At 64.6% G+C, this 112,886-nt stretch carries 98 protein-coding genes, 1 tRNA gene and 2 pseudogenes (1 of these 101 running past the window's edge); 57 read left to right on the top strand and 44 right to left on the bottom strand.

The genetic code is table 11. The features are described from left to right. The 6 genes from Q376_RS0117145 to Q376_RS0117115 form a co-directional block, all read left to right on the top strand. Positions 1-762, top strand: the 3' portion of a protein-coding gene (locus Q376_RS0117145; protein WP_027351344.1) for a MipA/OmpV family protein. The gene continues 60 nt to the left of window position 1, outside the view; the window shows 762 of its 822 coding nt (coding positions 61-822); its start codon lies beyond the left edge, outside the window; its stop codon occupies positions 760-762. A 79-nt stretch (positions 763-841) separates the two neighbouring features. After that, the gene (locus Q376_RS0117140; protein WP_027351343.1) at positions 842-1,531 is read left to right on the top strand and encodes a response regulator transcription factor; all 690 of its coding nucleotides are present in this window, start codon (positions 842-844) and stop codon (positions 1,529-1,531) included. Between the two features lie 245 nt (positions 1,532-1,776). Beyond that, positions 1,777-2,730: a hydroxymethylbilane synthase gene (gene hemC / locus Q376_RS0117130; protein WP_027351342.1), complete on the top strand. Its 954-nt coding sequence runs from the start codon at positions 1,777-1,779 to the stop codon at positions 2,728-2,730. After that, entirely contained in the window at positions 2,727-3,473 is a 747-nt protein-coding gene (locus Q376_RS0117125; RefSeq protein ID WP_027351341.1) for a uroporphyrinogen-III synthase, read from the top strand. Before hemC ends, Q376_RS0117125 begins: the two co-directional genes overlap by 4 nt. Before the next feature lie 140 nt (positions 3,474-3,613). Further along, entirely contained in the window at positions 3,614-4,906 is a 1,293-nt protein-coding gene (locus Q376_RS23245; protein ID WP_027351340.1) for a uroporphyrinogen-III C-methyltransferase, read from the top strand. 3 nt (positions 4,907-4,909) lie between these two features. Further along, positions 4,910-6,172 carry a heme biosynthesis HemY N-terminal domain-containing protein gene (locus tag Q376_RS0117115; RefSeq protein WP_027351339.1) on the top strand — a complete coding sequence of 421 codons (1,263 nt, stop codon included), beginning with the start codon at positions 4,910-4,912 and terminating at the stop codon, positions 6,170-6,172. Between the two features lie 71 nt (positions 6,173-6,243). Here Q376_RS0117115 and Q376_RS0117110 read toward each other — a convergent pair whose 3' ends face one another. Further along, positions 6,244-6,756, bottom strand: a complete 513-nt coding sequence (locus tag Q376_RS0117110; RefSeq protein WP_027351338.1) for a hypothetical protein — start codon at positions 6,754-6,756, stop codon at positions 6,244-6,246. A 218-nt stretch (positions 6,757-6,974) separates the two neighbouring features. On the opposite strand from Q376_RS0117110, the gene Q376_RS0117105 reads away from it, so the two are divergent. Next, entirely contained in the window at positions 6,975-7,256 is a 282-nt protein-coding gene (locus tag Q376_RS0117105; RefSeq protein WP_027351337.1) for a peptidylprolyl isomerase, read from the top strand. A gap of 152 nt (positions 7,257-7,408) precedes the next feature. Here Q376_RS0117105 and Q376_RS0117100 read toward each other — a convergent pair whose 3' ends face one another. Beyond that, positions 7,409-8,140: a GntR family transcriptional regulator gene (locus tag Q376_RS0117100; RefSeq protein ID WP_162177918.1), complete on the bottom strand. Its 732-nt coding sequence runs from the start codon at positions 8,138-8,140 to the stop codon at positions 7,409-7,411. A 96-nt stretch (positions 8,141-8,236) separates the two neighbouring features. Here Q376_RS0117100 and Q376_RS0117095 point away from each other — a divergent pair, with 96 nt between their 5' ends. Genes Q376_RS0117095 through Q376_RS23235 form a run of 8 tightly spaced genes read left to right on the top strand, consistent with a single transcriptional unit; the run spans position 8,237 to position 18,004 of the window. Further along, positions 8,237-9,109 (top strand): ABC transporter permease, encoded by an 873-nt coding sequence (locus tag Q376_RS0117095; protein WP_081803627.1) that lies wholly within the window; start codon positions 8,237-8,239, stop codon positions 9,107-9,109. 1 nt (position 9,110) lies between these two features. After that, positions 9,111-9,869, top strand: a complete 759-nt coding sequence (locus Q376_RS0117090) for an ABC transporter permease (RefSeq protein WP_027351334.1) — start codon at positions 9,111-9,113, stop codon at positions 9,867-9,869. Positions 9,870-9,907: 38 nt separating this feature from the next. After that, entirely contained in the window at positions 9,908-10,960 is a 1,053-nt protein-coding gene (locus tag Q376_RS0117085) for an ABC transporter substrate-binding protein (RefSeq protein ID WP_081803626.1), read from the top strand. After that, positions 10,960-11,715, top strand: coding sequence for an ABC transporter ATP-binding protein (locus tag Q376_RS0117080; protein ID WP_043448452.1), 756 nt, complete (start codon positions 10,960-10,962; stop codon positions 11,713-11,715). The genes Q376_RS0117085 and Q376_RS0117080 overlap by 1 nt, the downstream gene beginning before the upstream one ends. A 10-nt stretch (positions 11,716-11,725) precedes the next feature. Continuing rightward, a complete protein-coding gene (locus Q376_RS24105) occupies positions 11,726-13,132 on the top strand; it encodes an MmgE/PrpD family protein (protein WP_052365471.1) in 1,407 nt (468 codons plus the stop codon). Beyond that, positions 13,129-14,226, top strand: coding sequence for a DSD1 family PLP-dependent enzyme (locus Q376_RS0117070; protein WP_027351331.1), 1,098 nt, complete (start codon positions 13,129-13,131; stop codon positions 14,224-14,226). The genes Q376_RS24105 and Q376_RS0117070 overlap by 4 nt, the downstream gene beginning before the upstream one ends. A gap of 14 nt (positions 14,227-14,240) precedes the next feature. Beyond that, on the top strand, positions 14,241-16,334 hold the full coding sequence (locus Q376_RS0117065; RefSeq protein ID WP_027351330.1) for a hydantoinase/oxoprolinase family protein: 2,094 nt from the start codon (positions 14,241-14,243) through the stop codon (positions 16,332-16,334). Between the two features lie 14 nt (positions 16,335-16,348). Then, complete coding sequence (locus Q376_RS23235; protein WP_052365470.1) at positions 16,349-18,004, top strand: hydantoinase B/oxoprolinase family protein; 1,656 nt, start codon at positions 16,349-16,351, stop codon at positions 18,002-18,004. 194 nt (positions 18,005-18,198) lie between these two features. Here the strand turns inward: Q376_RS23235 and Q376_RS0117055 are convergent, their stop codons facing one another. From Q376_RS0117055 to Q376_RS25560, 10 genes are all read right to left on the bottom strand, one after another. Further along, positions 18,199-18,786, bottom strand: coding sequence for a DUF4202 domain-containing protein (locus Q376_RS0117055; RefSeq protein ID WP_027351329.1), 588 nt, complete (start codon positions 18,784-18,786; stop codon positions 18,199-18,201). 185 nt (positions 18,787-18,971) lie between these two features. Beyond that, the gene (locus Q376_RS0117050; protein WP_052365469.1) at positions 18,972-20,243 is read right to left on the bottom strand and encodes an ABC transporter substrate-binding protein; all 1,272 of its coding nucleotides are present in this window, start codon (positions 20,241-20,243) and stop codon (positions 18,972-18,974) included. Positions 20,244-20,266: 23 nt separating this feature from the next. Then, positions 20,267-21,103, bottom strand: coding sequence for a carbohydrate ABC transporter permease (locus Q376_RS0117045; RefSeq protein WP_027351327.1), 837 nt, complete (start codon positions 21,101-21,103; stop codon positions 20,267-20,269). Then, on the bottom strand, positions 21,100-22,041 hold the full coding sequence (locus tag Q376_RS0117040; RefSeq protein ID WP_027351326.1) for a carbohydrate ABC transporter permease: 942 nt from the start codon (positions 22,039-22,041) through the stop codon (positions 21,100-21,102). Before Q376_RS0117040 ends, Q376_RS0117045 begins: the two co-directional genes overlap by 4 nt. Next, complete coding sequence (locus Q376_RS23230) at positions 22,034-23,215, bottom strand: ABC transporter ATP-binding protein (protein ID WP_043448449.1); 1,182 nt, start codon at positions 23,213-23,215, stop codon at positions 22,034-22,036. Before Q376_RS23230 ends, Q376_RS0117040 begins: the two co-directional genes overlap by 8 nt. Beyond that, complete coding sequence (locus tag Q376_RS0117030) at positions 23,212-24,048, bottom strand: metallophosphoesterase family protein (protein ID WP_027351325.1); 837 nt, start codon at positions 24,046-24,048, stop codon at positions 23,212-23,214. Before Q376_RS0117030 ends, Q376_RS23230 begins: the two co-directional genes overlap by 4 nt. 137 nt (positions 24,049-24,185) lie before the next feature. After that, positions 24,186-25,601: an MATE family efflux transporter gene (locus Q376_RS23225; RefSeq protein WP_211266708.1), complete on the bottom strand. Its 1,416-nt coding sequence runs from the start codon at positions 25,599-25,601 to the stop codon at positions 24,186-24,188. 32 nt (positions 25,602-25,633) lie between these two features. Continuing rightward, on the bottom strand, positions 25,634-27,223 hold the full coding sequence (locus tag Q376_RS0117020; protein WP_027351324.1) for an ABC-F family ATPase: 1,590 nt from the start codon (positions 27,221-27,223) through the stop codon (positions 25,634-25,636). A gap of 168 nt (positions 27,224-27,391) precedes the next feature. Beyond that, positions 27,392-29,239, bottom strand: a complete 1,848-nt coding sequence (locus tag Q376_RS0117015; protein WP_027351323.1) for an ABC transporter ATP-binding protein — start codon at positions 29,237-29,239, stop codon at positions 27,392-27,394. Next, positions 29,236-29,358, bottom strand: coding sequence for a hypothetical protein (locus tag Q376_RS25560; RefSeq protein ID WP_281173373.1), 123 nt, complete (start codon positions 29,356-29,358; stop codon positions 29,236-29,238). The genes Q376_RS0117015 and Q376_RS25560 overlap by 4 nt, the downstream gene beginning before the upstream one ends. Positions 29,359-29,655: 297 nt before the next feature. Here Q376_RS25560 and Q376_RS0117010 point away from each other — a divergent pair, with 297 nt between their 5' ends. The 4 genes from Q376_RS0117010 to Q376_RS0116995 all read left to right on the top strand — a co-directional run bounded on the left by Q376_RS0117010 (position 29,656) and on the right by Q376_RS0116995 (position 34,647). Beyond that, the gene (locus Q376_RS0117010) at positions 29,656-31,371 is read left to right on the top strand and encodes a peptide ABC transporter substrate-binding protein (RefSeq protein WP_027351322.1); all 1,716 of its coding nucleotides are present in this window, start codon (positions 29,656-29,658) and stop codon (positions 31,369-31,371) included. A gap of 74 nt (positions 31,372-31,445) precedes the next feature. Then, complete coding sequence (locus tag Q376_RS0117005; RefSeq protein ID WP_027351321.1) at positions 31,446-32,459, top strand: ABC transporter permease; 1,014 nt, start codon at positions 31,446-31,448, stop codon at positions 32,457-32,459. Further along, positions 32,452-33,387 carry an ABC transporter permease gene (locus Q376_RS0117000; RefSeq protein ID WP_027351320.1) on the top strand — a complete coding sequence of 312 codons (936 nt, stop codon included), beginning with the start codon at positions 32,452-32,454 and terminating at the stop codon, positions 33,385-33,387. Before Q376_RS0117005 ends, Q376_RS0117000 begins: the two co-directional genes overlap by 8 nt. Before the next feature lie 57 nt (positions 33,388-33,444). Continuing rightward, complete coding sequence (locus tag Q376_RS0116995) at positions 33,445-34,647, top strand: pyridoxal phosphate-dependent aminotransferase (protein WP_027351319.1); 1,203 nt, start codon at positions 33,445-33,447, stop codon at positions 34,645-34,647. A gap of 67 nt (positions 34,648-34,714) precedes the next feature. Here the strand turns inward: Q376_RS0116995 and Q376_RS0116990 are convergent, their stop codons facing one another. Further along, a complete protein-coding gene (locus Q376_RS0116990) occupies positions 34,715-35,134 on the bottom strand; it encodes a GFA family protein (RefSeq protein ID WP_027351318.1) in 420 nt (139 codons plus the stop codon). A 232-nt stretch (positions 35,135-35,366) separates the two neighbouring features. Here Q376_RS0116990 and Q376_RS0116985 point away from each other — a divergent pair, with 232 nt between their 5' ends. Together Q376_RS0116985 and Q376_RS0116980 are read left to right on the top strand one after the other, a co-directional pair. Then, entirely contained in the window at positions 35,367-36,578 is a 1,212-nt protein-coding gene (locus tag Q376_RS0116985; RefSeq protein ID WP_052365468.1) for an efflux RND transporter periplasmic adaptor subunit, read from the top strand. A gap of 3 nt (positions 36,579-36,581) precedes the next feature. Further along, positions 36,582-39,707 carry a multidrug efflux RND transporter permease subunit gene (locus tag Q376_RS0116980; RefSeq protein ID WP_027351316.1) on the top strand — a complete coding sequence of 1,042 codons (3,126 nt, stop codon included), beginning with the start codon at positions 36,582-36,584 and terminating at the stop codon, positions 39,705-39,707. On the opposite strand, the gene Q376_RS23220 is transcribed toward Q376_RS0116980, so the two are convergent. Continuing rightward, the gene (locus tag Q376_RS23220) at positions 39,693-40,547 is read right to left on the bottom strand and encodes a Rossmann-like and DUF2520 domain-containing protein (RefSeq protein ID WP_043448523.1); all 855 of its coding nucleotides are present in this window, start codon (positions 40,545-40,547) and stop codon (positions 39,693-39,695) included. The genes Q376_RS0116980 and Q376_RS23220 overlap by 15 nt on opposite strands. Positions 40,548-40,683: 136 nt before the next feature. Here Q376_RS23220 and Q376_RS0116970 point away from each other — a divergent pair, with 136 nt between their 5' ends. Beyond that, entirely contained in the window at positions 40,684-41,283 is a 600-nt protein-coding gene (locus Q376_RS0116970) for a DUF2780 domain-containing protein (RefSeq protein WP_027351315.1), read from the top strand. Between the two features lie 11 nt (positions 41,284-41,294). Here the strand turns inward: Q376_RS0116970 and Q376_RS0116965 are convergent, their stop codons facing one another. Together Q376_RS0116965 and Q376_RS0116960 are read right to left on the bottom strand one after the other, a co-directional pair. Then, positions 41,295-42,392: a tartrate dehydrogenase gene (locus Q376_RS0116965; protein WP_245598986.1), complete on the bottom strand. Its 1,098-nt coding sequence runs from the start codon at positions 42,390-42,392 to the stop codon at positions 41,295-41,297. After that, positions 42,389-43,282, bottom strand: a complete 894-nt coding sequence (locus Q376_RS0116960) for an alpha/beta fold hydrolase (RefSeq protein WP_043448447.1) — start codon at positions 43,280-43,282, stop codon at positions 42,389-42,391. The genes Q376_RS0116965 and Q376_RS0116960 overlap by 4 nt, the downstream gene beginning before the upstream one ends. A 102-nt stretch (positions 43,283-43,384) precedes the next feature. Between Q376_RS0116960 and Q376_RS0116955 the strand changes: the two genes are divergently transcribed. From Q376_RS0116955 to Q376_RS0116940, 4 genes are all read left to right on the top strand, one after another. After that, positions 43,385-44,293, top strand: a complete 909-nt coding sequence (locus Q376_RS0116955) for a LysR substrate-binding domain-containing protein (protein ID WP_027351312.1) — start codon at positions 43,385-43,387, stop codon at positions 44,291-44,293. An 85-nt stretch (positions 44,294-44,378) separates the two neighbouring features. After that, positions 44,379-45,296, top strand: coding sequence for an alpha/beta fold hydrolase (locus Q376_RS23215; protein WP_052365467.1), 918 nt, complete (start codon positions 44,379-44,381; stop codon positions 45,294-45,296). Between the two features lie 134 nt (positions 45,297-45,430). Further along, entirely contained in the window at positions 45,431-46,621 is a 1,191-nt protein-coding gene (locus Q376_RS0116945; protein ID WP_027351311.1) for an MFS transporter, read from the top strand. Between the two features lie 142 nt (positions 46,622-46,763). Continuing rightward, complete coding sequence (locus Q376_RS0116940; RefSeq protein ID WP_027351310.1) at positions 46,764-47,909, top strand: PQQ-dependent sugar dehydrogenase; 1,146 nt, start codon at positions 46,764-46,766, stop codon at positions 47,907-47,909. A 48-nt stretch (positions 47,910-47,957) separates the two neighbouring features. Here Q376_RS0116940 and Q376_RS23210 read toward each other — a convergent pair whose 3' ends face one another. Together Q376_RS23210 and Q376_RS0116930 are read right to left on the bottom strand one after the other, a co-directional pair. After that, a complete protein-coding gene (locus Q376_RS23210) occupies positions 47,958-49,406 on the bottom strand; it encodes a sensor histidine kinase (protein ID WP_043448446.1) in 1,449 nt (482 codons plus the stop codon). Next, positions 49,403-50,089: a response regulator gene (locus tag Q376_RS0116930; protein WP_027351309.1), complete on the bottom strand. Its 687-nt coding sequence runs from the start codon at positions 50,087-50,089 to the stop codon at positions 49,403-49,405. Before Q376_RS0116930 ends, Q376_RS23210 begins: the two co-directional genes overlap by 4 nt. A gap of 199 nt (positions 50,090-50,288) precedes the next feature. On the opposite strand from Q376_RS0116930, the gene Q376_RS0116925 reads away from it, so the two are divergent. The 3 genes from Q376_RS0116925 to Q376_RS0116915 all read left to right on the top strand — a co-directional run bounded on the left by Q376_RS0116925 (position 50,289) and on the right by Q376_RS0116915 (position 53,337). Continuing rightward, positions 50,289-51,296, top strand: a complete 1,008-nt coding sequence (locus tag Q376_RS0116925) for a Bug family tripartite tricarboxylate transporter substrate binding protein (RefSeq protein WP_043448445.1) — start codon at positions 50,289-50,291, stop codon at positions 51,294-51,296. Positions 51,297-51,365: 69 nt separating this feature from the next. Continuing rightward, entirely contained in the window at positions 51,366-51,824 is a 459-nt protein-coding gene (locus Q376_RS0116920) for a tripartite tricarboxylate transporter TctB family protein (RefSeq protein ID WP_027351307.1), read from the top strand. 4 nt (positions 51,825-51,828) lie between these two features. After that, positions 51,829-53,337, top strand: a complete 1,509-nt coding sequence (locus Q376_RS0116915; RefSeq protein ID WP_027351306.1) for a tripartite tricarboxylate transporter permease — start codon at positions 51,829-51,831, stop codon at positions 53,335-53,337. An 82-nt stretch (positions 53,338-53,419) separates the two neighbouring features. Here Q376_RS0116915 and bglX read toward each other — a convergent pair whose 3' ends face one another. Then, positions 53,420-55,657 carry a beta-glucosidase BglX gene (gene bglX / locus Q376_RS0116910; protein ID WP_027351305.1) on the bottom strand — a complete coding sequence of 746 codons (2,238 nt, stop codon included), beginning with the start codon at positions 55,655-55,657 and terminating at the stop codon, positions 53,420-53,422. 209 nt (positions 55,658-55,866) lie between these two features. Between bglX and Q376_RS0116905 the strand changes: the two genes are divergently transcribed. Beyond that, entirely contained in the window at positions 55,867-56,070 is a 204-nt protein-coding gene (locus Q376_RS0116905; protein WP_027351304.1) for a hypothetical protein, read from the top strand. Between the two features lie 6 nt (positions 56,071-56,076). Here Q376_RS0116905 and Q376_RS0116900 read toward each other — a convergent pair whose 3' ends face one another. Further along, positions 56,077-56,991 (bottom strand): LysR substrate-binding domain-containing protein, encoded by a 915-nt coding sequence (locus Q376_RS0116900; protein ID WP_027351303.1) that lies wholly within the window; start codon positions 56,989-56,991, stop codon positions 56,077-56,079. Between the two features lie 125 nt (positions 56,992-57,116). Here Q376_RS0116900 and Q376_RS0116895 point away from each other — a divergent pair. After that, positions 57,117-57,192 (top strand) — tRNA-Thr (locus tag Q376_RS0116895). Between the two features lie 116 nt (positions 57,193-57,308). On the opposite strand, the pseudogene Q376_RS25665 reads toward Q376_RS0116895, so the two are convergent. The 4 genes and pseudogenes from Q376_RS25665 to Q376_RS0116880 all read right to left on the bottom strand — a co-directional run. Then, positions 57,309-57,506, bottom strand: a pseudogene (locus Q376_RS25665) (transposase); the annotation flags it as partial. 113 nt (positions 57,507-57,619) lie between these two features. Further along, on the bottom strand, positions 57,620-58,318 hold the full coding sequence (locus Q376_RS0116890) for a response regulator (RefSeq protein ID WP_027351302.1): 699 nt from the start codon (positions 58,316-58,318) through the stop codon (positions 57,620-57,622). Beyond that, positions 58,315-59,850, bottom strand: coding sequence for an ATP-binding protein (locus Q376_RS23205; RefSeq protein ID WP_052365466.1), 1,536 nt, complete (start codon positions 59,848-59,850; stop codon positions 58,315-58,317). Before Q376_RS23205 ends, Q376_RS0116890 begins: the two co-directional genes overlap by 4 nt. Beyond that, on the bottom strand, positions 59,847-61,727 hold the full coding sequence (locus tag Q376_RS0116880) for a potassium transporter Kup (RefSeq protein WP_043448444.1): 1,881 nt from the start codon (positions 61,725-61,727) through the stop codon (positions 59,847-59,849). The genes Q376_RS23205 and Q376_RS0116880 overlap by 4 nt, the downstream gene beginning before the upstream one ends. A 642-nt stretch (positions 61,728-62,369) precedes the next feature. On the opposite strand from Q376_RS0116880, the gene Q376_RS24515 reads away from it, so the two are divergent. The 3 genes and pseudogenes from Q376_RS24515 to Q376_RS23185 all read left to right on the top strand — a co-directional run bounded on the left by Q376_RS24515 (position 62,370) and on the right by Q376_RS23185 (position 64,546). Further along, positions 62,370-62,717, top strand: a complete 348-nt coding sequence (locus Q376_RS24515; protein WP_043448443.1) for a superinfection immunity protein — start codon at positions 62,370-62,372, stop codon at positions 62,715-62,717. Between the two features lie 74 nt (positions 62,718-62,791). Then, a pseudogene (locus Q376_RS24510) lies at positions 62,792-63,774 on the top strand (IS3 family transposase). Positions 63,775-64,024: 250 nt separating this feature from the next. Beyond that, complete coding sequence (locus Q376_RS23185) at positions 64,025-64,546, top strand: PIN domain-containing protein (protein ID WP_211266707.1); 522 nt, start codon at positions 64,025-64,027, stop codon at positions 64,544-64,546. 1,102 nt (positions 64,547-65,648) lie between these two features. Here the strand turns inward: Q376_RS23185 and Q376_RS24505 are convergent. Continuing rightward, positions 65,649-66,827 (bottom strand): ATP-binding protein, encoded by a 1,179-nt coding sequence (locus Q376_RS24505; RefSeq protein ID WP_081803624.1) that lies wholly within the window; start codon positions 66,825-66,827, stop codon positions 65,649-65,651. A 435-nt stretch (positions 66,828-67,262) separates the two neighbouring features. Here Q376_RS24505 and Q376_RS0116850 point away from each other — a divergent pair, with 435 nt between their 5' ends. Genes Q376_RS0116850 through Q376_RS0116835 form a run of 4 tightly spaced genes read left to right on the top strand, consistent with a single transcriptional unit; the run spans position 67,263 to position 70,717 of the window. Continuing rightward, positions 67,263-67,499 carry a heavy-metal-associated domain-containing protein gene (locus Q376_RS0116850; protein ID WP_027351300.1) on the top strand — a complete coding sequence of 79 codons (237 nt, stop codon included), beginning with the start codon at positions 67,263-67,265 and terminating at the stop codon, positions 67,497-67,499. Beyond that, positions 67,496-69,625 carry a heavy metal translocating P-type ATPase gene (locus tag Q376_RS0116845; protein ID WP_211266706.1) on the top strand — a complete coding sequence of 710 codons (2,130 nt, stop codon included), beginning with the start codon at positions 67,496-67,498 and terminating at the stop codon, positions 69,623-69,625. Before Q376_RS0116850 ends, Q376_RS0116845 begins: the two co-directional genes overlap by 4 nt. Beyond that, a complete protein-coding gene (locus tag Q376_RS0116840) occupies positions 69,618-70,061 on the top strand; it encodes a disulfide bond formation protein B (protein WP_027351298.1) in 444 nt (147 codons plus the stop codon). Before Q376_RS0116845 ends, Q376_RS0116840 begins: the two co-directional genes overlap by 8 nt. Further along, positions 70,058-70,717, top strand: a complete 660-nt coding sequence (locus Q376_RS0116835; protein ID WP_027351297.1) for a DsbA family protein — start codon at positions 70,058-70,060, stop codon at positions 70,715-70,717. The genes Q376_RS0116840 and Q376_RS0116835 overlap by 4 nt, the downstream gene beginning before the upstream one ends. Before the next feature lie 144 nt (positions 70,718-70,861). Here Q376_RS0116835 and Q376_RS0116830 read toward each other — a convergent pair whose 3' ends face one another. Next, positions 70,862-71,728 carry a pirin family protein gene (locus Q376_RS0116830; RefSeq protein ID WP_027351296.1) on the bottom strand — a complete coding sequence of 289 codons (867 nt, stop codon included), beginning with the start codon at positions 71,726-71,728 and terminating at the stop codon, positions 70,862-70,864. A 120-nt stretch (positions 71,729-71,848) separates the two neighbouring features. On the opposite strand from Q376_RS0116830, the gene Q376_RS0116825 reads away from it, so the two are divergent. Beyond that, positions 71,849-72,754 (top strand): LysR family transcriptional regulator, encoded by a 906-nt coding sequence (locus Q376_RS0116825; RefSeq protein WP_027351295.1) that lies wholly within the window; start codon positions 71,849-71,851, stop codon positions 72,752-72,754. Between the two features lie 33 nt (positions 72,755-72,787). On the opposite strand, the gene Q376_RS0116820 is transcribed toward Q376_RS0116825, so the two are convergent. Together Q376_RS0116820 and Q376_RS0116815 are read right to left on the bottom strand one after the other, a co-directional pair. Next, positions 72,788-72,967 (bottom strand): hypothetical protein, encoded by a 180-nt coding sequence (locus Q376_RS0116820; protein ID WP_027351294.1) that lies wholly within the window; start codon positions 72,965-72,967, stop codon positions 72,788-72,790. Between the two features lie 447 nt (positions 72,968-73,414). Beyond that, positions 73,415-74,269: a formate/nitrite transporter family protein gene (locus Q376_RS0116815; protein WP_027351293.1), complete on the bottom strand. Its 855-nt coding sequence runs from the start codon at positions 74,267-74,269 to the stop codon at positions 73,415-73,417. 639 nt (positions 74,270-74,908) lie between these two features. Here Q376_RS0116815 and Q376_RS0116810 point away from each other — a divergent pair. Together Q376_RS0116810 and Q376_RS0116805 are read left to right on the top strand one after the other, a co-directional pair. Next, on the top strand, positions 74,909-75,235 hold the full coding sequence (locus Q376_RS0116810; protein ID WP_027351292.1) for a hypothetical protein: 327 nt from the start codon (positions 74,909-74,911) through the stop codon (positions 75,233-75,235). Between the two features lie 98 nt (positions 75,236-75,333). Then, positions 75,334-75,699, top strand: coding sequence for a hypothetical protein (locus tag Q376_RS0116805; RefSeq protein WP_155834398.1), 366 nt, complete (start codon positions 75,334-75,336; stop codon positions 75,697-75,699). Between the two features lie 88 nt (positions 75,700-75,787). Here the strand turns inward: Q376_RS0116805 and Q376_RS0116800 are convergent, their stop codons facing one another. Continuing rightward, entirely contained in the window at positions 75,788-84,367 is an 8,580-nt protein-coding gene (locus Q376_RS0116800) for a glycoside hydrolase family 94 protein (protein WP_052365465.1), read from the bottom strand. Positions 84,368-84,965: 598 nt separating this feature from the next. Here Q376_RS0116800 and Q376_RS24985 point away from each other — a divergent pair. Continuing rightward, positions 84,966-85,142 (top strand): hypothetical protein, encoded by a 177-nt coding sequence (locus tag Q376_RS24985; protein WP_155834397.1) that lies wholly within the window; start codon positions 84,966-84,968, stop codon positions 85,140-85,142. A 463-nt stretch (positions 85,143-85,605) separates the two neighbouring features. Here the strand turns inward: Q376_RS24985 and Q376_RS0116790 are convergent, their stop codons facing one another. Further along, positions 85,606-85,806, bottom strand: coding sequence for a hypothetical protein (locus tag Q376_RS0116790; RefSeq protein WP_027351289.1), 201 nt, complete (start codon positions 85,804-85,806; stop codon positions 85,606-85,608). A gap of 365 nt (positions 85,807-86,171) precedes the next feature. Then, positions 86,172-86,336 (bottom strand): hypothetical protein, encoded by a 165-nt coding sequence (locus Q376_RS24980; protein WP_155834396.1) that lies wholly within the window; start codon positions 86,334-86,336, stop codon positions 86,172-86,174. Between the two features lie 240 nt (positions 86,337-86,576). On the opposite strand from Q376_RS24980, the gene Q376_RS0116780 reads away from it, so the two are divergent. After that, positions 86,577-86,816: a hypothetical protein gene (locus Q376_RS0116780; RefSeq protein WP_027351288.1), complete on the top strand. Its 240-nt coding sequence runs from the start codon at positions 86,577-86,579 to the stop codon at positions 86,814-86,816. A gap of 104 nt (positions 86,817-86,920) precedes the next feature. Continuing rightward, positions 86,921-87,124, top strand: coding sequence for a hypothetical protein (locus tag Q376_RS0116775; RefSeq protein ID WP_027351287.1), 204 nt, complete (start codon positions 86,921-86,923; stop codon positions 87,122-87,124). Positions 87,125-87,182: 58 nt separating this feature from the next. Here the strand turns inward: Q376_RS0116775 and Q376_RS24975 are convergent, their stop codons facing one another. Continuing rightward, complete coding sequence (locus Q376_RS24975; RefSeq protein ID WP_155834395.1) at positions 87,183-87,332, bottom strand: hypothetical protein; 150 nt, start codon at positions 87,330-87,332, stop codon at positions 87,183-87,185. 518 nt (positions 87,333-87,850) lie between these two features. Between Q376_RS24975 and Q376_RS0116760 the strand changes: the two genes are divergently transcribed. The 4 genes from Q376_RS0116760 to Q376_RS0116745 are packed head-to-tail and all read left to right on the top strand — an operon-like array spanning position 87,851 to position 89,797. Beyond that, the gene (locus Q376_RS0116760; RefSeq protein WP_027351286.1) at positions 87,851-88,318 is read left to right on the top strand and encodes a hypothetical protein; all 468 of its coding nucleotides are present in this window, start codon (positions 87,851-87,853) and stop codon (positions 88,316-88,318) included. Positions 88,319-88,344: 26 nt separating this feature from the next. Beyond that, the gene (locus Q376_RS0116755; RefSeq protein WP_027351285.1) at positions 88,345-88,713 is read left to right on the top strand and encodes a hypothetical protein; all 369 of its coding nucleotides are present in this window, start codon (positions 88,345-88,347) and stop codon (positions 88,711-88,713) included. Positions 88,714-88,742: 29 nt separating this feature from the next. Further along, positions 88,743-89,105, top strand: coding sequence for a RidA family protein (locus Q376_RS0116750; RefSeq protein ID WP_027351284.1), 363 nt, complete (start codon positions 88,743-88,745; stop codon positions 89,103-89,105). Between the two features lie 32 nt (positions 89,106-89,137). Continuing rightward, positions 89,138-89,797, top strand: coding sequence for a bifunctional 4-hydroxy-2-oxoglutarate aldolase/2-dehydro-3-deoxy-phosphogluconate aldolase (locus Q376_RS0116745; protein WP_027351283.1), 660 nt, complete (start codon positions 89,138-89,140; stop codon positions 89,795-89,797). Positions 89,798-89,868: 71 nt separating this feature from the next. Here the strand turns inward: Q376_RS0116745 and edd are convergent, their stop codons facing one another. From edd to proP, 3 genes are all read right to left on the bottom strand, one after another. Beyond that, complete coding sequence (gene edd, locus Q376_RS0116740; RefSeq protein WP_043448439.1) at positions 89,869-91,740, bottom strand: phosphogluconate dehydratase; 1,872 nt, start codon at positions 91,738-91,740, stop codon at positions 89,869-89,871. A 207-nt stretch (positions 91,741-91,947) separates the two neighbouring features. Then, a complete protein-coding gene (gene hglS / locus Q376_RS0116735) occupies positions 91,948-93,306 on the bottom strand; it encodes a 2-oxoadipate dioxygenase/decarboxylase HglS (RefSeq protein WP_027351281.1) in 1,359 nt (452 codons plus the stop codon). Between the two features lie 33 nt (positions 93,307-93,339). Continuing rightward, on the bottom strand, positions 93,340-94,905 hold the full coding sequence (gene proP, locus Q376_RS23180) for a glycine betaine/L-proline transporter ProP (protein ID WP_081803623.1): 1,566 nt from the start codon (positions 94,903-94,905) through the stop codon (positions 93,340-93,342). A 368-nt stretch (positions 94,906-95,273) separates the two neighbouring features. Between proP and Q376_RS23175 the strand changes: the two genes are divergently transcribed. Both Q376_RS23175 and Q376_RS0116720 read left to right on the top strand, forming a co-directional pair. Then, positions 95,274-96,641, top strand: a complete 1,368-nt coding sequence (locus tag Q376_RS23175) for an MFS transporter (RefSeq protein WP_081803622.1) — start codon at positions 95,274-95,276, stop codon at positions 96,639-96,641. A gap of 38 nt (positions 96,642-96,679) precedes the next feature. Then, the gene (locus Q376_RS0116720) at positions 96,680-97,699 is read left to right on the top strand and encodes a histone deacetylase family protein (protein ID WP_027351280.1); all 1,020 of its coding nucleotides are present in this window, start codon (positions 96,680-96,682) and stop codon (positions 97,697-97,699) included. 132 nt (positions 97,700-97,831) lie between these two features. On the opposite strand, the gene Q376_RS0116715 is transcribed toward Q376_RS0116720, so the two are convergent. Next, positions 97,832-98,485, bottom strand: a complete 654-nt coding sequence (locus Q376_RS0116715; RefSeq protein WP_027351279.1) for a hydrolase — start codon at positions 98,483-98,485, stop codon at positions 97,832-97,834. A 140-nt stretch (positions 98,486-98,625) separates the two neighbouring features. Between Q376_RS0116715 and Q376_RS0116710 the strand changes: the two genes are divergently transcribed. Both Q376_RS0116710 and Q376_RS0116705 read left to right on the top strand, forming a co-directional pair. Next, a complete protein-coding gene (locus Q376_RS0116710) occupies positions 98,626-99,537 on the top strand; it encodes a LysR family transcriptional regulator (RefSeq protein WP_245598985.1) in 912 nt (303 codons plus the stop codon). Positions 99,538-99,705: 168 nt separating this feature from the next. Then, entirely contained in the window at positions 99,706-100,686 is a 981-nt protein-coding gene (locus tag Q376_RS0116705; RefSeq protein WP_211266705.1) for a LysR family transcriptional regulator, read from the top strand. 466 nt (positions 100,687-101,152) lie between these two features. On the opposite strand, the gene Q376_RS0116700 is transcribed toward Q376_RS0116705, so the two are convergent. Further along, positions 101,153-102,244, bottom strand: coding sequence for a 5-(carboxyamino)imidazole ribonucleotide synthase (locus Q376_RS0116700; RefSeq protein ID WP_027351276.1), 1,092 nt, complete (start codon positions 102,242-102,244; stop codon positions 101,153-101,155). 4 nt (positions 102,245-102,248) lie between these two features. After that, positions 102,249-102,752 (bottom strand): 5-(carboxyamino)imidazole ribonucleotide mutase, encoded by a 504-nt coding sequence (purE, locus tag Q376_RS0116695; RefSeq protein ID WP_027351275.1) that lies wholly within the window; start codon positions 102,750-102,752, stop codon positions 102,249-102,251. Between the two features lie 174 nt (positions 102,753-102,926). On the opposite strand from purE, the gene Q376_RS0116690 reads away from it, so the two are divergent. The 3 genes from Q376_RS0116690 to Q376_RS23170 all read left to right on the top strand — a co-directional run bounded on the left by Q376_RS0116690 (position 102,927) and on the right by Q376_RS23170 (position 105,197). Beyond that, positions 102,927-103,409 carry a GNAT family N-acetyltransferase gene (locus Q376_RS0116690; protein ID WP_043448436.1) on the top strand — a complete coding sequence of 161 codons (483 nt, stop codon included), beginning with the start codon at positions 102,927-102,929 and terminating at the stop codon, positions 103,407-103,409. Positions 103,410-103,498: 89 nt separating this feature from the next. Continuing rightward, positions 103,499-104,263 (top strand): MipA/OmpV family protein, encoded by a 765-nt coding sequence (locus Q376_RS0116685; RefSeq protein ID WP_027351273.1) that lies wholly within the window; start codon positions 103,499-103,501, stop codon positions 104,261-104,263. A gap of 316 nt (positions 104,264-104,579) precedes the next feature. Next, positions 104,580-105,197: a protein kinase family protein gene (locus Q376_RS23170; protein WP_162177915.1), complete on the top strand. Its 618-nt coding sequence runs from the start codon at positions 104,580-104,582 to the stop codon at positions 105,195-105,197. A gap of 226 nt (positions 105,198-105,423) precedes the next feature. Here Q376_RS23170 and Q376_RS0116675 read toward each other — a convergent pair whose 3' ends face one another. From Q376_RS0116675 to Q376_RS23165, 6 genes are all read right to left on the bottom strand, one after another. Further along, the gene (locus Q376_RS0116675) at positions 105,424-106,665 is read right to left on the bottom strand and encodes a c-type cytochrome (protein ID WP_027351272.1); all 1,242 of its coding nucleotides are present in this window, start codon (positions 106,663-106,665) and stop codon (positions 105,424-105,426) included. After that, the gene (locus Q376_RS0116670; RefSeq protein WP_027351271.1) at positions 106,662-108,428 is read right to left on the bottom strand and encodes a GMC family oxidoreductase; all 1,767 of its coding nucleotides are present in this window, start codon (positions 108,426-108,428) and stop codon (positions 106,662-106,664) included. Before Q376_RS0116670 ends, Q376_RS0116675 begins: the two co-directional genes overlap by 4 nt. A 5-nt stretch (positions 108,429-108,433) precedes the next feature. Next, on the bottom strand, positions 108,434-109,192 hold the full coding sequence (locus Q376_RS0116665; RefSeq protein ID WP_027351270.1) for a gluconate 2-dehydrogenase subunit 3 family protein: 759 nt from the start codon (positions 109,190-109,192) through the stop codon (positions 108,434-108,436). Positions 109,193-109,486: 294 nt separating this feature from the next. Then, positions 109,487-110,077, bottom strand: coding sequence for a YceI family protein (locus tag Q376_RS0116660; RefSeq protein ID WP_027351269.1), 591 nt, complete (start codon positions 110,075-110,077; stop codon positions 109,487-109,489). Positions 110,078-110,157: 80 nt separating this feature from the next. After that, positions 110,158-110,697, bottom strand: a complete 540-nt coding sequence (locus tag Q376_RS0116655) for a cytochrome b (protein WP_027351268.1) — start codon at positions 110,695-110,697, stop codon at positions 110,158-110,160. A 137-nt stretch (positions 110,698-110,834) separates the two neighbouring features. After that, positions 110,835-111,266: a phosphate-starvation-inducible PsiE family protein gene (locus tag Q376_RS23165; RefSeq protein ID WP_052365463.1), complete on the bottom strand. Its 432-nt coding sequence runs from the start codon at positions 111,264-111,266 to the stop codon at positions 110,835-110,837. A gap of 144 nt (positions 111,267-111,410) precedes the next feature. Between Q376_RS23165 and Q376_RS0116645 the strand changes: the two genes are divergently transcribed. Both Q376_RS0116645 and Q376_RS0116640 read left to right on the top strand, forming a co-directional pair. Continuing rightward, positions 111,411-112,079, top strand: coding sequence for a fumarylacetoacetate hydrolase family protein (locus Q376_RS0116645; RefSeq protein WP_043448433.1), 669 nt, complete (start codon positions 111,411-111,413; stop codon positions 112,077-112,079). A 45-nt stretch (positions 112,080-112,124) separates the two neighbouring features. Then, positions 112,125-112,673: a glutathione peroxidase gene (locus tag Q376_RS0116640; protein WP_027351266.1), complete on the top strand. Its 549-nt coding sequence runs from the start codon at positions 112,125-112,127 to the stop codon at positions 112,671-112,673. Positions 112,674-112,886: the final 213 nt, after the last annotated feature.

The raw sequence follows: 112,886 nt of genomic DNA, 5'->3' as shown, positions 1-112,886 counted from the left end.
CTCGTCGATGCCGCCTACGCCCAGCAAACGCGTAGCGATACGCCTGATGCCGGTGGTTCTGGCTTCACCTTCTTGAGCGATGCGCCGAACGTCACCCACTGGGGGCTGGGCGTCGGTGCTCGATACCGGGATTCGGCCTATCGAGGCTATGGCTCCGATGTCGACGCGTTGCCGCTTTTCTACTTCGATAACAAGTGGGTGAACTTCTTTGGCACCAGGGCGGATCTCAAGATCGGTACCTGGAATGACTTCTCCGTTGCGCTGCGTGGAAGATACTCTTTCGGCGGTGGTTATGAAGCATCGGACTCGCGCTATCGGGAAGGCATGGACGAGCGCGATGGTGGTGCTTGGTTCGGTCCTGCGTTCAGCTGGAAAAAAAGCTTCGGTGAGCTGTCGGGCAGCTACCTGATCGGCGGGAACAAAGGGCATCGCGCCGAACTGGAGTTCAGCAGAGAGTTCCAGCGTGGCCGGTTCAGTATCTCGCCCTATATCGGCACTGGCTGGTCGAACAGCGATTACGTCGATTACTACTATGGGGTGAGGCCGTCGGAGGTTCGCACCGACCGGCCCGCCTACGATGGGGAGTCCGCATTCGATGTCACGCTCGGTGCTACGTTCGACTACCGCATGAGCGACCGTCAGACCATCATCCTCGATCTGGGGGTCACGCGATTCGTCGGCGGCGGTGTCTACGATAGTCCCCTGGTCGAGAACAGGACGATTCCTGAAGTCCAGATCGGCTACGTCTACCGCTTCCAATGAGCCAATACCCTGGTGTCGCGATGTTCCAGGCAGCGTAATGGTGATGGCAGGCAGTGGCTGATAGCGGCGAGGACGATCCATGTATCGTATAGCGTTGGTCGAGGACCACGAGCGGGTTGCGGAGCTGATCCAGCGAGCGCTGATGCAAGTAGGCATCGAGACCGATACCTTCCAGAATACGGCCCAGGCGTCGTTCGGGCTCAGCCATGCCGACTACACCGTGATGATCGTCGACCGGGGGCTGCCCGATGGTGATGGGCTGGCCTGGCTCAGGGACGTGCGTGCGGCGGGCAATATGACTCCTTGCCTGATGCTGACCGCGCGCGACGCCCTGCATGACCGCATCGACGGGCTCGAAAGCGGCGCCGACGACTACCTGGCCAAACCGTTCGCGATGGATGAATTGATCGCGCGGGTTCGCTCATTGATGAGACGCCCCCCGGTGCTTGCGTCCCTCGCGCCCGCTGTGGGCGACTTGACCATCGATCTCGACAGCAGTCGCCTCAAGTGCAATACGCAGTCCATCCTGCTGGCGCCGGCCGAGCTGCAGCTCATGCTTTGCCTGATGAACGCAGCGGGACGCACCGTGCGGCATACCAATCTCGAGCATGCCGGCTGGGGAGTCGCCAAGGCGGTAACGCCCAACGCGTTGGATGTGGCCTTGCATCGCATCCGCAAGAAGCTCTCGGCGATCGGCTCGACCGCCAGGATCAAGAACATCCGAGGGCTCGGCTACATGCTCATCGACGAGCCGGCAGCCCACGATTGACTCCCGCCTGGCGGCCATCTCGGTCTGAACGATCGATGATGTCCGCTGCCCTTCACTTCCCGCCATTGACCATCACCGAAGCCGCTTTCGAACGAGGACGCGGGGGCTCGCTTTGCGCGCTGGGCGCCGCGGATGAGGCATGATCGGAAGCCGGCAGTCATCGATGATACAATCGCGGACCATTGCGCCCCTCATTCTGCCCCTGGGGCAGGCGCCCCGGGGCTCGCCATTCGTTCGGAGTCGTCGTGTCGTCCAACACTCGCGCATCGCTGCGCATCGCTACCCGCCGCAGCCCTTTGGCCCTCTGGCAGGCCGAGCACGTCAAGGCTCGCCTCGAGGCGCTGCACCCCGGGCTCGAGGTGAGCCTGGTCTCGATGAGCACCCGTGGTGACCGAATCCTCGATGCGCCGCTGGCCAAGGTCGGCGGCAAGGGGCTGTTCGTCAAGGAGCTCGAGGAGGCGCTGCTCGACGGGCGCGCCGATATCGCGGTGCATTCGATGAAGGATGTGCCGATGCACTTTCCCCAAGGGCTTGGGCTCGAGGCGATTCTCGAGCGCGGTGCGCCCACCGATGCCTTCGTCTCCGACCGCTTCGATTCGCTCGAGGCGCTGCCCGAGGGCGCGCGGGTCGGCACCTCGAGCCTGCGCCGCCAGCTGCAACTGCTCGAACTGCGTCCCGACCTGCTGGTCTCGAGCCTGCGCGGCAGCGTGCAGACCCGGTTGGCCAAGCTCGACGCCGGCGAGTTCGACGCCATCGTGCTCGCCACCTCCGGGCTCCAACGCCTGGGTCTCGATGCGCGGATTCGCCAGGAACTCGCCCCTGAACTGATGCTGCCCGCCTGTGGCCAGGGCGCGCTCGGCATCGAGTGCCGGCGCGACGATCAGCGGCTGCTCGAGCTGATCCGCCCTTTGATCGACCGCGACACCACCGCGCGGGTGCTCGCCGAGCGGGCGATGAACACCCGTCTCGATGGTGGCTGCCAGGTACCGATCGGCGGCTATGCGGTGCTCGAGCAGGGCGGTGCTGGACTCTGGCTGCGCGCGCTGGTCGGCTCCCCCGATGGCGCGCGCGTGCTGCGCTTCGAGGCGCGCGGTGCGTCCAATGAGCCCGAGCGCCTCGGTATCGAGGTCGCGGAAGCCTTGATCCAGCAGGGTGCGGGGGAGATCCTCGCCGCGGTCTATGGTGACCGGACGCAATGAGGGCCGATCGCACGGTGCTGATCACCCGCCCCGGGGCGCGCGCACAGGCGCTGCGGGCCGCGCTCGAGCGGCGTGGGCTCGCGCCGTGCGATCTCGATGCGATGCGGCTCGAGCGGCTCGGAATCGGCGCCGAGCGGCACCGCCAAGTGCTCGAGCTGAGCCTGGATGCGCTGCTCTGCGTCAGCCCCTTCGCCGTCGAATGCCTCGCTGCGCTGTTGACCCCGCGGCCGACCTGGTTCGACTCGGTGCGGCTGTTCGCCACTGGCGAGAGTACCCGCGAGGCGATGCGCGACGTCTTCGGGCGGGACGCTCTGGCGCCGCGTGAAGGCCCGGCTGCGAGCGAAGGGCTGCTGGCACTGGACGAGCTCGCCCGGATCGCCGGCTGGCGGGTGCTGCTGGCGCGTGGAGAGGGCGGGCGACGGCTGTTGTCCGATACGCTTGCCGCGCGCGGTGCGAAGCTCGAAGAGCTCGCGCTCTACCGTCGCCGGCTGGATACCCCGGCCCCGCCTGCGCTGGCGCGCCTCCAGGCCGGTGAGTACCTGGCGCTGATCGTGACCAGCGCCGAGCAGCTGGACCACCTGGCGCAGTGGTGCACTTACGCCGCACGCGAGCGGACGCTGATCGTCTCCAGCACGCGATTGGCTACACTGGCTGAAGAAAGAGGCTTCGTCAGGGTGCGATGTGCCCAAGATGCGACACCCGAAGCGCTGGCGCAGGCGTGCGCCTCGTTCAGGGATGATTGAAAGCTGGCCGCTGGGCGGCGGTGCAGCGATGATTGAGCCTGCGAAGGCGTGCGTCCTCGGAGCGAAGGCTCAGGGATCCGGCCAAGCGGCCGCCAGTTGGCGCCCAGGCCCGTTCGGTATCGGCAAAAGGCAAGCGACATATGAGCAAAGAAGACGATAAGAAATTCTCAAGGGATGATCAGCGGGAGCCGCTGGCGAAGCATGATGAGGACGTTTCGCCTACGATCGAAGTCGATGCCGCGGGCGAAGCTCGCGCAGCCGAGACCGAATCCGTCGAGGCTGAGCCGGCCGCTGGTGCCAGGCCCGAGCCGGCTGCCGAGGCCAAGCCCGAGCCAGCCGCCGCGTCCGCTACGACTGGGGCGGGCAAGTCGAGCACGGGCGCGGGCATGGATGCGCCGCCGCCGGGCGGCGGCGGGCGCAACGCCGCGGCGAGGCGTGCTCGCCGGCCGTGGCTACCAGCGCTGATCGTGCTGGTGGTGGTGGTGATTTTACTGCTGCTCGGGCTGGGCTTAGGTGTCCAGCGGCTCAATCAGCAGAGCGCCGAGCTCGATGCGCTGTCCGCGCGGCTCGAGCAGCTGCGCGACGAGAACGATAGCGCCATCCGTTCCGCCCTCGGCCAGCGCGAGCAGGCGGTCGATGCGCTGGGTGAGCGGGTCGACCAGAACGAGCGTGCGGTGCAAGGGGTGCTCGCCGAGCTCAACCAGCAACAGCGCAGCGATGCGCGTGAATGGACCTACGCCGAGGTCGAGTACCTGCTGCGTATCGCCAACCAGCGCCTCGGTCTCGAGCGTGACGTCGCCGGTGCCCAGGTCCTGCTCGAGACCGCCGATCGCCGTCTCGCCGAGGTCGACAACCCCGCTTTCCTCCCGGTCCGGCGCGAGATCGGCAGCGAGATCGCGGCTCTCGACAGCGTGCCGCGGCTCGACCGCGAAGGGATCTACCTGCAGCTCGCCGCAGCACAGCAGCAGTTCGATCGTCTGCCGCTCGCCCAGGAGACCAAGGCGCTGGCAGCGCGGGTCGACGACGATGCGATCTATTCGGGGGGCTGGCGCGAGCAGCTGTCGAGGCTCGGTACCCAACTCAAGGACCTGGTCACCATCCGCCGCCACGACGAGCCGCTGGAGGCGCTGATCACTCCCGATCAAGAGGGTTACCTGCGCCAGAACGTGCGCATGCTGCTCGAGCAGGCACAGCTCGGACTGATCCGCGAGCAGCCCGAGATCTACCGGACCAGCCTCGATGAGGCGAGCCGGCTGGTGCGGATCTACTACCTCACCGACGACACTGGCGTCGCCAGCGCCCTCGACCGGCTCGCCCAGCTGTCGAGCGAGGAGGTGCGCCCGGAGCTGCCCGATATCAGCGGTTCGCTCGAGCGGCTGCGTGAGATTCTCTCGCGCCGCGGCGAGCCGGCCGATGCCGACCAGGGAGCGTGATCGATGCGCAAACTGATCCTCTTCATCGTCGTCGGACTGGTCGTCGGTGCGCTGCTCGGCCAGCTGATGCTCTCGGTACCGGGCTACTGGCTGGTGCGGGTCGGCGACACTTCGCTGCAGACTTCGTTCTGGTTCGGGCTGGTCGCCCTGTTCGTGATCTTCCTGCTGGTCCATTTCCTGCTTCGGCTGCTGTGGCAGCTGCGCCGCCCATTCAGCCGGATCAAGCTGTGGAACAGCCGGACCCGCCACCGCCAAGCGTTGAAGCGCACGGTGAGCGGTCTGGTGGCGCTTGCCGAAGGGCGCTGGAAGCGTGCCGAGCGGACCCTGACCCGCGCCGCCGATGACTCCTCGGTGCCGCTGGTCAACTATCTCTCCGCTGCGCTCGCCGCTCATTACCAGGGGCGTTTCGACCGCGCCGAGGAGCTCCTGCGCGAGGCGCATCGTTCCACCTCCGGGGCTGACAGCGCGGTCGGACTGCTCGAGGCGCAGCTGCTGCTCGATCGGGGGCTGCGCGAGCAGGCGCTGGCGATCCTTACCCGGCTCGAGCAGCAGACGCCCGATCATCCGCAGCTGCTCAAGCTGCTCAAGCAGGCCTATGTCGGAGTCGGCGATTGGGAGGGGGTGCGCCGGATCCTGCCGAGACTCGTGCGCCACTCGCTGATCGACGAGGCCGAGCGTGTCGAGCTCGAGAAGCGTACCTATCGCGAACTGACCCTGCAGGCACCGGCCTTTGCCGCCAGTACTGCGATCAGCCCGCTGAGCGGGCGCACGGTCAATGAGCTCGAACGGGTGCGCGAGCTGTGGGCCGACATGCCCGACGTGCTGCGCCTCGATGCCGACATGCTGCTGCTCTACGTCGATGCGCTGGTCCGCAACGGCGAGGCCGAGCATGCCGAGCAGCTGCTGCGCCAGGCGTTGAAGGATCGCTGGAGCGCGCGCTTGGTGCTGCGCTATGGTTTGATCGAGGTCGATCCCCAGCTACAGCTCAAGTTCGCCGAACAGTGGCTGCAGGAGCGGCCCAACGATCCCGAACTGCTGCTCACGCTTGGCCGCCTGTCGCTGCGCAATGCCTACTGGGGCAAGGCCCAGGAGTACTTCGAAGCGAGCCATCGCCAGCGTCCGAGCGGTACCGCCTGTGCTGAGCTCGCACGTCTCTATACCAATCTCGGCGAGTACAACAAGAGCCAGTTCTACTTCAGAAAGAGCGTCGAACTGCTCGACCGCGCCCTGCCGGAGCTGCCCCAGCCCAGCGCCGCCAAGCGCTGAGTCTCTCGCGAAAACGCCGCCGCCTTGTCGGCGACGGCGCTTTCGCAATCGGGCGGTGCCCTCATCGATCTTCAGCCGATGCTGTAGCCGCGTCCGCCGAGACAGGCGCCGAGCGCGCGCTTGTAGATGTCCCGTACGGTCGCCGCCGGCGGCTGCTGGGCGCTGGCCGGGTCGAAGCCGCTCTGGCCGACCGCCCATGCATGGCACTCATAGCGATCGCGGGCCTGCTGGTCTGGCGTCTGGCCCTGGGTCGGATAGGCGATCACGTTGTAGTCATTGGGGCTCTCGTACTGCGCCACCGGCGGTGGGGAAACCACGACATAGCGCTGCTGGTCGGCGTTCCACAGATAGTAGGTACCGGCGGCGAGGAAGTAGAGCGCGCTGCCGAGCCACAGCGCCCGGGCCCCATCGGGCAGCCCATGGCCACGGGCCGGAGCGCCGCCCCAGGCAGGACCAGGGCCCCAGCCGCCGGGGCCTGCGCCAGGACCAGGTCCTCCCGGGCCACCGCCCGGCGCGGCGAGCACCGATAGCGATAGGGTGGCGGTCAGACCTGCGACGATGATCTTGGCGACGGTGCTCTTCATCTCCCATGCTCCATAGCGAGCCGCGCGACTCTGCGCGATGCAGGCCATTGTCGCCGCCGATAGTGCACGAACAGTGTTCGAATTGGTGAATTGCACCGCAAATGTGCTTGAATCCCTGCGCTTCGCCCTCATTGAAGGAAGACGGTGCCGAGCGGTGCCGATCCCTTGCCCGACCGCGCCTGCGGTGGGACCGAATCATCGACACGAGAGGTAACACCATGGCTACCGCCACTGCCCGCCACATCCTGGTCGACAGCGAAGCGAAGTGTGAAGCGCTCAAGCAGGAGATCGAAAACGGCGCCGATTTCGCCGAGATCGCACGCAAGCATTCGAGCTGCCCCTCCAGCCGCCAAGGCGGCGACCTCGGCAGCTTCGGCCGCGGCCAGATGGTGCCCGAGTTCGACCGCGTGGTGTTCAGCGCCCCGGTGAGCCAGGTCCAGGGGCCGGTCAAGACCCAGTTCGGCTACCATTTGCTCGAAGTCACCAGCCGCCAGGATTGATCCCAGCGCTGCCGCCTTCCAGGCGGATCGCGAGAAGCCCGCGCTCCCGAATGGGAGCGCGGGCTTTTGCTCGGGCTGGACGGTGCTTCCGTCTAGCTAGCGTTCCAGCCGGCCTGGCTCGATCTTGTCCCATTCGTTGCCGAGACGGCAGGCTAGATATTCGCTTGCTGAACGATGTAGTTGATATGGAAGTCCGGTCTGTACATCGACTCGCCGCATATCAGTGGTCTGCGGTCGTGGCTGAGCAGCGTATAGTCGCGTACCAGCAGCGCGGTTCCTTTCTTCACTTCCAGCTGGTCGGCCACGGTGTCGTCGGCCACCCGCGCGCGGATCATGCCCTCGACGCGATGAATCGGCAGTCCCAGCTCGGCCATGATGCGGTGGATGGATTGCCTATGCAGCATATCCACGGTCATGCGCCGGCCGAGCTCCTCCGGGATGATACGGATCTCGACGCTCATTCGTTTGCCGCTGACCGTTCGGACCCGCCTGAGTTCGTATACTTGTGTACGTTGCGGCATGCATAGCTGATCCAGCTCCTCGTCGCTTGGCTGGCGAGCCGAAAAGCCGATGAGTTCGTAATCGATGACGGCGCCTTCCGCCGCCAACTGGTCCTCGAACGAATGTACCTGTGTCAGTTGCAATGGTGAGCTGAGCGGCCGGCTCGCGACGAAGCTGCCGCTACCGGCACGGCGCACCACGATCCCTTCGTATACCAGCTGCTGGATGGCGCGTGCTACCGTGGCACGGGTAGTCTCGAAGCGCTCGCTCAGCTCCATTTCGGTGGGAATGCGGTCGCCCTCGTTGAGCCGTCCGGTGGCGATTTCGGACCGGATGTATCGCTGGATACGGACGTACAAAGGTAGGGCGGTATCTGTCGTCATCTTTTTTGCATCTTTAAATGAGTAGTCAACTAGACAATATGGAGGCGTATGCTTAGGATGGCCTTTAGCTGCCATGGCTGAGCCTTGTCGAGCACTATGCGCATGGCCTTCCAATATCGTCAATGCAGCATTCCTGCTCCGGGAGGGACTGATGTGACCGAGGTTGCCAATGCAGTTCCACCAGCCGCCGGCGCTTCGAGCAGACCCGCAAGGTCGCTTGCTTCGCGTTCGTTCTTGCCGCTCTATGGGATATCGATCCTGCTTGGACTAGGCATTTGGGCGCTGGTGTCTACGCAGCTTTCCAGCTTCGTGCTGGCGTCACCTCAGGCCGTGATGCAGCGTCTGTGGGAAATGACCGCCAGCGGCGAGCTGCTCGTGGCCTTCGGGCATTCCGTTCAGCACATGCTGCTCGGCTTCGCCATCGCTCTCGTCATCGCCTTTCCTCTCGGCTTCCTGATGGGGCGGGTAACGTTCATCCACGATCTGCTCGATCCCATCGTCAGCCTGATCTACGCCGTGCCCAGCGTGGCCTGGGCACCCTTCATCATGATCTGGTTCGGGCTCTATTTCGAAGCCCGAGTGGCGCTCGTAGTGATCATGTGCCTGTTCGACATGCTCATCGTGATCGACGCTGGACTGCGCAACGCCGATCGCAAGTTGCTGGATGTCGGCCGTGCGTTCGGCGCTACCGCTTGGCAGCGCACCCGCCTGATCCTGATTCCGGAAAGCCTGCCGTTCGTGTTCGCCGCATTGCGCATCGGTGCCGTGCGGGCGGTGAACGCAATGATCACCGCAGAACTGTTCTTGGCCACGGTCAACCTCGGTTCGCTGATGAAGAACGCCGCCGCGCGCTTCGATAGTGCCGGGGTGCTGGGGGTGCTGTTCCTGCTTTGTGTGCTCGGCTTGATGCTGCAGGAGCTGCTCCTGTGGATCGAACGTCGGGCCTGCACCTGGCAGCGGAGGGTGTGAGATGAAAAAGATGCGCGCCATGACCAATCTGCTGGGCTGTCTGCTCCTGCTGGTCGTCTGGCAGGCCGCTGGCGCCGAGCTGAGCGAGTCGCTGCTGGCGACTCCGCTCCAGGTCTTCGTTGCTCTTAATGATACGTTGCTCGGGAACGCTTTCTGGGCGGCACTGGGTTCGATGCTTTGGCAGATGTCGGTGGGGTATGCACTGGCACTGCTGGTAGGCGTGCCGCTGGGTGTCGCGATGGGGCGCTTGCCATTGGTCAGGGCTTTGGTGAAACCCTGGGCTGCGATGTTCATCGTCGTATCCGCTGCTGCACTGGTACCCCTGTTCATCCTGCTGCTGGGACGCGGTGTCTTGCTCTGCGTGGCTATCGTATTCGTTGCCACGGTCTGGTTCGTGGTCACGACCATGATGGAGGCGTCCCGTTCGGTGTCGCCCAATCTGCTGGACGTCGCCCGATCCTATGGCGCTTCGCCGCTACAGGTCTTCCGGCTGGTGTTGTTGCCGGCGCTGCATCCCTATGTGCTGATCGCCGCCCGTATCGGGTTGACCCATGCGCTGCGCGCTATGGTGACCGCTGAAATGTTCATCAGCACGGGCTATGGCGGATTGATCAACGACGCCGGGCTGGATCTCTCCACTGCGCCGCTGTTCGGACTGATCGTGATGCTGATGCTGCTCAGCGTCACCGCGACCGGCCTGCTGCGCTGGGTCGCCAATCGCACCGCCCCCTGGTATGCCAGCCGTACCGGCGATCACTGACCGACCGCCGTTTCATTCACCAACGCGAGGGAAGCAGGATGTTTGACTCCATTGACCGTCGAAACGTATTGCGCCTGAGTATGGGCGGCCTCGGCATGCTGGCGCTCGGCCCGTTCCTGCCTGCTTTCGCCTCCGGGGGGCGCGTGTTGAGGATCAATACGCTGGCGGCGACCGCGGCGGTGAACGTACCCATGCAGGTCGCGTTGAAAGAGGGACTGGCCGCCATTCCAGGCTTCGCTGCGCCAGAAGTCCAGCCGACGGCGAGGATCCCGGAGATCGCCAAGCAGGTTCTGGCCGGGCAATCGGATATCGGTGATGCCGACATCGCCTCGACCCTCGCGGCGGCCGAAGCGGGAGCTGACGTTCGTATCCTGGGGCTATCTTACGGCAACACCTCCCAGGTGATCGTAGCCAATGTCGACCGGTTCGGGACCCTGGCTGAACTCGTCGACGGTGGCGGGACCATCGCCGTGAGCGGAATCGGCGATTTCATGCATGTGATGTTGCTGGGCGTATTGGATAAGCACGGCCTCGATGCGACGAAGGTCAACTTCATCGAAATGGGCAGCTCCGGCGACCGGATGCGGGCCCTGCTCGCCGGCCGGGTGGATGCCGTGCCGATGCACGTCGAACAGGCCGAACAAATCAAGAGCGCCAGAGGGCGCGGCACCTTCGAGCTGCTGGTCAAGCCATGGCAGGAATACGATCACTGGTACAGCGCGGTGGTGATGAGCACCGCGTCCTGGCTTGAAAGTGACGAAAACAAGGCCGCGGCCGTGGGAGTGCTGAAGTCGGTTCTTACCAGCTTTCGCCGCAGCAACGACGACTACACCTGGTACAAGAGCAAGGTCGCCCAGTACGCCTCGTCAACCGATCTCAGGGAAGCCGGCGACGATCTCCTCATGCCGGTCTGGCGGACGCTTTCGACCGAGATCAACGCCTTCCCGCCGAACATGGCCGAGCTGACCGCCGAAGGGGTCGCCAAGGTGATTCCGGTGTACCAGAAGGCTGGCGCGCTGAAAGGCACGCTGGACCTCGACAAGATCATCGATCGTTCCTATCTGGAACTAGCGCTGCAAGAGCTGAGCTGATGTCGCATCTCATCGTAACCGACATTCACAAGTCCTTCTCCGGCACTCCAGTGCTCACCGGCCAGTCGCTGCAGGTCAAGGACGGCGAGTTCGTCGCGCTACTCGGTCCATCCGGCTGCGGTAAGTCGACTTTGCTGCAGATCGTCAATGGGCTGATCCCCGCGGATCGAGGCAGCGTAGTGCTCAACGGCGAGGACATCACCGGGAGGACGGGCAAGGGGCGCGGCATGGTATTCCAGGGCTCGGAATTGATGCCCTGGCGTAGCGCGCTGGAGAACGTTGCCTTCGGCCTGGAGGTGATGGGGATCGGTAGAGCGCAACGAACGGCGCGGGCCAGGGAGTACCTGCACCTGGTCGGCCTCGATGGCTTCGAGCACTCCTGGCCGCATCAATTGTCCGGCGGCATGCAGCAGCGGGTGGGGATTGCCAGGGCGTTCTGCATCCAGCCTTCGCTGCTTTTGATGGACGAGCCCTTCGGCGCACTGGATGTGCAGACCCGCGACACCTTGCAGGACGAGCTGCTGCGGATATGGGAGTCGGAGCCGAAGATGGTGCTGTTCGTGACCCATGGTATCGAGGAGGCGCTATATCTGGCCGACCGCATCCTGGTGTACAGCAAGCGTCCGGCAAGCGTGTTGAGGGAGATCCAGGTGCCCTTCGAGCGTCCGCGACGTGAGGATATGAAGATGGACCCGCGTTTTCTCGAACTGCGCCGGGAAATTTCCGAACTGCTGCGCGACGACGCCGCCCACTGAGCGAACGATCATGACACAGATTAAGCAGGCTCCGGCCATCGGCCAGGAGTTGGGGGCCGCTGTCGCCCTGCTCAAGTATACCGATCTGCCGCCGGCGGTGGTCGACACGGTCAAACTCTTCGTTTTGGACACCCTCGGGGTCATCGGCGGAGCGGCACGCGCACCGGGCATGCAGGCAATGCTCGAGGCGATCGGCGCCTGGGAAACCGAGGGTAAAGCGACGCTGTTGCTCAATGGCCGGCGTGTCAGTCCGGTGAGCGCAGCGCTGGCCAACGGTGCGGCGGCGCACAGTCTGGACTTCGACGACCAGCATGACCAGGCTCGCATCCATGCCTTCTGCGTCATCCTGCCGGCGGTGCTTGCCGCAGTCGAGGCGGAGGGTGAGGTCAGTGGCGAACGCTTGCTGACCTCGGTGGCGGTGGGCGTGGAGGTGTTCTGCCGCCTGGGCCTTGCCTGCTACAACTCACTGGGCAAAGGCTGGCATCCCACCACCGCCCTCGGGACCATCAGTGCGGCGGCGGCGGTGGCCAAGGTATTCGATTTGGACGCAGGCCAGACGCTGCATGCGATGGCGCTGGCCTTCGTCCAGCTCAGCGGCACCACCCAGTTCATTGCCGACGGCGCTCTGGCCAAGCGTACTGGACCGGGTTTCGCGGCGCGCTCCGGAGTGCAGGCCGCGCAATTGGCCCGCTATGGCATCACCGGGCCTCACCGATACCTGGATGGAAAGTCCGGGCTGTTCACCCTCTACGAACGCGGCGAGGTGAAGCCTGAGCTGCTCACGGCCGGTTTCGGTAGCCGCTGGCATCTCCTCGAGCTGAGCATGAAGCCCTACCCCTGCTGCCGCTGCACCCACACGGTGATCCAGCTCGCTCTCGATTTTCGTGCCTGCGGCCTCAAGGCCCGGGACATAGAGAGCGGGGTGATCGAACTGGGCCAAGTGAACCGGCAGATCGTCGGCTCGCGGTTCGATCGCCACCATGCCAACCCAGTGGTACATGCCCAGTTCAATGCCGCCTATGCCTTCGCCACCGCTTTGGATGATGGATTCGTCGATATCGCCAGCTTTACGCCCGAGCGCATTCGGCGCGATGCCGTGGCCTGGGCTGCCTGCCTGACTTGTACTGATGGCGCTGATATCCCCCCGACGGCGGTTCCGCCCGCTCGGGTGACGCTGACTCTGAAGGATGGCCGCAGCGTGACCCGCGAGCGCTGGAAGATGAAAGGCGCACCGGACGAGCCGATGACGACAGAGGAAGTGTTCGCCAAGTTCCGCAGCTGTCTGCGTTGGGGCTTCGATACCGATGACGCGGCGCTGGCGGCCTTGGAATCAAACGTGATGCAGCTGGAGCACCAGCAGGACGCCGCCGGGCTGATCCGATCATTCATTGCTTGTCAGTCCAAGGGGGAGGCATGAACGCTTCGCTGATCGGGCAACCGTTGTCCGCGGTGGATACGCCTGCGCTGCTGGTCGACCTCGATGTGATGGAGCGCAACATCGCACGGATCGCCGACCATTGCGCTGCCGCTGGTGTGGCCTGGCGGCCTCACTGCAAGACGCACAAGAGCCCCGAGATCGCCAAATGCTTGATTGCGGCGGGTGCAAGAGGCGTGACCTGCGCCAAGCTCGCCGAGGCCGAAGTGATGGTGGCGGCTGGTATCGACGACGTTCTGATCGCCAACCAGATCGCAGGCTCATTGAAGATCGAGCGGTTGATCGCGCTGCGGCGGCGGGCACAGGTCAGCGTTGCGGTCGACCATCCGGATAACGTTTCGGCGTTGGCCGATGCCGCCGCCGCTGCGGGGCTTGTGCTGTCGGTAGTGATCGAGGTCGACACCGGCACCTGCCGGGCCGGTGTGCTGCCCGGTGAGCCGGTGCTGGCGCTGGCGCGGTCGGTAGGGGCCTATCCCTCGCTGCACCTGGCCGGGGTGATGACCTGGGAGGGCCACACTACCCGAATCGACGACCCGGCGGAAAAGCGCGCAGCCATCGAGGAGGCGGTGGGCAGTCTGGTCGCCAGCGCCGAGCTGTGCCGGGCTCATGGGATCGCCATCGATGTGGTCAGCTGTGGCGGCACTGGGACCTACCTCACCGCTGCCACGCTACCGGGCGTCAGCGAGATCCAGGCGGGGGGCGGCATCTTCGGTGACGTTCGCTACCGCACGCTCTATCACGTCGAGTTGGAGTATGGACTCACCGTGCTCTCCACGGTGACTAGCCGGCCGACACCGAATCGTATCGTCTGCGATGCAGGCAAGAAGGCCATGAGCACCGATGCCGGCATGCCGTTGCCGCTGGGCCTGCCGCCACTGCGCAGCGTTGGCTTTTCCGCGGAGCATGGCAAGTTCGAATTGGTCTCGCCATCCGAAACGCCGCACATCGGCGAACGGTTGCGCTTGGCCGTCGGCTACGCGGACACCACGGTTCACCTCCACCAGGAAATTTTGGGCGTGCGAAACGGCCGGGTCGAGGCCATCTGGCGCGTTCCCGCCGAAGCAAAGCTACGTTGACGGACGGAAGGCTCATGACACAGACCAGTTACCGTTTGGGTGTCGATATCGGCGGCACCTTCACCGATGTCGTACTCATTGCGACCGATGGGACCATCTATAGCAAGAAGGTGTTGTCCACGCCGAGGGACTATAGCCAAGGCATCGAGAACGGCGTCTCGGCGTTGCTCGGCGAGCTGCGGATCGACGCTGCGGACATCCACGAATTCGTGCATGCCACCACCGTGGCGACCAACACCATCATCGAGCGCAAAGGCGCCAAGGTCGGTCTGCTGACCACCAAGGGATTTCGCGACGTGTTGGAGATCGCGCGGTTCCGCACGCCCCGTCTCTACGATATCGACTACAAGAAACTGGACCCTTTGGTGGAGCGCAGCCTGCGCTTGGAGGTCGACGAACGCATCGCCGCCGATGGCAGCGTGCTGGTCCCCTTGGCCCAAGCGGATCTGGAAGCGGCGGCGCTGGTCTTCGCCCAGGCCGAGGTGGAAGCGGTAGCGGTCACGTTCATCAACTCCTACGCCAATGCCGGGCACGAACGCTTGGCGGCAGCGTTTCTCGCACAAAGACTGCCGGGCGTGCCGGTGACCGCTTCGGTGGACCTGCTGCCGCAGCTGGGTGAGTACGAGCGAACCAGCACTACGGTGGTCAACTCCTACATCCGCCCGGTAGTGGAACGCTATGTCTCCTCGCTGAAGGCGCGGTTGGACAAGCTGGGGATTCGCGCGCCGCTGATGATCATGCAGTCCAGCGGCGGCATATCCCCTGGTGACGTAGTCGCTCGCCAACCGATCGACATCATCGAAAGCGGGCCGGCAGCCGGTGTGCTGGGAGGACAGCGCCTCGGCATGCATATCGGCGAAGGTGACATGATCGTCTTCGACATGGGCGGCACTACCGCTAAGGCCACCATCATCGAGGACCACGCCTACGCACTCTGCCCGGAAACCGAGGTGGGCGGCGGCGCGGCGCTCGGGACGCGGATGATCCGAGGCGCTGGCTACCCGGTTCAGGTGCCCACCATCGATATCGCTGAAGTGGGCGCAGGGGGTGGCAGTATCGCGGCCAGCGATGCCGCCGGGGGCCTGCGGGTAGGCCCTCGCAGCGCCGGTGCCGAGCCAGGGCCGGTGGCTTATGGCAATGGGGGTACTCAACCGACAGTGACCGATGCCAACCTGGTGCTCGGCTACCTCAACCCCAATGCCTTGGTCAGTGGTGAGCTGACATTGGATGTCGACGGTGCCCGCGCGGCGGTGGCAGCGCTCGGCGAGCGGATTGGCCTGGATCCAACGCAGACCGCCTACGGCATCCACAGCATCGCCGATGCGGCCATGCTGCGAGCTTTGCGAGGGGTATCCTCGGAAAAAGGCCGCGATCCGTCGCAGTACACCATGCTGGCGATCGGCGGGAACGGCCCGGTGCATGCGTGCACCCTGGCGGAGGCCGCGGGCATGAAGCGCATCGTCGTGCCGCCGGTGGCTGGGCTTTTCAGTGCGCTGGGCATGCTCTTCGCCGATGTCGAGCACCAACTTGTCGGCGCTTTCTACCGCCGGCTGCAGGATGTCGACCAGGCTCTGCTCGAAACAGCAGCGGCACCTCTGCGCGCGCGCGGGCTGGACATGCTCGCTTGCGAAGGTTTCTCCGATCCGGCCCAGCAGCGGCTGACGCTTTACGCCGACCTGCGCTACATGGGCCAGACCGCGCCATTGACCATCGAAGTTCCTAAGGGTGAGCGTGTGATGGAACGTCTCGCCGAGGCGTTCCACGGCGAACACCAGAACGTATTTGGATATGCCTCGCCGAGCGAGCCGGTGCAGTTCGTTGCGCTCAAGCTGGTCTGCCAGGGCCTGCCGGATCAGCCGCGTATGCCGCAGCGGGCACAGCGCGGAGCGGAGAAGAGCGTCGCCCGCTATAGCAGGCAGGCGTACTTCGGCAAGGCTGGCTGGCTGGAAACGCCAGTGGTGGCGCGCAATGCGCTGAACGAAGCAGCGGTCGAGGGGCCCCTGATCATCGAAGAATACGACACCACGATAGTCGTCCGCCCAGGCTGGCAGGCCAACCGAGACAGCTGGAACAACGTCATCCTCACGTGCACTGCGGTGAGTGAGTAATCGAGGAGCGGACCATGATAGATCCCATCAAGCGTGAGCTTTTGAAGAATGCCCTGATCACCACCGCCGACAATGCACTGGTGATGATCACCCGCACCGCGCGGACCTCCAATGTGAAGAACAGCATGGACTTCTCCGCTGCCGTCTGCGATGGCAAGGGGCGGGTGGTCGCCCAGGGACTGGCCGTGCCGGTGCACCTCGGCGTGGTGATGCCGGCGCTGGCGGCGTGCCTCGACTGGTTCGGCGACGACATTCAGGACGGCGACGTGCTGGCGAGCAACGACCCCTACTCGGGTTGCAGCCATCTGAACGATATCTTCACTTTCCAACCGGTGTTCGTCGACGGCCAGCGCGTCGCTTTCGTCAGCCTGATCCTGCACCACAGCGACCTCGGTGGCCGCGTGCCGGGTGGCAACTCCGCCGACAGCATGGAGATCTTCGAAGAGGGGCTGCGCATACCGCCGGTCAAGTTGGTCGAGCAGGGCCGGGTCGATCGCGACCTGATGCGGATGATCGAATTCAATACCCGTGTGCCCGATCGCGTGATGGGCGACGTGCGTGCGCAGTTGGCGGCGCTCGGCCAAGCGGCGGCGGAAGTGCACAGGCTGGCCGCGAGCTGGAAACCTCGTGTTTTCGTCGAATATCTCGATGATCTGATCGACTACGCTGAGATTCTCACCCGCTCCAGTCTGGAGAAACTGCCGGATGGCGAAGTCGAGTTCGAAGAGTGGAACGACGATGACGGCGTCGGCCATGGTCCGATCCGTATTCACCTCAAACTGACCAAGCGTGGTAGCCAGATCCTCGCCGATTTCAGTCAGACCGACACCGACTTGGGTGGGGCGGTGCACTGTAACCGAGCGTTCACTGTATCGTGCACCTATGCGGCGATTCGCACTGTGCTCGATGATGCGATCCCGAACAACGCTGGGCTTTACCGCGCCATCGAGGTAGTGACCAAGCCGGGCACGTTCGTCGATGTGGTATTTCCAGCCGCGGTGGGCTCCCGTGGGCAAGTGGGTTTCCGTCTCCGCTCCATCGTGCTCGGAGCGCTGGCCAAATTGATCCCGGGCCGCCTGCCCGCATGTGCCGGTGGTTCGGAATTCGCCATCGCGGCGTCAGGTGAGGACGATGCCGGCCGGCGTTTTCTGCACCTGGAGTTCCATAACAACACCGGGCTCGGCGGCGGTCCGACCTCCGACGGTCAGGACGCCGGCCCCTATTGCATCGGCAATCTGGCCAATGTACCGGTGGAGCTGATCGAGGCCGAGTACCCCATCCGCATCGAGGAGTATGGTTTTCTGCCTGATACCGGCGGTGCCGGACAGTACCGTGGCGCATTGGGCCTGGTGCGCCAGTATCGCTTCCTGAGCGACAACGTGCAGGTGCAGGTACGCTCCGATCGATTCCAGTCGCGGCCTTGGGGTTTGTTCGGAGGTGGTCCGGGGGTCGGGGCCAAAGCCTGGTTGAATCCTGGCGCCCTTGACGCAGAAGCGCTGCCGTCCAAGTTCATTCGCCGGTTCAAAAGGGGCGACGTGCTGCGGGCGGAGATGGCGGGTGCGGGTGGCTACGGTGATCCGGCCAAGCGCGATCCGAGTGCCGTCCAGGAGGATCTCCGCCAGGGCAAGGTCAGCCAGCGTCATGCGGATGAGATTTACGGAGCTGGCTAGGTATATGGCTTGGTTGGTGCCGCTTGGATTCTTTCAGCAGGCCTATGTAGTCGGAGCGGAAGCCGACGGACCGCTGGACAGAGTTCCAATGCGCTTGGTCATGTCGCCAAGGCATCTCCAAGGCATCTCCAAGACCGCGAACCCCCGGGTCGCGGTTTTGAGGCACCAAGCCCATGTCCCCACGGCGCTGCGGGTCAGGCGCCGAGGGCGCGTTCGATCAATGCCTTGGCGCGTGGGGTGAGCGGTAGTTCGGCGGTGAGCCGCTGGCCGTGTGGTGACATCTTGCGCCAGGTCTTGGCCAGGATATCGACCAGCTTGTCGTCGTCGTGCTCGTTGGCGAAGTCGTCGAAGTAGTAGGCGAGGAACACCAGGCAGGTGGTGTCTTCCAGCGCCTGGGTCTCGGGGTCGCGCTTGAGCTTTTCCTTGCGTACGAGCGCTGCGACCCGCTGTGCGATCGTGGGTTCGAAGCCCGCCTCTTCGACCAGCTGGGCGGCAAGCTCGGCCTGGCGCTGCTTGAGTTCGCTGCGCCAGGCATGATATCCCGCCCGGTCCATCGGGTAGCTGTCGCGTGGCAGCGCCCAGCGGCGCAGGTGCTGGGCGCGCACGGCCAGCTGCAAGGGGATCGAGGCCTCGGGTGCGACGCGGGCGAGCCAAGCGCTCATCCGTTCGGCGTAGAGCAGTTCGAACGGCAGCGTGCGTTCGCCGTCGCGGTCGGTGCGCGGGTCTTCGGCATGGACGGCATCGATGCGGCTGAGCGCATCGATGAAGCGGGGATCGGTCACGGGGGATTCCTTTTTCTTGGACTTAGCGCGTTGCCAAGCGCGCTGGGACCCCCTTCCGCCATGACCGCGAGGGTGCGCGACGGACAGGGGCGTTTTCTGCGCACCTTAGCACCATCCGCCCCTGGATCGCTCTGCGTTGTTGAGCCCTCGATCGGTAGGATTTCGCCCGCGACTCGGCGTAAGCCTCAGCGCCGCGGCAGCAGGCGCTCCACATCGGCGCGCATGCCGTCGAGGGTCTCGGCCGGCGTGGCGCGCAGTTCGACCAGCGCGGCGAGGCGGTCGACGATCGCCTGGGTGATCCTCACCCCGTTGGCACCGGGGAAGGCGTACCAGGGCACCATGGCGTCCATCTGGTCGAGCCCCGCCTGGAACAGCGGGTTGGCCGGATAGAAATCGCCGAGGTAGTCGGGGGATTGCGCCGCCAGGGTGTTGGTCGGTACATAGCCGGTGCCGGGCACTACCGTCGCCGCGCCGTAGGGGCCTGCGGCGAACTTCATCAGCCGCCAGGCGGCCTGCTGCTTGGCCGGGTCGCGGGTCAGCATCACGATCGCGTTGCCGCCGGTCGGAAGTTTGCCGCGCTCGGCGTCGAGCAGCGGCAGCGGTGCGGTGCGCAGGTCGAACTTATCGCCGACGTTGTTGATCGTATTGCGCAGCGCGCCGGTGGTCTGGAAGGCAAAGCCCACCTTGCCGCTGACGAAGGCCTGTTCGCCGGCGGCCTTGGTGAACACCGGCATGCCGCCCTCGCGACGCATCCGCTCGATCAGCTCGAGCGCGGCCTGACCCTCGGGGCCGGCGAAGGCGACCGACTTCTCGTCTTCGCTCATCATCCGTCCGCCGTCGCCGAGCACTAGCGCCATGAACATCCAGTCGTCGCCCTGCCAACGGAAGTCGATGCCCTGGACCCCGTTGCCCAGCGCCGCGATCCTGCCGCCGTATTCGATCACCTCGTCCCAGGTGTCAGGCGGGTTCTCCGGGTCGCCGCCGACCTCGCGCAGCAGGTCGGCGTTGTAGTACATGATCGGCGTCGATGCGGCGAAGGCCAGGCCGAGCTGGTGGTCGCCGACCTTGGCGAGATCGAGCAATCGCGGGCTGAACCCTTCGGCGGCGATATCCGCTTCCTCGGCGATGAACGGGGTGAGGTCGACCGCGAGGCCGCGCTCATCGATCACTCGCAGGCGATTGAAGCCGACGAAGCTGATATCCGGCTGGTTGGCCGAGTTCGCCTGGCGCAGCAGCAGTTGCAGACCGTCTTCATAGGTAGGCGAGGGGGCGACGAACTCGATCGAGACGTCGGGGTTCTCGCGCATGAAGGCCTGGGAGATATCGGCCATCACGTCTTTGAAGAATCCCGGCATCGGGTAGTGCACCTTGAGCACGGTCTGGGCCTGGGCATAGCCCGCGCCGAGCAGGCCAAGGGTCGCGCCGAGCGCGGTGGCGAAGGTCTTGATTGTGGTCATGGGAAGCTCTGCTGGAATGGAGATCAGCCCTTGAGGCCGGTCATGGTGATGCCTTCGATGAAACGCTTCTGGGCGAGCAGGAAAGCGACCACCAGCGGCAGGGTCACCACCGTGGTGGCGGCCATCAGCGCACCGTAGTCGTCGCCTGCTTCGGCGGCGCGGAAGAACAGAAGGCCCAGCGGCGGGGTCGCCATCTCTGGGCTGGTGACGACGATCAGCGGCCAGAACAGGTCGTTCCAGTGCGCGACCACCGAGAAGATCGAGAAGGCGGTGATCGCGGGCCAGGCGTTGGGCACCACTACCCGCAGCAGCACGCCGAGCTCGCTCATGCCATCGAGCCGCGCGGCGGCGAGCAGGTCGTCGGGCAGCCCGCGAAAGAACTGGCGGAACATGAAGATCGCGAACACCGAGAGCGCGAAGGGCGCGACCAGCGCGGTGTATCCGTCGAGCAGGCCGAGGGCGTCGAGGGCGATGTAGATCGGCAGCGCGGTGGCGTGGATCGGCACCAGCAGGCCGAGGATCACCACCGCCATCAAAGGGCCCGCGGCGCCGAAGCGCAGCTTGGCCATCGCATAGGCGCAGGGCAGCGCGATCACCACCTGGATCACCAGGATCAGCGCGCAGACGATCGCGCCGTTGAGCAGCATCCGGGCCAGCGGCACGCGCTCGAAGGCGCGGGAGAAGTTCTCCGCCGCGGCCCACCGCTCGGGCCAGAGCGTCAGCCCTGCGGAGAAGATCTCGCTGCTCGGCTTCATCGCCGCCGAGAGCATCCACAGGTAGGGCGCGAGACACACCGCCGCGCCGAGCAGCAGCAGGGCCAGGCGCAGCGCGCGCCAGGGATCGAGACGAATCGGGCTCATTGGTAGTGGGTCCGGCGGTTGATGACGAGGTACTGGATCAGCATGGCGACCATCAGGATGGCGAGGAACACCACGGTCATCGCCGAGGCGTAGCCGACCTGGAGGTAGCTGAAGCCTTCCTGGTAGATGGTGTAGAGCAGCACCTCCGATGCCTTGTTCGGGCCGCCCTCGGTGAGGGTCTTGACGGTCTCGAACACCTTCACCGCGTTGATCACGCTGATCACCAGCACGAACAGCGTGGTCGGCCCGAGCAGCGGCCAGGTGACCAGGCGAAAGCGCTGCCAGGCGCTCGCCGCGCCGTCGATCCGCGCGGCGGCGTAGAGCTCGCGGGGAATTGCGGTGAGCCCGGCGAGGAACAGCACCATGTTGAACCCCACCGATTGCCACACGCCGATCGCCGCCAGGCTCCACAGCACGGTGTCGCTCGAGCCCAGCCAGTTGCGCCCCTCGAGCCCGACCAGCGCGAGCATCTGGTTGATCATTCCGATCTGCGGGTGCATCAGGTACTGCCATACCGTCGCCATCGCCACCAGCAGCGACGCCACCGGAAGGAAGTAGACGGTGCGAAAGAAAGCCCGGCCGCGGGTCTCGCTCTCGATCAGCAGGGCAGCGCCGAGGCCGAGCGCGACCGAGAGCGGTGCGACGATGGCGGTGTAGAGCAGGGTATTGCCGAGCGAGGTGAGAAACAGCGGATCATCGAGCAGCGCTCGGTAGTTCTCCAGGCCGATGAAGATCGCGCCCGGATAGCCGAGCTGATAGTCGGTGAGGCTGAACCACACCACCGCGAGCATCGGCGCCAGGATCAGCATCGCCATCAGCGCCATGGCAGGGCTCGCCAGTATCCAGCCGCTGAGCGCTTCGCTTCGAGCCTGCCGGCGCGCCGGTGCCGACAGGCGCCTGCTCAGCGTAGAAGAGGGCGAGGCGAGCGATTCAGACATCGAGCTTCTCCGGCTGATTCGCGCTGCGTTCGAGCCGTGGCTCGGCCGCCGTCAGGCGCTCGCCGCTGCGGGCGAAGATCAGCGTCTGGGAGGGTTCTGCCGCGACCCATACGCGCTGGTCGGGGCGGTACGCAGTGCCGAGCTCGGGGGTAAGACTCGCGATCAGCGGCGTAGCGTCGCTTTCGAGCTCTAGATGGAGCAGGCACTCGGTGCCGAGGTACTCGCAGCGCTTGACCCAGGCGGTGAGCCCGCGTGGATGGTGTTCGGCCACCAGGTGCAGCGCCGGAGGGCGGATCGCGAGCACCACTTTGCGGTCACGGGGTGGTTCGGCGCAGCGTGCCAGCGCGGTGCCGTCGACCCAGGCCACGCCCTCGTCGTCGACCCGGGCATCGAGCTGATTGATCCGGGGAGTGCCGATGAAACGGGCGACCTCGAGATGGCGCGGGTCCTGGTAGATCCGCTGGGGCGTGTCCAGCTGCAGCAGGCAGCCCTGGATCATCACCGCGACGCGGTCGGCCATGCTCAGCGCCTCGGCCTGGTCGTGGGTGACGTAGAGCGTGGTGACGCCGGTGCGCCGCTGCAGGGCGACGATCTCGCTGCGGGTGTGGACGCGCAGGTTGGCGTCGAGATTCGAGAGCGGCTCGTCCATCAGGAACACGCGCGGATCGCGGACCATCGCTCTTGCCAGGGCCACGCGCTGGCGCTGGCCGCCGGACATCTTCGCCGGCTTGCGGTCGAGCAGGTGCGCGATCTCGAGCTGTTCGGCGACCTGTCGCACCCGCGCGTGGATCTCATCGCGAGTCGCCCTGGGAGTGAGCCAGCGCCCGATCAGCGGCAGCCGCTGCCAGCCGCTGAGCCGGCGCATCACCAGCGGCACGGCGATGTTCTGCGCCGCGGTGAGATGGGGATAGAGCGCATAGGACTGGAACACCATCGCCACGTCGCGCTTCGCCGCGGGTAGTTCGCCGAGCTCCCGGTCGCCGCTGCGGATCCTGCCAGCGTCGGGGGATTCGAGGCCGGCGACGATGCGCAGCAGGGTGCTCTTGCCGCATCCGGAAGGCCCGACCAGGGCGATGAACTCTCCCGGGCGCGCCTCGATGTCGATGCCTTTGAGGATCGTCTGCTTGCCGAAGCGCTTCTCGATGCCGCCCAGCTCGAGGGCATGGCCGTTCATCGCGCGATCTCCTTGAGTTCTGCGTCGCCGGGGTAGACCTCGTCGATGATCGGGTCGAGGTAGTAGGGCGAAAGCCCCTCGACTTCGACGATCTCGCAGCGATGGTCTCCTCGCTCGCCCAGGGTGATCAGGGCGGCGCCGAGGCAGGCCCTGCCGGGCAGCGGCCGGTCGGTGTTGGCGACCATGAACGAGGAGGCCGGGCACCACAGGTAGTCGATGCCGTCCACTTCGCCCTGCCAGGCGCGGTGGAGGTGGCCGCTGGCGACCAGCGCCACGTCGTGGCGCTCGATCAGTGCGCGCAGCGCCTCCCGGGATGCGCTTGCCAGGCTCCAGTAGCCGCCATCGCGTTCACCGAACGACTCGACGAACAGCGGCTTGTGGCTGAACAGCGCCACCCGGCGGGTGCCGCGGCCAGCCAGGCAGCTGCCGATCCAGGCGAAGGACTCCTCGCGGTTTGCGCGCTCGCCCTCGAGGATCTGGCTATTGATGCCGATCAGCCGCCAGCCGGGGATGTCGTGGCACCAGCGGTCGGTCTCGAACGCGTCGCACCAGTGCTGCAGCCGGTCCGCATCGACCGGCCGGCGGGGATCGAAAGCATCGCCGACGTCGTGGTTGCCCGGCAGCGCCAGCAGCGCAATCCCGAGCTGGTCGAACAGGCGTCGGCAGTGGGCGAGTTCGCGCGGGTCACCGGCGCCGTCGAGGCTGGCGTCTCCGGTGTGGATCACGAGATCGGGCGCCAGCCGGCGAATCCAGGCGGCGAGCGGCGGCCAGTTGGCGGCGAAGTGGAGTTTGCTCGGACTCAGGTGGGTATCGCTGATCTGTACGATGCGCATCGCGGGGTCCCCAATGGCCCAGGGAGGACGCACTCAGGGCGTCGGAGCGGCCATTTTGCGTCGCACCGATGACACGGCTTTTACCGATATTTGACCGTTCAGTGATCGAAGATGGCGCCCTGCGGGGTTCGCTGCGCTCAGCGCCGCGACGATCGTGCCGGCGCTGCATGCCTTTCGGCCAAGCGGGAGGGCGGGACGAGCGAGACCCGCTGCCAGTCGAGACGCGCGTACCAGAGCATGGTGATGGCCGCCATCAGCAGGTTGGTCAGCGGGAACGCCCACCACAGGCCATCGGCGCCGAAGGCGGCCTCGCGTGACAAGCACCACGCCAGCGGGAGCTGGATCACCCACTGCGAGACCAGCGCGAGGTTCATCGTCACCACCGTTTGGCCGGCGGCGCGGAACACCCCGCTGAGCGACATCTGCAGGCCGATGAGGCCGAAGGTGAAGGCCACCGTACGCAGGAAGCGTGCACCGGTGGCGATCACCTCGGGGTCGTCCGGCACGAACACTGCGACCAGCGAGGGTGCGGCCAGGAAGGCCGCCACGCCGACCAGGCTGAGGCCGATGAAGGCGATCACCGAGCTGAGCCTGGCGATCGACCTGGCGCGCTCGATCTGGCCTGCGCCGATGTTCTGGCCGACCAGCGCCGAGGTCGCCATCGATAGGCCCAGGGCGGGAATGATCACCAGTGCGAGCAGGCTGTTGACCACGCCATAGGCGGCGATGGTCACGGTGCCGAAGGCGGCGACCATCAGCACCATTGCGTTCATCCCCAGGGCGCGGGCGGAGAGCTCCACCGAGGAGGGGAAGCCGAGCCGGAAGGCGCGAGCGATGAAGGCCCAGTCGGGGCGCAGCGCCCTGAGCCGCAGCGCGATGCCGAGCTTGCCGCGGGCGAGCAGCCAGAGCCCGATGCCCAGCGCCAAGCCCTGGGTCAACAGCGTGGCGAATGCCGCGCCGGCCACGCCGAAGGCGGGGATCGGACCCCAGCCGAAGATCAGCGGTGGGTCGATCAGCGCGTTGAGCACCACCGTGCCGAGCACGATGTAGAGCGGGATGCGCACTTCGCCGGCGCCGCGCATCAGCGCCTGGAACATGGCGAAGCCGAAGGTGAAGACCAGGCCGCCGAGGGTGATGCGCAGGAACGCCAGGGCATCGTCATAGACCCCGGGCTCGACCCCGAGCAGCGTAAGCATGCGCGGCGCCGCCCATTGGCCGAGCACTGTCAGCAGCAGCGAGAAGCCGAACGCCAGCAGCAGCACCTGGCCTGCGACATGGTCGCTCATCGCACGGTTGCGGGCACCGACGTACTGAGCGATCAGGGTCGAGCCCGCGACGCTGAAACCGGAGCCGAGCGCGAAGGCGAGGAAGTTGATCGGCAGGCTGATCGATACCGCCGCCACCGCGTCGCCGCCGAGACGGCCGACCCAGAAGGCATCGATCAGCTGGTAGGTCGACTGCAGCAGGTTGGCGACGATGATCGGCAGCGCCAGCTTCAACAGCGAGCCGAAGATCGGTCCTTCCAGCAGGGGGTTGCGCGCGATGGGAGGCAAGGGCGGATTCCACCGGGGGGAGGCGCGAGGCCTCAATACACCCCTTGGCTTCTCAGGTAGTCGTCGTAGGAACCGGTGAAGTCGGTGATCCCCTCGGGCTTCATCTCGATGATCCGGGTCGCCAGGGAGCCGACGAACTCACGGTCGTGGCTGACGAAGATCAGCGTGCCGGGGTAGTGCTCGAGCGCCAGGTTGAGCGCCTCGATCGACTCCATGTCGAGGTGGTTGGTCGGTTCGTCCATCACCAGCACGTTGGGCTTTTGCAGCGCGAGCTTGCCGAACAGCATCCGCCCCTGCTCGCCGCCGGAGATCACCTTGACCGATTTCTGGATCTCGTCGTTGGAGAACAGCATGCGTCCGAGCGCCGAGCGAATCTGCTGCTCGCCGCCGGTGGTCCATTGGCTCATCCACTCGAACAGGGTCATGTCGTTGGCGAAGTCATCGGCATGGTCCTGGGCGAAGTAGCCCACCTCGGCGGCGTCGGTCCATTTCACCTCGCCCGCATCGAGCGGCAGGTCGCGCACCAGGGTACGCAGCAGGGTGGTCTTGCCGATCCCATTGGGGCCGATGATCGCGACGCGTTCGCCGGCCTCGACCAGCAGCGAGAAGCGTTCGAACAGCGCGGGATTGCCCGGGTAGGCCTTGGTCGCGTTGTCCACCGTCAGCGCATGGCGGTGGATCTTGCGCTCCTGCTCGAAGCGGATGAACGGGCTGACCCGCGAGGAGGGCTTGACCTCCTCGAGCTGGATCTTGTCGATCTGGCGCGCGCGCGAGGTGGCCTGCTTGGCCTTGGAGGCATTGGCCGAGAAGCGGCTGACGAACGACTGCAGCTCGGCGATCTGCGCCTTCTTCTTGGCGTTGTCGGCGTGCAGCCGCTCGCGAGCCTGGGTCGCGGCGGTCATGTACTCGTCGTAGTTGCCGGGGAACAGCCGCAGTTCGCCATAGTCCAGGTCGGCCATGTGGGTGCAGACGCTGTTGAGGAAGTGGCGGTCGTGCGAAATGATGATCATCGTGCTCGAGCGCTGGGTCAGTATCCCTTCCAGCCAGCGGATGGTGTCGATGTCCAAATGGTTGGTCGGCTCGTCGAGCAGCAGCACGTCGGGATCGGAGAACAGCGCCTGGGCGAGCAGCACGCGCAGCTTCCAGCCGGGCGCCACCGAGCTCATCAGCCCGTAGTGCTGCTCGAGCGGGATGCCGAGGCCGAGCAGCAGCTCACCCGCGCGCGCCTCGGCGGTATAGCCGTCGAGCTCGGCATACTGCACCTCGAGATCGGCGACCTTCATGCCATCGGCTTCGCTCATCTCCGCCTGGGCGTAGATCCGGTCGCGCTCCTCGGCGACCTTCCAGAGCTCGGCATTGCCCATGATCACCGTGTCGATCACCCGGCGCTCTTCGAAGGCGAACTGGTCCTGGCGCAGCTTGCCGAGCCGCGTGGCCGAGTCGAGCATCACCTGTCCGCTGGTCGGCTCGAGATCGCCACCGAGGATCTTCATGAAGGTCGACTTGCCGCAGCCGTTGGCGCCGATCAGGCCGTAGCGGTTGCCGTTGTTGAACTTGACCGAGACGTTCTCGAACAGGGGCTTCGGCCCGAATTGCATGGTGATGTTGGCGGTGCTGATCACGCTGTCGTCCTTAGCGACCGCCCGGCGAGCACGTCGGGAGGCATGGATATCGGGTGCCGGAGGGAAATCGGCGCGAAAGGGGTCGATTGTAACGTTTACCCGGGGTGTTGTGCAGTGATGTGGCGGTGCGTTCTATCGACCTAGCGCGCCAGGCTGGCGAGCTGACGCTCAGCTGACCACGAAATGCCCAGCCCCTACCTCGGTCCAGCTCCGCGCGGGCGGGACATAGTCCAGCGGTTTGACTACGCTGCCGATCTCGTTGGCGACGGCGGCGCGGCTGGCGCTGCGCCGCCGAGCAGGGTCGGGCACTGGTACTGCGGCCATCAGCTTTTTGGTATAGGCGTGCTGAGGGTTCTCGAACACTGCCTGACGCGGTCCGATTTCGACGATCTCACCGAGATACATCACCGCCACGCGATGGCTCATGCGCTCCACCACCGCCATATCGTGGGAGATGAATAGATAGGCGATCTTCAGGCGCTCTTGGAGTTCGAGCATAAGATTGCATACCTGCGCCTTGATCGAGACGTCGAGCGCCGACACCGCCTCATCGGCGATGATTATCTTGGGGTCGAGGATCATCGCCCGGGCGATGGCGATACGCTGGCGCTGACCGCCGGAGAACTCGTGAGGAAAACGGCTCATCATCTCCGGCGCCAGGCCGACCAGGCGCAGCAGGTCCGCGACCTTGTCCCGCGCCTCGGCGCGGGTGCCGAGCTTCTGCTCCAAAAATGGCTCGGCGATCGCGCGACCGATCGACATGCGCGGATCGAGCGAAGCGAAGGGATCCTGGAACACCATCTGAACGCTGCGACGCATCCGTCGCAGGTCGTGGCGGTCGAGCTTGCATACCTCATAGCCGTCGAGGTCGATCTCGCCCGAGGTGGGTTCGACGAGGCGCATCACCGATCGTCCGGTAGTCGACTTGCCGCAGCCGGACTCGCCGACCAGCGACAGCGTCTCGCCCTGGTGAAGGGTGAAGGAGATATCTTCCACCGCATGCACCCGGGCCCGGGTGCGGCTCAGTATCCCGCCCTTGACGTCGAAGCGGGTGACCAGATGGCGCACGGAGAGGACCGGGGTCTGGCGCCGATCGATCGTGTCCTCGATGCTCCGCTCGCTGCTCGTGCGCCCGCTCGAAACGTCGACCAGCGCGAAGGTGGTCGGCTGTGGGCGCCCGCGCATCGAACCGAGGCGAGGGACGGCGGCGAGCAGCGCCCGGGTATAGGGGTGCGCACCGCGCTCGAAGATATCCGTGGTCGGCCCCTGCTCGACGATCTCGCCGCGGTACATCACCAACGCGCGGTCGGCAATTTCAGCCACCACCCCCATATCGTGGGTGATGAACAGCACCGCCATACCCTCTTCGTCTTGAAGCGATTTGATCAAATCGAGAATCTGGCCCTGGATGGTCACATCGAGCGCCGTAGTGGGCTCATCGGCAATCAGCACTTTGGGGCGCGCGGCCAGCGCCATCGCGATCATCACGCGCTGGCGCATCCCGCCCGAAAATTGGTGGGGAAAGTCACCAAGCCGTGAGGCCGCGTTGGGGATGCGTACCCGATCGAGCAGGCGCAGTGCCTCCGCCCGCGCCGCCGACGGCGAGCAGATACCATGGCAGGTCAGCGCCTCGGCGATCTGACGCCCGATCGGAAAGATCGGATTCAGGCTGGTCATCGGCTCCTGAAAAATCATCGCAATATCGTTGCCGCGCACCTGACGCATCCCCTCCTCGGAGAGCGACAAGAGTTCTCGCCCCCCGAGCAGAGCGCGCCCCTCTACCCGGCTGGATGCTGGCGACAGCAGCCGCATCAGCGCCAGTGATGTGACGCTCTTGCCTGAGCCTGATTCGCCGACCACAGCAAGGGTTTCGCGCGGGCGCAGGTCGAAGGCGAGATCGCGTACCACGCTGTGCCAGCCCGCGCGGGTGCGAAAGGAGACCTTCAGCCCCGCGACCGAGAGGATCGGCGCGAGTGCGGCGGCGCTGAGTGCGGCGCTATCGCTGGCCGCGCTCATGGGTGCAACGCCGTTTCGGCCAGCATCACCCGATGGTCGACGCGGTAAGGAATCGACTCGTCGTTTGAATCGTAAGGGAAGTCGTGTGCCTCGGCGGTGGCGCGACGGATGACAGACATGGCGGCGCGTTTCTCATTGTTGGATGTTGTTGTGGGTGCTGCCAGGCAAGGCCAGACCGCTAAGCGGTTTGGCCCGATTAAGACCCAAGACTTGGCGCGGTGCAAGCTCAGTTTCGGGTGATGAAAAACATCCGCGGCGAGGTTTACACCGACGCTTGATTTGGGCAAAGCTTGCAGCGCAGGCCGTCTCTCCAAGATCCTCGGCGAGCCTGCTCGGGCGCTGTTGGGAGGGCAGGCTCCAGGCGCTTGCGCTGCAAGATCGTTAGCCGATACCAACAATAATCAGGGGCAAATTCAATGAAGATGCGTCGATGGATCACCCGCTTCGTGGTGGCCGGCACGGCACTGGGCGCCGCCGCGGGCCCTGCGTTCGGCGAGCGCGGTAGCGATGGCGACTTGAAGATTCTCTATTGGCAGGCGGTTTCGATCATGAATCCGTACTTGTCCAGCGGCACCAAGGATATGCATGCCGCGTCGATGGTGATCGAACCCCTGGCGCGTTTCGACGAGACCGGCAATATCGTACCGACGCTGGTCAGCGAAATCCCGAGCCTCGAGAACGGTGGGATATCTGAGGATCTGACCACGATTACCTGGAGGATTCTCCCCGATTTGAGGTGGTCCGACGGCACCGATTTCACCGCCGAGGACGTGGTATTTACCTGGCAATACTGCACCGCCCCCGACGGCGGCTGCGCGCAGCGCTCCCAGTTCACCGACGTCGCCGCAGTGGAGGCCGTCGATCCGCTGACCGTGCGCGTCACCTTCAGCGTGCCCAAGCCCTATCCCTTCGGCCCCTTCGTTGGCATGTCGTCGCCGATCATCCAAAAAGCGCAGTTCGAGAGCTGCGTCGGTGCCCGCGCTCCCGAATGCACCGAGGCCAATTTTGGCCCCCACGGTACCGGGCCGTTCAAGGTTCGCGAGCTGCGTGCCAACGATGTGGTGCTGTTCGATGCCAACCAGTACTACCGCGATCCCGCCAAGCCGGCTTTCGCCACCGCCACGTTGAAAGGCGGAGGCGATGCCACTTCGGCTGCCCGCGCGGTACTCGAGTCGGGCGAGTTCGACTACGGCTGGAACCTGATGATCGAGCCGGAAGTATTGGCGACCATGGAGCAGGCTGGGCGCGGCACGCTGGTCTCCTCCTTTGGCTCGCTGGTGGAGCGTATCGTCATCAACTGGACCAATCCCGATCCAGCGCTTGGCTCCCTGCGCTCGACGCGCGAGGGCGGCGAGCATCCCTTCCTCTCCGACCCGGCGGTGCGCCGGGCGCTCTCCATGGCGATCGACCGCGACCTGCTGGTGGATATCGGTTTCGGCGAGGCCGGGCAGGCGACCTGCAACATCGTTCCGGCGCCCGAGATCAACCGCTCGACCGGCAATGATGACTGGTGTCTGACGGCCGACATCGAAGGAGCGAATGCACTGCTCGACGAAGCCGGCTGGGTGCCGGGGCCGGACGGTATCCGCGCCAAGGACGGGGTGCGCCTCTCGATGCTCTACCAGACCTCGACCAACTCCGTGCGCCAGAGCATGCAGGCGATCATCAAAGACATGTGGTCCGCTATCGGAGTCGATGCCGAACTGCGCGATGTCAGCTCCTCGGTGTTCTTTGGCGGTGATCCTGGTAGCCCGGACACCTTCCAGAAATTCTTCGCCGACGTTGAGATGTACGCGAACAACTTCGACGGCACCGATGCCGAAAGCTACCTCGCCGAATGGACCTGCGCCCTGATTCCCTCCCCGGAAACCGGGTGGCGCGGCCAGAACATTCCGCGCTACTGCAATCCGGAGTACGACGCCCTGGTCGCCAAGCTCGGCGAGACTGCGGAGGAGCAGCCGCGCGCGGAGATCGTCAAGCAGCTCAACGACATGCTGACCGCCGACGGCGCCCACATTCCGCTGGTCCATCGTGGCGACCTCTCGGGGCACGTCAATACCCTCGCCGGCGTGCGGATGAACTCCTGGGACTCGCAGCTCTGGAACGTGGCCGACTGGTACCGCACCGAATAGTTGTCAGGTTCTTTCGCCTTCCCGCGCGTGCCGGGCGGGAGGCGCCTTGATGCCATCTGAGGGTCCCGTCGCCGATGTTTGCCTATACGCTGCGCCGCCTGATGTTCGCGGTTCCCACGCTACTGGCGATCAGCTTCGTCATCTTCGCGCTGCTCGATCTGGCGCCGAACGATCCGACGGGCGATCTGCCGCTGACCATTCCGCCCGAGGTGCGCGACCAGATTCGCAGCTCGCTGGGCCTCGACCAGCCATTTCTGATCCGTTATCTGCTCTGGCTGCAACAGTTTATGATCAATGAACCGCTCAACCTCCTCGAGCGGCTGCTCGGGGTCGAGCTCGGCAACTCCTCGGAGCGCCTGCGGGTTACCTCCTGGGCGACCCGCAGTCCGGTGGTCGACTTGATCATCCAGCGGTTGCCGCAAACTCTCTGGGTGATCGGGCTCTCCTACGTGCTGGCGGTGCTCATTGCGGTGCCGCTTGGGGTGCTTTCGGCCTACCGTCAGTACTCCTGGTTCGACCAGCTTGGCACCTTCCTGTCGATGGTTGGCTTCTCGGTGCCGACGTTCTTCACCGGTGTGCTGTTGATAGTGGTGTTCTCATCCTGGCTCGGCTGGTTTCCGGCCATCTACGATACCAACCATCGGGTGACGGATTGGCAGAGCTTGGTCTACCAGCTGCGCCAGATGGCAATGCCGGTGTTCGTGTTGACCCTTTACAACACCTCGCAGATCGCCCGCTTCGTGCGTGCCTCGTTGCTCGACAACCTTTCCCAGGACTACATCCGCACTGCCCGCGCCAAGGGTGTGAAGGAGCGCTCGGTGCTGCTCGTCCACGCCTTGCGCAACAGCCTGATCCCGGTAGTCACGGTGATTGCCCTCGGTGTGCCGGCGGTCTTCTCTGGCGCGATCATCACCGAACAGATCTTTCGCGTGAATGGGCTTGGGCAACTGCTGATCATCGCCATCCAGGGCGCCGACATCCCGCTGGTGCAGACGCTGACCTTTATCTTCGCCATCCTGATTATCCTGTTCAATTTGATCGCGGATTTGCTCTACGCGATGCTCGATCCGAGGATCCGATATGACTGACGGCACTCCCGGCGCGGCGAATAGCGCCGCCCCGATCCTGTCTAGGGGATCGGGTTCGAGCTTTCTTGGTGATGTCTGGCGCAATTTTTGCCGCCATCGGGGGGGCGTGATCGGTCTCGCGGTGCTGCTGACGATCGTCGCTCTGGTGGTACTCGGCCCCTACTTCTATACGGTCGAGGTGGGGCAGCCCAACTACCGCGCACGCAACCAGGGGCCGTCTTGGGACTTTCCCCTCGGCACCGACAATCTCGGCCGCGATCTTCTGGCACAGTTGCTCACCGGGGGGCGCACCACGCTCGCTGTGGGCATCAGTGCGATGCTCTTATCGCTGGTGATCGGCACCTTGGTCGGAGTGTTTTCCGGTTATTGGCGAAGGCTCGATGGCCCACTGATGCGGCTCACCGACCTCTTTCTGGCGCTGCCCATACTGCCGCTGCTGCTGGTCGCAGTGATGCTGTTTCGCGACACCCTGCGCACTGCATTTGGACCTGAAACAGGGGTATTCATTCTGCTGGTGACGGTGATCGGCGTCACCAGTTGGATGCACACTGCGCGGATCGTGCGCGGTGACGTCCTGGCGCTCAAGCGGCGCGATTTCATCACTGCGGCGCAGGCCGGCGGCACGCGCGAAACGACCATCGTTTTGCAGCATTTGCTGCCGAACGTGGTCTCCTCGATCATGGTCTCGGCCACCCTCGGCATCGCCACGGCGATCATCACCGAATCGGCGTTGAGCTTTCTGGGCCTTGGCTTTCCGTCTGATTACCCGACCTGGGGCCGACTGTTGTTCGACGGCGTGAACTTCATCCAGATCACTCCAACGAGGGTGCTTTGGCCGGGGTTGGCAATCTCGCTGGTGGTGCTTAGCGTAAACTATGTGGGCGATGCGATTCGCGACGCTCTCGATCCACGAGCGCTCGGTCGCTGAGCGGCCGCTGAGGCTGCTCCAGCCCCCAACGACAACCATGACAGGTGCACTGCTCCCATGAGCTTCTTTTCCCAAGCCCTCGCTCGCGTGAAACCCTCCGCCAGCATCGTCGCCAGCCAGCGTGCCCGTGAGCTCAAGGCGCAGGGGCGCGATGTGATCGCGCTCTCCGCCGGCGAGCCCGATTTCGACACGCCTGAGCACATCAAGGCGGCGGCTCAACGTGCGATGGCACGAGGAGAGACCAAGTATCCGCCGGTGGCGGGGATTCCCGAGCTGCGCGAGGCGATCGTCGGCAAGTTCAAGCGCGAGAACCAGCTCGACTACCGGGTCAGCGAGACGATGGTCTCCAACGGTGGCAAGCAGGTGATCGTCAACGCGCTGATGGCGACCATCGATCCGGGCGACGAGGTGATCGTGCCGGCGCCTTATTGGGTCTCCTATCCCGAGATGGTCGCGCTGTGCGGTGGCACGCTGGTGATCGTCGAGACCGATCCGGCGAATGGCTACAAGCTCACCGCCGAGGCGCTCGGGCGGGCGATCACCCCGCGTACCAAGTGGCTGATGTTCAACTCGCCCTGCAATCCTTCCGGCGCGGCCTACTCGCGTGACGAGCTCAAGGCGCTGACCGACGTACTGGTCGATCATCCCCAGGTCTGGGTGATGAGCGATGATATCTACGAGCACCTGATCTACGGCGGGCTCGAGTTCACCACACCGGCGCAGATCGAGCCGCGGCTGCGCGAGCGCACCTTGACCGTCAACGGGCTCTCCAAGGCCTACGCGATGACCGGCTGGCGGGTCGGCTACGCAGGCGGCCCCGAGCCTTTGATCAAGGCGATGGACAAGATCCAGGGCCAGATCACCTCGGGGATCAACACCATCGCCCAGTGGGCGGCGGTCGAGGCGCTCACCGGGCCGCAGGACTTCATCCAGGAGTGGCGCCAAATCTTCGAACGCCGCCGCGACCTGGTGGTCGAGCTGCTCAATCAGGCCGAAGGGGTCGATTGCCAGCGCCCCGATGGGGCCTTCTACGCCTATCCCTCCTGTGGTGCGCTGCTCGGCCGCCGTGCCCCCGACGGTACCCTGATCGACAGCGACGAAGCCTTCACCCGCGCGCTGCTCGAGACCGAGGGCGTGGCGCTGGTCCATGGCGGTGCGTTCGGTCTCGCGCCCAACTTCAGGGTCTCCTACGCCGCCGCGACGGACCAGCTCGAAGAGGCCTGCAAGCGGATCCAGCGCTTCTGCGCCAGTCTCGGCTGAGCCGCCGGCTGCGCTGCGCGATGAAGCGGCCACGCCCTGTGGGTTCGAGGGCGTGGCACGGCGGAGGTCACGGCTGCTTGGCGGCGAACGCCTGCTCGCCGGTGAGCCGTTTGGTCTGGTTGGAGAAGGCGTAGTAGGGCGGCTGGCTTTCGATGAAGATCTCTTCATCGAGCACCCAGTCGTCGTCCACCTCGAGCAGGCCGACCGGCACCGCGTAGTGCCCGCCTTCCTTCAACCGATAGAACAGATGGGTGCCGCAGTGGGAGCAGAAGCCGCGTTCGGCCCAGTCGGAGGAGGCGTAGACGCTGACCGCCTCCTCGCCCTCGAGGCGCAGCCCAAGGACGTTCTCCAGCGCCAGCAAGGGTCCGCCTCCCCATTTGCGGCACATGGCGCAGTGACAGGCGCCGACCTTGTGACCGTCGACCATGACGTACAGTTGGACCGCGCCGCACAGGCAGCCGCCCCGATATTCCATTTTCATCGACATGATCGTGCCTCCTCATCGACCTGATAGGGTCTTTGGATGGCGGTTCGTTGGCTCAATCGCTGGCTTAATCCAAGCCTAAATCGCCTGGGCCGCAAGTGCCCGATGCTTCTCCGTACGGATAGGCGCTTTCGCTGCCGGTGTAAAGTGAGCGATCGCGGGACGCCCTGAAACCCGCGAGCCGTTCGCCGCCGGCGACTCGAACAAACATGCACTCGAAAGGGGTCGATGATCAATGTGGCATTTAGTACGCCAAGCGCATCATCCGCGACGCTTTCTGCGACATCGTTCCCTCCAGGCGCTGATGGTCGGCGCCTTGGCGAGTCTGGCGCTCGGCGGCTGCGGCGAGGCCGGGCCTGAGCGCGGCTCGTCTGATCAGGCAAGCCAAGCCACGCCGGTGACTGTGGTCCGGCTGGCCGAGCGGGAGACCACGTTGGTCGCCACCTTCCCGGGCAGGACGCTTGCGTCGGCCACCGCCGAGGTGCGCCCGCAGGTAGGCGGTGTGATTCTCGAGCGCAGCTATGCAGAGGGCAGCGATATCGCCGCCGGCGACCTGCTGTTTCGCATCGATCCGAGGCGCTATCGCGCGGATGCCGAGCGCGCGCGCTCGGAGCTCGCGGTGGCGAAGGCTCGGCTCGATTCCGCGCGCTGGCTCACCGAGCGCTACCAGCGGCTCGGCGAGCGACAAGCGATCAGCCAGCAGGAGCACCAGATGGCGCTGTTCGCCGATGAGGAAGCGGCGGCGGCGGTCGCGGCCGCTGAGTCTGCCCTGCACAGCGCCGAAATCGATCTCGCCTACACAGAGCTGGTCGCGCCGATCAGCGGCCGGATCGGTCGGGCGAGCGTCACCCAGGGAGCGCTGGTGGTCAGCGACCAGGCGGAGCCGCTGGCGACCATCCACCAGCTCGATCCGATCCACGTCGATTTCACCCAGTCCGGAACCGAGTACCTGGCCTGGGCGCGCGCCTGGCTCTCGCCCGATGGCGGCGGGGAGAAACCCAAGGCGTGGATCGTCTTCACCGACGCCAGCCGCTACGAGCGCACCGGGGAGGTCGAGTTCGCCGACCCCGAGGTCGATCGCCAGACCGGCAACGTCACGCTGCGCGCCAGTTTCGCCAACCCTGGCTTCCAAGTGCTGCCCGGCATGTTCGTACGTATCGAGGTCGAGCAGGCCCGGCTCGAGCGTGCCCTGCTGGTGCCCCAGCGCGCGGTGGCGCGCGATACCGGCGGGGATGCCTATGTCTATGTGGTGGACGACGAGCAGCGGGCGCGCACGCGCCGGGTGGAGCTCGGCGCTACGGTAGGCAGCGAATGGCTGGTGAAGGCGGGGCTGGCAGCGGGCGATCTCGTCGTGCTCGGCGGTCGACAGCGCATTGGCGACGGCTCGCTGGTACGGGTGCTCGAAACCGATGTCGCAGCTCCGGACGATACGGCCGAAGAGGGCTAGCGCATGCTGTCGAGATTCTTCATCCAGCGGCCGATCTTCGCCTGTGTGATCGCGCTGATGATCAGTGGCTTCGGCGCGCTTTCGCTGTTCGACATGGCGGTGGAGCAGTACCCCGACATCGCACCGCCCACCATCCAGGTCACCACCAGCTATCCGGGCGCCTCGGCGGAGGTACTCGAGCAGAGCGTCACCCAGATCATCGAGCAGCAGATCTCCGGCATCGACAATCTGCTCTATTTCAATTCGACCAGCAGTTCGTCAGGCTCCGTGCGCGTGACCTTGGTGTTCGATCAGGCGACCGACCCGGACGTCGCCCAGATGCAGGTCCAGAACAGCATCGTCCAGGCCACCAGCCGCCTTCCCGTCCAGGTGCAGGACCAGGGCGTGGTGGTGCGCAAGGCGCAGACCGACACCTTGCTGGTGGCCTCGGTCTACGACGAATCCGGTCGCCATGACAGCGTCGACGTCGCCGACTTCATCGTCAGCCAGCTGCAGGACCCGATCAGCCGCATCGACGGCGTAGGTGAAACCTCGGTGTTCGGTTCCCAGTACGCGATTCGGATCTGGCTCGATCCACACAGGCTCACCGCCCACGGGCTGACCACCGCGGACGTGGTTTCGGCGATCGAGGCCCAGAACAGCCAGATTTCCGCCGGCGAGATCGGCGCCGCGCCAAGCGTCGAGGGCCAGGCGCTGAATGCGACGGTCACCGCGATGTCGCTTCTGCAGACCCCGGAGCAGTTCGAGCGGATCGTGCTCCTGGCGCAGAGCGGCGGGGGCAGCGTAAGGCTCGGGGACGTGGCGCGGGTCGAGCGGGGCGCGGAGGACTATCGCACCCGTACGCGGCTCAACGGCTATCCGGCCTCGGGGATCTCGATCCAGCTCAGCCCCGGCGCCAACGCGCTGGATACCGCGCTCGAAGTCAAGGCGACCCTCGAGCGGCTGAGAGGCACCTTCCCTGCCTCCTACAAAGTCGCTTATCCGCGCGATACGACGCCGTTCATCGAGGTGTCGATCCGTAACGTGTTCTCCACCTTGGTCGAGGCGATCCTGCTGGTGACCGCGGTGATGTTCCTCTTCCTGCAGAGCTGGCGTGCGACGCTGATACCGCTGCTCACCATCCCGGTCGTGCTGCTCGGTACCTTCGCCGTCCTCGCGGTGGCGGGCTTCACCATCAATACCCTGACCCTGTTCGGGCTGGTGCTGGCGATCGGCCTGCTGGTCGATGACGCCATCGTGGTGGTCGAGAACGTCGAGCGGCGGATGGAGGAGGACGGGCTCGAACCCCGCGAGGCGACGATTCGCTCGATGGGGGACATCACCGGGGCGTTGGTCGGTATCACTACCGTGCTCAGCGCGGTGTTCCTGCCGATGGCCTGGTTCGGCGGTGCGACCGGGACGATCTACAAGCAGTTCTCGATCACTTTGGTCTCGGCGATGGCGCTCTCGCTGTTCGTCGCGCTCAGCCTGACGCCGGCGCTCTGCGCGCTGCTGCTTCGTCGCGCACATCCGCGCTCGCCGCGCTCGTTCTTCGGGCTCTTCAACCGGGTGGTCAAGGGCAGCGAGCGGGCCTACCAGCGCGGGCTGTTCCGGGTGCTGAGACGGCCGCTTGCGATGCTCGCGGTGTTCAGCGTGCTGGCGGCGGCGATGTTCCATCTATACGGCAGGCTGCCTACGGCCTTCCTCCCCGAGGAGGACCAGGGCATGGTGATGGTGCGCTATACCCTGCCGGAAGGCGCCACGCTCCAGGCCGCCGAACGGGTCGCCGACGATATCTCCGCCTACTTCCAGCGTGAAGAGGCGGAGAACCTCGATATCCTGCTGCTCGCCTCCGGGCGCCACGGCTGGATGCGCGCGCAGAACGTCGGCCAGGCCTTCATCCGGCTGAAGCCCTGGTCGGAGCGTCCGGGCTACCAGCGCTCCGCCCAGGCGATCATCGAGCGTGCCGGTCGGGCCTTCGCCGACTACACCGAAGCCAACGTGGTGGTGATGTCGCCGGCGTTGGTGAGCGGACTGGGTCAATCCTCAGGGTTCGAATTCTGGCTCCAGGACATCACCGCAACGGGCCAGCAGGCGCTGCAATCGGCGCAGCGATCGCTGATAGCGCGCGCCGGCGAGGACCCGCGCCTCACCAGGGTGCGACTCGACGGGCTGGGGCCCAGCCCGCAGCTGCAGGTGCAGCTCGACCACGAGTCGATCAGCATCCACCAGATAGACGTAGGCCAGGTCAACCAGACCATCGCGACCGCCTGGGGAGGGCGCTACGTCAACGATTTCCTCGACCGCGGCCGGGTCAAGCCGGTGTACGTCCAAGGTGACGCGGCCTTCCGCTCGGCCCAGGAGGACATGGGCGAGTGGCGCGTACGCGGTGCGGGAGGCGAGATGCTGCCGCTTGCGCTGTTCGCATCGAGTGAATGGATACTGGGGCCGCAGATGCTGCAGCGCTTCAACGGCATCCCCGCGGTGCAGATCCAGGGCGATGCCTCCAGCGGCGAAAGCTCCGGCACCGCGATGGCGCTGATGCAGTCGATGGTCGATGAGCTCGGTGACTATCAGCTCGCCTGGAGCGGCCTGTCCTACCAGGAGCAGCTGGCCGGCAACCAGGCGCTGTTTTTGTACCTGGTCTCGATCGCCTTCATCTTCCTTTGCCTGGCGGCGCTCTACGAGAGCTGGTCGGTACCGGCCGCGGTGATGCTGGTGGTGCCGCTGGGCGTGTTGGGCGCGGTATCGGCGGCGAATCTGGCCGGGCTGGACAACGACGTCTACTTCCAGATCGCCGTACTGACCACGATCGGGCTTGCGACCAGGAATGCGATCCTGATCGTCGAGTTCGTCAGTGCGGCACGCCGCCAGGGCGCCTCGCTCGCCCTGGCGACGCTCGAGGGGGCGAGGCGCCGCCTGCGGCCGATCGTGATGACCTCGTTGGCCTTCATCGCGGGCGTCATCCCGCTGGCCTTCGCCGTCGGTGCCGGGGCCGCAGGCCAGCGAGTGATCGGCATCAGCGTGATCGGCGGCGTGATCACCGGCACGCTGCTGACGATCTTCTTCGTGCCGCTGTTCTACGCGGGGCTGCTCACCTTGCGCCGGAACCTGGCCACTCGTCGCAGAGCCGGTTCAGGACTCGATTAGCCGAGTCATGGCCTCGGGGCGGGATGAGACGTCGTCGCCGATTTCCAGCTGCCGGGCGGCGAGCAGGCGATAGAACTCGCCGTGCCGGCCGCCTAGCTCGTCGAGGGCGGTGAGATGCTTGCGCACCGTGCCGAGATCGTTACGGGCGATGGGCCCGGTGATCGCCTCCTCGAGGCTGCCTCGCTCGAGGGCGCCGAGGGTGCCGCGCAGCAGCGGCAGCAGGGCCGCCAGCGCGTCCTCGCGGCTGGCGCCCCAGCTGGCCCAGATCCTCATCGCCTCATCGAGCAGTGCGAGCATGAACGGCGAGGCATAGCTGGCGGCGGCGTGGTAGCGGGCGCGGGCGCCCGGGGGCAGGCGGTTGATTCGCCCGCCCAGGCGCTGGGCGATGGCTTCGAGCCGCGCCAGCAGCGCCCCTTCGGCTTCGATCGTCAGGGTGCAGCCGGGGAGCGAGGCGATCGCCGCGTCGGGGTCGCTGAAACTCTGCAGCGGGTGAAAACCGCCGATCGCCGCGCCGGCGCGGGCGGCCTTGGCCAGCACGCCGACCTCGGTGGCGCCGCTGGCGTGCACCACTGCGTTTTCGGGCCGCCAGTCGAGCGCCTCGACGGTGGCGGCGATGGCGTCGTCGGCGGTGGTGACGAAGACCAGCTCGCAGCGCTCGACCAGCACCTGGGCCGGCAGCGCCTCGCAGTCGGGCAACCGTTCGGCGAGCGCCTGCGCACGCGCGTGGCTGCGCCCGGCGATGGCGGCGACATGCTCGCCGCTGCCGGCGAGCGCGCGTGAAAGCGCCGTGGCGAGGCGCCCCGGGCCGATGAAGCCGATGGTGGCGTAGCTGCTGGACATGGTTTTTCCTGATCGAAAGATAGGCTGATCGATGGCAATGCGGGACAGGAGCGTATCGATGATACGTCATCGCCGTGCGGCGTTGGCCGGCAATGCTATGCTGGGGCGGTGTTCAGATTCCCATCAGGATGTCTTCATGAAGAAAAGCCTCATCTCCCTCGCGCTTTGCGGCCTGCCGCTGATCGGTTCGCAGGCCTTCGCTTTCAGTCTCAACGACGTCAACGAAGCGATGAATCGCGCCGGTTCTACGTCGCAGCAGGGCACCAGCACGCTCCAGCAGCTGCAGCAAGGCTCCCAGCAGCAGCAGGCGGCGCAGGTCGGTACTACCGAAGGCAACTTGAACGATGCCAGCCAGCTGGTGGATTCCCTCACCAGCCAGCTCGGCGTCAACCGCCAGCAGGCGATCGGCGGGGCCGCGGCGATGCTGGCCCAGGCCAAGGGCGCGCTCGGCGACAATCAGTTCAGCCAGCTGTCCAACCAGGCGCCGGGGATCGATGGCCTGCTGTCGAGCGCCAACGCCACCGGCGGCGGCTCGCTGCTTTCGCAGGTCTCGAGCCTCGCCGGCGGACAAGGGCAGTCCCAGGGCGACAACGGAATGGTCGATGCCGCCTTCAAAGCGCTCGGCATGGATAGCTCGATGACCAGCCAGTTCGCCCCGGTGATGCTGCAGTACTTCGGCGGCCAGGGTGTATCGAGCGGTCTGCTTTCGTCGCTGTCGAGCCTCTGGGGCGGCTGAGCGCTCGCTGCTCAGCCGGCTTCGATCACCTCCGCCACCGCGCGGCCGAGGGTCTCGGTGCCGGCTTTGCCGCCGAGGTCGCCGGTGAGCAGCGCAGGGTCACCGCTGGCCAGCACCTGCTCGATCGCCTCGACCACCGCGGTGCCCGCCGCTGCGTGGCCGAGGTGCTCGAGCATCATCGCGCCGCACCAGATCTGCCCGATCGGGTTGGCGATCCCACGCCCGGCGATGTCCGGCGCGGAGCCGTGGACCGGTTCGAACAGCGAGGGAAACTGGCGTTCCGGGTTGATGTTGGCCGAGGGCGCGATGCCGATGGTGCCGGTGCAGGCGGGACCGAGGTCGGAAAGGATGTCGCCGAACAGGTTGCTCGCCACCACCACGTCGAACCAGTCGGGGTGGAGCACGAACTGGGCGGTGAGGATGTCGATGTGGAACTTGTCGACGCTGATCCCGGGGTAGTGCTTGGCCATCTCGACCACGCGCTCGTCCCAGTAGGGCATGGTGATCGAGATACCGTTGGACTTGGTCGCCGAGGTCAGTTTCTTGCGCGGCCGGGTCTGGGCCAGCTCGAAGGCGAACTTGAGCACCCGGTCGATGCCGCGCCTGCTCATCACCGTCTCCTGCATCACCAGTTCGCGCTCGGTGCCTTCGAACATCTTGCCGCCGATGCTCGAGTATTCCCCCTCGGTGTTCTCGCGCACTACGTAGAAATCGATGTCGCCCGGCTCGCGGCCGGCCAGCGGCGCCTTGACCCCGGGCATCAGCCGGCAGGGGCGCAGGTTGACGTACTGGTCGAAGTGGCGGCGGAACTGGAGCAGCGACTCCCATAGCGATATGTGGTCGGGGACGACGTCAGGCCAGCCGACCGCGCCGAAGTAGATCGCATCCACCCCTTCGAGCTGCTCGCGCCAGTCCGCCGGCATCATCCGGCCGTGGGTCTGCCAGTACTCGGCACAGGCCCAGTCGAGGGTCTGCCACTGCCACTCGATGCCGAAGCGCCGGCCGGCGGCCTCCATCGCGCGCACACCTTCCGGCATCACCTCTTTGCCGATGCCGTCGCCGGCGATCACTGCGATGCGTGGACGTTGGATGGGCATGATCTTGTTCATGGAGTCCTCATGAAGTCGTGGAGTTCATCGAGCAGCCGGTCAGGCCGCTCCTCGGGGATGTAGTGACCGCAGTCCAGTGCCCGGCCTTCGACCCGCCGGGCGACCTTGCGCCACTCACGCATTGGATCGAAGCAGCGCCCGACCGTGCTGTGGGCGCCCCACAGCACCTTGAGCGGCAGCTCGAGCCGTCGGCCCTGGTCGAGATCGAATCGGTCATGCTCGAGATCGATCGTCGCGCTGGCGCGGTAGTCCTCGCACATGCCGTGCACCGCGGCGGGATCCTCGAGCTGGGTGCGATAGCTCTCCAGCGCCTCGGGGGCGAAGACCGACAGCCCCGCGTGGCGGCCGCCCATCACGCCGTCGACCCAGGCGTGCGGGGCGGCCGAGATCAGCCGCTCCGGCAGCGGCGATGGCTGAATCAGCAAGAACCAATGGAAGTAGGCGGTGGCGAAGGCACGATCGGTGGCTTCGTACATCGCCAGGGTCGGCGCGATGTCGAGCAGCATCATCCGCTCGACCGCCTGGGGATGATCGAGGGCGAGGCGGTGGGCGACGCGCGCGCCGCGGTCATGGGCGCAGATCGAGTAGCGCGCGAAGCCGAGCCGCTGCATGACTTCATGCTGGTCGCGGGCCATCGCGCGCTTGGAGTAGTTGGCGTGATCCGGCGTGCCGGGGGGCTTGGACGATGCGCCATAGCCGCGCAGGTCGGTGAGCACCACGGTGAAACGCTCGGCCAGCGCCGCACTGACCCGATGCCAGATGCGGTGATTCTGCGGATGACCGTGGAGCAACAGCAGCGCCGGCCCGCTACCCTTGATCAGGCCGCTGATCCGCACATCATCGTCCGGGTCACCGACGTCGATGTCGAACGGCTCGAATCCTTCGAACATGGGCAGGCTCCCCGATCAATGATGGGAGTCGATTCTAGTCCTGGGAGAAAACGATACAATCAGGCTTGAGTTCAATTCATCCTTGAATACAGGTTGATAATCTTGTCCGTCATCGATGATCTTGCCTTCTTCCAGCGCCTCGCCCGCGCGGAGAGCATGACCGCGACCGCGCGCGATCTCGGCCTCTCGCTGGCCGCGGTGAGCAAGCGATTGGCCCAGCTCGAGCGCCGCCTCGGTGTGACCCTGATGCAGCGCTCGACCCGCAAGCTCAGCCTCACCGCCGAGGGGGAGCTCTACCTCGAACGCGGCGCCTCGATCCTCGCCGAGCTGGCCGAGCTCGAAGGGGCGCTGAGCGACCCGCGGCAGAGCCTGCGCGGCTCGCTCAGGGTCAGTGCCACCTTCGGCTTCGGTCGTCGCCACATAGCGCCTTTGCTGTCGAGCTTCGCCCTGCGTCATCCCGAGCTCGAGCTCCAGCTCGAACTGGGCAACTATCCGCCGAGCCTCGACGATGGCTTCGACCTGGTGATCCGGGTCGGGCCTCCGCCGGATGCCCGGCTCGTGGCCCGCAGGCTGCTCGCCAATCGGCGCGTGCTGTGCGCCTCCCCGGCCTATCTCGACGCCCATGGGGCTCCTGCTGATCTCGACGCACTGGCCGCGCACCGCTGCATCGTGCTGCGCGAGAACTCGAGCGACCATGGGATCTGGCGCTTCATCGACCAGGGCCGCGAGCGAGCGGTGCGCATCAAAGGCACGCTCTCGACCAACGACGGTGAGGTGGCGGTGCGGCTCGCCCTCGACGGTCATGGGCTGGTGCTGCGCTCTTGGTGGGATGTGCAGGCGCACTTGGCGCAGGGTCGATTGGTCGAGCTGCTGCCGGGGGTGATCACGCCGAGCGCCGACTTCTACGCGGTCTACCGGCCGAGACGGCATCCCTCGCGGCGGCTCGAGGCCCTGCTCGGCTGGCTGAGCGAGGCGCTGCCCGCGCGAGTACCGTCGTCTGGAGCGTGTTGACGCTCATTTTGCTGGTGAGCGTTGGCACCCCCTGGTCACGGTGGAGTGCTATGGTTCAGTGACAGCAACCGATGGGGAGACCGACATGAACCAGAGCGAGGAGACCTTCTCCTGGCAATGGCAGGGGAAGCCAATGACGGTAGCGGTGACGCGCTGCGGCGCAGGCCCAACGCTTTTGATCCTGCCTGCTTTGTCGACTATCTCGACCCGTCACGAGGTGCTGGCGCTGCAGCGCTTGCTTGGCGCCCGCTATGCCACCGTGGCGGTGGATTGGCCCGGTTTCGGCGAGCTGCCACGCCCGCGGATGCGCTGGACGCCGGATCTGCTCGGTGCCTTCGTCATCGCGCTGCTGGCGCACTACGCGCCGCGCTATGCGGTGGCCGCGGGGCACGGCGCGGGCTATCTGCTCGAGGCGCTGTCGCGCACAGATGCCGCAGCGTCGAGTCCGGTCGAGGCGGCGGCGCTGCTGGCCCCCACCTGGCGAGGGCCGCTGCCGACCATGGCCAATAGCGTGCAGACTCGTCGTGACCGCCCGCTCTATCGTCGGCTGCGCCGGGCGGTCGATGCGCCGCTGCTCGGACCATTGCTCTACCGGCTGAACGTCTGCGCGCCGATGGTGCGCAAGATGAGCACCGAGCACGTCTACGAGGACCCACGCTGGCTCGATGATCCGCAGCGCATGGCGTCCAAGCGGGCGGTGCTCGAGGCCGAGAACGCCCGCTTCGCTTCGGTTCGCTTCGTCACCGGTGCGCTCGACCCGTTCATCTCCCGTCAAGCCTTCCTCGATGCGGCGAGCGCTGCGGGAATTCCGCTGCTGGTGCTGGTGCCCGAGCTTGCGCCGAAGCGTTCCAAGGCCGAGATGCTCGCGCTCGGTACGCTCGACCGGGTCACCCTCGAGCTGCTCCCGCACGGCCGGCTGGCGAGCCATGAGGAGTTTCCCGCCCAGGCGGCGCGGTGCATCGAGGAGTGGGGGCAGTTCTCATACGATCGACAGGGGGACTAGCGCAAAAAACGCGGGCATAAGACTTTAGTCGTCTGCGATCCCTGTCCTATACTCGCCCCCTTGTTGACCCTGCGACGGCCGCTTTGGCGGCGGCCGTCTTGCGTCCGTGACCTACCTTGCTGAGCGGGACTTCGATGCCTCTACCGATTATCGCGCTGGCCATTGCCGCCTTTGGCATTGGCACGACCGAATTCGTCATCATGGGCCTTCTGCCCGAGATGGCAGCGGATCTACAGGTCAAGATTTCCCAGGCTGGCATGCTGGTGACGGGCTATGCGATGGGGGTCGTGGTCGGCGGCCCGATCCTTGCGGTGATCTCGGCGCGCTGGCCGCGCAAGCCGACGCTGATCGCGCTGACTTGCTTGTTCGTCATCGGTAACGTCGCCTGCGCACTGGCGCCGGGCTACTACACGCTGATGGCCGCGCGGGTGCTGACATCGCTCTCCCACGGCGCCTTCTTCGGCATCGGTGCGGTGACCGCGGCGAGCTTGGTGCCGCCGGAGAAGCGCGGGCATGCGATCTCGCTGATGTTCGCGGGGCTCACCCTGGCCAACGTGCTCGGGGTGCCGTTCGGTACCGCGCTCGGCCAGGCCTTTGGCTGGCGCTCGACCTTCGCTGTGGTCGCATTGATCGGCGTGGTCGCATTGGTCGCGCTTTGGCGTTGGGTGCCGGGCCGGCTGCCGCGCAGCCACGGCCGGATCATCGGCGAGTTCACCGTGCTGCGCCAGAAGCCGGTGCTGCTGGCGCTGGGGATGAGCGTGCTCGCCTCGGTGAGCATGTTCTCGGTGTTCACCTACATCACCCCGATGCTCAACCAGGTCACCGGCGTCGGTGGCCATACGGTGACGCTGTTCCTCCTGGTCTTTGGCGTCGGGCTGACCTTCGGCAGCCTGCTCGGCGGGCGGCTTTCCGGCGGCAAGCTGATGCCGCCGATGATCAAGCTGATGGCGGGCGTCGTTGCGATCCTGGTGATCTTCTGGCTGGCCTTGGCCGATTTCTGGATCGCGCTGGCCACCATGTTCATTTGGGGCATGTTCGCCTTCGCCCTGGTGCCGCTGCTGCAGCTTCTGATCGTCGACCAGTCCGCGGAGGCGCCGAATCTGGCCTCGACGCTGAACCAGAGCGCGTTCAATCTCGGTAACGCGATCGGTGCGACGCTCGGTGGCGTGGTGATCGACGCAGGCCTGCCGTATGGCCAGCTGCCGCTGTTCGGCGCGCTGCTGATGCTGCTCGCACTCGGCGTCGCCCTCTACACCCTCAGGATGTTCAACCACCGTGCCGCGCGCGAGCGGGCGTCGATGCAGATCGCCGAAAACCAGGCGTGAAACGCGCAGGCGATGCGCGTTTCACGCCGTCGCCGGCGTTCGATCCTTGTGCGCGGCTTAAACTCTCGCTGCCTGGCTAGCGTGGGCGGCCTCACCGGTTAGGCTTGAAGAGGTTCTCAATCCATCCTGGCCGGAGTCTCCCATGCTGCGTTTTCCGTTCGCGCTCGCGCTCCTCCTCTGCGCGGCCCCGAGTCTTGCACTGACGCCTCCCGAAGGGGCCGATGCCAGCGAATACCCAAGCGAGCGTGGCACGCTTCGCGTCACCTCGATCGTGGAAGGCCTCGAGCGCCCCTGGGCGCTCGCCTTTCTTCCCGACGGCCGGGCGCTGGTCAGCGAGAAGCCCGGCCGCCTGCGCCTGGTCTCCGGCGCAGGCGAGCTCTCCGCGCCGCTCGAAGGGCTCCCCGAGGTCTGGGCGCAGCGGCAGGGTGGGCTGCTCGACATCGCCGTGCCGCCCGATTTCGAGCATGATCCCTGGATCTACTTCACCTACGCGGAGGCGGGGGACGATGGCCGCGCCGGTACTGCGCTGGCGCGTGCCCGGCTCGAGGGCGAGAGGCTGAGCGAGGTCGAGGTGCTGTTCCGCCAGGCCGACAAGCTCTCCACCGGCAATCATTTCGGCTCTCGCATCGTGTTCGCCGATGACGGCACCTTGTTCGTCGCCCTCGGCGAGAACAACCAGCGGCCTACCGCGCAGCGCCTCGATCTGCACCAGGGCAAGGTGGTGAGGCTCAATCGCGACGGCAGCGTACCCACCGACAACCCCTTCGTCGGCGACGACGATGCGCTCGACGAGATCTGGTCCTACGGGCACCGCAATCCGCAGGGCGCCGCGCTGCATCCCGACAGCGGCGCGCTGTGGGTCAACGAGCACGGGCCGCGCGGCGGCGACGAGATCAACCTGCCCCGGGCCGGCGCCAACTACGGCTGGCCACTCGCTACCCATGGCCTCGACTACTCCGGTCAGCCGATCGCCGAAGCCCAGGGCACCGAGGTGGAAGGTACCGAGCCGCCGGACTACGTCTGGGAGGTTTCGCCTGGGGTGAGCGGCATGGCGTTCGCCACCGATGAGCGCCTGGGCGAGTGGCAGGGCGATCTGTTCATCGGTGCGCTGGCGACCGAGGAGCTGATCCGGCTCGAGCTCGATGGTGACCGGGTCAGCCACGAGGAGCGGCTGCTCGCCGGGCGAGGGGAGCGCATTCGCGATGTGCGCCAAGGCCCCGATGGCGCGCTCTACCTGCTCACCGATCACGACGACGGCAAGCTGCTCAAGCTCGAACTGCTCGACTGAACGGGCATCTTCATCAGGCGGGGCGGCTAGCGGCGCCTTCCGAGCGCTTCAGGCGGGTTGTAGCCGTTTCGGGGTGGGCGACGGCTCGACGGTGACGAACGCCACGCGGGCCAGCGTGCCGCCCTGCTGGCCTTCGCTGAGGGTGATCTCTGCGCCGTGGGCGGTGCAGATGCGCTGGGCGATCGCAAGCCCGAGGCCGGTACCGCTGATCGCGTTGCGCTCGTCGAAGCGCTCGCGATGGCGACCGCGGTAGAACCGCTCGAACACCCGCTCCCGCTCCTCTTCGGGGATACCCGGCCCGTCATCCTCGACTTCCAGCACGCCATCTCGTGCGACCTTCACCAGTATCTGCCCGCCCTTCGGCGTATAGGCCTGCGCATTGCCGATCAGGATCGCCAACAGCTCGTTGATCAGCGCTGCGTCGGCCGCGATCCAGCACGGCCCATCCGCCTCGAAGGCGAGCCCCAGCCCGCGCTGATGGGCGAGCGAAGCCATGCCGAGGCAGAAGTCGCGGGTCAGGGCGGTGAGCTCGCAGGGTGCGAAGGCGCGTCGCTGGAGATCGTTCTCGACCCTTGCCAGCGACAATAGCCGGTTGGAAAGCAGGGTGAGCTGCTCGAGGTCGTGCTGGACGCGGGTGAGGATGGCGCGCAAATCGCTCTGCGCGCCGTTGCGCAAGCCAAGCTCAAGCTGGGCACGCAGGGCGAACAGCGGTGTGCGCAGCTGGTGGGCGGCGTCGGCGACGAAGTCGCGCTGGGCGCTGAGCACCTCCTCGAGCCGCACGGTCAGGTGATTGATCGCCTCGATCAGCCCGCGTACTTCACGCTGCACGCCGTCCAGCGGCAGCGGACCGAGGTCGTTGGCGTCGCGGCTCTGGATCATCCGCGCGACCCGCTCGAGCGGGCGCAGCGCGGTGCCGATCGCGGCGGCGAAGAGCAGGAAGGCGACCAGCGCGAAGAGGGCGAGCTGCAGCATCGAGCGCTCCAGCAGCTGGCGCATCAGCTGGCGGTGGATGTCGCGATGCTCGGCGACGCGGATCTCCGCCATGCCGCTGAGTCGGGCGTCGGAGAGCGGTACCAGCAGCGAGACCACCCGTACCTCGCGGTTGCCGTAGTCGGCATCGAAAAAGCGCGCCAGCGCCGGATAGCGACGGGTGAGCGCGAGCCCTTCGGGGGGGGCGGGAAGATCGACGAAACCGGCGGCCTGGCGACCGCGTGGGTCGATCACCTGGTAGTAGGCGCTACCGCCGCTGTCCAGCGAGAAGGGGTCGAGCACCGAATAGGGCACATTGGCGATCAGCTGCTCGCCCTCGACCTGCAGCGAATCGCCGATCACCCTTGCGGCGGTCAGCAGCGAGCGGTCGTAGGCGATCTCGGCGTTGGCGCGAGCATCGAGCCAGCTCTTCAGCGCGGCGAGGCCGAGCAGCGCCAGCAGCGCCAGGCCGATCCAGCCCAGCAGCCTGCCGCGCAGCGAGGGAGTGCGAACCGAACCGGGGCTCACTCGGCGATGGCCTCACGGGTAATCGTCTCGAGCTGATAGCCCAGGCCGCGGAAGGTGACGATGCGCACGTCGGCGCTGGCGAGCTTCTTGCGCAGCCGATGGATGTAGACCTCGATCGCATCGAACGAGCCCGATTCCTCATTGCAGAATACCTGGCCTGCGAGCTGCTCCTTGCTGACGATCCTGCCGCTGCGGCTGATCAGGATCTCGAGCACCGCGAGTTCGCGCTGGGTCAGCGCGAGCGGGCGCTGGCCGAGGGTGAACTGGCGATCCTCGGTGTCGTAGGCGAGCGCACCGCAGTGATGCAGGCGCTGGCCGTCGTGACGGGTCCGCCTGAGTACGGCGTTGATCCGCGCCTCCAGCTCGGAGAGCGAGAAGGGTTTGACCAGGTAGTCGTCGGCGCCGAGGTTGAGCCCCTTGACCCGGTCGTTGATGTTGCCGCGGGCCGAGATCAGGAGCACCGGCAGCCGGCTGTCGCGGCGCCTGAGCCAGGCCAGCAGCGCGAAGCCGTCGAGCCCGGGCAGGCCGATGTCGAGCAGCAGCATGGTATAGCGCTCGGTCTCGAGCATGGTCTGCGCGGTCAGCCCGTCGCCACAGGCATCCACCGCCCAGTTCGATGCGCGCAGCGCATCGGTGAGGGTGACCGACAGCGAAGGGTGGTCTTCGACCAATAGGATACGCATCGCGGCTCTCCTGAAAGCTTGTTGAAAGTCTCGCTCGATAGCCTGGACGCCGAGTGAATCGTCGGCCGCGTCAACCGCGCGGCACCCCATGTGAGGGTATCGGGCGGGGGAGAAAAAGATAATCGACATCCCCCTAGCACTTTGGTCTCGGTCCTTGGCCGAGCCGGCGCCCGCTGCCCGAAGAATCCAGGAGAACCCGATGTCCCCGTCCACCTTCCAACCCTTTTCCGGCGCCCGCTTGCTGCTGTCGGTGGCGTGTCTTCTCGGCCTAGCCGTCGCCCAGCCGGCGATGTCCGAGGAGCCGCGTCGTCCCGAGTGCATCGCCCCCGCCTCGCCCGGCGGTGGCTTCGACCTGACCTGCAAGCTGGCCCAGAGCGCGCTGGTGCAGCAGGGCCTGCTGTCGTCGCCGATGCGCGTCACCTACATGCCGGGTGGGATCGGCGCGGTGGCCTACAACGCGGTCGCCGCGCAGCGTTCGGGCGAGGAGGGCACCATCGTCGCCTGGTCCAGCGGCTCGTTGCTCAACCTCGCCCAGGGCAAGTTCGGCCGCTTCGATGAGCAGGCGGTGAAGTGGCTCGCAGGCGTTGGTACCACCTACGGTGCGCTGGTGGTGCGCGCTGATTCGCCGTTCCAGGACCTCGACGACCTGGTCGATGCGTTGAAGAGCAATCCGGGCGAGGTGGTGATCGGCGCCGGCGGCACGGTGGGCAGCCAGGACTGGATGCAGACCGCGCTGATGGCCAGGGCCGCCGGCATCGATCCGCGGGCGATGCGCTACGTCGCGATGGAGGGTGGGGGCGAGCTGATCACCGCGCTGCTCGGTAGCCATATCCAGGTCGCGAGCTCCGACATCGCCGACACCATGCCGCATGTCGAATCCGGCGACGTCCGGGTGCTGGCGGTGTTCGCCGAGGAGCGCCTGCCCGGCGAACTGGCCTCCCAGGTGCCCACCGCGATCGAGCAGGGCTACGACATCAATTGGCCGGTAGTCCGCGGCTTCTACGTCGGGCCGGATGTCTCGGAGGAGGCCTACGACTGGTGGGTCGAGGCCTTCGATACGCTGCTGGAGACCGAGGAGTTCGCCCAGCTGCGCGCGGATCGCGACATGTTCCCCTTCGCGATGACCGGCGATGAGCTGCGCCAGTACGTCGACGAACAGGTCGCCCTTTACCGGCAGATGGCCACCGAGTTTGGCCTGATCCAGTAATCGTCGCCGCGGGCGTGTCCGCCGGATGCGCCCGCCTGGGCTCCCATCGCTTCCATGGAGGTCATCTTGATGATCTACCAACGCGTCTTTCTCGCCGTGCTGCTGCTGGTCTGCGCCATCCTGGCGGTGATCGCTTTCGGCTATCACGCGCCTTTCTCCTACGAGCCGGTCGGGCCGCGCGCCTATCCGCTGCTGCTGCTGACGCTAATCATGGCCGGTACCCTCTACCTGCTGTTCCGGCCGGGTACGATCACCCTCGGCGAGGGAGACGAACACCTCGACCGGCACGTGCTGGCCAAGATCACGCTCTGCGTGGTGCTGTTCACGATCTTCGCCGCCTGCTACGAGATGCTCGGCTTCATCGTCTCGAGCTTCGGCTTCGCGGTGCTGATGGGGCGGCTCTATGGCGGTACCTGGATCGCCAGCCTGATCGGCGGCGTGCTGATGTCGATCGGCTTCTATTGGCTGTTCGACCGTATCCTCGATGTGCCCCTGCCGCTGGGCATCCTCTCTTCCCTGGAGTTCTAGAACCATGGAAACCTTGTCCTACCTGGGCCAGGGCTTCGGTGTCGCGACGACGCCGTTCAACCTGTTCACCGCCCTCTGCGGCACCCTGATCGGCACCATCGTAGGTCTCCTGCCCGGCCTCGGCCCGATCAATGGCGTCGCGCTTTTGATCCCGATCGCTTTCGCTCTCGGCCTGCCGCCCGAGACCGCGCTGATCCTGCTCGCCGCGGTCTATCTCGGCTGCGAGTACGGCGGCCGTATCTCCTCGATCCTGCTCAACATCCCGGGCGAAGCCTCGGCGGTGATGACCACCCTCGACGGCTACCCGCTGGCGCGCCAGGGCAAGGGCGGGATCGCGCTTTCGATCTCGGCCTGGAGCTCGTTCATCGGTGGCCTGATGGCCACCATCGGGGTGGTGATCTTCGCCCCGCTGCTGGCGAGCTGGGCGGTCGCCTTCGGCCCGGCGGAGTACTTCGCGCTGATGGTGTTCGCGATCGTCTGCCTTGCCGGCATGGCCGGCAACAAGCCACTCAAGACCGCGGTCGCGGCGATGATCGGGTTGTTCCTGTCGAGCGTGGGCATCGACTCCAACAGCGGCGTCTATCGCTTCACCTTCGGCAGTCTCGGGCTCTCCGACGGCATCCAGTTCGTCGTCCTGGTGCTCGGCCTGTTCAGCGTCAGCGAGATCCTGGTGCTGCTCGAGCGCACCCATCGCGGCCAGAAGGCGATCCAGGCCAGCGGACGGATGCTGTTCAATCTCAAGGAGGGGGCGTCGGTCTTCCTGACCAATCTGCGCGGCGGGGCGATCGGCTTCTTCCTCGGCATCCTGCCCGGCGCGGGAGCGACGCTTGCAAGCGCCGTGGCCTACATGTCCGAAAAGCGGATCAACGACCAGGAGGGCACCTTCGGCAAGGGCGACCTGCGCGGCCTCGCCGCCCCGGAGACCGCCAACAGCGCCTCTGCCTGCGGCTCGATGGTGCCGATGCTGACGCTCGGGGTGCCGGGCTCGGGCACCACCGCGGTGATGCTCGGCGCACTGACGCTCTACAACATCACACCGGGGCCGTTACTGTTCCAGAACCAGCCGGACATCGTCTGGGGACTGATCGCATCGCTGTTCATCGCCAACCTGATGCTGATCGTGATGAACGTACCGATGATCCGGATATTCACCAAGATCCTCGCCGTGCCTTACTGGGCGCTGGTGCCGGCGATCGCGATCATCACCTCGATCGGGGTGTACGCGGTGCATGCCACCACGTTCGACCTGTTTTTGATGATCGCGATCGGCGTGATCGGCTACATCCTGCGCAAGTTCGACTTCCCGCTGTCAGCGATCCTGCTCGGTTTCATCCTCGGCGGACTGATGGAGCAGAACCTGCGTCGAGCGCTTTCGATCTCCAACGGCGATCTCGGCATCCTCTTCTCCAGCCCGATCTGCTGGGGCGTCTGGGCGTTGACCGCGCTGATGATCGTACTGCCGATGCTGCGCGGCTGGCGTCGGCGGCTGCGCACCGTGCGCGCCGGAGGCTGAGCCGCTGGGCTGAAGACGCCGCCCCACCGCGTAATCGATTAGCGGTGGGGCGGTTTTCGTTGATGAGGGTGGGAAAATGGCTCTAGCGCCGCTTCGCCGGTCGATAGTCGAAGCCGACGCACTGGGTACGCTGGCAGTCGGGGCCGATATGGAGCTCGAAGCGGCCGGGCTCGACCCGCCAGGCGAGGTCATGGCTGATGAAGCCCAGCTGGCCGAGGCCGACGACGAAGCCGACCTCCCGACTCTCTCCGGGTTCGAGGGTCACGCGGGCGAAGTCGATCAGTTCGCGCACGGGCCGGCTGATACTGGCCACGGGATCGCGCAGGTAGAGCTGGACCACCTCCACCCCGGGGCGCTCGCCCTGGTTGGAAAGCTCTATGCGTAGTTCGACGGTGTCGTGCTCGCCTTCGATCAGATCACGGTCGAGACGGGGCGTGCCGTATTCGATGCGGGCGTAGCCAAGGCCATGGCCGAAGGGATACAGCGGGGTGTTGGCGACATCGAGATACTTCGAGGTATAGCGTTCACCAGCGTCGAATGGACGGCCGGTCGGCGCCTGAGCGTAGTACAGCGGCAGCTGGCCGACCGCGCGGGGAAAGCCCATCGGCAGCCGTGCGCAGGGCGCGTGGTCGCCGAACAGCAGCTCGACCAGCGCCGCGGCGCCCTCGATCCCCGGCCACCAAGCATGCAGCAGCGCCTGGGCCTTGGGGGCGAGTTCGCTGAGTACCAGCGGGCGACCGCTCATCGTCACCACCACGGTTGGCGTACCGGTGCCGATCACCTTCAGGGCGAGCTCGAGCTGGTGGCCCGGCAGCCCGATGTCGGCACGGCTCGCCGCCTCGCCGCTCATGGACTCGCGCTCGCCGAGCACTAGGATCGCGACCTGTGCCTGGCTTGCCTCGCGTACCGCTGCGTCGATCGCTTCCTTCACTTTATGCCGATGGCCGTTCTCGTTCGTCTTCGGTACGCCACGACTATGGGTGATCAACGCATCGGGCAGGCGGTCGCCGAGCGCTTCGAGCACGCTGGTCACTTCATCCGCTCGTCCGTCGCCGTGCCAGGGACCGAGCAGGTCCGCGTGCGAGTCGGCCAGCGGGCCGATCAGCGCTACCCGCTCGAGCTGATCGGAGAGCGGCAGCAGGCCATCGTTTTCGAGCAGCACCATCGATTCACGCGCGATCGCGCGTGCGGTCTCGAGATGCTCGGGGGCGAGCAGGGTCGTGCGCTCGCGCTGTTCGTCGCTGTAGCGGTAGGGGTCGTCGAACAGTCCGAGGGCGTACTTGAGCACCAGGATGCGCTTCACCGCCTGGTCGATGCGTGCGCCATCGACGGCTCCCTCGGCGACCAGTTCGGCGAGGTGGTCGAGGAAGTAGCCATCCTGCATGTCCATGTCGACCCCGGCATTGACCGCCAGCCGGGCGGCATCCTTCGAGTCCTCGGCGACGCCGTGGTGGATCAGCTCCATCACCGCGGTGTAGTCGGTCACCACCAGGCCCTCGAAGCCCCATTCGTGGCGCAGGATCTGGTCCAGCAGCAAGGGGTTGCAGCTCGCCGGCACACCGTCGAGCGCGTTGAAGGCGGTCATCAGCGTAGCGACCCCCGAGTCGATCGCCGTCTTGAACGGCGGCAGGTAGACGCTCCTCAGCACCCGTTCGGAGATATCCACGCCGTTGTAGTCGCGTCCTGCTTCGGCCGCGCCGTAGGCGGCGTAGTGCTTGACGCAGGCTGCGACGCTGTCGATTGACTCGATCGAGTCTCCTTGCAGTCCGCGTATCTGAGCGGCGGCGACCAGGCCTCCGAGCAGCGGGTCCTCTCCCGCGCCTTCCATCACGCGGCCCCAGCGTGGATCGCGGCCGATATCGACCATCGGCGTGAACACCCAATGGATACCGGCCGAGGCGGCCTCGCGCGCGGCGACCCTGGACGCTGCCTCTATCGCCTCCGGGTGCCAGCTCGAAGCCATCGCCAGCGGGATCGGGAAGATGGTGCGAAAGCCGTGGATCACGTCATAGCCGAACAGCAGCGGGATGCCGAGACGGCTACCCTCGACCGCGAGACGTTGCATTCGCCGGGTGAAGTCGGCATCGAAGCTGTTGAAGACCGACCCGACCCGGCCGGCGCGGATGTCCTGCTCGTAGTCGTCGCGCACCGAGGGCCCGGTGACATCCCGGTCGCTGGTGAACTGGGTCATCTGGCCGATCTTCTCTTCGAGGGTCATGCGCGCCAGCAGCGCCTCGGCACGTCGCTCGAACTCGGCCAGCCGCGCCGGCGCCAAGCCTAGATAGGGAACCTTGAGCGTGCTGAGAGCATGGATGGACATCTCGTTCTCCACCATTTGCGAAGTTTCAACGAGGATAGCGCATCGCCTTCGAGGGGCGTTGCGGCATGCGGCAAAGAGTCGTCTGGCGCCGCGAAGGAAGGGGCGATACTATCTTTATATTGAGTTAAGGTAGGAGCGTGATGGATGCGCCTACCCGTTGTCGTCGGTCGATACGTTTTCGGACGTCGTGGAACGAGATGAGATACGAAATGAGGATCACCAACAGGCTGCGATTGCCACTCGCGACGGGATGCCTGGTTCTGGTGACGGGTTATGCATTCGTCGCGTTGCTCAAATGGGAACCCAACTTCACCGCCTGGCCTTGTCTGCTCCAGCTGGGCGTAGTGTGCCTGGCGTTCATCGCAGCGTTGGTTTCTGCCACCGTGCTTAGGTTGTTCGGTGCCGACGACTGAGCGGGCTCACTCTTCCCGCGCGAGGCAGAATTCGATGAAGCGTTTGACCAGAGCGCTTCGGTACTTGTCGCGGTGAACCAGCAGGTGGAACAGGCGTTCGATCACGAGTCTCGAGCCATCCTCGAGCCTGATCTCCAGTTCCACCAACCGACCGTCGCGCAGTGCATGGCTCGCCTCCCGCTCGGAAACGCAGGTCAAGCCGAGCCCCGCCGCGGTGGCATTGATGATCGCTTCCGCCGAGTTGAGCTCCAGGCTCGCCTCCCAGCGCTCTAGGCGCGTCGACAGCGCGCGCATGAACTGCTCCCGGGTACCCGAACCCTGCTCGCGCAGCACCCACGCCTGCCCCTCCAGCGCGCTCACCGGCAGTGGCCCTTGCTGCTCCCACGAGGCCAGCGGGTGATCGTGACCGGCGACCACCAGCAGCCGGTCACGGCACCAATCGATCACCTCGAGCTCGCCTGACTGGGCCTCACCCTCGATCAGGCCGATATCGAGTTCGAAGCGCTCCAGTGCTGCGCAAACGTCACGGCTGTTGGCCAGGCTCACCCGCTGGTCGCGATGGCCGGTGGCATCACGGAAATCGCGCAGTAGCCACGGCAGCAGCTGGTTACCGATGGTATGGCTGGCACCGATCCGCAGCTGGCCACGAAGCACATCGCCATCGCTCGAAAACAGCGCCTCCACCTCCCGATGGCGGGCCAGCAGCTCATCCGCCATCGGCAGCAAGCGTTTACCCAGGTCATTGATGTAGAGGCGATTCTTATGGCGATCGAAGAGCACATGACCAAGCTGGCGCTCGAGCTCCGACAGCGCCATGCTGACCGCCGGCTTGGTCAGGTAAAGCCGCTCGGCCGCCGCAGTGATACTGCCTTCGCTAGCGATGGCGACGAAGATGCTGAGCTGACGCGGGGCGATTTTCATCGTTCAGTCCGAATGAATTTCCTGTCATCTTACGCTACTCGCGCTGAACGTTTCAGCTCGATTCTCCCGACCGAGCGCAAGGGCTTCTCAGCCTGGAGCGAAGCGATTAGAATACGCGCCGGCCCGCCGGTATAGCTCAGTTGGTAGAGCAGCGCATTCGTAATGCGAAGGTCGTAGGTTCGACTCCTATTACCGGCACCAACACTAATTTGTTGTTTGTAAACCATTTTTATGGTTAAAAAGCCGCCATTCCGGGCGGCTTTTTTGAGCGCCCGCGCCAGCAGGCTTACTCCTTCGTCGTCTGGCTCGCTCCACTTGGCAAAGTATGAATGTACCGTGCGCCACTTTGGGAAGTCGCTAGGCGGGGCTCGCCACTGACAGCCCGTGCGCAGCAGGTACAGCACTGCGCACCACACTTCGTACAGATCCACGGTCCGTGGCTTGGCGCGTTTGCGCGCCCGTTCCAGGATTGGACGGATCTGCTCGAACCGTTCACGGCTGGTGTCGACGGATATGTCCCCAGAAGAGATCGGGAATGGGTCGATTAAGCAATCGGTTCAGCCGACATGGGAACGAGCACGAAGCTTGTGCGCCGTCATCATGGAATTTTGTTCGTTACGGCTGAATCCTAGTTTTCTTCTGAAGTGAAGCGATAACCCACACCAGGCTCTGTCGCTATCAGTTTCGGGACGGTCGAATCGTCACCGAGCTTGGCACGCAACTTGCCAACTACAATGCGCAGATAGTGGCTGTCATTGACGTGAGTTGGTCCCCAGATTTCGCGCAATAGCTGAGTCTGAGTCACGATTCGCCCCGGCTCAGTGGCGAGCCGCTCGAGCACTGCGTACTCCTTGGGAGTGAGATGCAGCAGCTCGCCACCGAGGCTGACCTGATGAGCGGCGAAGTCGATCTTTAGCTTGCCGTGGATGAACGGTGCACGAGCGTCGCCGCGACTGCGTCGCTCACGCAGGTTGGCACGAATCCGAGCGAGCAGTTCGCGAATGCCGAACGGTTTGGTCACATAGTCGTTAGCCCCAGCGTCGAGCAGGCGCACTTTCTCCTCTTCAGTGGCACGAGCCGAGATCACCACCACTGGCACCGAGGACCATTGACGAAGTGCCGACAGCACCTCGAAGCCGTCTAGGTCGGGCAGCCCTAGATCGAGTAGGATCAGATCCGGGGCGCGAGATCCAGCGAGGGCGACCCCTTCTGCGCCGGTCGAGGCTTCGGTGACTTCGAATTCCTGCGAACTCAGGCTGATCCGCAGGAAGCGTCGAATCGGGAATTCGTCGTCAATCACCAATATGTGGGGACGATCTCGGCTCATGCATGCTCGTCCTTTGCATCTGTTGGCGAGGCGCCTATCGGCAACTCGAGTTCGATGGCCGTTCCTCGGCCGTCGATTCCTTCGAGTGCGCGCGTCGTGCCGCCGTGGGCTTCGACGATACCACGACAGATCGTCAGTCCCAGCCCGCTCCCGTGTGGGCCGCGGTCGCCCTGTAAGGCGGTGAAGAACGTATCGAATACCCGCTCGCGCTCGGCTTCAGGGATGCCTGGACCACTATCTTCGATTCTCCAGCGCAACCATTGTCCTTCCAGCTCAGTGGTAACTCGGATATCACCCTGCTCAGGCGAGAACTTGATCGCGTTTTCGAGTACGTTTACCAGCGCTTGTTCGATCAAGCCCGAGTTGACGTAAAGAAGTGGTAGCTCAAGCGGAGTTTCGCGCACCAGACGGTGCCCGCTGAGCGATGCTTGCAGTCGAGCGAGCGCTGCCGAGAGCAGGTCGTCGGGATCGGCCCAATCTCGCTCGAGGCGAAGGCCGCCGTGGCCCAGTCGGGTCATTTCCAGGAGGTTTTGCACGTAGCGGTCGAGTCGCGCCGCTTCGCTGAGCACCCCATCGATCAGCTCTCGTTTGTCGGCGACCTCGAGCTCGGCATCGAGATCACGTAAAGCGCTGGAGGCCCCGATGATCGACGCTAAGGGAGTCCGCAGGTCGTGGGAGACTGAGGCCAGTAGTGCTGCACGCAGCCGAGCACTCTCCTCGGCCAGACGCGCTTCGGCTAGCGCTTCGGTCAGCTGGATTCGTGAAAGGGTCATGCCGAGCACATCGCCCAACGCATCGGCCATGGAAGTATGAATGGAATCGTAATGACGACCGTCGCTCTCCACCGCGAGTACCCCGATGGGGCGTGCGGCCTGAATTAGCGTATACAAACGCCAGCCAATCGCCTCGATGCGCTCGTCGCTGCCACTTTCGACGTTGAGCAATCGAGTGATGCACTTGTACAGGTTGGCAGGCGGTCTGGCCTGTCGCGAACGAAAACACTCGATGATGCCGGCACGGGGCATGTACAGGCAGGTGGCGGCACCAAGGATCGTAGCGATTCTTTCGACTCCCAGCCGGGAAGCTTCTTCGCCATCATTGACCCGCGCCAGCGCGCGACTGAAATCGAGAAGCCTGCGAGTACGCTGTTGGGCGGCGTGCAGCGCTTCGTACTGACGGCGCAATCGACCGGCGATCTGACCACCGATCAGTGCCATGATGAAGAAGAACGCCACCGTCGAGAGCTGCTCGGGCTGAATCATCTTGAAGCTCAGCCGTGGTTCGGTGAAGAGGTAGTTGTAGCTCGCCAAACTGAAACATGCGGCGATGACCGCAGAGCCCGTTCCATGGCGTGTGCCGGTGAGCAGTACTGCGACCATGAACAGCAAAGATAGATTAGCGAAGGAGAGATAGCGCTGGATCGGCATCGCCACCAGGATCGCCAGTATCACCGCCGCTAGCGCGAACGCCAGTCCGGACGGCCACCCCCTACGAGCGCCGCGCTTGTCCACGACAGGCACCTCTTCTTTCATAGCTCGACCTGAGCGCCGATCTCGATAACTCGATGTGAGGGCAAGCCGAAAGCTCCCATCGGGCTGTGCTCATTGCGCTGCATCAGCGCGAAAAGTCCCTGCCAATGCAGCCCCTCGGGCTTGCCAACCGGTACTTCACGGCTGACGAACCAACTGACCGACCCAGCATTTAGCCCAGCGGCGCAGCGGCCGCAGTGCTTCAGCGCCGCCGGCAGATCGGGGGCATCCATGAAGCCGAAGTGCAGCTCAAGGCGAGTCACTCCCTTTCCATGGTAGTGCGTTTCACAACGCCCATCGTCCGGCACGTGTGGTACTTCGTCGGTGATCACGGTAAGCAGGATCACGCGCTGGTGGAGGACATGATTGTGTTCGAGGTTGTGCAGCAGCGCCGAGGGAACCGCGCGATTGGGAGCGGTCAGGTAGATCGCACAGCCGTCGACTCGCACCGGCGGCGCGTCGCGCAGCCTGCCGAGCAGAGACTCGACCGTACACTCACTGGGCCCAGAAGAGGTTTCTACCCTTGCCTGGCCGCGCCGCCAAGTCATCATCAGCAGGAACACCAGCAGCGCGATCGCTACCGGCACTGCCCCGCCATGGAAAAACTTGATCAGATTGGCACTGAGCAGCATGGTATCGACGGCGAGGAAAGCGAGCACGAGAGGGGCCACCGACCACCAGGGCCAATGCCAATGACGCGTCATCACGAGGGCCATCAGCAAGCTGGTGATCAACATCGTGCCCGTCACCGCCACCCCATAGGCGGCAGCAAGGTTGGACGAGCTTTGGAAGACCACGATCAGGGCCAAGACTCCGGCCATCACCACCCAGTTGACCATCGGTATGTAGATCTGGCCGATCGAGGTATCCGAGGTATGGCGAAGCCGTAAGCGCGGTAGATAGCCCAAATTGATCGCTTGCTGGGTCAGCGAGAATGCGGCGGTAATCACTGCCTGCGAGGCGACGATTGACGCCAGCGCCGCGAGCAGGATCATCGCAGGCAATAGCGACGTCGGTACCAAAAGATAGAACGGATTGCGGATCGCTGTGGAATCCGCCAACAGCAACGCTCCTTGGCCGAAGTAGTTGAGCAGCAAGGCTGGAAAGGCGACCAGCAACCAGGCTCGGACGATGGCGGCGCGGTTGAAGTGGCCTAGATCAGCGTAGAGTGCCTCGGCCCCGGTGATTGCCAGCGTGATCGCCGAGAAGATTACCAGTCCCACGCCGGGATGGTCGGCGAAGAAGTTCAGCGCCCAGCGTGGATCGATTGCCTGGACCACTTCAGGCGCCAGCCAGATGCCACGCAGCCCCAGCAGCCCCAGGACGATGAACCAAAGCAGGATCAGCGGCCCAAACAGCTTGCCTATGCGCTCGGTACCGAATGGTTGGAGCAAGAACAGGACTAGCAGGATCAGCGCCGATACCGGCACCACCCATTCTCCAAGCCGTGGATAGGCGAGCTCCAGCCCTTCCACCGCAGAGAGAACCGACACTGCAGGAGTGATCATGCTGTCGCCGTAGAGTAGCGCGGCACCAAATAACCCTAGCCCGATCATCGTGCTGCGCAGCCGGGAGTTGCTGGGCAGGTAGCGGCAGGCTAACGCCATCAACGCGAGAACCCCGCCCTCGCCTTGGTTGTCTGCACGGGTCACGAACATCACGTACTTGATGCTTACGACCCAAGTCAGTGACCAGAACATAAGCGAAAGGATGCCCAGCACCGATTCTCTGTCGGTGCCGACGCCGTAGCCTCCGCTGAATACTTCCTTGAGTGCATACAACGGACTAGTGCCAATATCACCAAGTACTATCCCGATCGTGGTGATAATCAGCCCTAATCCTGCACGGTTCTTAGTTGAGGAGAAAGAAATGCTGGTCATTCCGGGTGTCCACGTTAGCAAAGCGTGTGCGCAATTTAGCGCCGACGGCAGCTGATAAGAATGACCAGGGGGTGAAAGTAGAGCGATTTTACGGTTTGTTTACGCGCGCCATCCCATCGCCTTTATGTGAGGCTGCTCGAGGCGTTCTATGGCGGCTGCTTAGAGGTGGGGTTTTCCCTGCTGCCTGGTGAAACGACAGAACATTTTTGCTCTGGTGTCGGTGACTGTTACCCTAAGAATTATGCATGGCTGGAGATTCAAACACACAATTTAGAATGCTCTGTCAGGAGATATTGTCGTGAAAAATCTCGTTTCTCCGAGGAAAAAATTGCTTGCTCTCAGGAACACTTGCCGTTGCAGGCGATGACGCCCTGGCAGTCCGTTTCATTCATCATGGCGGCTCATTCACTTCTTCCGTCGTCGTGAGACTTCTGGCATTTGCAGGTAATGTCGACCTTCCGTGAGGGAGTTTCAGGAGCTCAGTGGATGGCTGCGCCCAGCTCCGACTCATCTACCCCAGCGCCGCATGACCGGCGATAGCCGGTAGCGCCCGCAGCCGGCTCCCGCTACCCTGACTATAATAAGGCGTCCCAGGCACCGGGAAGACGATGGATGCTCGAATGGTCCGCAAGAGGATAGGGGATGGAAGTGGTATTCATGGTCGGATCACTGGTGTTTTACTTTGTCCCCGCGCTTATAGCGATGGCAAGAAAGCACGCCAGCCAGAACGCGATATTCTTGCTCAATCTGTTTGGGGGATGGACGTTACTGGGTTGGTTCGCTGCTCTGGTATGGGCCTGTACGCACCCAATCCCAGGTCGGGGGGCGGTCTCCGCGGCACTGCCGGAGAAAAGTCGCGCTGATCAATTGGAAAAGCTGGCCGGTCTCCGAGAAAAAGGTGTACTGACTGAAGATGAGTTCCAGTCAGAGAAGCATCGGCTGCTTTCTGATCAATCAGGAACAACAGTGGAAGGGCATCGACGACAATGAGCTTTCGAAGTGTAGTGGTCTAATGAAACCGGACACCCATTGAGGCGAGAATGCTCGCTATAGAGAGGTGTCTGATGGTCAAGCAACGCCGTTCCTTTACGCCTGAGTTCAAGCGCGAGGCTGCCAGCCTGGTGCTCGATCAGGGCTACAGCCACATCGAAGTAGCTCACTCGCTTGGGTTGGTCGAATCAGCCCTGGGATTACCCCAGCCAGCAAGGCACTGACATCCGAGCAGCAAAAAATCCAGGAACTGGAAGCCCGGATCAATCGGCTGGAATGGGTAAAATCGACCCTAGAAAAAGCTACCGCCCTCTTGATGGCTGAGGAGCACGAGCGCTCGCGTTAATCGATCAACTTCGCTCCGGCGAGCCTGTTGATCTGTTGTGCTCGGTATACGAAGTTTCCCGATCCTGCTATTACGCGCACTGCCGCAAGCGCCGGTCTCCGGACATTGAGCGGCTGCTCTGCGCGTTCGTGTAAACGAGCTGTTTACCCAGAGCCGCAGCTCCGCCGGTAGCCGAAGCATCATGTGCATGATGCCGAGCTGGAGTGGGAGTTCACCTTTTCGGCGCCGAACGAAGTCTGGTGCGGCGACATCACGTACGTCTGGGCCCAAGGTTGTTGGTATTATGTGGCGGCGGTGATCGACCTGTTTGCTCGCCGAGTGTGGGATGGGCATTTTCATCGCGGCCCGATGCAGACCTGGTGATCAAAGCCCTGGATATGGCGCATGAGCAGCGTGGCCGTATTCCACAGCGACCGAGGTAGCCAATATGGCAGCCGCAGCTTCCGTTAGCGCCTGTGGCGATAGCGTTTCGAGCAAAGCATGAGCCGCCGCGGAAACTGCCACGACAACGCACCAATGGAACGGCTGTTTCGCAGCTTGAAAACGGAGTGGGTGCCCACCGTGGGCTACATGAGTGCGTCGTTGGCCCAGCAAGACATCGGTCGGTTCCTGATGCAGCGGTACAACTGGCAGCGACCGCATCAGTTCAACGATGGGCTACCGCCTGCGGTGGCCGAGGAAAAGCTTAACGCAGTGTCCGGGATCAGTTGACCACTACAGATACCTGGCCATAGGGTCTCCTCTGATTTTCAAATCTCAATTTCGACGGTGAGAAAAACTGACTCGATCGCGCGGTTGGCAGTGGGTCGCCCCAGTGCTTTCGATCACTCCAGTGGCTAATCGTTGACGTGGGCGGCGTCAGTCGATACGCTTGACCCATCACGCCCCTGGCAGTAAGCCTTCCCAACGTATCGAGGGAGGAGCTGAGCCCTGGGGCGTTTTTGTTTCTGGAGAATGAGCTTTGGCGACAGCAATCCTTGTCGATGGCGGGTACTTCATCAAACGCTTTAGGCGCATCGAGCCAGATAACGCCTACGACGGCAAGCGGGCGGCAGAATGCCTGTTCCGGTGGTCAGTAAGCCACTTGAGCGAAAAGAGGCGTGACAAGAGCCATCCACGCCGGGAGCTTTACCGGATTTTTGTCTACGACTGTCCTCCCTACACAGGCAAGCAGCACAATCCCATTAGTAAGCAGCCCATCGATTTCTCCCGAACGGACGAGTCACGGTTTCGCAACGAATTCCATGAATCTCTACTCAGCAAGCGCAAGCTGGCACTTCGGTTAGGCCATTTGTCTCCCGATGTGAAGTGGACGATAAAACCACATAAAATCATTGAGTTGCTGAAAGGAAAGATATCGATCGATGACCTGCAGCCTGATGACGTGAAGATCGATGCGCGCCAGAAGGGAGTGGATATGCGTATAGGCGTGGATGTGACGTCGCTCACGCAAAAAAATGTCAGGTCGATCAAATTATCCTAATGGCGGGAGATGCCGACTTCGTCCCGGCTGCCAAGATCGCTCGGCGAGAAGGTATCGATTTTGTTCTCGACCCGATGTGGCAGAGTATTCCCAAGGGGCTCCATGAGCATATCGACGGACTGCGGACCACATGTCCCAGGGTGAAACGGCAGCCCTAGCGAGCGCCAGAATGTAGCGTCAGCGTATGCGAAACTTTACTATGCCAACAAATGCATATATTTATCAATTTGTTGAGGGGTAGGTGCGGTTCCTATTACTGCAGCGCCCCATCTTCCAAGGCCTCCCCAGGTGTCGTCACCAAACCTGCGGAGGCCTTGTCGTGTCAGGGCTAATTACGAGTCGCAGCAATTCTCGAAACGAGATGCCGCTGCAGAGCGGTCTTGGAATCGCCGAAAGTATCCCAAAACCACATGGATGCGCTGGGACACGATCCATTACCTTCAGCGGGAATGGGTTCGACCTGGGTGAGCAGGCAGCAAGAACCCGCCACCTGGGCGGGCTTATGAAATTCCGTGCCTATCTGTCACAGGCACAACCGGGCGGTCTGTGGCAGGTGTAGTTTCGACTTATACAGCTGTTGCCGCACGCCTTTCCTGTGCTGCACATCCTGCAGCACGACTGGGCAACCAGCAGCGCACCCTCCGCCTCCTGGATCTCTGGACAGCCTCCATCGAACTGGATTTCTTGGACGAACGAGAAGGGGAGTGATGATGGGACGGCGTCAATGTCCTGAATCGGCGAAGCGGTGGGAAGTGCGGCAAGCGCGCTCAAGGAGAGGAGCGCTGCGAAGAGCACTGTCAGTATTCTAGTTATCATGATTGTCCCTATGGCAGGAGGCTGCTCTGGCGGCAGCCGAGCTTACAACATAGCAACAAAAGGAGTGGGGTGGGACGATATAAAGGTCTTGGGGAACTGTGCCGCAAACGACTGCGTTCCATGCGAGTCGATAAATGTTTCTTCGCGGCTTCAATCTTGAAGTCTTCACCGTCTGTCGCCATGAAAAACATCCCTAAGGTCGGACTTGCTTCGTCCGACCTTTGTGGTGCAGTTCATGCGGCGGGCTGGATGGAATTCCGCAAGTGGAACGCAAGCATTAATTCCACTACTCAGTGGGCATGATCCGCATCATGAATTCATCGAACAAGGGTACTGTGAATGCGGTGTCGCCGTGGCTGGGGCTCCATACCATGCCCTTCGAAATCAGATTATTTCTTGTGGGCCCGAGCGACGTAACCTTAACGTTTAATTGGCTGGCTATATCTCCCGAGCGGTGTGGTCCTGGCCCAAGCTCGGCCATTGCTCGCATGTAGCGTTTTTCTGCAGGCGTAAGTCGGTCAAATCTCACCCGGAAAAAGCTCTCATCTAGTGCTGCTAGCGCAGTGACAGTCGCAGACTGTACATCTTTCGCTGTTATTGGAGATTCCTCAGCGACATCCCAAGCGTGCTTTCCCCATTCCTGGAGAAAATAGGGGTACCCGTGGGTATGTTCTACAATTCTTTCAATAGCTTCGGCCTCAAACTCGACCCCCTCTTCAATAGCAGGCTTCGAGATGGCCACTCCGGCTGATTCAGAATCTAGCGGGCCAATCATTGGGAAGTCAAAAAGCCGTTCGGCATATGATTTTGCGTTTCCTGCTCGCGCAAGAAGCTGAGGAAGTCCGGCGCCGATGACGGTGAGTGGTAGCTCTTTCTGGTTACATCGATGCAGCGCAGAAATCAGTGCCCCAAACTGTAGTTCCTCTATGTATTGCATCTCGTCGATGAAAATAACTAGAGCAGTTTCAGCACTTTTGGCTGCTTGACCACAGGTTTCGAGAAGATCCGATAAGTCAGATTCTAAATCACCATTATCTGCCAAGCCTGGAATGGCCTCCGCATCAATCCCAACTTGAATGTCCTTATATGTAACTTTCATAGCGGAAACGAATCCAGCCAAGGCCTGAAGACCACGCTTGGCCAAGTCTTTAGCTGATTCGACCCGGCTGAGGCTGAGTAGAGCCACACGCAGCTGTGGCGATAGGATCGCAGGTAGGGAGCGATCTTCGGGGGCCTCTATGCGGATAGTTCTGGCGCCTATCGCTTCAACGTCTTTGCGCATCTGATCCAGCAGCACGGTTTTCCCAACCCCACGCAGCCCTACCATCAAGACACTTTTATCTGACCTCCCTCTAATCAGCCTTGCAATACATGTGGTTACTCGCCTTCTGATCTCGTCGCGGCCAGCCAGCTCTGGTGGCCTCGTGCCAGCGCCAGGGGCGTAAGGGTTAGTGACTGGATCCATGAATACCTCCAGTTTGAGCAATTTTAGGGAATTTATCATAAAAAGATAAATTGACTAAAATTGGCCAAAAAGGCCATGTGGTTGCACCAGCCTCGGTCCTCGCTTTTAACCCCTTTTCTTCCTATGGCACGTACCTAGCGGTCTTCACGTCGCTCCGCTTTTCCCATCCATACTTATCCCCGCGATCTCTTGGTCGTCCATGTCGGGCCTCTACGAGACCTGATCGAGCAGCTCTGCCGTAGCCTTGGCAGTTTGCCCCGGGGCTTGGGTCTGCCTGGGTCATCCTAGGGGCTAGGGGCTAGGGGCTAGGGGCTAGGGGCTAGGGGCTTGGGCGCAAGCCAAAAATATCGCTTGAACCTGTACCTGCTATAGGTTTTACGCTCCGGTCATAAGTAGTGGCTGCTGAGGCCTTCACCCCTGTTCAGGAGTACTGCCATGACTCAGAACTCGAACCTGCGAAGCATCACCCTGCCGGTCATTGGCATGGACTGCGGTGGCTGCGCGCGGGGCGTGGACAAGGCGGTGCGTGCGCTGTCCGGTGTCGATGACGTGCAGGTCTCGCTCGACCCCGCCCAGGTCGTGGTGCGGATAGATCCGGCCCTGGTCAGCCGCGAGGCGTTGGTCACGGCGATCGAGGATGCTGGGTTCGACGTGCCTGCATCGCAGCCGTGATCCAGACCCTGGAGCTGCCGGTGGCGGGCATGGACTGTGCGGCGTGTGCGCGAAAGGCCCAGCGTGCGCTGATGAAGGTGCCTGGTGTGCAGAGCGCCGATGTGCTGCTCAACGCTGAGAAGGCGGTCATCCTGTTCGATACCGGCCTGGCGTCTGCCGATGCGCTGCGCGCGACGATCGAGAGGGTCGGCTTCTCGGTCCCGCTGCCGGTGCCGGCCGTGGATGAGGCCGATGCGCCGCCACGCTATGTGCTGGAAGCCAAGTCGCTGCAGCGGCAGCTGTTGACCACGCTGGGCATTCTGTTCGGTGCCATCCTGTTCGTGGTGGTGATCGGCGAGGGCCTCGGGGTGTTCGACCAGCTCACCGCGCGGGTGCCTTGGTGGGCTGGCGTGCTGGCGGTGCTGGCCTTCGGCTATCCGATCTTCGCGAGTGTGCTGCGCAGCGCGCTGCGAGGTGAGGTGACCAGCCACACTTTGATGACGGTAGGTACGATCGCTGCGCTGGCCATCGGCCAGTGGGCCACTGCCGCGATCGTTGTGTTCTTCATGCGCGTTGGTGAGTTCACCGAGCGCTTCACGAGCGAGCGTGCTCGCCGGTTGCTCAAGGAGCTGACGGCGCTGGCACCGCAGACCGCCCGCGTGCTGCGCGATGGCGTCGAGCGCGAAGTCGCCGTCGAGACCGTCTCGCCGGGCGAGGTGGTCATCGTGCGCCCAGGTGAGCGTGTACCTGTGGATGGTGTGGTGCTGGAGGGCCAGGCGACCTTCGACCAGGCCGCGATCACTGGCGAAAGCATGCCGGTGGAGGCCGAGCCTGGAGACGCGGTCTATGCGGCGACCCTGGCCAAGCTTGGCCACGTCAAGCTGCGCGCCGAGCGTATCGGCCGCGACACCACCTTCGGGCGCGCGGTGCAGCTGGTCGAGGATGCCGAGGCCAATTGTGGCAAGGTCCAGCGGGTGGCCGACCGTTTCAGCGCTTGGTACCTGCCGGTGGTCGCTTCCATCGCCATGCTGACCTGGCTGCTCAGCGGCAACCTCCTGGCCACCGTGGCGGTGCTGGTGGTGGCCTGCTCGTGCTCGTTCGCGCTGGCCACGCCGATCGCGATGATGGCCTCGGTCGGTGCCGCTGCGCGCCAGGGCCTGCTGATCAAGGGCGGCAGGGTCATCGAGGCCCTGGTGGGCTGCAACGTGATGCTGGTGGACAAGACCGGCACGCTGACCACGGGGCGTCCGCGCATCACCGATGTGGTGCCGCTTGGCGAGTGGGAGGAGGCTGCGCTGCTACGCCTGGCGGCCACGGCCGAACGCCATTCGGAGCATCCGCTTGCCGAGGCGGTACGGCGGCTGGCCGAGGAGCGGGCCATGGCGCTGGGTGATGAACCCGCACGCTTCGAGTCGTTGCCCGGGCGCGGCGTGCGCGCGGTGATCGAGGGGCGGACGGTCGAGATCGGCAACCGCCGCATGCTGCCCGCGGGAGCCGAGGTCGGCGCGGTCGCAGGCATCGCCGAGCGGCTCGAAGCCGAGGGCAAGAGTTTGCTGTTCATAGTGGTGGATGGGCAGCTGGCCGGGCTGTTCGCTGCGCAGGACACGCTGCGTGCGGAGGTGGCCGATGCGCTGGCTGCCGTGCGGGCCGCGGGCATCGGCCGTATCGAGCTTCTGACCGGCGACAACGAGCGTACCGCCGCTGCTCTCGCCGCGCCGCTGGGCCTGGGCTATCGTGCGGGTTTGCTGCCGGAGGACAAGATCCGCATCGTGCGCGAGCTGCAGCAGCAGGGCCATCGCGTGGTGATGGTCGGCGACGGGGTCAACGACGCGCCGGCGCTGGCCCAGGCCAACGTGGGCATTGCCATGGGAGGCGGTACCGACGTCGCTATGGAGGCCGCTCACATCGTGTTGATGCGCGAGGACTGGCGGCTCGTCGCCGAGTCGGTCCTCATCGCGCGGCGTACCATGGGGGTGGTGCGCACCAACATAGGCTTCACCGCGCTGTACAATCTCGTGGGCCTGTCGCTCGCGGCCTTCGGCCTGCTGCCGCCTATCTATGCGGCGGCGCTGCAGTCGATCCCAGATATCGGCATCCTGGCCAACTCGTCCAGGTTGATCCGCAACCGGAAGCTCGCCAATGACTGATGCCGCGGTACCGGATCGCACGAAGGGCGGCTGGGCGCTGCTGTTCGCCGCCTGGCTCGTCGCACTGGGGGCTTCCCTGGCAGTGCTCTTCGTCGGCGAGGTGATGGGCCAGGCGCCGTGCAACCTGTGCTGGTTCCAGCGCGCCTTCATGTTCCCACTGGCCATCGTGTTGGGCGTGGCCTGCCTGCGCGCCGACTTGTCGAGCTGGCGCTATGCGTTGCCGCTGGCCGTCGCTGGCCTGCTGGTGGCGGGTTTCCACAGCCTGCTCTACCTGGGGCTGATCCCTGAGCGCATCACGCCTTGCAGCCAGGGCGTATCCTGTACCAGTGCCGATATGACCATCCTGAGCGGCCTGCCGCTGCCCCTGCTGGCGCTGGCCGCCTTCGGCGCCATCGTCGTACTGCTTTTATTCATCCGTTCCAGGACTCCCGCATGACCCGACGTACCAAGATCGTCATCGCCACTGCCTTCGTCGCTGCGGTGGTCTTCACCGTGGCCGCCGTTCTCTATGAGCGCAACAGCCGGCAGCAGGCCGCCGACCAGGCTGCCGCCCAGCTCGATGTCATGGTCCGGGACCATTCGCCGGTCATCGGGCCCGCCACTGCGGCGGTCACCATCGTTGAATTCTTCGATCCAGCCTGCGAGGCGTGCCGGGCCTTCTACCCCTACGTCAAGCAGATCCTCGCCGCCCATCCGCGCGAGGCGCGCCTGGTGATCCGGTACACGCCATTTCATCGCGAGGCCTCGATCGTGGGGGTGCAGGTCATGGAGGCGGCGCGGGACCAGGGTCGCTTCGAACCCGTGCTCGAGGCGCTGCTCGAAACGCAGCCGGTCTGGGCCAGCCATGAGGCGCCGGCGACGGAACGTGCCTGGGAGTTCGCCGAGGCCGCCGGGCTGGATCGGCAGCGTGCCCGCAGCTACATCGCTTCAGGTGCGGTGGACAAGGTGCTCGAACAGGATGTCGCCGACCTGCAGGCCGTCGGCGTGCGGGGAACACCTACGTTCTTCGTCAACGGTAAGCCGCTGGCCGAGCTGAACCCTCGGTCGCTGTTCGAACTGGTGAAGAGCGAGGCCGAGCTCGCCCGCGATTAGCCGCGCGTCTTGGCCGTGCTTTGGTCCCGCCTGGGCCGGGACTGTCGCCTGGTCAGATCGGGTCTTTTCGATGGAGCTGCACGAAGGGTTTGCATCGGTGAAAGGTTGGCCTGGCGGTTCTCGTCCGCTAGGCCAACCGGGTTGTCAGGCGCTTATCTGGCCGAAGCGTCCGTTGGTGAAATCGCGTGCGGCCTGGACGATTTCTTCGCTGCTGTTCATCACGAACGGGCCGCGTCCGACGATCGGTTCATCGATCGGCTCGCCGCTGAGCAACAGCACCGTAGCGCCGTTGTTGGCTTCGAGCTCGATGTCGCGACCCGCGCGGTCGAACTGTACCAGCTGGCCATCCCGCGCGATCTCGACGCCGTTGACCAGCACCGTGCCATGCAGCACCACCAGCGCCAGCGTGTGGCCCTCGGCGATCTCGAAGCGGGTGTTGGCCCCCGGATTCAGCCGCAGGTCCCACACATCCATCGGGGTGCGGGTCCGGGCGGGGCCGCTCGCATCCTTGTAGCGTCCGGCGATCACGCGCACCTTGCCACCGTCGTCCGGCAGGTCGACCGAGGGGATCTCTGCATTGCGCAGGGTCTGGTAGCCGGGGGCGGCCATCTTTTCCCTGGCCGGCAGATTGACCCACAGCTGCACCATCTCCAGCACTCCACCTTGCTCGGTGAAGGCGGGGGAGTGGAACTCCTCGTGCAGGATGCCGCCGGCGGCGGTCATCCACTGCACATCGCCCGGCCCGATCGTTCCTCCCGCGCCGGTGGAGTCCCGGTGCGCCACTTCACCCTGATAGACGATGGTCACCGTCTCGAAGCCGCGGTGAGGGTGCTGGCCGACGCCGCGTGGGCGCGAGGCGGGTTCGAACCTCACCGGACCCGCGTAGTCGAGCAGCAAGAAAGGGCTCAGGTGGCGGCCCAGGCCTTCGTAATCGAACAGCGAGCGAACCGGGAATCCGTCTCCGACCCAGTGCGGGTTGGGAGCGGTGTAGACGCCGAGAATCTTTTTCATCATGGGGCTCCTATCGCCTGAGGCATCGCTGCCTCGATACGTGTCGACTATAGAGGCGCGACGATGGGGCGAGTAGATGGCAATATTTGCCTTCAGCGTTCCATAGGATGAACGATCTCCATGCGAGACTTGAACGACCTCTATTACTTCGTCCAGGTGGTGGAGCAGCGCGGCTTCGCTCCCGCGGGGCGCTTTCTAGGCGTGCCGAAGTCGAAATTGAGCCGTCGTATCGCGCTGCTGGAAGAGAGCCTGGGAGTCCGGTTGATCCAGCGTTCGTCCCGACGTTTCACCGTCACCGATATAGGCCTGACCTATTATCGGCATTGCAAGGCCATGCTGATCGAGGCGGAGGCGGCGGAAGACGCCGTGGCAATGACGCATGTCGAACCCTGTGGGACGGTGAGGGCGACTTGCCCCGTGGCCATGCTCGGGACCCGGGTCGGAGAAATGATCGCGGCATTCATGATCCGATATCCCCGTGTCCAGCTGCAGATCGAAGCCACCAATCGTCGCGTGGACGTGATCGGCGAGGGTATCGATGTTGCGATTCGGGTACGGCCGCCGCCTTTGGAAGATAGTGAGCTGGTGATGCGCGTGCTGTCGGATCGCAGTCAGTGCCTCGTCGCGAGTCCTGCCCTGCTTGGCGACGAGCGGACGTTGCGCTCGCCCGCGGATCTGTCCGGCTTGCCGAGTCTCGATCTCGGCAGCTCTCATGGTGAGCATGCCTGGCGGCTGCTCGGCCCCGATGGCGCCGAGGCGGTGGTCAATCACCAGCCGCGCCTGATCACTCGCAGCATGCTGGCGCTGCGTACGGCGGCGGTTCACGGCGTCGGCGTCGTCCAGTTGCCGACGATGATGGTGAGCGATGAGCTGGCCGCTGGACGACTGGTCAAGATCATCCCCGATTGGGCGCCACGCAAGGAGATCGTGCACGCGGTTTTCGCTTCGAGGCGAGGGCAGCTGCCGGCGGTCAGGGCCTTGATCGACTTTCTTGTCAGCGGGTTCGACCGCCTGGAGGAAGATTGAGGGCGTTGGTCACCGTGGTCTACGTAGGAGCGGTCAAGCTACCCGGCGCGGGGGGAGTTTCACCGCTTGGGTGCGTAGAGGCAGGAGGGTCAGGCTGACGGGAGCGAGGATCAACAGCGCCGCCTTGAGCAGTCCAAGGTTCAGCAAGCAGGAAAGTATCCCGGTGATCGCGCCAGCAAAGAACGCCATTATCAGGACGAGAGTAGTCAGCATAGGATTCGGATCCTTACAAGCACCTTCGTGCATCATGACGCACATGAATGCCTTGGGACATTCCGTGGGACATAACCACTCAATACTGAGGCAGGGACGAATACCGCTGGACGGCTGGGATGCGAAGTTCGGCGAAGAAGGCCTGGCACCGGTGGTGCGATTTCATTGCGGCAATTTCAGGATTCTGACGAGGGGTTGCGGCGTAAGGAGGTGAGGTCGGCGTCCTTGCCGGTTGCCACTCCCTATGTGTTCGATATTAGCGACGAATTTCGTTATCCCACGATAACAAAAGACAAGAATGCACCAATGGGTAATGTGAAACGTATCGTGGAGGCAAGCCTGCCCTCGACTCCCGCCCCCTTCGATCCCTCGATGTCGCTTCGCTGCTCTCGGGACGAACGGGTAGGAGGCGCCGAGGCGTGATCCCTCGGCGGGCGCTTTCGCCGGTTACTTCGACACCAGCTCGGTCTGGTGCGCGCGTTGATGCTGCTCGGCCAGGGGCTCGCTTTGGGGCGTGTGGCGCTGAGCGGATGCTGTCTCACCAGGGCGGTAGGCGACGAAATACGCCAAACCGACGAAGATCGCACCACCCACGGCATTGCCGAGGAAAACGGCAATGAAGTTCGGCACGTATTCGGCCCAGGTCATCTCACCGGCGAAGATCGCGGCCGGTATGATGAACATGTTGGCGACGACGTGCTGGAAGCCGATGGCGACGAAGGCCATGACCGGGAACCACATGCCCAGTATCTTGCCGGCGACGTCCTTGCTGGCATAGGCCAGCCATACGCCCAGGCAGACCAGCCAGTTGCAGCCGATCGCCGAGACGAAGGCGTGGGAGAAGTCGGCGTTGACCTTCGCCTCGGCGATACCGACGGTGGTCGAGAGGAAGGCGCCTTCGGTCAGGCCGAGGTAATGGCCGAAGCCCCAGGCGATCGCCACGCTGCCGAGGAAGTTGGCGAAGGTCACGATGGCCCAGTTCCGCAGCAGTCCCGCCACGCCGATTTTCTTCGAGAACAGCGCCATCGGCAGCGTCATCATGTTGCCGGTGAGCAGCTCACCGCCGGCCAGGATGGTCAGTATCAGTCCGATCGGGAACACCGATGCGCCGATGAAGCTCTTGAACGAGCCCCACTCGTCCGGCATCGTGCCGGTGATGCGGATATCGAGCAGAAAGCCGATGGCGATGAAGGCTCCGGCGAGAAAACCAAGGATCAGCAGCGAGCCCAGCGGCGTCTGGTCTTTCTTGACGCCGGCCGCTATCGCGATCCCGGCCGTTTCCTGAGGCGTGTTAAATGACATGGTCCATTCTCTGGTTGCGCTCACAGCCGGGCCCTTACGCAAGAGCCGAGGGGCAGGGGCGAGGTTGGCGGCGCAGCTGAAGGACGTGACGAGGCGCGCTCCAGGCGTGGTTGGGCCGCTCGGAGCGCGCAGCCCGTCTCCCAACGGGTGGCACCCTCCGAGGGTCGGTTCTCGCCGGAGGCGATGACGCTTCATTCTTCAGGCTGCGTCAAGATGTCGCACGATGTTACGACTTTCGTCGACCGCTCGCTAGAGAAACGTTGCCATCCCGGTCGGTTCGACGGGCCCACGCCTGCCGCGGCGCGTTGAAGCCTTTCCTGCGATGGTTCATCTGAAAAGCGCCTGCATTGATGCGAGTCAGGCGCTGGTTCGAGCGGTTTCAGGGATCCCTGTGGAGCATTATGAATAGTGTTGTTTTTCAACTGTGTATGGAGAAATAAAAGATTAAAAAACAAGTTGGCATGGATAAGATTGCTAGTCTACTAACGGAAGCCTATGCTCGACCTGTCAGGGTGGAAAATATCCGAAGTTTCGCTCGGGTCTCTGCCTCTCCCATGAGGGCCATGGACGGTGTTTCAGAAGAATATTCAAAAAGTCCCATTCGCAAGAACTGTCCATCGAATCAATAGGAGGTGAACCATGAAATCGTCGAAGCAAAGCGTATACGTTCACCAGCATGATTCCGGACTGCCTGCCTACACCAAGCTCCTGGTCCATGAAGATCGCCGGCAGGTTCAGGATCAACGCCCGGCGCAGACAGTGGAAGAGACCGCCGGCGACCTGGGCGGCGAGGATGGATGGGCGGGCGAGGGCGCTACACCGCCCGCCGCTCGGGACGATGCGAGCGGCCCGAAAGATGATCCCGACATGCAGGGTGGGGGCACGCTGATCAACGTGAGGCGTTATCCCAGGGACGCCGGCATGTATGAAGGCGTGAGGTTCGTGAATGGAAAGGTAATATCGTGACAGCGTGCTGGATTTCCTCTCCTCAGCGTTTCGACTGAATATCGATGGCTGCCGAGAATCCAACATTCATTGTGTAATGAATGCTCGACGAGGCCACCATGAAGAAACCGACCGAATATCTTGCCGATAGAATATTGAATCTCGCATATACGGCTTATCCTGATGAAGCCAGCATGGATATATTGTCGCAATTCTACGATAAAGCACTGGTCGTAAGATCGGCACGCTATCTGGAAGATAAAAGACTCATCTTCGCTACTTATCGCCGGCGTGTCGGCAATAATCACGACAGCTGCTATGGCGCGCGTTTGACCACGATGGGTTATCAGCACCTCAGCCAGTTCACCTTGCAACCCCCTTCATCGGCGCCCGCCGGTGCTGCTGACTTGGTCTTCACCCAGAGCCTGTCCGGGTTCGAGCGCTCCCCTTTCATTCATCCGCGGGGCAAGACGCTGGAGATTTGATTTTCCCCAGCGGATGACGGCGACGCTCTGCGCTTCACTTCGATCTCATGGGCACGGGCCTCGCGCCCGTGCCTTTGCATGCCATCGATCATTCGCTCTCTTCGGGCAGCAAGATGACGAGCCGATGATCGCCGCCATCCAGCGGCGCGCTGACCTTTCCATGCACGCAGGCTATCGACTGCCCATCGAGCTGGGCCGAGTGGCGTGCATCGTTTTTTTGTCGCGACACCTCCACCTCATAGCCGGTCGAGGCGATTCGCAGGGTAGCGGTGAATCCTGGCCAGGTCGGCGGTATGCAAGGGGCGACCACCAGCCGATCGCCTTTACGGTGGATGCCGAGGATGCCCTCTATACCTGCGCGATACATCCAGCCGGCGGCGCCGGTGTACCAGGTCCAGCCGCCGCGGCCGACGTGCGGGGCGACGGCGTAGACGTCGGCGGCGATGACGTAGGGCTCGACCTTGTAGCGCTCGGTCGCCTCCGGGGTCAGGGCGTGGTTGATCGGGTTGAGCAGCGAGAACAGCTCGCTGGCCTTGGCGGCTTCGCCGAGGCGGCAATAGGCCAGCACCGCCCATATCGCGGCGTGGGTATATTGGCCGCCGTTCTCGCGTAGCCCCGGCGGATAGCCCTTGATGTAGCCGGGGTCGAGCATGGTGGCGTCGAACGGTGGAGTGAAGAGCAGTGCGACACCGTCATCGTGGCGCACCAGGTGCCTGCCGACCGAGGCCATCGCTTCTCGAGCACGTCCGGGGTCGGCGGCTCCCGACAGCACCGCCCAGCTCTGGGCGATCGAATCGATCCGGCACTCTTCGCTTGCCGCTGAGCCGAACCAGCGTCCGTCATCGAAGGTGCCGCGGCGGTACCACTCGCCGTCCCAGCCCCGACGCTCGATCGCCTCGCGCACTGTATTCGCATGGCTCTTCCAGCGGGACGCGCGCGCGGGGTCGCGAACCTCCGCATAGGGAAGCAGGAGCTCGATGGCGGTGATCAGCAGCCAGCCCAGCCACACGCTCTCGCCCTTTCCGCCCACGCCGACCCGGTTCATGCTGTCGTTCCAATCGCCGGTGCCGATCAGCGGTATCCGGTTTTGGCCGGTGAGCGCGATGCTCTGGTCCAGTGCCCGTGCGCAATGCTCGAACAGCGAAGCGGACTGCTCGGCTATGGTCGGTTGGAAGAACGCCTCATGTTCGTCTTCGCCCAGCTCCGGCCCGTCCAGGAACGCAAGCGTCTCGTCCAGGATTGCGACATCATCGGTGCAGCCGATGTAGCTGGCGGTGGCGAACGCGAGCCAGACCCGGTCGTCGGAGATCCGCGTACGCACGCCTTGGCCCGAATGGGGCAGCCACCAGTGCTGTACGTCGCCCTCGGGGAACTGCCGCGAGGCTGCGCGCAGGATGTGGGCCCGTGCCTGCTCTGGCTCGGCGAGCATCAGCGACATGCGATCCTGCAACTGATCGCGAAAACCATAGGCGCCACTGGCCTGGTAGAAGGCCGAGCGCGCAGTCAGCCGGCAGGCCCTGGTCTGGTAGGGCAGCCAACCGTTGAGCAGGATGTCCATCGCTCGGTCGGGTGTCTGCACCTGTGTCGTGGCGAACAGCCGCCGCCAGTCGGCACCGACCTCTTCGAGCGACGCATCGAGGTCCGCCTCGCGATAGCGCAGGATGAGAGCGCGGGCCTCGTCGGCCGAGTCGGATTGGCCGAGCAGCGAGACCACCTCGACGCTCTCGCCGACCTCGAGCTCGATCACGCACTGCAGTACCGCGCAGGGGTCGAGGCCGGCGCCGAGCGCGCCGGAGAGCGGGGCGGTGCCGAGCAGCGCCGCGGGCGCGTCGGGGCCGCCGTTGCGGCCGAGAAACTCGGTGCGATCGGCGGTCCAGCTCGACTGCCGTCCGCCGAGATCGGCGAAGGCGACCCGTGACGAGAACGGAATACTCCATCGGTTGCGCGCCAAGAGCGCCCCGGTGGACGCTTCGCGCTCGGTGACGACGAACGGTGCCGAGGCGCCGGACGAAGCCCCCAGCAGCCACTGCGCGTAGCTCGTGACCGAGATCCGGCGCCGCGTCGATGACAGGTTGCGCAGCGTCAGCCGCGAGACCTTGATCGGGTCGTGCAGCGGCACGAACTGCAAGAGCGTAGAGCCGATGCCATGGGCCTCATGCTCGAAGCAGCTGTAGCCGAAGCCATGACGGGCGACATGGACACCCCTGTCGCGGATCGGCCGCGCAGTCGCACACCAAAGCGTCCGGTCGTGTTCGTCGCGCAGATAGAGCGCCTCGCCGGCTGGGTCCTCGACCGGGTCGTTGGACCAGGGCGTCAGCTGGTTTTCGCGGCTGCTCTCGGCCCAGGTGTAGCCGCTGCCCTCCGCCGAGACCTGAAAGCCGAAGCCTGGGTTGGCGATCACGTTGATCCACGGCGCGGGGGTGGTGCGGCCATCGGTGAGGATGGTGACGTACTCGAGGCCGTTGCGGTCGAAGCCGCCGAGGCCGTTGAAGAACTCGAGGGCTTGGGAGTGCGCCGCCGGCCGCTGCCGTGTCGGCTCGGGCTTCGGCTTGCAGCGTGGCACCGGCGGCCGCCGCCTGGGCGGAGTCACGATCCGCAGCAGCTGGTCGCCGATCGGACCGCTTCTCGCCATCAGCGAGACCCTGGCGCAGGCGCGTAGCTGCGCCTGGAAGGCCGCGCTGAGCATGTCGGCGCGCAGCGCGTGGACTTCGCCCCGGGCCAGGGGCTCCTCGACGCGGGGCCGCGACTGGCTGCGACGCACCGCGACCTCGATCGCGATCTGCAACTCCTGCATGTAGGAGGAGGTGCGCTCGTTGACGATCACCAGGTCGACGTCGAGGCGCTTCATCCGCCAGTACTCATGCGCGCGCAGGAGCTGGCGCACCTGGGCGATGTCTTCGATGTCGTCGATATGCAGCAGTACGATGGGCAGGTCGCCGGAGATGCCGTGGGCCCAGAGCGCGGACTGTTCGGCGATGCCCAGGGCGATGGTCGCCGCGGGCGCACGGAAGCGCGCGTCGGGATATACGATCGGCGCCGCCAAGCGCTGGAAGTCGGCCGCTTCCTCCGAATCGATGTCCAGGTGGCGCAGCTGCACCTGCGCCTGGGTCCAGGCCAGGGTCCTGGCTCGGGCGAAGGCGCCGCGGTCGTGGTGCTTGTCGATCAACCCCAGCAGTTCTTCCCGGGTCGATGCGACCACGGTCCAGAACGAAATCCTGGCCACCTTGCCGGGGGGAATCTCGATGCGCCGGCGCAGCGAGAAGATCGGATCGAGCACGGTGCCGACGGTGCCCGACAGGGGTTGTCCTTCGACGATCGCCAGCGCGCTGGAGAGGCCGCGACCCCGGCCGATGAAGCGCCGTCGGTCGGATTCATACTGCGGCGGTGCGCTCGGCTTGCCCTCCATCACGGCGAAGTGGCCCGCCCAGACGCGCTGCTCGTTGGCGGCGCGCGGGCGTCGGGTGGCGATCAGCGCACCGCTGTCGGCGAGATGCTCGGTCTCGACGAACATCTTCGAGAACGCCGGGTGGGCGGCGTCGGCGCTAGGCAAGGCGAGCACCACCTCGGCGTAGGAGGTCAGTTCGAGTTCGCGGGAGTGCCGACCGGTGTTGGTCACCGACAGTCGGCGTACCTCGGCATCATCCTCGCCCGAGACCATCACCTCGAGCACCGTGGTCAAGCCATGGGCCCGGTGTTCGAAGCTCGCCTGGTCCTCGGCGAAGACCACCTTCCGCTGGGCTTTGTCGCGGCCCCAGACGTGACCGCCGGCCGACCAGACGCGCTGTTCGCGGATATCGCGCAGGAAGACGAAGGTGCCGAGCTCATCGCGGGTAGGATCCTCTCGCCAGCGGGTCACTGCCAGCTCCCGCCAGCGGCTGTAGCCCGCGCTGGTACTGGTCAGCATCACCGCGTAGCGGCCGTTGGAGAGTAGGTGGGTGAGCGGCGCCCCCGGGACCGGCGCGACATGGCGACGTACCACCGGCGTGTCCTGCCCGGCTGCGCCGGCGGAGATCTCCAGCGCCTCGGCCCGCGCCCGTTCGATCACCACTTCCCGTGGCACCCGCTCCTGCAGCAGCAGTTCGGTGGCCTGGATCATCGGTTCGCGGTGGAAGCGGTCCCGCATCCGCCCGCCGTCGAGGGCGTTGGCGATGGCGACGATGGTCATCCCCTGGTGGTGGGCCATGAAGCTGCCGACGATCGCGGCCTTTTCTCCTTCGGGCACCCGCGTGCGGGTGAAGTCGAGGGCTTCGAAGAAGCCGTAGCGGCCGAGCGCGCCGAGGGCGGCGAGGCGCTGGTAGTTGCGGTGCGCGCCGCGCGGGTCGACCATCGTCGCCAGCCCGGTCGCGTAGGGGGCGATCACCAGGTTGTCCGAGAGCCCCCGATTGAGGCCGAGCGAGGGAACGCCGAAGTTCGAGTATTGATAGGTGAACTCGATATCGCGGGCGTTGTAGGCCGACTCCGAGATTCCCCATGGCACCCCGTGGGCATGGCCGTACTGCTCCTGGCGGCTGACCATCCAGCGGTTGCTCTGTTCGAGCAGGCTGCCGAGCGAGTCGCGCAGCACGAGCGATGGCATCAGGTATTCGAACATCGAGCCCGACCACGAGATCAGCGCCACGCCGCCGCCGATCGGAATCGACCGGCGGCCGAGGCGGAACCAGTGCCGGGTCGGCGCATCGCCTTTGGCGATGGCGAACAGGCTGGCGAGCCGGGCCTCGGAGGCCAGGAGATCGTAGCGGCTGGGGTCGAGCTCGTCGCTGGCGACCGAGTAGCCGATCGAGAACAGCTCCCGCTCGGTATCGAACAGGAAGGCGAAGTCCATTTCCAGCGCGAAGGCACGCGCGGTGTCGGCGAGCTTGGCCAGGCGCCGCTCCAGCGCCGTGGGTGGGTCAAAGCAGTGATGGTGGTCGCGCTCTCGTTCGATCAGTCGCCGTCGCAGCGCCTCGACCCAGAAGCAAACGTCGTCGGCTGCGCCAGCGGTGACGCAGGCCGCCAATCGATGGGCCGCCTCGCAAGCGCTATCGGCCCGCTGCGCCATGAGCGGCCAGGAGGTCTGGTCGTCGGTTGGCAGCTGTTCCAGGTCGAGTTCGAACGCATCGAGCGCTGCGACCAGGCGGGCTTCGGCTGCGCTGCGAAGCTCGCCGTCGATCTCGTCTGCGCCATGGTTCGTGGCGGCCTGCGCAGGCAGGCTCGCGCGGGCCAGTGCCGAGGCGTCCTCCAGGGCACGATGGATCTCATCCGGCGGTATCGGGCGGTGCCATTCGGTGCAGGCATTGGCCAGCGCGATCAGGTGGCCGGCGAGGTTGCCGCTATCGACGGTCGACACGTAGGCAGGGGCGAGCGGCGCCAGGGTGCGGGTCTCGTACCAATTGAACAGATGCCCCCGGTGACGGGCCAGTCCGTGCAGGGTGTCGAAGGTCTTCTCGATCCGCTCGATGGTCTCGAGGGTCCCGCTCCAGCCATAGTCCCGCGCGGTGATGGCGGAGAGCAGGTAGAGCCCGATGTTGGTCGGCGAGGTGCGATGGGCGACTACCGCCTTGGGCATCTGCTGGAAATTGTCCGGCGGCAGGTTGTGGCTTTCGGCGGTGACGAAGGTCTCGAAGTAGCGCCAGGTGCGGCGTGCGATGCGACGCAGGTCGCGTCTCACTAGTGGCGATACCTCGAGCTCTCTGCGTCGCGCCGGCGTACGGCTGGCCCACCAGGCCGCGGCCGGGGCGATCAGCCAGCCGAGCAGGAAGGGTAGCGCCAGCGGCCAGCTACTCGGCGTCCAGGCGAATGCCACTACCGTGATCGAGAGTCCCACCGCCACGCCACCGGCCATTTGCCGGTACTGCTCGACCAGGTTCGGGCGCGCCCGGCTCTGGGTATGCGCCGAGGTGGTCCATTCGAGCAGGTGGGCATGGGTCACGAACAGGCGGATCAGGGTGCGCACGATGGCATCCATCGCTCGCCAGGCGCGATCGGCGAGCAGGATCGCCGAGAGCAGCGCGCGCAGCGCGGCGAGGCCGAGCTCGCCACCGAGGATGGTGAGATGGTGGCGAATGCTCGCGGCGGTGCGCGGCGGCATCACCGCGGAGAGGCTGGGCAGGGCGATGGGAATCAAGATCGCCGCGAGCAGCCAGGCCACGCCCAGCGCCGCTGCCGGCAGCGGCAGCAGCCAGCTCAGGCCCAGACAGGCCAGCATCAGCGGGGCGATCAGTGAGCGGCGCAGATTGTCGAGCATCTTCCAGCGGCCGATCGGTGCCAATCCACGACCGAAGGCCCAGGGCAGCAGCTGCCAGTCGCCGCGGATCCAGCGGTGCTGGCGCTTGGCATCGACGTCGTAGCGCGACGGGAATGCTTCGACCAGCTCTACGTCCGAGGCGATCCCGGCGCGGGCGAAGATACCTTCGAACAGATCATGGCTGAGCAGCGTGTTGTCCGGCACGCGTCCGTGGAGCGCGGCCTCCACCGCATCGACGTCGTAGATGCCCTTGCCGATGAACGAGCCTTCGCCGAACAGATCCTGATAGACGTCCGAGATCGCCGAGGCGTAAGGGTCCATGCCGCCGGGGGCGGAGAACACGCGCTGGTAGACGGAGCCTTGGCTTGCATCGGTCAGCTCGGGGGTAACGCGTGGCTGGAGAATCGCATAGCCACGATCGATCCGCTGGCGATCCTGGCTGAATCGCGGGCGATTGAGCGGATGCGCCATTTTGCCGATCAGCCGCTGTGCGGCATCTCTCGGCAGGCGGGTGTCGACGTCGAGGGTGATGACGAAGCGTACGCCAGAAGGCAGGCGCTCATCGTTGGCGGCATCCAGGACGAAGGAGGTGTCGGTGGCGCCGCGCAGCAGTCGGTTGAGCTCGTGCAGCTTGCCGCGCTTGCGTTCCCAGCCCATCCAGCGCTGTTCGCTCGGATTGAAGATGCGTCGGCGGCGCAGCAGCAGGAACCGCCTGCCGCTGGGGCCAGGGCCGTGAAGGAGATTGAGCCGCCGGATCTCATCGACCGCGGTGGCGAGGATGGTGCTTTCGTCCTCGAGCGTCTCGCGGTCCGCATCGGTGCCATCGACCAGCAGGGCGTAGTAGAGCTCGCCGCCGGCGCTCGCGAGATGGTGCACCTCCAGGCGGCCGACCTGTTCGAGCAGATCGGCGCTGGTGGTCAGAAGGGTCGGCACCGCCACCAGGGTGCGCAGCTGCGGCGGTATCCCGTCCTTCAGTTCGAGTTCTGGCAGCGCGCGGTGGGCGAGGCCGGAGGCGACCGCGCGGTTGACGACCGCTGTCGCCACTTCGCTCGCCGGCAGCAGGCCGAGCAGCGCGAACGGCAGCCACCAGGCAGGACCTACCCCCAGCGCCGAGAGTCCCCATACCGCGAGCCCTACCCACGCCAAGGTGAGCAGTGCCAGTGCGCCGACGTAGCCGGTTATCCCCAGGCTCAGTGCCAGTCGCCGAACGCGCAGGTACAGCGGCGGGCTGAAGCCGATACGCTGTTCCAGCGCTTGGCGTCCTTCGGCGAGCAGATGGTAGCCGGGGTCGCTCTGCGCTGGGTCGTCGTCGGCCTGGCGCTGGGTGGCCTGCAGCACCTGCTCGACGATCTCCAGTTCGCTGCGGGCCGAGCCGCGGGCCAGCGATTCGATCGCGCCGCGGTAGGTATCACGGGTGGGAAAGTCCATTTCGGCAAAACCGCCGTGGCCGCGCAGTCGTGCATCCACCAGGCTCATACGCTCGAACAGGGCGGACCAGTCGACGCCCGATATCGCACGCATGCTGGTGATCACGTTGCGCACGCTGACGTAGGAAGCGCCCAGGCGCTGCTGGGCATGCTGCACTGCGAGCTCGACCGAACTGCCCTGGCGGCCGAGCCGTTCGTCGAGCCAGCCGAGCGCGGGTATCTCGTTGGGATCCTGGCCGCGCAAGCGCTTGGCGAGCTGGGCGGCGAACCGCTCCGACAGCCGTCTCCCTTCATGGAGGGAGATTTCCTGCGCGAACGCGGCGCTCGCCTGTGCCGGGTCCAGCAGTCGGTCGGCCAGGGCATCGGCGGCGGCGCGCGCTTTCCTGCCGGAGGTGATCTGGTCGGCTAGCCGGCGCAGGTTCTCGAGCAGCACGATGCGCAGCGTGATCGCTAGCGCCCAGAGTTCGCCGATGGTCAACGGCACTTCCCGCTGGTAGGCGGCGACGAAGCGAGTCAGCGCCTCGGGGTCGAACTGGCTGTCGGTGTGGGCGACGAACGCCCAGGCGATGCCGAACACGCGCGGATAGCCGATGAAGGGGCCTTCCGCCAGCTTGGGCAGCTGTCGATAGTAGCCAGGGGGGAGGTCGGCGCGGACCTCGTTGATCTGCGCTTCTATCAGGGAGAAGTTGTCGAGCAGCCATTTCGCGGCGGGAGCGATGGTCCGGCCTTGCTGGACCTCGGTGGCACTGGCGCGGTAGGTGGATAGCAGTTGGCTGGCATTGTCTTCCAGGCGCGCTTGCAACGGCAGCACTGGTGGGGGCCTTGCCATCACCGATTGGGCGATGGCAAGGCTCTGGCCGTGCTGTTCGAGGCGCTCGGTGCTGAACAGCTCCTCTCGAATCGGCGCCTCGTCGTTCCATGGCGGCTTGGTCGATGCTGGGCGCCGCCTTTGGTTCCCCTCTCCCCAGCTTTTGCGCTGCCAGGCCCTGACGGTGGCGGTCAACGAGAAACGATCCATATAGCGGTCACCTATGGCTGAGCGGAGATAAGGAGAATCGAGGCGGGATCGTGGGAGGGCTTCGCGATCGTTGGCCGCTGTGCGCGGCGCCTTGGCGGCTGGTGATCCTTTCCGCTGGATCGCTTTCAGTCTGGTCAATGCCACCGCCGCCCGCCAGCGGATCCATGGAGACCGGCCGGGCATGCGTTGTTTTCACTGCATATTCTTTTGCTATGCTTTGGTCGCACTCGCCCATGGAGTTGGTATGGAGAGCAAGGGCCGGATGAGCGTGCCCGCTTCGAGCTATGAGGGGTGTAATGAAACGTGCGGGCCTGGAGCGATGGCCAGCGAAAGGGAGGTGGTAGAGGTGTGCCGGCGCATCAGGAGGGCATGAAAAGCTGCCTCCAGGTTCCTCTCATCTAATCGGGATTACAATCAAAAAGCGCCCGGCTTCATTGGCCAGGCTTTTTTGCGCTGCGATCCTCAGTGACCTGGCGTGAGTGTCCAGCAAGGCAGGAAAACCCCGGAGCAGATGGCTGAGCCGCCTCCGATAGTCCTAGCTGCATGGCGCAATGATCCGCTCCCCGTTACTCTGGAGCAAATCTACGAGGAGGAGTCGATGAAGAAACTCACGGCATACGCGTCGGTCGCCCTGGTCGCAGCGCTGGCCAGCCTGCTGATTCAGGGCTTCGTCGAGCTCACTTTCCTGCCGCGCTTCGTGCTCACCTTCGGCGTCATTGGGCTGTCTTGCTACATTTCCTATAGCCTGCTTCGCGTCCGCCCGGGCAATCGCTGATCCGGGTTTCCTGCGCGGTCGATGATGCCAGGATGTCGCCCGGTGGCGTCGTGCATTCAGTTAGAAACCCTGTCGGCGATGCCCGTGCTTCAGGCCAGCTCCCCCTTTCAAGATCGATCGCCGTGCCGACGATACGCACGTGCCGATTCTCGCTCGATGATGGCGATGAAGTCGAAATGGAGAGGTTAACGCAGTGGGAAAAGTAGAGACGACGGGTGGGCGCGCAGAAGTGCGAGATAGCGGTGAAAGTGCAGTGCGTGGAGACATGCGAGGAGAAGATTGGGGGGCATCCCTGCCCGCTGTTGCTCCCTGGAGGCACCCTATCAGAACCTGAAGTTTGAGCAACGCTCAAGAGGGCTGCGTGCACTAAAATACACGTTTTTTACATCGTGAAACGCCGGCGCGAATACCGTGCGCCGGCGCCTTTTCATACCAATGACTTAAAAATTTTCAACGAAGCGTTTCAGTGCAATGAGCCCGGGTTGGTTTCCTCCAGGGTCTTGCGCAGCGCGGCCTTCAATCCCTGGATCATGCCTTCCGCCTGCTGCGCGGATAGGGCAAGGAGAATGGGACCAGCACCAAGATCGAACTTCAGGGCTACGGTACCAAAGTCGGTGGAGCCAACGTCCCAGGTGCCGACGGGATGCAGGTTTTCATTCGGCATGGCTGCAATCTCCTATCGTTGGAAAACTTCGGATTTGCGACAAGCCCTGCACATATTCGACGCCATACCGATGGACGCCGAGCCTCGTTTCATCAACTGATGCGACGACGAAAGTATGGGCGGGGCGGCATTGACTGTCCAGCATGTTGCTTTCGGTCCATAAGGAGGGGGCCGTCGTCGAACTGACGCCCGGGCGAAAATGACCCCGGCGCGAGAATGGGCTGGCTGGGCTGGAGCGGGCAGGGCCTTAGCGAATCGCGTGCGCTGGACGCTTGTGGGACGATCCGCTCAAAGGGGCGATCGATAGCCCCCGGAAGCGATGGCACGCTGGTGAAGTCATCCAGCCGCGTGAAAGAAAGCGGTACTCAAAGAGGATTTTCCTGCTCATAGTCCGCACAGGCGCGTTCGGCCTCATCGCGGCTATCGAATTCACCGATCACTACCTCTCCATCGCCCTCTACGGCGATCGCGATGAAAGTGGGCGAGCCGGGGTGCAGCTCGTTGGGATCGATCCTGGTTCTCTGCGTCATGTTCAGTGTCTCCCTTGGGGGTTCGAGATGAGCCCATCGGCCTGGGCGTGCTGTGCGGAATTCATGGCTACTCTCTTGAGGGTAGGACGGCTGGCTCACTGATGCTAAGTTCGCGCGATCCCCGGTGGATTCGCTGGAGCAGAGCGGCCGCGATGAAAAGGCCATAATGGCCGGTCTTCCGGCTTTGTGATGGGGCGGGTGGCATCGGCGGTGGGCCGTTCGTCTCGACAGGAGCAGTCGATGATTCTTCCGCGTACTTTGAACGTCATCGTCGCCATGCTGCTACTGGGCGGCTGCGCCGCGCTCGATCGCGGCGACGGTTCGTTCGGCGCCAATACCGGGTCGTACTGGGTCGGTGCGACCAACTATCGCGACTTCCGCGCTCGGGCCGAGGCGCTGTGTCCCGAGGGCTACCATGTGAGCAGCCGGGACCGCGATGGTCCCTTCGACTGGAACGCACATATCCAATGCAAGCGCTGAAGGATCGGTGCGCTGTCATCGTTTGGAAACATTAGCGCAACATTCCGGCGCCAGACTCTCGTCGATGTGCACTCGACAGGATCCTGGATCGGGAGACCAAGGTGATGATTACCAGCGATATGATCTGGCGGGCCGAACGTGAGCTCGCCGAAGGGGCGGTGGAAGGTCCGGAGCTTGCCTGGCTGGGTGAGCGGCTGGTGGCGCTCGAGCGCCGGGCCTCTGCGGTGGGAATGGACGAAGAGCGCCGGCTGGCCGGCGTCAGCGATGAGCTGGCGACCAGGGCGGTCGATGCCTATCGCGCCAACTGAATATGGCGCTGCCGCCCCGCTCGCCGGGGTGGCTCGTGAGTCGTCTTCGAGTCTTGGGTCAGTTTGAGCTCGGAGTGTGTTTCTTGGCCGCCGCCGCAGGCGTGCCGGTCGCTCGCCCGCCGCGCCCGGCGAATACGGTCCAGACACCGAAGCCCACCAACAGTGGCGCGATGATCCAGATCAGCGCCCATACGCTTATACCGACCATTTTTCATTTCCTCCTGGCGATTCTGAACTTAATTCAAGATTACGCCGCCGTGGTTGGAGGTGCCGTCATTCAATGGTCGTAGGCCCGCATTGCATGACGACCACCACGGCGTCCCAATGGGACGCCGTGGTGGTCGTTTTTGATCCGCCTTTGGGGAAGGCCTAGAGGGTCAGGGCGAGTGCCAGTGCGAGCACTCCGAGGATCGTCAGGCTCAACGTATCCCAGGGTTCATCGGTGTGTCTGCCGTCGTTGCGTGCTGCGAACATGTGCGATGACTCCTTCGTATTGTGATTGTGGACTGCGAGGGGTAAGCGCATCGGATCAACGCCTGTCGATCATAGCGCTCATTGCGTTCGGACATCGAGCGCCCGAGGTAGTTCCAAGTCGGGATGTGGCCCCCAATGGGGCGCCTGCCGGCGTGTGGCGAAAACGATGGAAGGAACCTGACGGCGCTTGTGGTAGCGTGATCCCAAGTACTTGGATGAAGTCCCTCACGTAGTAGATGGAGAGTTCCCGGCATGTCGCGCATCGTTGCCGCCTACATCACGGCCCATGGGCTCTTCCACCGCACCAACGAGACCACCAAGGTTCAGATCGCGGCCGACTGGTTGCACATCGTGTTCGAAAACACCCGTAGCGCCGATTTCCGCCTCAATGCGCTCTCGATCGAGTATGGGCAAGGACGCTTGAGCTTCTCGCCGAGTGCCTGCGATACCATCGATGAAGTGTTCGCATCGCTCAGGATTGCCCAGGAGAGCCGGATTCACCTCGCGCGCAGTCTCGATGCGACCTGCATTCGCCTGATGAACCAGTTCATCGAAGCGGGCTTCGCGCATTACAATCGATCTCTGCACGCGCGCCGGACCCAGCCCGGCAAGCCGATCACGTTCTGGCACGAGGATCTCGACCTGATGGAGACCTTCGACCCAGTGAATGCGTTGCTCACGCTCTGGAGCAGCAGGCGGACGACGGACCATCAAGCCTGAGCGGCGCCGAGACGAGGAGAGTTTGCATGCGATTGCCACCGGTCAAGGCGCTCATCCTGTACAGTGAGCGTGATGCCTTCTCGCCGCAGCTGATCGATGCCGGGGCCGATGTGACCCTGCCGGCCGGTACCGATGGCGCTGGCCGGGTCAGCGACATTCGTGCGGTCAACGACGGACGCTACGAACTGCGCGAGCTGCGTCCCAGCGATCGGCTGCGTGGCTGGGCACGGCGCCGGGCGCGCTTCATCCATGGCCCGTACGGGCTTGCCCAGGTGTGGCTCGCGCAGGAGTTGATCGCCTCGGCGGACTCCGCCGACCACGAGGCGACCCGGCTCGACGCTGAGGAGAGCCTTTATCTCGATGCTCTGGCGCGCTGGAAGGCGCGCCAGGGCTGAGTGTGATCTTCGTCAATCAAGGAAATCCGATGAACATTAAGCGTCACGACACCGGCGCGCGGATGAGCCGCGCAGTGATCCACAACGGTGCCGCCTATCTCTGCGGCCAGGTGGCGAGCCCCGCGGCCCGCGGCGGCGATGTTACCGAGCAGACCAAGAGCACGCTGGCGCAAATCGATGCGTTGCTCGAAGAGATCGGCTCGAGCCGCGAACGGCTTCTCACCGCCACCCTCTATCTCAAGCGCGCCGAGGATTTCGCCGCGATGAACGCAGTGTGGGACGCCTGGGTTCCCGAGGGCCATGCGCCCGCCCGCACCTGTGTGCTCGGGCCGATGCCGGCCGAGGAGCTGTTGGTCGAGATCACCGTCACCGCCGCCGTCGATCAAGGCTGAGCCTGGTCGCGATCCGTTTCGAGGAGTCCTACATGAGTGAGCACAACACCCTGCCACCGGCGATGACCGAGGCGCTGGATGAAATCTGCGCCCAGGCCAAGGTGATTCCGGTGATCGTCATCGAACGCCTCGAGGATGCGGTACCGCTCGGTCGAGCGCTGGTGGAGGGCGGTCTGCCGATACTGGAAGTGACCTTGCGCAGCGACTGCGCGCTGGAAGCCATCGCCGCGATGCGCGAAGCGCTGCCGGAAGCGAGCGTCGGTGCGGGCACGGTGATCACCGTCGAACAGTACAAGCAGGTCGAGGCGCTGGGGGTCGATTTCGTCGTCACCCCGGGGGCCACCCCGGCCCTGCTCGACTATGCGGTGACCAGCGGTTCACCGGTGCTGCCAGGGATCGCGACCATCTCCGAACTGATGCTCGGCATGGAGTACGGGCTGCGCCGGTTCAAGTTCTTCCCGGCGGAATCGAGCGGCGGCGCGGCGGCGATCAAGTCGTTCGGTGGCCCGATCCCGCAGGTGCGTTTCTGCCCCACCGGCGGCATTGGTCTCGCCAACGCAGGCGACTACCTGAAGCTGCCCAACGTGATGTGCGTCGGCGGCTCCTGGGTCACTCCGAAGGCGCTGGTCGATGCCAAGGACTGGGCGGGAATCACCAAGCTGGCTCGCGAAGCGGTCGAACGCTTCGCCTGATCAGAGCGGTCGAGCGTAACGCGAACACCCGGGCTTCGGCCCGGGTGTTCGCGTTACGAGAAGTCAGCGTCTCAAAGCGACGGCTCGGCGACTCGTGGGGCCTCCTTGGCGCCGATCTCGGCCGCCTCGAAGCCACCGAAGGTGCTCGCGCCTTCTTCCGCGCCGCCGACCAGCTGGCGGAAGCCGGAGAACATTTCGCGACCGAGCCCATGGTGATAGGCGCTGAGATCGACGGTGGCGCACTCCCGTGAGGCCCATTCCTGTTCATCGATGAGCACTTCGAGGTGCCCGTCGATCGAATCCAGTCTCACTATGTCGCCATCGCGCAGCTTCGCCAGCGGGCCGCCGTCGATCGCCTCCGGGGTCATGTGGATCGCCGCCGGCACCTTGCCCGAGGCGCCGGACATCCGCCCATCGGTGATCAGCGCGACGCGAAAGCCGCGATCGAGCAGCGAGCCGAGGTAGGGGGTCAGTTTGTGCAGCTCCGGCATGCCGTTGGCACGCGGCCCTTGGAAGCGCACCACCGCGATGAAGTCGTGTTCGAGCTCGCCGGCGGTGAAGGCACGCTTGAGCGATTCCTGGTCGGCGAACACCCGCACCGGCGCCTCGATCACCCTGAACTCCTGCTTCACCGCCGATACCTTGATCACTCCCCGGCCGAGCTTGCCATCCATTACCACCAGTCCGCCGCTTTTCGAGAACGGCTTGGCGGCGCTGGACAGCACCTCGGGATCGAGGCTTTCGCTGGGGCCGTCGCGCCACACCAGGCGGCCATCGTCGAGGAACGGCTCGAGGGTGTAGCTCTCGGCGAATGTCGTGCCCATCACCGTCTGGATGTCGCCATGCAGGAGCCCCGCACCGAGCAGCTCCCGGATCAGCACGCTCATTCCACCGGCGGCGTGGAAGTGGTTCACATCGGCCTGGCCGTTGGGGTAGACATGCATCATGCTCGGCACCACTTTGGAGAGCTCGGCGAAGTCGTCCCAGCTCAGGGTGATACCGGCGGCGGCGGCCATCGCCACCAGATGCAGGGTGTGGTTGGTCGAACCGCCCGAGGCGAGCAGGCCGACCATCGCATTGACGATCGCGCGTTCGTCGATCTGTCGCCAGAACGGCAGATAGTTGCCGGCCGGCTCGGAGTTCTTCACCGCCCGCTCGGTGGCGAACGCGGTCAGCGCATCGCGCAGCGGGGTATCCGGGTTGACGAAGGAAGATCCCGGCAGGTGCAGCCCCATGATCTCCATCATCAGCTGATTGGAGTTGGCGGTGCCGTAGAAGGTGCAGGTGCCGGGGGAGTGGTAGGAGGCGGATTCCGCCTCGAGCAGCTCGGCGCGGCCGAGCTTGCCCTCGGCGAATTTCTGGCGTACCCGTGCTTTCTCCTTGTTCGGCAGTCCGCTGGGCATGGGGCCTGCGGGAACGAACACGGTGGGCAGGTGGCCGAAGCGCGCCGCGGCGATGAACAGCCCCGGGACGATCTTGTCGCATACGCCCAGGTAGAGGGCGGCATCGAACATGTTGTGCGAAAGCCCGATCGCCGCCGCGCGGGCGATGTTGTCACGCGAGAACAGTGACAGCTCCATCCCTGGCTGGCCTTGGGTCACCCCGTCGCACATCGCCGGTACGCCACCGGCGAACTGCGCGGTCGAGCCCAATGCGCGCGCCGCCTCGCGGATCAGCTCCGGGAAGCGCTCGAACGGCTGGTGTGCCGAAAGCATGTCGTTGTATGAGGAGATGATGCCGAGATTGGCGGCATTCATCAGCTTCAACTGCTGCTTGTCCGACGCGCCGCAGGCAGCGAAGCCGTGGGCGAGGTTGCCGCAGTCGAGTGCGCCGCGATGGACGCCCTGCCGATGCTGGGCTTGCATCCGCTGCTCATAGAGCGCGCGGCGCGCCTTCGAGCGCTGCTGGATGCGCTGAGTGACGCTAGTCAGGGTAGCGTGCATGGGGGCAACCTCGTTTGTCACGGTCGGAAGATTATGTTGGTAAATTTACCAAAATTCTCCGCTGATTGACGCCTGCTGCGGCTAAGGTTGGGTAAAAAAACGCTGAGTGCGGCCATCCACCGCAGGCCATGGTTCGAATATGGAGGTTAATCGGTCTGGTTGCCACCCGCGGCCTGCGCGGCTGGTGGAGAAGCGTTGCGACCCACGTCAGCCAGCGGCGCGCGCGAGGGCGGCGATCGAACGAGCCTCGGCTTCGCCGTAGAGGGCGAACTCATCGAGCACCGGGGCGCCCAGCGCTTGCTCGAACGCCTCGCGATTGGCGTTGGCTGCGTAATGGGCGCGACTGTCGCCGTCGAGATTCGATTGGAAGATCCCCGCCGCGCTGACCGGCAGGAAATCCTCGTAGATCAGCGGCGTCGCCTCGACCGCGCCGCGCGCGATCAGCGCATCCAACGTCTCGGCGGGGGAGATCGGTGTTTTGGGGTCGGTGCGCCGATAGCGGAAGTAGGCCAACCCCTCGCGGCGCATCGTCTCCAGCTCATCGGGGAAGGCCTCGAAGGCTCGTGCCAGCGCGCCTTCATAGTCGCCGCCGGTAGCGGTGCGTGCCTGCTCGAGCAACTGGTCGTAAAGTGCGCGTCCCTTGGGCGTCAGCGCCGCACCGCGGGCCTCGATCTCGCCGAAGCGCGCGGTGTGCGAGCCGGACGCCCCGCCGGCCTGGGCGCGTAGCGAAGGGGCCTGGAACATGATCGGCTCCTCCAGCGCCTTGAAGCTGGTCTGGCGCAGCAGCAGCGGGCAGCGCCGCCTGGGCGGGCCCTCGATCGTTGCCTTCGGCGTGATCCCCCGCGCTGGCATCCCTCGTTGCACCGCATCGATATCCAGCGTGCGCGGAGTCAGGTGGTTGATGTGCGGGCCCTTGAAGCAGACCACATCGGCGACCAGCCGATGGGCCTCGTGCAGTGCTCGGTAGGTCGCTCGATCCACCGTCGCCGAGCGATGCCAGCGGAAGCTCTCAAGCGACTCGAGCACGAATCGATCCGCTTCCTCATCGCTCAGCCCACCGGCCCGCTCTGCCTTGTCGATCAGCCTACGCGCGCCGGGGGTGAAAATGTCCCGGTGTTCGAGGATGTCCGCCGCCCGCTCGCGCAGCTCAGGGTCGTCGATCAGCTCGAGGCGCAAAAGCGATGTGAAGACCCGGAACGGATTGCGCGACAGCGCGTCGCTGCCGACCGGGCGGAATGCGGTCGAATGCACCGGCACCCCGGCCACCGAAAGGTCGTAGTAGCCTACCGCGCTCATCCCCATCACCGCGAACAGCCGCCGGAGCATGAACAGCTCGTCCGGCTTGCCGACCCGGATCGCCCCGTGGCGTTCTAGCCCCAGCCGCTCGAGTTCGCCGTTCGAAGCCAACCGCTCGGCCAGCGCCGGATCCGCCGTCAGCACCGCCTGGTTGACCTCCGCCACCAGGTCCAGCAGTTCGCCATACTGCGGCACTTCCTGCTGGTACATCGCCGACATCGCTTGCGAGAAGCGCGTACGGATTTCATCGGGGGAAACGAACGAAGGCATGGGCGGCTCGGCATCGACGAGTAAAGCCCCACTCTAGCCCCGCCCTGAGTGGCCGCTCAATCCCCATTGGTCGCGCTTGGAGAGCTCGGGATGTTGATGGATCAGGCTGTCTCGACGGGCTTCGATACGCTTGAGCTCGCTCTCGATCTCTTCGAGCTGCTCTTCGATGCTGGCATGGTGCTCGGCGAGCAGCTCCTTCGCTTCGGCGGGGTCGGAGGCCGAGGGGGAGGAGCCCTTCAGCGGCTTGCTCGCGGTTTCCGGGGTGACGAGGATGGTGGCGGCGCCGATCACTGCGGCGAGCATCAAATAGAAAGCCGGCATCATCAGGTTACCGCTGACGTCGACCAGCCAGGCGGTGAACAGCGGGGTGGTGCCGCCGAACAGCGAGACCGAGACATTGAAGGCGATCGCCAGTGCACCATAGCGGATCGCGGTGGGAAACAGCGCCGGCAGCGCCGCTGGCATCGCGCCGGTGAAGCAGTTGAGCAGCAGGCCGAGGATCATCAGGCCGGCGAAGATCAGCAGGGTGCTGCCGGTCTGGATCAGCATGAAGCTCGGGATCGAGAGCACCAGGAAGCCGATGCAGCCGGCGAGGATCACCGGTTTGCGTCCGACCCGGTCGCTGAGCAGTCCGACCAGCGGTTGCACCACCATCATCACCAGCATCACCAAAAGCACCAGCAGCAGGCCGTGGTCGGCGTCGTAGCCCAGGTTGGCCGACAGGTAGCTGGGCATGTAGGAGAGCAGCATGTAGTCGGTGACGTTGAACACCAGCACCAGCCCGACGCAGACCAGCAGCGCCTTCCAGTTGCTGGTGATCATGTTGACGAACTCGTTCTTCGGCGTCGGCTCGCTGGTCTGTGCCTCGGCCTGCTGCTGGAACGCAGGCGTCTCTTCGAGCCTGAGCCGCAGGTAGAGGCCGATCAGCCCCAAGGGGCCGGCGATGAAGAACGGCACGCGCCAGCCCCAGGAGAGCAGCGTCTCGTCGTCGAGATAGCTGGTCAGGGCAGTGACGATCGCGGCGCCGAGCACGTAGCCGCCGAGGGTGCCGAATTCGAGCCAGCTGCCCATGAAGCCGCGCCGGCGGTCGGGGGAGTACTCGGCGATGAAGGTCGCCGCACCCCCGTATTCACCGCCGGTGGAGAAGCCCTGAACCAGCCGGGCGAGCAGCAGCAGGATCGGCGCCCAGATGCCGATCGATGCATAGCTTGGGATCAGTCCGATGCAGAAGGTACTGATCGCCATCATGATCATCGTCGCGGCGAGCACCTTCTGGCGTCCGATCCGGTCGCCGAGCGGGCCGAAGAACATGCCGCCGAGCGGGCGAACCAGGAAGGCGACGGCGAAGGTCGCCAGTGTCGCCAGCAGCTGTACGCTGCCGCTGCTGTCGGGATAGAAGACTCGACCGAGGGTGACCGCGATGTAGCTGTAGACGCCGAAGTCGAACCACTCCATCGCGTTGCCGAGCGCGGCGGCGGCGACCGCGCGCTTGAGCGTGGCGCGGTCGACCACGGTGATGTCTTCCAGACGCAGCCGCTTCTTGCGTTTGCGCTGGTGGATGGCGGGCTGGCCGCCTGTCGAGAGGTCGCTTGTGCTCATTGCGTTGACTCCTTGGCAGCCCGAGCTGGGCGACTGTTTACTTTCTCAAAACTTAATATTGTAGCGAGAATGCGGGATTTTTTCGCCTAATCAGCGCAAATGGCGCGAATTATGCCTGGACGAGGAACGGGTGCGGTTAAGTTTCGATACGGCTCGAGGCGCATAGTGGTGCGGCCCGCTGCCGTTTCGAGCGGCGTGAGCGCGTGCGACCCTCGGTCGTGCCTGGGTTACGGGGGTGGCGATCTTGAACAGGCTTCGGTATTCGTTTGATGAATACGGATCATTAGAGATGAAAATTTTATTTATATTTGGCGCATGGGTAAAAAGGGCATGAACAACTAAAACCCTAACGCTCGTGGAGCTCTCGCATGCCCCTGCCCCAGGCCCCCGGTGCCACCGGCCATCAGCCGGTACGCGCCTCCGCCGCTGCCTTCGTCGGTACGATGATCGAGTGGTATGACTTCTACATCTACGCCACCGCTTCGGCGCTGGTCTTTGGTGCGCTGTTCTTCCCGACGATGGACGGTTTCTACGGCACGCTCGCCGCTTTCGGCACTTTCGCGGTCGGATTCTTCGCCCGGCCGCTGGGCGGGCTGCTGTTCGGCCACTTGGGGGATCGCATCGGGCGCAAGAAGTCGCTGGTGATCACGCTTCTGATGATGGGGATAGTCACAGTCGCGATTGGCTTGCTGCCGACCTACGCGATGATCGGCATCTGGGCGCCGGTGCTGCTGGTGGCTTTGCGGTTGGTCCAGGGGATCGCGGTGGGGGGTGAATGGGGCGGAGCGGTGCTGATGGCTGGTGAGCATTCGCGGGAGCGCAGCCGTCGCACCTTCTTCGCCTCGTTCGCCCAGCTCGGCAGCCCCGCCGGGCTGATTCTCTCGATGCTGATGTTCAAGCTGGTCACTGGTCTCGACGAGGAGGCACTGATGAGCTGGGGATGGCGGGTGCCGTTCCTGTTCAGTGCGCTGCTGCTCGTGATCGGCCTGGTGATCCGGGTCAGCATCAACGAGTCGCCGGATTTCCTCGCCGAGCAGCAAAAGCGCCGAGAGACACCCCAGACAATATCGGCTCCTGCGCCGATCACTGAGCTCTTGCGCCACGCCTGGCGCCCGCTCGTGCTCGCGGTCGGTGCCAACGTGCTGGGCATCGCTGGGTTCTATTTCACCAATACCTTCATGATCGCCTACACCACCCAGTACGTCGGCTTCGAGCGCGGATTGATCCTCGACTGCCTGCTCGTGGTGTCGGTGATCCAGTTCCTGATTACCCCGGCTGCCGCCTGGATCGCCGGGCGGGTAGGAAACCACCGCTTCCTGGTGCTCACCGCCGCGGTGTCGATCCTTACTCCCTATGCGATGTTCAGCCTGGTCGATGTCGGCAGCTTGCTCAGCATCACCGCGGGGATCAGCCTGGCGGTGATCTTCCTCGGCGCCTATTACGCGGTGATCGCTGGCTTCGTCGCCGATATCTTCCCCACCGCCTATCGCTACACTGGCATCTCCGCAGCCTACCAGCTCAGCGGTGCGCTGTTCGGTGGCTTGACCCCGATCGTCGGTACCGTGCTGGCGCAGCGTTTCACTGGTGAATGGTGGCCATTGGCGCTGCTGTTCAGCGCGATTTCGCTGATCTCGTTGGTCGCCGTGCTGGCGCTGGGGGCGTCGCACGGCGAGCCTGCCACGGCCCGTTGTCGGCATGACGTGGGCAAACGTGATCGGCTTGCCCGCCAGAGTTAGACCGTCTCTCGATCCAACCACAACCATTAGGAGTGACGATGAAAGCGTTCTTCCATCCCGACCAGGCGCTGCATCATCCACGCAGCTACTTCTCGCGCGGCATGATGCGCACGCCGCAGGAGATACCGCAGCGCGTCGAGCATCTGGTCGCCGCAGCCCGCGGGCTCGGCTTCGAGCTGCGGGCGCCCGCTGATGCGGGTGCCGCACCGATCGGTGCGGTGCACGGCTTCGACTACCTGCGCTTTCTCGAGAGCGCCTACCGGCGCTGGAAGGAGATGCCGGAGGATTGGGGCGACGAGGTGATTTCGAACATCTTCGTCCGCTCGCCCAACCCGCTGCGCGGGATACTCGGCGAGGCGGCGCGCTACATCGCCGATGGCAGCGCGCCGATCGGCGAGCACACTTGGCGCTCCGCCTACTGGTCGGCGCAGAGTGCGATCGCCGGTGCCGATGCGCTGATCGAGGGCGATCGCCGGGTCTATTCGATCTGCCGCCCGCCCGGCCACCACGCGAGGGTCGACGGCGCCGGTGGCTTCTGCTTTCTCAATAACGCCGCGATCGCCGCCCAGCGTCTGCGTGCCAGCGGCCTTGAGAGGGTCGCGGTGCTCGATACCGACATGCACCACGGGCAGGGCGTGCAGGAGATCTTCTATGCGCGTAGGGATGTGCTCTACGTCTCTATCCACGGCGACCCGGAAAACTTCTATCCCGCGGTCACCGGCTTCGAGGAGGAGCGTGGGGAGGGCTTGGGGGAGGGCTACAATCTCAACCTGCCGATGCCCCACGGCTCGGATGAGGCGCTGTTCTTCTCCAAGCTCGACCAATCGCTCAGCGCACTTTCGCTCTACCAGCCAGAGGCGCTGGTGCTGGCGCTGGGCTTCGATATCTTCGAACTCGATCCGCAGGCCAAGGTGACGGTCTCCTCGGACGGCTTCGAACGGCTGGGCCGGACGATCGGCGAGCTCGACGTTCCGATCCTGGTGGTGCAGGAAGGAGGGTATTACCTCGAAGGCCTGGAGGAGAATGCGCGCCGCTTCTTCACCGGCCTCGGTAGCTGAGGCCCGCTTCGGCTGGGGCTGTTGGGATAGTGCTGGATACGATTTGCGCAACGAGAGAGGGGATGGCAAGGCTCGAAGCGAACGGCCGGTTCGCCTGCGCGCCGCCCGAAAGCCTCTTCATCCCCGCTCGGCTCATCCTGCGGTGGTCGGTACCGGCGTATTGAGCAGCTGCTGTTCCCACAGGTACGCAACGCCGCTACCGGCGGCATGCTGCATGAGCACCTCGGTCAGTCCTTCCGCCGTCTCGGTCCGGGCCCAGTCGCGCTGCCATTCGCCCGCCAGCGCCAGCCACGTCATCATGTTCGCGCCGGCCGCGATCATGCGCTGGATGGCGACCTCGTGGGCCTCGATCGAAACGCCGCCCGATGCGTCGGTAATCACGGTCACGTCCCAGCCTTCGCCGAGGGCCTGGATCGCCGGCATCGCGACGCATATCTCGGTCCAAAGCCCTGCGATGACCAGCTGCTTGCGGCCCGTTGCCTTCACCGCCTCCACCACCTTCTGATCCTCCCAGGTATTGATGAGCGTCCGATCGATCACTTCCTGGTCGGGGAACACATCGGTGATTTGCGAGAAGATGAGTCCGCCGCGCTCGGCGATCACGCTGGTCAGGATGGTCGGGACGCCGAAGGCCTTGGCGGCCTTCGCCAGGGCCGTCGCATTGTTGACCACCATCTGCGGTTCGTGGCTGTTCAGATTAGCGAGTTGGTAAGGCTGGTGGTCGATCAGGACGAGTACCGAGTCCTCGGGACGAAGAAGCGAAGCAAGGCCGTTGCGAAAGGTCATTATCTGCATCCTCTGCTGCTGTCGTGAGCGGGTTGGTTTTCCGGGAGGCATGCGCCAGCGGCTATATCTCCCGGAAGCAGCAGTGTGCTGTTCCCATTTTCGCCTCGGTAGTGCCATCCTGTGGCGATCTGTGTCGCTAAATGGGGAACGCCGAACTGGACATCGAAGAGCTGCGGACATTCGTAGAGGTCGCTGATGCCGGGGGCATTTCACCTGCTGCGCTGCGGCTCGGCGTGTCCAAGTCGATCGTCAGTCGCAGGCTTGCCAGGCTCGAAACGGCGCTTGGCGCCCAGCTGCTCGCACGATCCACCCGCGGGGCTGCGCTCACCGAAGCCGGGGCCACGTTCCGCGACTATGCGGCCAGAGTCTGCGCCGAGATCGATGTGGCCAGGGAGACGATCCTGCCCGCCGGTGAGCTTCGCGGCCGCTTGCGAGTCGCCGCGCCGCTCTCTTTCGGCCCGACTCACTTCGCTCCCGTGCTCGCGGAAATGGCGCGGCGCCACCCCGAGCTTCAGATTCAGACCTGCTACAGCGATCGCTTCGTCGATCTCATCGCGGAGGGGTTCGATTGTGCGATACGGGTCGGCTATCTCCAGGACTCCAACTTGATCGCAAGACGCATCGGCCCGATCCATGGGAAGCTCGTCGCCAGTCCGGACTACATCGAGGCGCATGGGGCACCTGAGACGCCGGAGCAGCTCGTTGCCCATCAGGCCCTCATGCAAGGCACCGAAGCCTGGCAGCTCATGGATGGCGACAAGGTCATCACGGTTCGTCCGCAGGGGCGCTTCAAGGCGGACAATGGCACTGCGCTGGTCGCCGCCGCAGTGGCGGGGCTCGGGATCGCTTACCTGCCCGATTGCCTCACCTATGAACATCTCGCCTCCGGGGCGCTGGTGCCGATCATGCCCCCGCATTCCCCCCCCCCGGCGGGGGTGTACATCGTCCGCCCGCCGGGTCAGCTTCCCGCACGCAAGATACGGGTCCTCGCCGAACTCCTGATCGAGTATTTCGACCAGTCCGTGCACTTCGGTGGCGGTGCTCCTCTTTGATTGGTGCAGCGGCCGTCAACTGTCGCGTAGCCCGAGCCCATCGACGCAGATGAATCGGTTTCGAACGACGCCTTCGTTATCCCTCTCGCTCTCCACTGCGCGCCCCGACTCGCCTATGCTCTGCGTTCGACCAGACCCAATCGATGAGGGACAGGCATGGACGAGGCGGTGATCGGGACGAGACCTGCTGGGGAGGAGGCGAGAAGAAGGCTGGGGGTGCTCGGTGAACGGCTCGACTGGAACCTGCTGCGCACTTTCCTGTGTATCGCCCGCGAACGCAGCGTCAGCCGTGCGGCGGCGCGGCTGCATCTCAGCCAGCCGGCGGTGAGCCAGGCGCTCAAGCGCCTGGAGCAGCGTCTCGGTGGACGCTTGATCCACCGGTCCGGCAATGAGTTCCGGCTCACCGCGCTGGGGGAGGAGGTCGAGGCGATCGCCCGGGAGGTCCATGCCCAGGTGGTGCGCCTGGAGCTCGCTGCCGACCCTCGGCGCGACGACATCGCCGGGCCCATGCGGCTGTTGGTGATGAGCAGGATCCAGAGCGGCGCCTACGACAGCTTCCTGGCCGATTTCCACCGCCGCTATCCGCTGATCGAGCTGCACGTCGAGGTGATGCCGAGCAGCGAGATACTCGACGTCCTCGGCCAAGGGGCACCGGCGCTGGGCATCAGCCTTTGTCGCAACCCGCGCCAGCGCCTCGAGCGACGGCTGTTCCTCAACCAGCGCTACATTCTGGTCTGCGGGCGTCATCATCCGCTCCATGGCCGCCGTGGCGTCGGGCCTGGCGATCTGCTCGACGAGAATTTCGTCTCCTTCACCAGCGACCAGATCGGCGACAGCCTCTCGCCGCTGACCATCTTTCGCGACCAGCGCGGTTTCACCGGCAGGATCGTTGCCAGCTCGTCGAACATCGAGGAGATCCGTCGCCTGGTGATCGCCGGCTTCGGGATCAGCTGCCTTCCCGAGCACTTGGTGCGCGAGGATATCGCCGCGGGTGTGCTGTGGCCGCTGATGCCGGACGAGGCGGTCGCCGAGATCGAGGTATTCCTGCTCAGGCACGGCAGCCGCCGTCTGGCGCTGACCGAGCGAGCCTTCCTCGAGGCGTTCGAGCGCTTCCTCGAGCGGGTGCCGATGTCGGCGCGGCTCGGGTAGGGAAGAAAGTAGATGAGAAGAAAGGCGCGGCAGCTGTCGCCGCGCCTTCAGATTAATGACAAACCCCTTTTGACCCAGCGACACTCTCGATCCTGGCGAGTCGAGAACCGTTTGGGTCCTAACGCACCTCTTGCTCGCTTAGATGCGAGGGGCGGTCCCCTCGCGCTCCCCCTGAAAGGGGACGCGCCGCCACGAGATCGCGAAACCCCGGCCGATCAATCGCTTGCCTTCGGGTCGGCGCGCATGGATGTCTGACCGCCATGGATGGCGGGAATGCGGAAAATGCAGGAGCAGTTTTTCCGCCCTGTCCGGGCGCGCCTTTTGCGACATCCATGTCGCAAACCCCGGTGCAAACGATTGCCGTCCAGCGCGCTCTCGGAGGCGGCTGGAAACCATCGTGGCATCTTCAAATACTTTGTCAGCAGTCTGAAGGCGCGGCGGCTGTCGCCGCGCCTTCGTATGGCGCTCAGCCGAGCTGGTTGACCAGTAGCGCCTCGGCGGCGGCGACGCGACGCTCGAGCTCTTCATCGCTGGCGGCGAGCAGGGTGAGGTGTCCGATCTTGCGTCCCGGCCGGGGCGCTTTGCCATAGTCGTGCAGCCGCGCGCCGGGCAGGGCGAGCAGCGCCTCGGCAGAGGGCATCGCGCCGATCAGGTTGAGCATCGCGCAGGGTACCAGGCGTTCGGTATCGCCGAGCGGGAGGCCGGCGATCGCACGCAGGTGGTTCTCGAACTGGCTGGTGACCGCGCCTTCGATGCTCCAGTGCCCGGAGTTGTGCACCCGGGGAGCGATCTCGTTGGCGAGCAGGCCGTCGGCGGTGACGAAGAACTCGAACGCCATCACTCCGACGTAGTCGAGCGCCTCCATCACTTGGGTGGCGTAGCGTTCGGCCTCGGCTTGGCGCGGGTGTCCCGGACGGGGGGTGGAGCGGTGGAGGATGCCCTGGCGGTGTTGGTTCTCGGCCAAAGGCCAGGCGCGCGTCTCGCCGTTACGGCCGCGCACCGCGATCACCGACACCTCATGGTCGAAGTCGATGAAGCCTTCGAGAATCAGCGGTACGCCGCCGAGCTCCTGGAAGGCCCCGACCACATCGGCAGCCTCGCGCAGTACCTTCTGGCCCTTACCGTCATAGCCCAGGGTGCGGGTCTTGAGCACCGCCGGCAGTCCGATATCCGCCACTGCGGCATCGAGCCCGGCTTGGTCGTCGACGCGTGCGATCGGCGGCAGCGGGATGCCGAGCGAGGCGAACAGCGATTTCTCCACCCAGCGGTCGCGAGAGGTCGCCAGCGCCTTGGCCGGTGGATAGGCGGGGCGTTCGGCGCCGATCCGGGCCAGTGCCTCGGGGTCGACGTTCTCGAACTCGAAGGTCACCACATCGGCGGCAGCGGTCAGCGCGTCGAGCGCCTCGGTATCGTTCCAGTCGGCGCACAGGTGGTGGCCGAAAGGCGCGGCGCAGGCCGGCTCGCTGGGGTCGAGGAAGGTGAAGGTGAGGTCGAGTGGGGCTCCTGCCTGAGCGAGCATGCGGCCGAGCTGGCCCGCTCCGACGATACCGATACGCATAGTGTCAGCCCTCGCCTTCGCTTGGACGCGGGTCCTGGTCGTCGAGCACTCGCTGGGTCTGCTCGCGACGGAAATGCTCGAGCGCCTCGCGGATCTCGGGGTACTTGTTGCCGAGCATCGCCGCGGCCAGGAGTGCCGCATTGACCGCGCCGGCGCGGCCGATCGAAAGCGTGCCGGTGGGGATCCCCGCAGGCATCTGCACGATCGAGAGCAGCGAGTCGACGCCGGAGAGGGTGCTCGACTTGACCGGTACGCCGAGCACCGGCAGGCAGGTCTTGGCCGCGCACATGCCGGGCAGGTGCGCCGCGCCGCCGGCACCGGCGATGATCACCTCGAGACCGCGGGCGACCGCTTGCTCGGCATATTCGAACAACAGATCCGGGGTACGATGGGCGGAGACCACCCTGGCTTCATGCTCGATCCCCAGCGCCTCCAGGGTCTCGACGGTATGGCGCATGGTCTCCCAATCGGATTTGGACCCCATGATCACGCCCACTCGTACGCTCATGCTCGCTCCGCTTGCTGTATCTGTCTCGAGGGTGTTCGTCACCCAGGCGGGATCGCAACGACGACGACGCGCGCCTGCGCGGGCGCTTCCATCGTGCGGTTCAGGAAAGCCGCGCAGTATATCATCGTGCGCGGAGCGACTCGAAGACCTTCCGCAGTGGAGCGTGCCCGACTGATGCGGATACGGCCCTTCGTCGACGCCGACTTCGATGCCTGCGTAGCGCTCTGGCTCGAGGCGTCGCTCAGCACTCACGGTTTTCTCGGCAGACAGACGCTGATCGACGACCAAGTACTGGTGCGCGAGCTCTATCTGCCCAACGCCGAGACCTTCATCGCCGTTTCGGAAGCGGGAGACGACGCTGCGCCGGCCGGTTTCATCTCGCTGATCGGCGATTTCATCGGCGGTCTATTCGTCGCACCGTGCCACCAGCGCCGCGGCGTCGGCAGTGCGCTGCTCGAGCACGTGATCATGCTTGGCCGTGCCCGAGCGCTCGAGGTCTACGCTGACAACCGGGCGGCGCGAGCGTTCTATCGGCGCCACGGTTTCGTCGAGGCCGCAACGAGGCCGTGCGATGACCTGGGTAGACCGTTCGAGGTGCTGATCCTCGAGCTGCTGGATACCAAGCGAAAACAATATCGCGGAAAATCGCTACGCTAAAACACGCAGCGGACCGAGGATCATGGCTATCATGCGCCGGTCGATCCAATAGGCGGCGTCTTGCCGCGAAAAGAACACAGAGGGATGCCATGCGATACCTGACCCATACCCGCAGCGTGTTGGTCATCGCCGCGCTCGCCGCGCCTGGTGCGAGTTTCGCCCAGGAGCTTTCCGGCAGCGTCGGTGCCGGGGCGATCTATCTACCCAAGTATCTCGGCGCCGACGAGAACGAGACCCGCTTCTACCCGGCGATCGACTTGAGCTATGGCGATGATTTCTACCTCAGTACCACCCAGGGGCTGGGCTGGAATGCATGGCGCGGGCGCAACTGGACGCTGTCGCCTTTCATCGGCTACACCTTCGGCCGCGATAACGACGACAAGCTCAGCGGCATGGACGAAGTCGATGGCAGTTTCACCGCCGGGCTTCGCTATGCGCTGCAGTACGACCCGAACTGGTCGTTCTACGCCTCGGCCCAGGCACCGTTCACCGGCGATGTCGACGGTTTCGAGCTTTCCACCGGCGCGGTATGGAGCAACCGTCTGGCCGAGCGCTGGGTCGTTTCGCTTTCGCCCTCGGTGACCTATAGCAGCGAGAACTGGACCGATTCGCTGTTCAGCGTCTCCGGCCGCGAATCGGCGCGCAGCGGCGTGCGCGCCTACGATGCCGACAATGGCTACCTGCGCTTCGGGATCAACGGCAGCCTGTCGTACTTCATCAGCCGCGAGCTCTCGGTCACCGCCTTCGCCGGCGTCACCCGCTTGACCGGCGAGGCCAAGGACAGCTCGATCGTCGATGACATCGGCGACGCGACCCAGGCCTACGGCGGCGGATTCGTCAGCTACCACTTCTGATTCCCTTCCCCTTCCCGCCGCGAGCCTCTCCACCCGGTTCGACGGCGGTTTACTCCCCACCCGCCCCTCGATCTCGCGCATCCCTCCATGGTTGCCTTTGTGGAAACATAGTGATGCCGGCCCGAGATTTAAGCCTGATTTAATATTCGGTTTATTAAATAAACCTTAAGCCATGTCGTGACAGGTGCCCGCCCTCGGGGCGCTTGCCCGCTGGCGGTCTGGGCAAGGGGGGCATATGGGAGATGTGGCGGCGAGGTCGAGGCTTAGTCAGGCACCTTCAACGACGCGGCGGGGCGCGGCGGACGAAGAGCCCGCTGTGGTTGAATTGCAGGCTGCGCACGGTTTCCTCAAGGCCGAGGTGCGGCGCGAGAGCTATCGCGGCGATACTGTGGTGGTCAAGGACTATGGTGTTTACGCTGGCACTTGGCTAGCTCCCGCAGCGCGCTATTTGATGCGCCGCGAGGCGCGAATGCTCCAGCGGCTGCGCCACTGGCAGCATGCGCCGGATTTCGCCGGCTACCGCGGGCGCTACGCCTTCGCGATGGCCAGCATCGATGGCCAATCCATCAATCAGGCAAGGGCGTCGGGCCATCTGCTCGGTTTCAGCGCGGTGCTCCAGGTCCTCGATGGGCTGCATCGCCAAGGCATCGTGCACAACGACATCCGCGGCTCCAACCTGCTGATCGACGGTGACGGGCGGCTGATCCTGATAGATTACGCCAGCGCTGTGCGGATCCCCTGCAGGCGCCTCCTCGCGCCGCTGTTCCGCCGGCTACGCTGCCTCGAGATCGCCAGCGCGCTGAAGTTCCAGAAGAAGCTCAACGGTAGGCCATTGACCGCGACCCAGCGCCGGCTGCTGGTTAAGTCATGCTGGTTCGATGCCTTCCAGAGGGGTTGGAAGGCTGTGGTGTTGCCGCTGCTGCGACGAAGCTGAGCCGCAGGCTGAAAACGCTCCTGTCTCCAGGAAACTGGACGACTCAGGAAGCTAGGTGCCCAGGGCCTGGGTCCGGTAATGAGCCGGGCTCAGGCCTTTCAGCTTGAGCTTGGATCGCTCGTCGTATCTCGCATACAGAAAACCCCAGGGGTTGGACTTGCGTCCAACCCCTGGGGTGCGTTCAGCGCTGCGGCGAATTTTGCATTTTCGCCAATGCCGCTGCGGCTCAGTGCTGCTCGAGCGTCTCGCGCATTTCGGCGACATCGGAGGGTGATACCGGCGCCGCGGCATTGCCCCAGGTGTTACGCACGAAGGTCAGCACATTGCTGATCTCCTCGTCGCTGAGGTTCCACGCGAACGCCGGCATCGATGGCGCGGTGGGCGCCGCGTCTGTAGCGCCGGCACGCGAGCCGGCGAGCACCACTCGCATCAGCGAGGCGGCACTGTCGCCATTGACCAGCGCGGTGTCGGCAAGCCGTGGGAACAGTCCTTCGACGCCCGCGCCGTTGGGGGTGTGGCAGCCAGCGCAACGATCGGCGTAGATTTCCCCCCCCGAGACCATCCTCGGATCTTCGGCGGCCAGCGGCGTCGGTGCCTGGGCATCGGCGTTGCGGCCATCCTTGAGGTAGGTCGCCACCGCGCGCAGGTCATCCTCGTTCCAGTATTGCGAGGAGTGCTCCACTTCCTCGGCCATCGGGCCGGAGGCGATGTCGAAGCGGTTCTTACCGGTGCTCAGGTAATCGACCAGATCCTGCTCGCTCCAAGCGCCGATGCCTTTGTGCGGGTCGGCGGTGATGTCCGGCGCATACCAGTCGTCGACCACGCTGCCCTCGAGGAACTGGCTGGACTTGTCGCCACCGATCAGGTTCTTCGGCGTATGACAGGTACCGCAGTGGCCGAGGCCCTCCACCAGATAGGCGCCGCGGTTCCACTCGGCCGATTTCTCCGGGTTGGGCTCGAACTCGCCCTTGTCGAAGTTGAGCAGGTTCCAGCCCCACAGCGTGAAGCGCTGGTTGAACGGGAACGGCAGCTGGTTGGCCACCACCAGGTGGTCGACCGGGTCGAGGGTCTGCAGGTAGGTCCAGATCGCGCGGTTATCCTCCTCGCTGACCTTGGTATAGGCGGTATAGGGCATCGCGCCGTAGAGGTGGTAGCCGCCGGGGCCACGGCCTTCGGACATCACGCGCTGGAAGTCGTCGAAGGTCCACTTGCCGAGCCCGGTTTCGTCGTCCGGCGTGATGTTAGGCGCTACGAGCTTGCCGAACGGCGTATTGATCGCCACCCCTCCGGCGAACGGCTTGCCGCCGGGCGCCGTATGGCAGGCGGCGCAGTCGCCGAGGGTGGAGAGATAGCGGCCCTTCTCGACCTGGTCGTATTCAGTGGCGCCCTGGGCATGCGCGAGCACCGCACCGAGCGAGGCGTAGAGCGCAAGGCCCACGGCCGAGAGGGTGAGTAGGGTCCTTTTCACGCGATCATCTCCCCCGGGTGCTTCAGATAGAGACGGCGGATCGCGTCGGCAGCCTTGTACGCCAGCGCACCGACGGTGCCTGTGGGGTTGTAGCCGGGGTTCTGTGGAAAGGCCGAGGCACCGACCACGAACAGGTTGGGTACGTCCCACACTTGGAGATACTTGTTCACCGAGCTCACGCTCGGATCCGAGCCCATGACGAATCCGCCGACCACGTGGGAGGACTGGTAGGGGCCTGAGTTCCAGTGGCCTTTCATCGGCTTCTCGACCATCTGGCGAGGATTCATCCGCCGGGCGATCTCAGCGACCCGATCGGTGCAGTACTGCGCCATGCGCAGATCGTTCTCCGGGAAGTCGAAGGTCATCCGCAGCAGCGGACGGCCGAGCCGGTCGCTGTAGTTCGGGTCGAGAGAAAGGTAGTTGCCACGCTGCGAGTAGCTGCTCGCTTCGCAGCCGATGCTCATGGTGCTCAGGTAGTTGTCGACCGTGGCCCGCTTCCACTCCTTGCCCCAGGTCGGAGTGCCCGGCGGTACCGGACGGTTGGCGATCGGCGCGGCGCCTATCGGCGTCACGCGGATGCTGCCGCCGCCGAAGAAGCCCAGGCCGGTGTGGTCGAAATTGTCATTGTTGAATTCGTCGATCCCCATGCCCACGGCACCAGCGCCGATGAAGGGATTGAAGTTCTTGTCGTCGAAGAACAGCTGCACCGAGTTGGCGGTCTGGTAGGCATAGTTGCGCCCGGTGGTGCCGCGCTGGGTGATCGGGTCATAGGGCTCGCCCACGCCTGAGAGCAGCATCAGCCGCGCGTTCTCGAGGGTGAAGGCGGCGACGATCACGAGCTCCGCGGGCTGCTCCCACTCGCGTCCGGAAGCGTCGATGTAGACGATCCCGGTGGCACGAGTGCCGGAAGGGTCGAGGGTGACCCGGAGCACTTCGCAGTTGGTCTTGGCGGTGAAGTTGGGCTTTCTGATCAGCGCTGGCAGTACGGTGGTGATGGCGCTCGCTTTCGAATAGTTGGCGCAGCCGTAGTTGGTGCAGAAGCCGCAGAAGGTACAGGGCCCCATGGTCACGCCGAGCGGGTTGGTATAGCCCTCGGAAACCAGCGCGGAGGGCACCGGGAAGGGGTGATAGCCCATCTCGCGGGCGGCCTCGGCGAACAGCGTCGGTCCATAGGGCTGCTTCAGCGGTGGGGTGGGGTATTCGATCGACCGCGCACCTTCGAAGGGGTTGCCGCCTTCTTGCAGCGTGCCATTGAGGTTGCCTGCCTTGCCGGAGATCCCGGCGACGCGCTCGAAGGAGGCGTAGTGCGGCTCCATTTCCTCCCAGTCGGTGCCCCAGTCCTGCAAGGTGAGGTTGGCCGCCTCTACCGCTTGGCGACCGTAGCGCTCGGTCAAGTGGCTGTGCAGGCGAAAATCCTCGGGCTGGAAGCGGAAGGTGATCCCGGCCCAGTGGTTGCCCGCGCCGCCGGTACCGTTGCCTGGGTGGAACGACCCCCAGCTGCGCATCGGCAGCGCGGTCTGCGATACGTCGTTGCGCATCGTGCAGGTGTTCTGCGCGGTGCGCAGCATCAGTTCCTGGCGGGCGTTGTAGCGCAGTTCGTCGGGAACGGAGGCGATGTTGAAGTCCTTGGCGGTGTCGCGCCACGGGCCTCGCTCGAAACCGATCACATCGAGGCCTTCATCGACCAGTTCATTGGCGATGATCGCACCGGCCCAGCCGAGCCCGACCACTACCGCATCGGTAGCGGGAAGTTTAGTAGGCATGCCTGTTATCCCTGTGTCCGCCAGCCGCTGCGTCCCGCGATGCTCAGCGGTTCGAAGTCGAGTTTCTGGTTATGTTTTTCGATGTAGTCGCGGTAGTCGTAACGGGCACCCGGGAAGCCGATCATCCTCCACGACACCATGTCGCGATTGCCGCCGTAGACCGGGTCGGCGAAGAAACCTTCCATGGTGTTCTGGTGGACCAGGCTGAAGAATTCCTTCGCCTCGATTCCTTCGAGCGGAACTTCACCGCGCTCCAGGCCGCTGAGGACCTCGTCCTGCGATTCGCCCGGAAGTTCGGCGAAGCGAGCCTGATGCTGTCTGCGGCAGTAGTCGTCGAGGGCGGCGAGGCCGACACGGTAGCGTTGGCGAGGGATGAGCGCGGACTGGTCGCCCTGCTCAGGGGTGCCGTTGACGAACGGGCCTTGCATGTAGAGGCGTTCGGAGGTGCCGAAGAAGCCGGCCAGCTGGCGATCGATGAATATCGCGCAGCCCGCTTCGCGGCCGCTGATGCTGAGCTCGTCCGCGGGGATCAGGCGCTCGGTGATCGCCTCGACGGTGGCGGCTTCCTCGGCGGTGAAGAACTGCCAGTCCTGAGAAGGGTCGACCGCATCCGCGGCATTATGGTCGAACGGTCGCCACTGTGGTGTGCCGTCGATGGTCACCGCTGAGGCTCGGCCGCTGGCCGTCAACACCACCGCCGCAGCCCCGGACGTAAGCACCTGACGACGCGTCACGCCTCGCACGGGCGTGCTTTTCTCGCTCATTCGAACTCCCCTTGCTTTTCACGGTTTTGACAACGTTCCCAGTCGACGGCGTCACCAAGCGCTTGTGTCTACCGGGGCGCATGAATGCGCGCTTCCACTCTGCTGTCGCTTATGCAACGGTGGATTGATCTATTTTAAGATAGATTTAAATTACAGTATCGCAACGACGACGCAAGGGCAATTAGATAGGCGGCTAATAATGAATGCCCGCCGAGGGAGGCGGGCATGAAAAAGCGACACCGAGGGCGGTGTCGCTATGCGTAGTTCAGCTGTGCAAGAAGCCGGGTTGGAGGCTTACTGGCGCAGGCCTTCGAAGGTGATGTAGAGATCGACGTAGTGCATCGGCTCCGGGAACGAAGACATGTCGATGCCGTAGTCCGCGAGTTCGAGCCGGGTCTGCGCCTCGAAGCCCTGGCGGTAGCCGCCCCAAGGATCATCGCCGCCGCCGATGCGCTCGACCTCGAGCTCGACCTGCTTGGTCACGCCGTGGAGGGTCAGGTCGCCTGTGAGGGTGCCTTCGTCGGGGTCGTCGGCATCCGGGGTGAAGCCGGTCGAGACGAAGGTGGCGGTGGGATAGGTTCCAGCGTCGAGGAAGTCGGCGCTCATCAGGTGCTTGTCACGCTCCGCATGGTTGCTGTAGAGGCTGCCGGTCTGCACGGTGAGCTCGGCCTTGGAAGCGTCGAGGTTGTCGGGGTCGTAGCTGAAGGTGCCGCTGAAGTCGCGGAACTCACCGAGGATGTACGAGTAGCCGAGGTGGCTGATCTTGAACTGGACGAAGGCGTGCTGGCCCTCGGTATCGATCTTGTAGTCGGCGGCCATGGCAGAGGCCCCCCAGCCGCTGAGCAGCAGGGCGGTAGCGGCGGTGGCGAAGGTCCGTTTCAACATATTGGGCTCCTTGATTGAGCGATTTGGACGGTGAACGAGCGGTTGGGTGAAGCAAGTTGGGTGAAGCAAAAGAGCTTGGCTCAGCTTCCGCGACCGAGCATACGGGTCAAGGTGGCACGATGGTCGAGGAAATGATGCTTGAGTGCGAACAGCGCATGGCCCGCGGCAAGGATCACCAGGGTCCAGGCGGCGTACCAGTGCAGCGTGCCCATCAGCGTCGCTTGGCGCGAGAAGCGCCAGGACGCGGGTATCTCGAACCAGCCGAATACGCTGATCGGCGAACCCTCGGCGGTCGAGATCAGATAGCCTGAACATAGTACGGTGAGCAGCAGAAGGTAGATCAGGCCGTGCCCGAGCCGGGCGGCGAGGGCTTCGTGGCTGTGCTCCAGCGGTCGTGGCGTCGGGGTGACGAGCCGCCAGACGACCCGCAGGAGCGTCAGGGCCAGCAGGGTGATGCCGACGGATTTATGCCACCAGGGCGCGGCGTTGTACCAAGGGTGGTAATAGGTCAGCGTGCTGATCCACCAGCCGCTGGCGAACAGGCCGACGACGGCGACGGCGCTGAACCAGTGCAGGGCGATGCTGATCGAACCCCAGCGTTCGGAAGTATTGCTCAGCATGTCGTGGCACTCGAAGTCGGCTAAAGGAGCATGAGTGCCACTGGGGCACCCTTGCTTTCAAGATAGCCTCGCCACTCGAGTGTGGAAAAGCGAAAAAATCCACGCCATGCATTCGATACGGTCGAACGATGCGTCGCTCAATCCCGCTTGGGACCGTCGGTCTCCTCGCTGTCGTTGCCGTGCGACATCGCTCCAGGGTAGCGCCTTTGGCTATAGGCGATCACCAGTGCCGAGATCGCAAGCAGCAGGATCGCGCCGCCCCCGGCGATGATGTCGGTGGCGTGCAGCTCCTGGCTTTCCGCCATCAGGTGCCGCGCCAGGCCGATGACCGCGATGAAGATCGGCAGCAGCACCGAGAGCCGCCCCTGGCGCCAGTAGATCTGCGCCATCGCGATCAGCTCCAGGTACATGAACAGCAGCAGCAGATCGATCACCGTGATCTCTTTCATCGTCCATAGATCGAGCGCCTTTTGGACGATCGCGACCACTACGGCGAAGATGATCAGGATCAGGACCGAGCGTTCGATCAAGCGGAAGGGATCGAGCAGGCGCCCGCGGGGTGTCGACATGGAAGCTCTCCGGGTATTGGGTCCCCTTGGGTAGGGGGCTCGCGACGAGTAGACATTAGACTTTGGTCTGAAGGAAGGGGCGCGAGTTGAAGTGCGGCGCCTTGACGCAGCTAGACTGGGCGCTTTATCCAAGGAGAAAGCTTCATGGCCTTCATTTTGCGTTTCGAGGATGGTCGCACCCTCGATCGCCCGCTAGGCAAGATCGTCTGCGTGGGGCGCAATTACGCCGCCCACGCCCATGAGCTCGACAATCCGGTGCCCGAGGCGCCGTTGATCTTCATCAAGCCGGCCACTAGCGCGATACCGATCGACCCGCAGCTGGCGCTGCGCTTCGACCTCGGCGAGATCCACTATGAGGCCGAGCTTGCGGTATTGATCACCGCGCCGCTCTCGCGGGTGGACGACGAGCACGAGGTCGCAAGCGCGATCGGCGGCATCGGCTTGGCGCTAGACCTGACGCTGCGCGATGTGCAGTCGGAGCTCAAGGCCAAGGGCTATCCCTGGGAGCTGGCCAAGGCGTTCGACGGAGCCTGTCCGCTGGGCCCGTTCATCGCCGTCGATGGCACAGCGATCGACTGGCGCGATCTGCGCTTCGGCCTGGATATCGATGACGAGCCGCGCCAGCGTGGGCACAGCGCCGAGATGCTGTTCCCGGTACTCGGGCTGATCGCGCATATGAGCCAGCGTTTCACCCTCGAACCGGGCGATGTGGTATTGACCGGCACACCCAAGGGGGTCGGCAAGCTCTCCGTCGGCCAGCGCTTGCGCCTTACCCTGGGTGAGGAACAGCATCTGGAGACCCGGATCGTCTGAGGCCGTCTCGGCGTTTCGATTTCACTCATTTATAGGAGCACCACTATGCCAGTCTCCCTCGACACCATTCCCCTCGAGCGTATCGATGGGGCCGCTGCGACCCTTGGCGACTATGCGGGCAAGGTGCTGCTGATCGTCAACGTGGCCTCCAAATGCGGGCTGACCCCGCAGTACGAGGGGCTCGAGGCGCTGTATGCGCGCTACCGTGAGCAGGGATTCGAAGTGCTCGGGTTTCCTGCCAACGATTTCAAGGGCCAGGAGCCCGGTAGCAACGAAGAGATCCAGGCTTTCTGCAGGGGCAACTTCGGCGTCGATTTCCCGATGTTCTCCAAGATCACCGTGCTCGGCGAGGACAAGCATCCGCTTTACGCCGCGCTGATCGAGGCGCATCCGGACAAGGTCTGGGCCGAGGGCAGCGGTTTTCGCGACAAGTTGAGCAAGGCAGGGCTGCTCGGCGACGATGCCGAAGAGGTGAGCTGGAACTTCGAGAAGTTCCTCGTCGATCGTGAAGGGCAGGTGGTGGGGCGCTTCGCTCCCGACGTCGCCCCGGAAGCGCCGGTACTGATCGAAGCGATCGAGGCCGCGCTGGACTGAGCGAGCCGCTCGGTAACGAGGCATGGAAACGAAAAGACCGGGGGAGCCTTTTGGCTCCCCCGGTCTCTCAGGCCGCTGACAAAGTATTTGAAGATGCCACGATGGTTTCCAGCCGCCTCCGAGAGCGCGCTGGACGGCAATCGTTTGCACCGGGGTTTGCGACATGGATGTCGCAAAAGGCGCGCCCGGACAGGGCGGAAAAACTGCTCCTGC

It is taken from the genome of Halotalea alkalilenta DSM 17697, from assembly GCF_000621205.1.
GTDB classification, from domain to species: domain Bacteria; phylum Pseudomonadota; class Gammaproteobacteria; order Pseudomonadales; family Halomonadaceae; genus Halotalea; species Halotalea alkalilenta.
This window is presented reverse-complemented; position numbering and strand designations above follow the sequence as displayed.

Excerpts from the sequence above, each read along its gene's own strand:
- Q376_RS0117125 (WP_027351341.1), top strand. The coding sequence starts at position 2,727 with ATGAGGGCCGATCGCACGGTGCTGATCACCCGCCCCGGGGCGCGCGCA.
- bglX (WP_027351305.1), bottom strand. The coding sequence starts at position 55,657 with ATGTCCATCCATGCTCTCAGCACGCTCAAGGTTCCCTATCTAGGCTTG.
- Q376_RS0116995 (WP_027351319.1), top strand. The coding sequence starts at position 33,445 with ATGAGCTTCTTTTCCCAAGCCCTCGCTCGCGTGAAACCCTCCGCCAGC.
- Q376_RS0117065 (WP_027351330.1), top strand. The coding sequence starts at position 14,241 with ATGACACAGACCAGTTACCGTTTGGGTGTCGATATCGGCGGCACCTTC.
- Q376_RS0116775 (WP_027351287.1), top strand. The coding sequence starts at position 86,921 with ATGATTACCAGCGATATGATCTGGCGGGCCGAACGTGAGCTCGCCGAA.
- Q376_RS0116905 (WP_027351304.1), top strand. The coding sequence starts at position 55,867 with ATGAGGATCACCAACAGGCTGCGATTGCCACTCGCGACGGGATGCCTG.
- Q376_RS23235 (WP_052365470.1), top strand. The coding sequence starts at position 16,349 with ATGATAGATCCCATCAAGCGTGAGCTTTTGAAGAATGCCCTGATCACC.
- Q376_RS0117080 (WP_043448452.1), top strand. The coding sequence starts at position 10,960 with ATGTCGCATCTCATCGTAACCGACATTCACAAGTCCTTCTCCGGCACT.
- Q376_RS25560 (WP_281173373.1), bottom strand. The coding sequence starts at position 29,358 with ATGTCTGTCATCCGTCGCGCCACCGCCGAGGCACACGACTTCCCTTAC.
- Q376_RS23230 (WP_043448449.1), bottom strand. The coding sequence starts at position 23,215 with ATGAACGGCCATGCCCTCGAGCTGGGCGGCATCGAGAAGCGCTTCGGC.
- Q376_RS0116720 (WP_027351280.1), top strand. The coding sequence starts at position 96,680 with ATGAAAGCGTTCTTCCATCCCGACCAGGCGCTGCATCATCCACGCAGC.
- Q376_RS0116930 (WP_027351309.1), bottom strand. The coding sequence starts at position 50,089 with ATGCGTATCCTATTGGTCGAAGACCACCCTTCGCTGTCGGTCACCCTC.
- Q376_RS23220 (WP_043448523.1), bottom strand. The coding sequence starts at position 40,547 with ATGTCCAGCAGCTACGCCACCATCGGCTTCATCGGCCCGGGGCGCCTC.
- Q376_RS0116960 (WP_043448447.1), bottom strand. The coding sequence starts at position 43,282 with ATGTTCGAAGGATTCGAGCCGTTCGACATCGACGTCGGTGACCCGGAC.
- Q376_RS0117110 (WP_027351338.1), bottom strand. The coding sequence starts at position 6,756 with ATGAAGAGCACCGTCGCCAAGATCATCGTCGCAGGTCTGACCGCCACC.
- Q376_RS0116890 (WP_027351302.1), bottom strand. The coding sequence starts at position 58,318 with ATGAGCCGAGATCGTCCCCACATATTGGTGATTGACGACGAATTCCCG.
- Q376_RS0116925 (WP_043448445.1), top strand. The coding sequence starts at position 50,289 with ATGTCCCCGTCCACCTTCCAACCCTTTTCCGGCGCCCGCTTGCTGCTG.
- Q376_RS23165 (WP_052365463.1), bottom strand. The coding sequence starts at position 111,266 with ATGTCGACACCCCGCGGGCGCCTGCTCGATCCCTTCCGCTTGATCGAA.
- Q376_RS0117085 (WP_081803626.1), top strand. The coding sequence starts at position 9,908 with ATGTTTGACTCCATTGACCGTCGAAACGTATTGCGCCTGAGTATGGGC.
- Q376_RS0116900 (WP_027351303.1), bottom strand. The coding sequence starts at position 56,991 with ATGAAAATCGCCCCGCGTCAGCTCAGCATCTTCGTCGCCATCGCTAGC.
- Q376_RS0116830 (WP_027351296.1), bottom strand. The coding sequence starts at position 71,728 with ATGAAAAAGATTCTCGGCGTCTACACCGCTCCCAACCCGCACTGGGTC.
- Q376_RS23175 (WP_081803622.1), top strand. The coding sequence starts at position 95,274 with ATGCCCCTGCCCCAGGCCCCCGGTGCCACCGGCCATCAGCCGGTACGC.
- Q376_RS0116915 (WP_027351306.1), top strand. The coding sequence starts at position 51,829 with ATGGAAACCTTGTCCTACCTGGGCCAGGGCTTCGGTGTCGCGACGACG.
- Q376_RS0117005 (WP_027351321.1), top strand. The coding sequence starts at position 31,446 with ATGTTTGCCTATACGCTGCGCCGCCTGATGTTCGCGGTTCCCACGCTA.
- Q376_RS24985 (WP_155834397.1), top strand. The coding sequence starts at position 84,966 with ATGAAGAAACTCACGGCATACGCGTCGGTCGCCCTGGTCGCAGCGCTG.
- Q376_RS0116805 (WP_155834398.1), top strand. The coding sequence starts at position 75,334 with ATGAAGAAACCGACCGAATATCTTGCCGATAGAATATTGAATCTCGCA.
- Q376_RS0116750 (WP_027351284.1), top strand. The coding sequence starts at position 88,743 with ATGAACATTAAGCGTCACGACACCGGCGCGCGGATGAGCCGCGCAGTG.
- Q376_RS24515 (WP_043448443.1), top strand. The coding sequence starts at position 62,370 with ATGGAAGTGGTATTCATGGTCGGATCACTGGTGTTTTACTTTGTCCCC.
- Q376_RS24105 (WP_052365471.1), top strand. The coding sequence starts at position 11,726 with ATGACACAGATTAAGCAGGCTCCGGCCATCGGCCAGGAGTTGGGGGCC.
- Q376_RS0117100 (WP_162177918.1), bottom strand. The coding sequence starts at position 8,140 with ATGACGACAGATACCGCCCTACCTTTGTACGTCCGTATCCAGCGATAC.
- Q376_RS0116965 (WP_245598986.1), bottom strand. The coding sequence starts at position 42,392 with ATGAACAAGATCATGCCCATCCAACGTCCACGCATCGCAGTGATCGCC.
- Q376_RS23215 (WP_052365467.1), top strand. The coding sequence starts at position 44,379 with ATGAACCAGAGCGAGGAGACCTTCTCCTGGCAATGGCAGGGGAAGCCA.
- Q376_RS0116800 (WP_052365465.1), bottom strand. The coding sequence starts at position 84,367 with ATGGATCGTTTCTCGTTGACCGCCACCGTCAGGGCCTGGCAGCGCAAA.
- Q376_RS0116815 (WP_027351293.1), bottom strand. The coding sequence starts at position 74,269 with ATGTCATTTAACACGCCTCAGGAAACGGCCGGGATCGCGATAGCGGCC.
- Q376_RS24505 (WP_081803624.1), bottom strand. The coding sequence starts at position 66,827 with ATGGATCCAGTCACTAACCCTTACGCCCCTGGCGCTGGCACGAGGCCA.
- Q376_RS0116780 (WP_027351288.1), top strand. The coding sequence starts at position 86,577 with ATGATTCTTCCGCGTACTTTGAACGTCATCGTCGCCATGCTGCTACTG.
- Q376_RS0116790 (WP_027351289.1), bottom strand. The coding sequence starts at position 85,806 with ATGCCGAATGAAAACCTGCATCCCGTCGGCACCTGGGACGTTGGCTCC.
- Q376_RS0116660 (WP_027351269.1), bottom strand. The coding sequence starts at position 110,077 with ATGTTGAAACGGACCTTCGCCACCGCCGCTACCGCCCTGCTGCTCAGC.
- Q376_RS0116820 (WP_027351294.1), bottom strand. The coding sequence starts at position 72,967 with ATGCTGACTACTCTCGTCCTGATAATGGCGTTCTTTGCTGGCGCGATC.
- Q376_RS0116980 (WP_027351316.1), top strand. The coding sequence starts at position 36,582 with ATGCTGTCGAGATTCTTCATCCAGCGGCCGATCTTCGCCTGTGTGATC.
- Q376_RS0116940 (WP_027351310.1), top strand. The coding sequence starts at position 46,764 with ATGCTGCGTTTTCCGTTCGCGCTCGCGCTCCTCCTCTGCGCGGCCCCG.
- Q376_RS0116690 (WP_043448436.1), top strand. The coding sequence starts at position 102,927 with ATGCGGATACGGCCCTTCGTCGACGCCGACTTCGATGCCTGCGTAGCG.
- Q376_RS0117095 (WP_081803627.1), top strand. The coding sequence starts at position 8,237 with ATGCGCATGGCCTTCCAATATCGTCAATGCAGCATTCCTGCTCCGGGA.
- Q376_RS0116825 (WP_027351295.1), top strand. The coding sequence starts at position 71,849 with ATGCGAGACTTGAACGACCTCTATTACTTCGTCCAGGTGGTGGAGCAG.
- Q376_RS0116835 (WP_027351297.1), top strand. The coding sequence starts at position 70,058 with ATGACCCGACGTACCAAGATCGTCATCGCCACTGCCTTCGTCGCTGCG.
- Q376_RS0117070 (WP_027351331.1), top strand. The coding sequence starts at position 13,129 with ATGAACGCTTCGCTGATCGGGCAACCGTTGTCCGCGGTGGATACGCCT.
- Q376_RS0117015 (WP_027351323.1), bottom strand. The coding sequence starts at position 29,239 with ATGAGCGCGGCCAGCGATAGCGCCGCACTCAGCGCCGCCGCACTCGCG.
- Q376_RS0117045 (WP_027351327.1), bottom strand. The coding sequence starts at position 21,103 with ATGAGCCCGATTCGTCTCGATCCCTGGCGCGCGCTGCGCCTGGCCCTG.
- Q376_RS24980 (WP_155834396.1), bottom strand. The coding sequence starts at position 86,336 with ATGACGCAGAGAACCAGGATCGATCCCAACGAGCTGCACCCCGGCTCG.
- Q376_RS0116880 (WP_043448444.1), bottom strand. The coding sequence starts at position 61,727 with ATGACCAGCATTTCTTTCTCCTCAACTAAGAACCGTGCAGGATTAGGG.
- Q376_RS0116710 (WP_245598985.1), top strand. The coding sequence starts at position 98,626 with ATGGGGAACGCCGAACTGGACATCGAAGAGCTGCGGACATTCGTAGAG.
- Q376_RS0116715 (WP_027351279.1), bottom strand. The coding sequence starts at position 98,485 with ATGACCTTTCGCAACGGCCTTGCTTCGCTTCTTCGTCCCGAGGACTCG.
- Q376_RS0117050 (WP_052365469.1), bottom strand. The coding sequence starts at position 20,243 with ATGACCACAATCAAGACCTTCGCCACCGCGCTCGGCGCGACCCTTGGC.
- Q376_RS0117115 (WP_027351339.1), top strand. The coding sequence starts at position 4,910 with ATGCGCAAACTGATCCTCTTCATCGTCGTCGGACTGGTCGTCGGTGCG.
- Q376_RS0117030 (WP_027351325.1), bottom strand. The coding sequence starts at position 24,048 with ATGCGCATCGTACAGATCAGCGATACCCACCTGAGTCCGAGCAAACTC.
- Q376_RS0117000 (WP_027351320.1), top strand. The coding sequence starts at position 32,452 with ATGACTGACGGCACTCCCGGCGCGGCGAATAGCGCCGCCCCGATCCTG.
- edd (WP_043448439.1), bottom strand. The coding sequence starts at position 91,740 with ATGCACGCTACCCTGACTAGCGTCACTCAGCGCATCCAGCAGCGCTCG.
- hglS (WP_027351281.1), bottom strand. The coding sequence starts at position 93,306 with ATGCCTTCGTTCGTTTCCCCCGATGAAATCCGTACGCGCTTCTCGCAA.
- Q376_RS0116665 (WP_027351270.1), bottom strand. The coding sequence starts at position 109,192 with ATGAGCGAGAAAAGCACGCCCGTGCGAGGCGTGACGCGTCGTCAGGTG.
- Q376_RS0116850 (WP_027351300.1), top strand. The coding sequence starts at position 67,263 with ATGACTCAGAACTCGAACCTGCGAAGCATCACCCTGCCGGTCATTGGC.
- Q376_RS0117105 (WP_027351337.1), top strand. The coding sequence starts at position 6,975 with ATGGCTACCGCCACTGCCCGCCACATCCTGGTCGACAGCGAAGCGAAG.
- proP (WP_081803623.1), bottom strand. The coding sequence starts at position 94,905 with ATGAGCACAAGCGACCTCTCGACAGGCGGCCAGCCCGCCATCCACCAG.
- Q376_RS0116810 (WP_027351292.1), top strand. The coding sequence starts at position 74,909 with ATGAAATCGTCGAAGCAAAGCGTATACGTTCACCAGCATGATTCCGGA.
- Q376_RS0116985 (WP_052365468.1), top strand. The coding sequence starts at position 35,367 with ATGTGGCATTTAGTACGCCAAGCGCATCATCCGCGACGCTTTCTGCGA.
- Q376_RS0116945 (WP_027351311.1), top strand. The coding sequence starts at position 45,431 with ATGCCTCTACCGATTATCGCGCTGGCCATTGCCGCCTTTGGCATTGGC.
- Q376_RS0117040 (WP_027351326.1), bottom strand. The coding sequence starts at position 22,041 with ATGTCTGAATCGCTCGCCTCGCCCTCTTCTACGCTGAGCAGGCGCCTG.
- purE (WP_027351275.1), bottom strand. The coding sequence starts at position 102,752 with ATGAGCGTACGAGTGGGCGTGATCATGGGGTCCAAATCCGATTGGGAG.
- Q376_RS0116745 (WP_027351283.1), top strand. The coding sequence starts at position 89,138 with ATGAGTGAGCACAACACCCTGCCACCGGCGATGACCGAGGCGCTGGAT.
- Q376_RS0117090 (WP_027351334.1), top strand. The coding sequence starts at position 9,111 with ATGAAAAAGATGCGCGCCATGACCAATCTGCTGGGCTGTCTGCTCCTG.
- Q376_RS0117010 (WP_027351322.1), top strand. The coding sequence starts at position 29,656 with ATGAAGATGCGTCGATGGATCACCCGCTTCGTGGTGGCCGGCACGGCA.
- Q376_RS23205 (WP_052365466.1), bottom strand. The coding sequence starts at position 59,850 with ATGAAAGAAGAGGTGCCTGTCGTGGACAAGCGCGGCGCTCGTAGGGGG.
- Q376_RS0116640 (WP_027351266.1), top strand. The coding sequence starts at position 112,125 with ATGCCAGTCTCCCTCGACACCATTCCCCTCGAGCGTATCGATGGGGCC.
- Q376_RS0117140 (WP_027351343.1), top strand. The coding sequence starts at position 842 with ATGTATCGTATAGCGTTGGTCGAGGACCACGAGCGGGTTGCGGAGCTG.
- Q376_RS0116670 (WP_027351271.1), bottom strand. The coding sequence starts at position 108,428 with ATGCCTACTAAACTTCCCGCTACCGATGCGGTAGTGGTCGGGCTCGGC.
- Q376_RS0116990 (WP_027351318.1), bottom strand. The coding sequence starts at position 35,134 with ATGTCGATGAAAATGGAATATCGGGGCGGCTGCCTGTGCGGCGCGGTC.
- Q376_RS24975 (WP_155834395.1), bottom strand. The coding sequence starts at position 87,332 with ATGGTCGGTATAAGCGTATGGGCGCTGATCTGGATCATCGCGCCACTG.
- Q376_RS0116700 (WP_027351276.1), bottom strand. The coding sequence starts at position 102,244 with ATGCGTATCGGTATCGTCGGAGCGGGCCAGCTCGGCCGCATGCTCGCT.
- Q376_RS23245 (WP_027351340.1), top strand. The coding sequence starts at position 3,614 with ATGAGCAAAGAAGACGATAAGAAATTCTCAAGGGATGATCAGCGGGAG.
- Q376_RS0116685 (WP_027351273.1), top strand. The coding sequence starts at position 103,499 with ATGCGATACCTGACCCATACCCGCAGCGTGTTGGTCATCGCCGCGCTC.
- Q376_RS0116970 (WP_027351315.1), top strand. The coding sequence starts at position 40,684 with ATGAAGAAAAGCCTCATCTCCCTCGCGCTTTGCGGCCTGCCGCTGATC.
- Q376_RS0116755 (WP_027351285.1), top strand. The coding sequence starts at position 88,345 with ATGCGATTGCCACCGGTCAAGGCGCTCATCCTGTACAGTGAGCGTGAT.
- Q376_RS0116840 (WP_027351298.1), top strand. The coding sequence starts at position 69,618 with ATGACTGATGCCGCGGTACCGGATCGCACGAAGGGCGGCTGGGCGCTG.
- Q376_RS0116760 (WP_027351286.1), top strand. The coding sequence starts at position 87,851 with ATGTCGCGCATCGTTGCCGCCTACATCACGGCCCATGGGCTCTTCCAC.
- Q376_RS0116655 (WP_027351268.1), bottom strand. The coding sequence starts at position 110,697 with ATGCTGAGCAATACTTCCGAACGCTGGGGTTCGATCAGCATCGCCCTG.
- Q376_RS0116645 (WP_043448433.1), top strand. The coding sequence starts at position 111,411 with ATGGCCTTCATTTTGCGTTTCGAGGATGGTCGCACCCTCGATCGCCCG.
- Q376_RS0116920 (WP_027351307.1), top strand. The coding sequence starts at position 51,366 with ATGATCTACCAACGCGTCTTTCTCGCCGTGCTGCTGCTGGTCTGCGCC.